The sequence below is a fragment of the Mesorhizobium sp. M0045 genome, assembly GCF_040323385.1.
Taxonomy (GTDB): Bacteria; Pseudomonadota; Alphaproteobacteria; order Rhizobiales; family Rhizobiaceae; genus Mesorhizobium.
The window spans coordinates 225380-338516 of sequence record NZ_JAMYUY010000004.1 but is presented as its reverse complement, the minus strand read 5'-3'; the positions used below and the strand labels follow the sequence as shown (position 1 = coordinate 338516).

114 protein-coding genes and 1 pseudogene (2 of these 115 cut by a window edge) are annotated in these 113137 nt (G+C 62.9%); 41 read left to right on the top strand and 74 right to left on the bottom strand.

The features are described 5' to 3' along the window. The 5 genes in view from NKJ72_RS08930 to NKJ72_RS08910 are tightly spaced (at most 29 nt apart) and all read right to left on the bottom strand, a layout consistent with a single transcriptional unit that may run on beyond the window. A protein-coding gene (locus tag NKJ72_RS08930; protein WP_352476694.1) for an ABC transporter substrate-binding protein crosses the window boundary here: on the bottom strand, window positions 1–1414 show its 5' portion. Its footprint begins 230 nt before the window's first position; 1414 of the gene's 1644 nt are visible here — the first part of the coding sequence; it begins with the start codon at window positions 1412–1414; the stop codon falls past the left edge of the window. Window positions 1415–1443: 29 nt separating this feature from the next. Then, the gene (locus tag NKJ72_RS08925) at window positions 1444–2364 is read right to left on the bottom strand and encodes an ABC transporter permease (protein ID WP_352476693.1); all 921 of its coding nucleotides are present in this window, start codon (window positions 2362–2364) and stop codon (window positions 1444–1446) included. Next, the gene (locus NKJ72_RS08920) at window positions 2361–3227 is read right to left on the bottom strand and encodes an ABC transporter permease (protein ID WP_352476783.1); all 867 of its coding nucleotides are present in this window, start codon (window positions 3225–3227) and stop codon (window positions 2361–2363) included. Before NKJ72_RS08920 ends, NKJ72_RS08925 begins: the two co-directional genes overlap by 4 nt. 19 nt (window positions 3228–3246) lie before the next feature. Continuing rightward, window positions 3247–3849, bottom strand: coding sequence for an ANTAR domain-containing response regulator (locus tag NKJ72_RS08915; RefSeq protein WP_352476692.1), 603 nt, complete (start codon window positions 3847–3849; stop codon window positions 3247–3249). Next, window positions 3846–4973 (bottom strand): transporter substrate-binding protein, encoded by a 1128-nt coding sequence (locus NKJ72_RS08910; RefSeq protein WP_352476691.1) that lies wholly within the window; start codon window positions 4971–4973, stop codon window positions 3846–3848. Before NKJ72_RS08910 ends, NKJ72_RS08915 begins: the two co-directional genes overlap by 4 nt. A gap of 518 nt (window positions 4974–5491) precedes the next feature. Here NKJ72_RS08910 and NKJ72_RS08905 point away from each other — a divergent pair. Next, entirely contained in the window at window positions 5492–6607 is a 1116-nt protein-coding gene (locus NKJ72_RS08905) for a hypothetical protein (protein ID WP_352476782.1), read from the top strand. A 47-nt stretch (window positions 6608–6654) separates the two neighbouring features. Here NKJ72_RS08905 and nadE read toward each other — a convergent pair whose 3' ends face one another. From nadE to NKJ72_RS08865, 8 genes are all read right to left on the bottom strand, one after another. Further along, window positions 6655–7662 (bottom strand): NAD(+) synthase, encoded by a 1008-nt coding sequence (nadE, locus tag NKJ72_RS08900; protein ID WP_352476690.1) that lies wholly within the window; start codon window positions 7660–7662, stop codon window positions 6655–6657. Continuing rightward, window positions 7659–9206: a class I adenylate-forming enzyme family protein gene (locus NKJ72_RS08895; RefSeq protein ID WP_352476689.1), complete on the bottom strand. Its 1548-nt coding sequence runs from the start codon at window positions 9204–9206 to the stop codon at window positions 7659–7661. The genes nadE and NKJ72_RS08895 overlap by 4 nt, the downstream gene beginning before the upstream one ends. A 22-nt stretch (window positions 9207–9228) precedes the next feature. Continuing rightward, a complete protein-coding gene (locus NKJ72_RS08890) occupies window positions 9229–9492 on the bottom strand; it encodes an acyl carrier protein (RefSeq protein WP_352476781.1) in 264 nt (87 codons plus the stop codon). A 19-nt stretch (window positions 9493–9511) separates the two neighbouring features. After that, window positions 9512–11449 (bottom strand): asparagine synthase (glutamine-hydrolyzing), encoded by a 1938-nt coding sequence (gene asnB / locus NKJ72_RS08885; RefSeq protein ID WP_352476688.1) that lies wholly within the window; start codon window positions 11447–11449, stop codon window positions 9512–9514. A gap of 184 nt (window positions 11450–11633) precedes the next feature. Further along, entirely contained in the window at window positions 11634–12605 is a 972-nt protein-coding gene (locus tag NKJ72_RS08880; RefSeq protein ID WP_352476687.1) for an NAD-dependent epimerase/dehydratase family protein, read from the bottom strand. Between the two features lie 109 nt (window positions 12606–12714). Beyond that, a complete protein-coding gene (gene smc / locus NKJ72_RS08875) occupies window positions 12715–16173 on the bottom strand; it encodes a chromosome segregation protein SMC (protein ID WP_352476686.1) in 3459 nt (1152 codons plus the stop codon). Between the two features lie 117 nt (window positions 16174–16290). Beyond that, window positions 16291–17019, bottom strand: coding sequence for a DsbA family protein (locus NKJ72_RS08870; RefSeq protein WP_254818473.1), 729 nt, complete (start codon window positions 17017–17019; stop codon window positions 16291–16293). A 129-nt stretch (window positions 17020–17148) separates the two neighbouring features. Then, window positions 17149–17649, bottom strand: a complete 501-nt coding sequence (locus NKJ72_RS08865; RefSeq protein WP_352476685.1) for a DUF721 domain-containing protein — start codon at window positions 17647–17649, stop codon at window positions 17149–17151. Window positions 17650–17698: 49 nt separating this feature from the next. Between NKJ72_RS08865 and mutY the strand changes: the two genes are divergently transcribed. Both mutY and NKJ72_RS08855 read left to right on the top strand, forming a co-directional pair. Further along, complete coding sequence (mutY, locus tag NKJ72_RS08860; RefSeq protein ID WP_352476684.1) at window positions 17699–18811, top strand: A/G-specific adenine glycosylase; 1113 nt, start codon at window positions 17699–17701, stop codon at window positions 18809–18811. Window positions 18812–18822: 11 nt separating this feature from the next. Next, window positions 18823–19434, top strand: a complete 612-nt coding sequence (locus NKJ72_RS08855; protein WP_254818470.1) for an HAD family hydrolase — start codon at window positions 18823–18825, stop codon at window positions 19432–19434. A 62-nt stretch (window positions 19435–19496) separates the two neighbouring features. Here the strand turns inward: NKJ72_RS08855 and NKJ72_RS08850 are convergent, their stop codons facing one another. Next, window positions 19497–20630 (bottom strand): site-specific DNA-methyltransferase, encoded by a 1134-nt coding sequence (locus tag NKJ72_RS08850; protein WP_352476683.1) that lies wholly within the window; start codon window positions 20628–20630, stop codon window positions 19497–19499. Between the two features lie 181 nt (window positions 20631–20811). On the opposite strand from NKJ72_RS08850, the gene NKJ72_RS08845 reads away from it, so the two are divergent. Continuing rightward, entirely contained in the window at window positions 20812–21501 is a 690-nt protein-coding gene (locus tag NKJ72_RS08845) for an HAD family hydrolase (RefSeq protein ID WP_254818468.1), read from the top strand. Between the two features lie 38 nt (window positions 21502–21539). Here the strand turns inward: NKJ72_RS08845 and NKJ72_RS08840 are convergent, their stop codons facing one another. Then, window positions 21540–22238 carry a hypothetical protein gene (locus NKJ72_RS08840; RefSeq protein WP_352476682.1) on the bottom strand — a complete coding sequence of 233 codons (699 nt, stop codon included), beginning with the start codon at window positions 22236–22238 and terminating at the stop codon, window positions 21540–21542. A gap of 128 nt (window positions 22239–22366) precedes the next feature. On the opposite strand from NKJ72_RS08840, the gene thrC reads away from it, so the two are divergent. Genes thrC through NKJ72_RS08820 form a run of 4 tightly spaced genes read left to right on the top strand, consistent with a single transcriptional unit; the run spans window position 22367 to window position 28575 of the window. Beyond that, window positions 22367–23764: a threonine synthase gene (thrC, locus tag NKJ72_RS08835; protein WP_352476681.1), complete on the top strand. Its 1398-nt coding sequence runs from the start codon at window positions 22367–22369 to the stop codon at window positions 23762–23764. Window positions 23765–23778: 14 nt separating this feature from the next. Next, window positions 23779–25071 carry a M16 family metallopeptidase gene (locus NKJ72_RS08830; protein ID WP_352476680.1) on the top strand — a complete coding sequence of 431 codons (1293 nt, stop codon included), beginning with the start codon at window positions 23779–23781 and terminating at the stop codon, window positions 25069–25071. A gap of 15 nt (window positions 25072–25086) precedes the next feature. Next, complete coding sequence (locus tag NKJ72_RS08825) at window positions 25087–25683, top strand: GNAT family N-acetyltransferase (protein ID WP_254818464.1); 597 nt, start codon at window positions 25087–25089, stop codon at window positions 25681–25683. A gap of 3 nt (window positions 25684–25686) precedes the next feature. Continuing rightward, a complete protein-coding gene (locus NKJ72_RS08820) occupies window positions 25687–28575 on the top strand; it encodes an EAL domain-containing protein (protein ID WP_302895658.1) in 2889 nt (962 codons plus the stop codon). Window positions 28576–28599: 24 nt separating this feature from the next. Here NKJ72_RS08820 and NKJ72_RS08815 read toward each other — a convergent pair whose 3' ends face one another. Further along, window positions 28600–29208 carry a YqgE/AlgH family protein gene (locus NKJ72_RS08815; RefSeq protein WP_254818656.1) on the bottom strand — a complete coding sequence of 203 codons (609 nt, stop codon included), beginning with the start codon at window positions 29206–29208 and terminating at the stop codon, window positions 28600–28602. A gap of 147 nt (window positions 29209–29355) precedes the next feature. Between NKJ72_RS08815 and NKJ72_RS08810 the strand changes: the two genes are divergently transcribed. The 3 genes from NKJ72_RS08810 to NKJ72_RS08800 all read left to right on the top strand — a co-directional run bounded on the left by NKJ72_RS08810 (window position 29356) and on the right by NKJ72_RS08800 (window position 31372). Continuing rightward, window positions 29356–30162, top strand: a complete 807-nt coding sequence (locus tag NKJ72_RS08810) for a protein-disulfide reductase DsbD domain-containing protein (RefSeq protein ID WP_352476679.1) — start codon at window positions 29356–29358, stop codon at window positions 30160–30162. 82 nt (window positions 30163–30244) lie between these two features. Further along, the gene (locus NKJ72_RS08805; protein ID WP_352476678.1) at window positions 30245–30745 is read left to right on the top strand and encodes a peroxiredoxin; all 501 of its coding nucleotides are present in this window, start codon (window positions 30245–30247) and stop codon (window positions 30743–30745) included. A gap of 147 nt (window positions 30746–30892) precedes the next feature. Continuing rightward, entirely contained in the window at window positions 30893–31372 is a 480-nt protein-coding gene (locus tag NKJ72_RS08800) for a DUF2938 domain-containing protein (protein ID WP_352476677.1), read from the top strand. An 18-nt stretch (window positions 31373–31390) separates the two neighbouring features. On the opposite strand, the gene rnhA is transcribed toward NKJ72_RS08800, so the two are convergent. The 11 genes from rnhA to coxB all read right to left on the bottom strand — a co-directional run bounded on the left by rnhA (window position 31391) and on the right by coxB (window position 40505). Further along, a complete protein-coding gene (rnhA, locus tag NKJ72_RS08795; RefSeq protein WP_352476676.1) occupies window positions 31391–31930 on the bottom strand; it encodes a ribonuclease HI in 540 nt (179 codons plus the stop codon). Beyond that, entirely contained in the window at window positions 31927–32889 is a 963-nt protein-coding gene (locus tag NKJ72_RS08790) for a homoserine kinase (RefSeq protein ID WP_352456890.1), read from the bottom strand. Before NKJ72_RS08790 ends, rnhA begins: the two co-directional genes overlap by 4 nt. Window positions 32890–32894: 5 nt before the next feature. Next, on the bottom strand, window positions 32895–33899 hold the full coding sequence (gene ispH, locus NKJ72_RS08785; RefSeq protein WP_352476675.1) for a 4-hydroxy-3-methylbut-2-enyl diphosphate reductase: 1005 nt from the start codon (window positions 33897–33899) through the stop codon (window positions 32895–32897). Between the two features lie 107 nt (window positions 33900–34006). After that, the gene (locus NKJ72_RS08780) at window positions 34007–34762 is read right to left on the bottom strand and encodes an SURF1 family protein (protein WP_352476674.1); all 756 of its coding nucleotides are present in this window, start codon (window positions 34760–34762) and stop codon (window positions 34007–34009) included. After that, window positions 34759–35145: a DUF983 domain-containing protein gene (locus NKJ72_RS08775; RefSeq protein ID WP_254818456.1), complete on the bottom strand. Its 387-nt coding sequence runs from the start codon at window positions 35143–35145 to the stop codon at window positions 34759–34761. The genes NKJ72_RS08780 and NKJ72_RS08775 overlap by 4 nt, the downstream gene beginning before the upstream one ends. A gap of 82 nt (window positions 35146–35227) precedes the next feature. Continuing rightward, window positions 35228–36109 (bottom strand): cytochrome c oxidase subunit 3, encoded by an 882-nt coding sequence (locus tag NKJ72_RS08770; RefSeq protein WP_254818455.1) that lies wholly within the window; start codon window positions 36107–36109, stop codon window positions 35228–35230. 1 nt (window position 36110) lies between these two features. After that, entirely contained in the window at window positions 36111–36743 is a 633-nt protein-coding gene (locus NKJ72_RS08765) for a cytochrome c oxidase assembly protein (protein WP_352476673.1), read from the bottom strand. 7 nt (window positions 36744–36750) lie between these two features. Further along, on the bottom strand, window positions 36751–36918 hold the full coding sequence (locus tag NKJ72_RS08760) for a cytochrome c oxidase system small membrane protein (RefSeq protein ID WP_023674135.1): 168 nt from the start codon (window positions 36916–36918) through the stop codon (window positions 36751–36753). Then, on the bottom strand, window positions 36915–37859 hold the full coding sequence (locus tag NKJ72_RS08755) for a heme o synthase (RefSeq protein ID WP_352476672.1): 945 nt from the start codon (window positions 37857–37859) through the stop codon (window positions 36915–36917). The genes NKJ72_RS08760 and NKJ72_RS08755 overlap by 4 nt, the downstream gene beginning before the upstream one ends. A 76-nt stretch (window positions 37860–37935) precedes the next feature. Further along, the gene (gene ctaD, locus NKJ72_RS08750) at window positions 37936–39588 is read right to left on the bottom strand and encodes a cytochrome c oxidase subunit I (RefSeq protein WP_352476671.1); all 1653 of its coding nucleotides are present in this window, start codon (window positions 39586–39588) and stop codon (window positions 37936–37938) included. Window positions 39589–39626: 38 nt separating this feature from the next. After that, window positions 39627–40505: a cytochrome c oxidase subunit II gene (gene coxB / locus NKJ72_RS08745; protein WP_254818655.1), complete on the bottom strand. Its 879-nt coding sequence runs from the start codon at window positions 40503–40505 to the stop codon at window positions 39627–39629. Window positions 40506–40876: 371 nt separating this feature from the next. Here coxB and NKJ72_RS08740 point away from each other — a divergent pair, with 371 nt between their 5' ends. The 5 genes from NKJ72_RS08740 to NKJ72_RS08720 all read left to right on the top strand — a co-directional run bounded on the left by NKJ72_RS08740 (window position 40877) and on the right by NKJ72_RS08720 (window position 44131). Next, window positions 40877–41401, top strand: coding sequence for an invasion associated locus B family protein (locus NKJ72_RS08740; protein ID WP_254818452.1), 525 nt, complete (start codon window positions 40877–40879; stop codon window positions 41399–41401). A 10-nt stretch (window positions 41402–41411) separates the two neighbouring features. After that, window positions 41412–41903 (top strand): GNAT family N-acetyltransferase, encoded by a 492-nt coding sequence (locus NKJ72_RS08735; protein WP_352476670.1) that lies wholly within the window; start codon window positions 41412–41414, stop codon window positions 41901–41903. An 82-nt stretch (window positions 41904–41985) separates the two neighbouring features. Next, window positions 41986–43398, top strand: coding sequence for a metalloprotease TldD (gene tldD, locus NKJ72_RS08730; RefSeq protein ID WP_254818450.1), 1413 nt, complete (start codon window positions 41986–41988; stop codon window positions 43396–43398). A gap of 81 nt (window positions 43399–43479) precedes the next feature. Beyond that, on the top strand, window positions 43480–43755 hold the full coding sequence (locus NKJ72_RS08725) for an AbrB/MazE/SpoVT family DNA-binding domain-containing protein (protein ID WP_352476669.1): 276 nt from the start codon (window positions 43480–43482) through the stop codon (window positions 43753–43755). Further along, window positions 43742–44131 (top strand): type II toxin-antitoxin system VapC family toxin, encoded by a 390-nt coding sequence (locus tag NKJ72_RS08720; protein WP_352476668.1) that lies wholly within the window; start codon window positions 43742–43744, stop codon window positions 44129–44131. Before NKJ72_RS08725 ends, NKJ72_RS08720 begins: the two co-directional genes overlap by 14 nt. 39 nt (window positions 44132–44170) lie before the next feature. Here NKJ72_RS08720 and NKJ72_RS08715 read toward each other — a convergent pair. The 3 genes and pseudogenes from NKJ72_RS08715 to NKJ72_RS08705 form a co-directional block, all read right to left on the bottom strand. Beyond that, window positions 44171–44433 (bottom strand): annotated as a pseudogene (locus NKJ72_RS08715) (DUF2384 domain-containing protein); the annotation flags it as partial. Window positions 44434–44524: 91 nt separating this feature from the next. Continuing rightward, a complete protein-coding gene (locus NKJ72_RS08710; RefSeq protein WP_352476667.1) occupies window positions 44525–45766 on the bottom strand; it encodes a class I SAM-dependent RNA methyltransferase in 1242 nt (413 codons plus the stop codon). Then, entirely contained in the window at window positions 45763–46542 is a 780-nt protein-coding gene (locus NKJ72_RS08705; RefSeq protein WP_352476666.1) for a TlyA family RNA methyltransferase, read from the bottom strand. Before NKJ72_RS08705 ends, NKJ72_RS08710 begins: the two co-directional genes overlap by 4 nt. 174 nt (window positions 46543–46716) lie before the next feature. On the opposite strand from NKJ72_RS08705, the gene NKJ72_RS08700 reads away from it, so the two are divergent. Continuing rightward, a complete protein-coding gene (locus NKJ72_RS08700; RefSeq protein ID WP_352476665.1) occupies window positions 46717–47118 on the top strand; it encodes a GFA family protein in 402 nt (133 codons plus the stop codon). A 243-nt stretch (window positions 47119–47361) separates the two neighbouring features. Here the strand turns inward: NKJ72_RS08700 and dxs are convergent, their stop codons facing one another. From dxs to NKJ72_RS08670, 6 genes are all read right to left on the bottom strand, one after another. Then, a complete protein-coding gene (dxs, locus tag NKJ72_RS08695) occupies window positions 47362–49275 on the bottom strand; it encodes a 1-deoxy-D-xylulose-5-phosphate synthase (protein ID WP_352476664.1) in 1914 nt (637 codons plus the stop codon). Between the two features lie 81 nt (window positions 49276–49356). Beyond that, window positions 49357–50277 carry a pirin family protein gene (locus NKJ72_RS08690; protein WP_352476663.1) on the bottom strand — a complete coding sequence of 307 codons (921 nt, stop codon included), beginning with the start codon at window positions 50275–50277 and terminating at the stop codon, window positions 49357–49359. A gap of 9 nt (window positions 50278–50286) precedes the next feature. After that, entirely contained in the window at window positions 50287–50553 is a 267-nt protein-coding gene (locus tag NKJ72_RS08685; RefSeq protein WP_023716908.1) for a DUF2277 domain-containing protein, read from the bottom strand. A gap of 109 nt (window positions 50554–50662) precedes the next feature. After that, window positions 50663–50914: an exodeoxyribonuclease VII small subunit gene (locus NKJ72_RS08680; protein ID WP_031211056.1), complete on the bottom strand. Its 252-nt coding sequence runs from the start codon at window positions 50912–50914 to the stop codon at window positions 50663–50665. 3 nt (window positions 50915–50917) lie between these two features. After that, entirely contained in the window at window positions 50918–51844 is a 927-nt protein-coding gene (locus NKJ72_RS08675; RefSeq protein WP_352476662.1) for a histone deacetylase family protein, read from the bottom strand. 132 nt (window positions 51845–51976) lie between these two features. Continuing rightward, window positions 51977–52630, bottom strand: coding sequence for a TetR/AcrR family transcriptional regulator (locus NKJ72_RS08670; RefSeq protein WP_352476661.1), 654 nt, complete (start codon window positions 52628–52630; stop codon window positions 51977–51979). 119 nt (window positions 52631–52749) lie between these two features. Here NKJ72_RS08670 and NKJ72_RS08665 point away from each other — a divergent pair, with 119 nt between their 5' ends. Further along, a complete protein-coding gene (locus NKJ72_RS08665) occupies window positions 52750–53973 on the top strand; it encodes an MFS transporter (RefSeq protein ID WP_352476660.1) in 1224 nt (407 codons plus the stop codon). Window positions 53974–54032: 59 nt separating this feature from the next. On the opposite strand, the gene ribB is transcribed toward NKJ72_RS08665, so the two are convergent. Both ribB and aroC read right to left on the bottom strand, forming a co-directional pair. Beyond that, window positions 54033–55133, bottom strand: a complete 1101-nt coding sequence (ribB, locus tag NKJ72_RS08660; RefSeq protein ID WP_352476659.1) for a 3,4-dihydroxy-2-butanone-4-phosphate synthase — start codon at window positions 55131–55133, stop codon at window positions 54033–54035. A gap of 89 nt (window positions 55134–55222) precedes the next feature. After that, window positions 55223–56344 carry a chorismate synthase gene (gene aroC, locus NKJ72_RS08655; RefSeq protein WP_352476658.1) on the bottom strand — a complete coding sequence of 374 codons (1122 nt, stop codon included), beginning with the start codon at window positions 56342–56344 and terminating at the stop codon, window positions 55223–55225. A 275-nt stretch (window positions 56345–56619) separates the two neighbouring features. Here aroC and NKJ72_RS08650 point away from each other — a divergent pair, with 275 nt between their 5' ends. After that, on the top strand, window positions 56620–56883 hold the full coding sequence (locus tag NKJ72_RS08650; RefSeq protein WP_023716902.1) for a DUF1344 domain-containing protein: 264 nt from the start codon (window positions 56620–56622) through the stop codon (window positions 56881–56883). A gap of 63 nt (window positions 56884–56946) precedes the next feature. Here the strand turns inward: NKJ72_RS08650 and NKJ72_RS08645 are convergent, their stop codons facing one another. The 4 genes from NKJ72_RS08645 to NKJ72_RS08630 all read right to left on the bottom strand — a co-directional run bounded on the left by NKJ72_RS08645 (window position 56947) and on the right by NKJ72_RS08630 (window position 61426). Next, a complete protein-coding gene (locus NKJ72_RS08645; RefSeq protein ID WP_352476657.1) occupies window positions 56947–57534 on the bottom strand; it encodes a histidine phosphatase family protein in 588 nt (195 codons plus the stop codon). A gap of 31 nt (window positions 57535–57565) precedes the next feature. Next, on the bottom strand, window positions 57566–58384 hold the full coding sequence (fabI, locus tag NKJ72_RS08640) for an enoyl-ACP reductase FabI (RefSeq protein ID WP_352476656.1): 819 nt from the start codon (window positions 58382–58384) through the stop codon (window positions 57566–57568). A gap of 526 nt (window positions 58385–58910) precedes the next feature. Then, the gene (locus NKJ72_RS08635) at window positions 58911–60068 is read right to left on the bottom strand and encodes a DUF1501 domain-containing protein (RefSeq protein WP_352476655.1); all 1158 of its coding nucleotides are present in this window, start codon (window positions 60066–60068) and stop codon (window positions 58911–58913) included. Next, window positions 60059–61426, bottom strand: coding sequence for a S8 family peptidase (locus tag NKJ72_RS08630; RefSeq protein ID WP_352476654.1), 1368 nt, complete (start codon window positions 61424–61426; stop codon window positions 60059–60061). Before NKJ72_RS08630 ends, NKJ72_RS08635 begins: the two co-directional genes overlap by 10 nt. A 174-nt stretch (window positions 61427–61600) precedes the next feature. Here NKJ72_RS08630 and NKJ72_RS08625 point away from each other — a divergent pair, with 174 nt between their 5' ends. After that, a complete protein-coding gene (locus NKJ72_RS08625; RefSeq protein ID WP_352476653.1) occupies window positions 61601–62179 on the top strand; it encodes a hypothetical protein in 579 nt (192 codons plus the stop codon). 10 nt (window positions 62180–62189) lie between these two features. Here the strand turns inward: NKJ72_RS08625 and NKJ72_RS08620 are convergent, their stop codons facing one another. Further along, window positions 62190–63920 carry an adenylate/guanylate cyclase domain-containing protein gene (locus NKJ72_RS08620; protein ID WP_352476652.1) on the bottom strand — a complete coding sequence of 577 codons (1731 nt, stop codon included), beginning with the start codon at window positions 63918–63920 and terminating at the stop codon, window positions 62190–62192. Between the two features lie 228 nt (window positions 63921–64148). Between NKJ72_RS08620 and NKJ72_RS08615 the strand changes: the two genes are divergently transcribed. Beyond that, window positions 64149–65324, top strand: coding sequence for a YcaO-like family protein (locus NKJ72_RS08615; RefSeq protein ID WP_352476651.1), 1176 nt, complete (start codon window positions 64149–64151; stop codon window positions 65322–65324). 75 nt (window positions 65325–65399) lie between these two features. On the opposite strand, the gene NKJ72_RS08610 is transcribed toward NKJ72_RS08615, so the two are convergent. Then, window positions 65400–66326, bottom strand: coding sequence for a DnaJ C-terminal domain-containing protein (locus NKJ72_RS08610; RefSeq protein WP_254818426.1), 927 nt, complete (start codon window positions 66324–66326; stop codon window positions 65400–65402). Between the two features lie 100 nt (window positions 66327–66426). Then, window positions 66427–66888 carry an RT0821/Lpp0805 family surface protein gene (locus tag NKJ72_RS08605; protein WP_352476650.1) on the bottom strand — a complete coding sequence of 154 codons (462 nt, stop codon included), beginning with the start codon at window positions 66886–66888 and terminating at the stop codon, window positions 66427–66429. A 39-nt stretch (window positions 66889–66927) separates the two neighbouring features. Here NKJ72_RS08605 and pdxH point away from each other — a divergent pair, with 39 nt between their 5' ends. The 4 genes from pdxH to NKJ72_RS08585 all read left to right on the top strand — a co-directional run bounded on the left by pdxH (window position 66928) and on the right by NKJ72_RS08585 (window position 68623). Beyond that, complete coding sequence (gene pdxH, locus NKJ72_RS08600; protein ID WP_292663882.1) at window positions 66928–67545, top strand: pyridoxamine 5'-phosphate oxidase; 618 nt, start codon at window positions 66928–66930, stop codon at window positions 67543–67545. A gap of 72 nt (window positions 67546–67617) precedes the next feature. After that, window positions 67618–67863, top strand: a complete 246-nt coding sequence (locus NKJ72_RS08595) for a CopG family ribbon-helix-helix protein (RefSeq protein ID WP_352476649.1) — start codon at window positions 67618–67620, stop codon at window positions 67861–67863. Next, a complete protein-coding gene (locus NKJ72_RS08590; RefSeq protein ID WP_352476648.1) occupies window positions 67860–68153 on the top strand; it encodes a type II toxin-antitoxin system RelE/ParE family toxin in 294 nt (97 codons plus the stop codon). Before NKJ72_RS08595 ends, NKJ72_RS08590 begins: the two co-directional genes overlap by 4 nt. Window positions 68154–68407: 254 nt before the next feature. Further along, window positions 68408–68623 (top strand): hypothetical protein, encoded by a 216-nt coding sequence (locus tag NKJ72_RS08585; RefSeq protein ID WP_352476647.1) that lies wholly within the window; start codon window positions 68408–68410, stop codon window positions 68621–68623. Window positions 68624–68695: 72 nt separating this feature from the next. Here the strand turns inward: NKJ72_RS08585 and NKJ72_RS08580 are convergent, their stop codons facing one another. Both NKJ72_RS08580 and NKJ72_RS08575 read right to left on the bottom strand, forming a co-directional pair. Next, window positions 68696–69448, bottom strand: a complete 753-nt coding sequence (locus NKJ72_RS08580; protein WP_352476646.1) for a crotonase/enoyl-CoA hydratase family protein — start codon at window positions 69446–69448, stop codon at window positions 68696–68698. A gap of 53 nt (window positions 69449–69501) precedes the next feature. Continuing rightward, window positions 69502–71265, bottom strand: a complete 1764-nt coding sequence (locus NKJ72_RS08575; RefSeq protein WP_352476645.1) for an acyl-CoA dehydrogenase family protein — start codon at window positions 71263–71265, stop codon at window positions 69502–69504. Between the two features lie 224 nt (window positions 71266–71489). Between NKJ72_RS08575 and NKJ72_RS08570 the strand changes: the two genes are divergently transcribed. Continuing rightward, window positions 71490–71720, top strand: coding sequence for a hypothetical protein (locus tag NKJ72_RS08570; protein ID WP_352476780.1), 231 nt, complete (start codon window positions 71490–71492; stop codon window positions 71718–71720). Between the two features lie 121 nt (window positions 71721–71841). After that, a complete protein-coding gene (locus NKJ72_RS08565) occupies window positions 71842–72999 on the top strand; it encodes a glycoside hydrolase family 25 protein (RefSeq protein ID WP_502901836.1) in 1158 nt (385 codons plus the stop codon). A gap of 21 nt (window positions 73000–73020) precedes the next feature. Here NKJ72_RS08565 and purD read toward each other — a convergent pair whose 3' ends face one another. Beyond that, on the bottom strand, window positions 73021–74298 hold the full coding sequence (purD, locus tag NKJ72_RS08560; RefSeq protein ID WP_352476644.1) for a phosphoribosylamine--glycine ligase: 1278 nt from the start codon (window positions 74296–74298) through the stop codon (window positions 73021–73023). 157 nt (window positions 74299–74455) lie between these two features. Here purD and ubiA point away from each other — a divergent pair, with 157 nt between their 5' ends. Next, a complete protein-coding gene (gene ubiA, locus NKJ72_RS08555) occupies window positions 74456–75439 on the top strand; it encodes a 4-hydroxybenzoate octaprenyltransferase (RefSeq protein WP_352476778.1) in 984 nt (327 codons plus the stop codon). Here the strand turns inward: ubiA and NKJ72_RS08550 are convergent, their stop codons facing one another. The 3 genes from NKJ72_RS08550 to NKJ72_RS08540 all read right to left on the bottom strand — a co-directional run bounded on the left by NKJ72_RS08550 (window position 75440) and on the right by NKJ72_RS08540 (window position 78621). Continuing rightward, entirely contained in the window at window positions 75440–76006 is a 567-nt protein-coding gene (locus NKJ72_RS08550; RefSeq protein WP_023674094.1) for a DUF6101 family protein, read from the bottom strand. A gap of 185 nt (window positions 76007–76191) precedes the next feature. Beyond that, on the bottom strand, window positions 76192–77622 hold the full coding sequence (locus NKJ72_RS08545) for an FAD-binding oxidoreductase (protein WP_352476643.1): 1431 nt from the start codon (window positions 77620–77622) through the stop codon (window positions 76192–76194). A gap of 9 nt (window positions 77623–77631) precedes the next feature. Further along, on the bottom strand, window positions 77632–78621 hold the full coding sequence (locus tag NKJ72_RS08540; protein ID WP_352476642.1) for an L-threonylcarbamoyladenylate synthase: 990 nt from the start codon (window positions 78619–78621) through the stop codon (window positions 77632–77634). A 201-nt stretch (window positions 78622–78822) separates the two neighbouring features. On the opposite strand from NKJ72_RS08540, the gene NKJ72_RS08535 reads away from it, so the two are divergent. Further along, window positions 78823–79212 (top strand): hypothetical protein, encoded by a 390-nt coding sequence (locus NKJ72_RS08535; protein ID WP_352476641.1) that lies wholly within the window; start codon window positions 78823–78825, stop codon window positions 79210–79212. 35 nt (window positions 79213–79247) lie between these two features. Here the strand turns inward: NKJ72_RS08535 and glyS are convergent, their stop codons facing one another. The 4 genes from glyS to NKJ72_RS08515 form a co-directional block, all read right to left on the bottom strand. Further along, a complete protein-coding gene (glyS, locus tag NKJ72_RS08530) occupies window positions 79248–81872 on the bottom strand; it encodes a glycine--tRNA ligase subunit beta (protein ID WP_352476640.1) in 2625 nt (874 codons plus the stop codon). A gap of 408 nt (window positions 81873–82280) precedes the next feature. Then, entirely contained in the window at window positions 82281–83201 is a 921-nt protein-coding gene (locus NKJ72_RS08525; protein WP_352476777.1) for a glycine--tRNA ligase subunit alpha, read from the bottom strand. Between the two features lie 88 nt (window positions 83202–83289). Continuing rightward, entirely contained in the window at window positions 83290–85065 is a 1776-nt protein-coding gene (locus NKJ72_RS08520) for a tetratricopeptide repeat protein (RefSeq protein ID WP_352476776.1), read from the bottom strand. A 209-nt stretch (window positions 85066–85274) separates the two neighbouring features. Next, a complete protein-coding gene (locus NKJ72_RS08515) occupies window positions 85275–85880 on the bottom strand; it encodes a TetR/AcrR family transcriptional regulator (protein WP_352476639.1) in 606 nt (201 codons plus the stop codon). Between the two features lie 104 nt (window positions 85881–85984). Here NKJ72_RS08515 and NKJ72_RS08510 point away from each other — a divergent pair, with 104 nt between their 5' ends. Next, window positions 85985–87421 carry an MFS transporter gene (locus NKJ72_RS08510; RefSeq protein WP_352476638.1) on the top strand — a complete coding sequence of 479 codons (1437 nt, stop codon included), beginning with the start codon at window positions 85985–85987 and terminating at the stop codon, window positions 87419–87421. 37 nt (window positions 87422–87458) lie between these two features. On the opposite strand, the gene NKJ72_RS08505 is transcribed toward NKJ72_RS08510, so the two are convergent. Next, window positions 87459–88475 (bottom strand): polyprenyl synthetase family protein, encoded by a 1017-nt coding sequence (locus NKJ72_RS08505; protein ID WP_352476637.1) that lies wholly within the window; start codon window positions 88473–88475, stop codon window positions 87459–87461. A gap of 160 nt (window positions 88476–88635) precedes the next feature. Between NKJ72_RS08505 and NKJ72_RS08500 the strand changes: the two genes are divergently transcribed. The 6 genes from NKJ72_RS08500 (at window position 88636) to moaB (ending at window position 92330) form a co-directional block, all read left to right on the top strand. Next, on the top strand, window positions 88636–88860 hold the full coding sequence (locus tag NKJ72_RS08500) for a putative signal transducing protein (protein WP_023674082.1): 225 nt from the start codon (window positions 88636–88638) through the stop codon (window positions 88858–88860). Next, window positions 88860–89660, top strand: coding sequence for a tRNA1(Val) (adenine(37)-N6)-methyltransferase (locus NKJ72_RS08495; protein WP_254818408.1), 801 nt, complete (start codon window positions 88860–88862; stop codon window positions 89658–89660). The genes NKJ72_RS08500 and NKJ72_RS08495 overlap by 1 nt, the downstream gene beginning before the upstream one ends. Window positions 89661–89747: 87 nt before the next feature. Beyond that, window positions 89748–90605, top strand: coding sequence for a S49 family peptidase (locus tag NKJ72_RS08490; protein WP_352476636.1), 858 nt, complete (start codon window positions 89748–89750; stop codon window positions 90603–90605). An 81-nt stretch (window positions 90606–90686) separates the two neighbouring features. Beyond that, on the top strand, window positions 90687–90872 hold the full coding sequence (locus NKJ72_RS08485) for a hypothetical protein (RefSeq protein ID WP_292665400.1): 186 nt from the start codon (window positions 90687–90689) through the stop codon (window positions 90870–90872). 26 nt (window positions 90873–90898) lie between these two features. After that, window positions 90899–91801: a 4-(cytidine 5'-diphospho)-2-C-methyl-D-erythritol kinase gene (locus NKJ72_RS08480; protein WP_352476635.1), complete on the top strand. Its 903-nt coding sequence runs from the start codon at window positions 90899–90901 to the stop codon at window positions 91799–91801. After that, window positions 91788–92330 carry a molybdenum cofactor biosynthesis protein B gene (moaB, locus tag NKJ72_RS08475; protein ID WP_352476634.1) on the top strand — a complete coding sequence of 181 codons (543 nt, stop codon included), beginning with the start codon at window positions 91788–91790 and terminating at the stop codon, window positions 92328–92330. Before NKJ72_RS08480 ends, moaB begins: the two co-directional genes overlap by 14 nt. Before the next feature lie 33 nt (window positions 92331–92363). On the opposite strand, the gene NKJ72_RS08470 is transcribed toward moaB, so the two are convergent. Next, window positions 92364–93338 (bottom strand): phytanoyl-CoA dioxygenase family protein, encoded by a 975-nt coding sequence (locus tag NKJ72_RS08470; RefSeq protein WP_352476633.1) that lies wholly within the window; start codon window positions 93336–93338, stop codon window positions 92364–92366. 189 nt (window positions 93339–93527) lie between these two features. Then, on the bottom strand, window positions 93528–94031 hold the full coding sequence (locus NKJ72_RS08465; RefSeq protein ID WP_352476632.1) for a glycosyltransferase: 504 nt from the start codon (window positions 94029–94031) through the stop codon (window positions 93528–93530). A 151-nt stretch (window positions 94032–94182) separates the two neighbouring features. On the opposite strand from NKJ72_RS08465, the gene NKJ72_RS08460 reads away from it, so the two are divergent. Next, complete coding sequence (locus NKJ72_RS08460) at window positions 94183–95337, top strand: PA0069 family radical SAM protein (protein ID WP_254818651.1); 1155 nt, start codon at window positions 94183–94185, stop codon at window positions 95335–95337. Between the two features lie 167 nt (window positions 95338–95504). Then, window positions 95505–96200, top strand: a complete 696-nt coding sequence (gene rnhB / locus NKJ72_RS08455) for a ribonuclease HII (RefSeq protein ID WP_352476631.1) — start codon at window positions 95505–95507, stop codon at window positions 96198–96200. Window positions 96201–96458: 258 nt separating this feature from the next. On the opposite strand, the gene NKJ72_RS08450 is transcribed toward rnhB, so the two are convergent. The 7 genes from NKJ72_RS08450 to NKJ72_RS08420 all read right to left on the bottom strand — a co-directional run bounded on the left by NKJ72_RS08450 (window position 96459) and on the right by NKJ72_RS08420 (window position 102009). Continuing rightward, complete coding sequence (locus NKJ72_RS08450) at window positions 96459–96950, bottom strand: F0F1 ATP synthase subunit B (RefSeq protein WP_352476630.1); 492 nt, start codon at window positions 96948–96950, stop codon at window positions 96459–96461. Between the two features lie 10 nt (window positions 96951–96960). Then, on the bottom strand, window positions 96961–97542 hold the full coding sequence (locus NKJ72_RS08445; protein WP_254820422.1) for a F0F1 ATP synthase subunit B: 582 nt from the start codon (window positions 97540–97542) through the stop codon (window positions 96961–96963). An 81-nt stretch (window positions 97543–97623) separates the two neighbouring features. Then, a complete protein-coding gene (locus tag NKJ72_RS08440; protein WP_254820421.1) occupies window positions 97624–97848 on the bottom strand; it encodes a F0F1 ATP synthase subunit C in 225 nt (74 codons plus the stop codon). A 66-nt stretch (window positions 97849–97914) separates the two neighbouring features. Further along, entirely contained in the window at window positions 97915–98673 is a 759-nt protein-coding gene (locus NKJ72_RS08435; protein WP_352476629.1) for a F0F1 ATP synthase subunit A, read from the bottom strand. 70 nt (window positions 98674–98743) lie between these two features. Continuing rightward, entirely contained in the window at window positions 98744–99142 is a 399-nt protein-coding gene (locus NKJ72_RS08430; protein WP_352476775.1) for an AtpZ/AtpI family protein, read from the bottom strand. Window positions 99143–99397: 255 nt separating this feature from the next. Continuing rightward, a complete protein-coding gene (locus tag NKJ72_RS08425; protein WP_352476628.1) occupies window positions 99398–100582 on the bottom strand; it encodes a cell wall hydrolase in 1185 nt (394 codons plus the stop codon). Window positions 100583–100689: 107 nt separating this feature from the next. Further along, window positions 100690–102009 (bottom strand): MFS transporter, encoded by a 1320-nt coding sequence (locus tag NKJ72_RS08420; protein ID WP_352476627.1) that lies wholly within the window; start codon window positions 102007–102009, stop codon window positions 100690–100692. 121 nt (window positions 102010–102130) lie between these two features. On the opposite strand from NKJ72_RS08420, the gene NKJ72_RS08415 reads away from it, so the two are divergent. Then, window positions 102131–103048, top strand: a complete 918-nt coding sequence (locus NKJ72_RS08415) for a LysR substrate-binding domain-containing protein (protein WP_352476626.1) — start codon at window positions 102131–102133, stop codon at window positions 103046–103048. A 366-nt stretch (window positions 103049–103414) separates the two neighbouring features. Here NKJ72_RS08415 and NKJ72_RS08410 read toward each other — a convergent pair whose 3' ends face one another. The 6 genes from NKJ72_RS08410 to NKJ72_RS08385 form a co-directional block, all read right to left on the bottom strand. After that, on the bottom strand, window positions 103415–104302 hold the full coding sequence (locus tag NKJ72_RS08410) for an SDR family NAD(P)-dependent oxidoreductase (protein ID WP_502901840.1): 888 nt from the start codon (window positions 104300–104302) through the stop codon (window positions 103415–103417). Then, the gene (locus NKJ72_RS08405) at window positions 104302–105081 is read right to left on the bottom strand and encodes a hypothetical protein (RefSeq protein ID WP_352476624.1); all 780 of its coding nucleotides are present in this window, start codon (window positions 105079–105081) and stop codon (window positions 104302–104304) included. The genes NKJ72_RS08410 and NKJ72_RS08405 overlap by 1 nt, the downstream gene beginning before the upstream one ends. A gap of 10 nt (window positions 105082–105091) precedes the next feature. Beyond that, window positions 105092–105679 (bottom strand): protein-S-isoprenylcysteine O-methyltransferase, encoded by a 588-nt coding sequence (locus NKJ72_RS08400; protein WP_254820426.1) that lies wholly within the window; start codon window positions 105677–105679, stop codon window positions 105092–105094. Between the two features lie 200 nt (window positions 105680–105879). Continuing rightward, window positions 105880–106452 (bottom strand): hypothetical protein, encoded by a 573-nt coding sequence (locus tag NKJ72_RS08395; protein ID WP_254820425.1) that lies wholly within the window; start codon window positions 106450–106452, stop codon window positions 105880–105882. 148 nt (window positions 106453–106600) lie between these two features. Next, complete coding sequence (locus NKJ72_RS08390) at window positions 106601–106735, bottom strand: ABC transporter (protein WP_254820414.1); 135 nt, start codon at window positions 106733–106735, stop codon at window positions 106601–106603. Window positions 106736–106934: 199 nt separating this feature from the next. Further along, window positions 106935–107507 carry a L,D-transpeptidase gene (locus NKJ72_RS08385; RefSeq protein ID WP_352476623.1) on the bottom strand — a complete coding sequence of 191 codons (573 nt, stop codon included), beginning with the start codon at window positions 107505–107507 and terminating at the stop codon, window positions 106935–106937. Window positions 107508–107695: 188 nt separating this feature from the next. On the opposite strand from NKJ72_RS08385, the gene NKJ72_RS08380 reads away from it, so the two are divergent. Then, on the top strand, window positions 107696–108451 hold the full coding sequence (locus NKJ72_RS08380; RefSeq protein WP_352476622.1) for an SDR family NAD(P)-dependent oxidoreductase: 756 nt from the start codon (window positions 107696–107698) through the stop codon (window positions 108449–108451). 254 nt (window positions 108452–108705) lie between these two features. Here NKJ72_RS08380 and der read toward each other — a convergent pair whose 3' ends face one another. Both der and NKJ72_RS08370 read right to left on the bottom strand, forming a co-directional pair. Beyond that, entirely contained in the window at window positions 108706–110139 is a 1434-nt protein-coding gene (gene der / locus NKJ72_RS08375) for a ribosome biogenesis GTPase Der (protein WP_352476621.1), read from the bottom strand. 6 nt (window positions 110140–110145) lie between these two features. Next, on the bottom strand, window positions 110146–110811 hold the full coding sequence (locus tag NKJ72_RS08370) for a tetratricopeptide repeat protein (protein WP_352476620.1): 666 nt from the start codon (window positions 110809–110811) through the stop codon (window positions 110146–110148). A gap of 205 nt (window positions 110812–111016) precedes the next feature. Between NKJ72_RS08370 and NKJ72_RS08365 the strand changes: the two genes are divergently transcribed. Then, the gene (locus NKJ72_RS08365; RefSeq protein ID WP_352476774.1) at window positions 111017–112009 is read left to right on the top strand and encodes a polysaccharide deacetylase family protein; all 993 of its coding nucleotides are present in this window, start codon (window positions 111017–111019) and stop codon (window positions 112007–112009) included. A gap of 28 nt (window positions 112010–112037) precedes the next feature. Here NKJ72_RS08365 and sbmA read toward each other — a convergent pair whose 3' ends face one another. Next, a protein-coding gene (gene sbmA / locus NKJ72_RS08360; RefSeq protein WP_352476619.1) for a peptide antibiotic transporter SbmA crosses the window boundary here: on the bottom strand, window positions 112038–113137 show its 3' portion. 178 nt of this gene lie beyond the right edge of the window; the window shows 1100 of its 1278 coding nt (coding positions 179–1278); its start codon lies beyond the right edge, outside the window — the gene reads right to left on this strand; it ends in the stop codon at window positions 112038–112040.

The following is a 113137-nucleotide window of genomic DNA, read 5'->3' as shown; positions in this document are numbered from 1 at the left end:
TGGCGTCAAGCTCCTTGTTGCAATACCACGACCAGTTCCAGCCGCCCGGGACGGCACCAGCGCAGCCGAGGATCGGGCCGTAGAAGTTCGACGGATCGGGGAAGTCGGCGATCCAGGCCATGCCGCCGGACCAGATCATCGGCGCACCGGCCTTGTCGCCGCCGGCGGCGATGACGTTGGCCTGCGCGAGCGACTGGATACTGGCCTTGATGCCGACCGCCGCCAGATCCTGCTGAATGGCCTGCGCGATGCGCGGGTTGGGATCGGTGTTCATGGCAAACAACTGCGTGTCAAATCCGTCGGGATGCCCGGCCTCGGTGAGCAAAGCCTTGGCCTTGCTCACGTCATAGGGACAGCCCTTGAATTCCTTGTCGTAGCCAGGCATCGACGGCGGCAACGGCTGATTGGCCGGCACCGCACGGTTGTTGATCAGCTGGACGATGCGGTCCTTGTTGATCGCCATGTTGACCGCCTGCCGCACCTTCACATTGTCGAAGGGCGCCATGGTGGTATTCATGGTGATATAGCCGGTGTGCAACTGGCCGCCCTCGACGACACGGGCCTTCTGCTCGGGATCGGCCATCACCTCCTGGAATTTCGCCGGGGGAATGCCGTCGCCGGGAACGTCGATCTCGCCTTTCTGCAGCCGCAGCAGCGCCACGATCGGCTCCTGGCCGATCTCAAAGGTGATCGTGTCGAGATGCGGCAGACCTTTGTGCCAGTAATCCGGGTTGCGCTCGAAGACCACGCGCTGGCCGAGCATCCATTCGGCGAGCCTGAAGGCGCCGGTTCCGACCGGATGCTTGCCGAAGTCCGCGCCGTATTTCTCGACCTCTTCCTTCGGCACGACGTGCGAGAAGTTGATCGCCATGACATGCAGGAAGGTGGCGTCGGGCCGGGTCAGCTCGAACTTGATCGTGTAGGGATCGACGACGGTGATGCCGGCCAGGCTTTCCGCCTTGCCGGCAGCGACATCGTCATAGCCTTTGATCGAGCCGAAGAAGCCGGCACCCGGGCTCTGTGTCTTTGGATTGGTGACCCGGTCGAGCGAATATTTCACGTCGTCGGCGGTCATCTCGCGGCCGTTGTGGAATTTCACTCCATGGCGCAGCTTGAAGGTGAATGTCTTGCCATCAGGCGCAATCTCGTAGCTCTCGGCAAGGTCAGGCCGCAGGTTGGTGGTGCCCGGCTCGTAGTCCATCAGCCCGTCGAACAGGCTCTTGATCATCGACCAATTCTGCCAGTCATAGCCGACGGCCGGATCGAGCGTGGCGACGTCGTCCTTGTAGGTGATGGTGATCGCGCCGCCCTGCTTGGCATTCGGATCGACGACGTCTTCGGCGCTTACGCTCGTCATGCCAAGCACCAGCGCAAGCGCCGATGCTGCCACGGTGGATATCAGATATTTTCTCATGTCATGTTCCCTTCTCTGATTTTTGGTTTTCATCTGAGCTTGATGCGCGGATCGATGAACGGTGCGACAGTGTCGGCCAGGAGATTGCCGAGCACGATGGCAAAGGCCGAAACCAGGGTGACCCCCATGATGATCGGAATGTCGATGCGCTGAATGGCCTGCCAGGCTAGCTGGCCGATGCCTGGCCAGCCGAACACGCTTTCGACAACCACGATGCCGCCCATGAAGATGCCGATATCGATGCCGATCATGGCGATGACCGGCAGGATGGCGTTGGGGAGCGCGTGCCGGAAGATAATGGCGCTGCGTGCAAGACCCTTGGCACGCGCGGTACGCACGTAATCCTGGCGCAGCACGTCGATCATCGACGAGCGCATCATGCGGGCGTACCACCCGGCGCCAAGAATTCCCATGGTCAGCGACGGCAGCACCAGATGACGCCAGGTGCCGTAACCGCCGATCGGGAACCAGCCGAGCCGCACCGCGAATACATAAAGCAGCAGCAGGCCGACGACGAATTGCGGCGCCGAGACGCCGACGAAGGAGGCGACCATCAGCGACTGGTCGGTGGCGGTGCCACGCTTGATGGCGGCGATGAGGCCCATTGTCAGCCCGATCACGACTTCGCAAGCAATGGCACCAACCATCAGCAGCAGGCTTGCCGGCAGCCGCGAGACGATAAGCTCCGTGACCTCCGAACGCTGAATGTAGGAGCGCCCCAGATCACCGCTGAGAAGGCTGGTCAGGTAGTGCCAGTACTGGACGACAAAGGGCTGGTCGAGACCAAGCTGCCGGCGGATGCTCTCAACCGTCTCGGGCGTTGCGCTGCGGCCGGCGATCTGGCGGACAGGATCGGCGGGCAGCAGATAGAGCAGCGCAAAGGTGATCAGGGAGACGCCGAGCAAGATGAGCACCGACTGGACAACGCGGCGGCCGAGATAGGCGATCATGCCCGTCCCCTTTGCGTCGGATCGAGGATGTCGCGCAGCGCATCGCCGACCAGGTTAAAGGCTAGCGCCAGCGCCAGGATCGCCGCACCCGGAAAGAAAACCAGCCAGGGCGCTGCCTGAAAATAGGTTTGATTTTCGAAGATGATGTTGCCCCAGGAAGCAGTCGGCGGTTGCACGCCGATGCCGAGATAGCTGAGCGTCGCTTCCAGAAGCACCGTCGTCGAGATGCCGAGCGTGCCCCAGACGATGATCGTCGGCAAAAGGTGGGGCAGGATATGGCGAAACAGGATACGTGGAGCGCTTGCGCCGATGGTGCGCTCGGCATCGATGAACTCGCGCTCGGAGAGCGAACTTGTCTCGGTGTAGATGACGCGGGCGGTCTGCACCCAGTTCACCAATGCGATCACCATGGCGACGATCCACAGGCTCGGCTGGAGCACCGCCGCCAGGCAGATGGCGAGCAGCAGCGCCGGGAAAGCCATCATCAAATCGGTGAAGCGCATAAGCGCGCTGCCGATCCAGCCGCGGAAATAGCCGGCGGTGATGCCGACCAGCGTGCCGATCAGAAGCGCCACGCCATTGGCGACGATGCCGATGATCAGCGACGTGCGCGCGCCGAATAGGAGACGGGTCAGCAGGTCGCGGCCAAGCAGGTCGGTGCCTAGCCAGAACTGGGCTCCCGGCGGCAGTGGCGCGCCTTCAAGCGTGAGCCCGTCGAACATCTGCTCGTTCGGATCGTAGCCTGTCAGCCACGGTGCAAGAATGGCGCCGGCCAAGACAAGGGCAATAATCCCGAGGCCGAGCAAAGCGAGAGGCCGTTTTAGCAGACGTCGCCAGAGGCCGGCGCGAGGCTTGGCTGGCATACGCCCGGCGGCTGAAAGCTCAGGCGCGATCGGATTGGTCATCGTCGCCTTCTTCTTGTGTCATCGCCACGATCCTGCGCGCGGCTTCCTCAACGCTGATTTGCCAGCTCATCGCCAGCGAGCGGAGCTGCGCATAGGCACGGCCGTCTTCGGCGCCCTTCGACAAGGCCTCCACCGCGCGTACGATGGTCTGGCGCTCCGCGACCCGCTGACGAAGCGAGGCGATCTCGCCGGCCAGAAGCTTGCGCGCCTCGAAACTCTGCCTTGCGATTAAAAGCGCGCTGTAGACGCCGGCATTGCCGACCGGTTTCAGCAATTGGGCATCGGCCTTGTGCGACAGTGCCCATTCGACACGCCCCGGCGCCTCGGAGCCGATCAGCGCTATCAGCGGCATCGGGGCCTCGCCCGGCTTCCACGGAAATTGCTCGTCAAAGCCGAGGTCGACGTCGAAGAAGACGAAGTCCGCCGCCAAGGCTTCGGCCGGCAGTTCCGGCCAGAAGCCAATCGCCTCAAGGCCGATGGCCGACAATTGCCTTGTGATCGCCTGCACGGTCGGATGTGGACGATGCAGGACAAAAGCCCTGGCGCCTCCAAGGTTCGGGATACGCGCCATCTTGCTCACGACACCACCCGCAGGCGTGGCCGCCCGAACGTCTCCGTCCGGTCATATCGGGAAAGGTAGGGATCGGGTGCCACGCCCTTCGTCAGCGTGACCGTTTTGAACGATGTTCCATCGATACGTCCGATCTGCACCGGCAACGTAGCATGCTGGGTTTGCGGGTTGATGGCGATGTCGCCCAGCGGTGTTCGAAATGATGTTCCGGCAAAGACCTTGGGAAGGTCCATCCATTGTGCACCGGGGTTGCGGGTGAGTATCTCTGCGAGCGTGCGCACCGAGGCATAAGCCGCCGCCTCGAAGGATGAGGCAGGCATAACGGAAGACACTGAAGCCGCTCCGCGATCCGCGCCCGAGATGTCGTGAAAATAGGGCCCAACGGAAAGATGGCCATTGCCTGCCCCGTTGAGCGCCGGCAATTCGCATTCCGTGAGATTGCAGGACAGGATCGGGCAACGCTCCGGCCTGAAATGCGGGTCGCGCCGGCCAAGCTCGGCATAGGCGGCGATAAAGGCATAGGACGAAGGGCCGATGAGATTGTTCAGAATGAAATCAGGTCTCGTCGCCTGTACCTCCGCGATCAGCCGCGCAACGTCGACCTCGCCGAGCGGCAGATAGCGTTCGCCCAGCACCTTGCCGCCGGCGTCCGCAATCAGGTCGCGCGCCACACGGTTGGTCTCCCAACCCCAGATGTAGTTGGAACCGAGCAGGAAGCCGTCGGCGCCGAAACGAGGCACGACATAGGCAAGCAGCGGTACGAGATGCTGATTGGGGCAGGCGTGCGTATAGACGACGTGCTCGTTGGCTTCGAAGCCTTCGTACGGGCAGGCGTACCACAGCGTGCCGCCTGCCCTTTCCAGGATTGGAATGACCTCCTTGCGGCTCCACGAGGTGACGCAGCCAATGATGTGACGCGCGCCACTGTTGGCGAGAATGTCGGCGCAGCCGCTTGCATACCGATCGATGTTGCCCTGCGGGTCGCGCTCGACCGGGACGAATTCGAAGGGGACAGCGGGATCGGCATTGACGTCGGCGATGGCGTTCACCGCGCCCGCGCGGCAGGATTCGGACACCAGCCGGTAGTTGCCGGACCGCGAATAGAGAATGCCGATCTCGATATGCCGTTTCAAGCAAAGCCTCAAAATGACAATGCCCCGCAGCCACCGCCGCAAGGCGAGGCATACGAGGCATTCTTGCCGCCCGGCGGCCAGAGCCGGTATTTGTCCTCACCGTATTCCGCCCGCGCCCGCAGTCAAGAGCCGCCGCACGAAACTTTGGCTAGCCGAAACGGTTCGACGTGGAGCACGCAACTCACGCCGGTCGTATGGAGTCCGCCAGGAACCAAAATTGCTGATCCCCAAGTATGAGGCCCGGACGACCAGGTTCGCTACCATTCATAGCAACGACTTTAATATCGGTTTACCTGAATCTGCTAGCAGCAATGACGCCGGTTTTTCGTCGGTCAAGCAAAGGGTTCCACCTTGCCGCACCAATTCAGCACTCCGTTCGGTCACCGGGGCGATCGCAACTGGCCGAGGTTGCACGGCTTCATGGGCGTCGAGTTGGAACGCGCGTCCGATGTTTTCGTGCCTCGTGTCGCCTTGGCCCGGAAGCTCGGTGGGCGGAACTTTGGTGGCGGGAGCCGGGCTTGAGCGTCATTCGCGCCTTGCAAGGCGCCGATCTCCCGGCAGTCGCGAACATGTTTCAACGCGTGCTGTTGAAGGAAAGGACCGAAGCGCCGGCCTCTCTCGTGGAATACATGAAACGGTTTTATCTGGATGCGCCCGGTTGCGGAGACAACCTCCGATCGCTTGTCCACGTCAACGACGCCGGTCGTGTCTCCGGGTTTGTCGGCGTTCATGTGTTGCCGATGACGTTCAACGGCCGTCAAGTACGCGCCGCCATCTGTAGTTCGCTCATGGTCGAGGACCATGAGCACGACCCGCTGGCCGGCGCCCGCTTGCTGAAAGCTTACCTGGATGGTCCGCAGGACATCTCCTTCAGCGAGACGGCCAACGATATCTCCGTGAAATTGTGGACCCGGCTGCGCGGCGTGGTCCTGCCGCAATACAGCCTCGACTGGGTGCGTGTGATGCGGCCAGCGACCTTCATGCTCAGCCTTTCCGCCAATCGCATGGAGCTTGCCCGAGTGCTCAATCCGTTGGCGCGCGCCGTCGACCGATTCTATTGCAGGAGGATGACGTCCAGCGAACGACGCTGGTCGGGAGTGGCGGCGGACGGGGCAGGTCACGGGGGATTTCGGATGTCCGAAATCGACAGCCACACATTTGCCAAGCTAATCGGGCCGTTTATCGCGCGTTTCGCGCTACGCCCGGAATGGACGGAAGACCAACTCGACCACATCCTGACCGATGCCGCACAAAAGCCGGATCTGGGCGAGCTTGTCTATGTTTGCGTGACGTCGCCAGTCGGCACCAAGGTCGGCGCTTTCGCCTATTACGCACGGAAGTATGAAATTGGCCGCGTGCTGCAGATCCTCGCCCTGCCCGGCCAGGCGGGCTCCGTGATAGACTGCCTGATCGATCATGCCGCCGCGCGCGGCGTCAGCGGCCTGCGCGGACGTGTTCAACCTGCACTTCTAGAGGCGATGCTTGGACGACGCATCGCTTTCCTGACCGTTGCTTCAACGGTGGTGCATTCACGTGATCCAGAGCTGTTGGACGCGATGAAGAACTCGCAAGTTTTCCTGAACGGGCTTGCGGGCGAGCAATGGAGCCGGCTGATCGGGAGCCGTTTCAGCTAGAGCGGGATGCATGCAAATCGAACCGTGCACACCGCTCTACCTGTTTGTCAGGTGCCGATTTCCTCGACGACATCAACGAGTTGCGGACGCTGGTGCAGATAACGCGTCGCCCTGCGTTTGGCGATGATATCGGCCCAGACGCGTTCCACTTGTGTGGCGGCCAACCCCGCCGCCTGGCCCACTACCTCAGCCGCCACGCCGTTGTTGAGACCGTAAAGGCAAAGATCCATACGATCATAAGGTAACGAGAAGTAGAACTCCTCCTGGGTCTGCGCCAGCGAGTAGGTATCGGTGGTCGGAGGCCGGTTGAGGATTTCCTCCGGAACACCGAGATGGGCCGCGAGCGCATAGACCTGCGTTTTATAGAGATGGGCGATCGGCTTGACGTCCGCGGCGCCGTCACCGTTCTTCACGAAGAAACCCTGATCGTATTCCAGCCGGTTCGGCGTTCCAAGAACGGCGAAGTTCAAGCGATCGGCATGATAGTATTCAATCTGCTTGCGGGTGCGTTGTTTCATATTGGTAGCGGCGACAACGCCGAGATAGACAGGTAGCGGCATTCTCAGTTTCGTCTGCTTGCCTTCCGGATCCTGCACCACCAGGGATGAGATGTTGTACCCCCCGCCCTCGAGCGCGTTCGCAATGACGATCTTCGAGGCCCAGCCTTCGCCGTATTCCGGGACCACTTCGCGGATGAAGGCGTCGCGACGCTTGTAGCAGCCCATTGCGCGAAGGATCGGCCCGATATCCTCCGTCACAGCCTCGACACCGAAAGTTTCGGCGACGAGGCGGCCGAGCCGCAGGCTTTCAGGATCGGAATCGCTTTCCGGCATAAACAGGCAAAGCACATTCTTGGGCCCGACGGCTCGTGCCGCCAACGCGACCGACACGCTCGAATCGATCCCGCCCGAAAGACCGAGCACAAGGCCCCGCTTGCGAAGCCCGCGCAACTGCTGGCGCAAGGCCGTTACGATACGGTCCGTTTCGGCGATCAGGTCGATTGCCAGAGCCTGCGCCAGAAAGGTCCGCGCATCCTCGGTCGGGCGAACATTCATTGCGCGGCCTCCATGGTTTCTGCCGCAAGCCGACGGCTGACCTTGCCGGTATCGGTCTTCGGCAGTTCCCGGCGGAACTCGATGACCTTGGGGACCATGAAGTCCTCAAGGTGGCGTGCACAGTGACGGATGATATCCTTTTCGCTAAGCGCCGGGTCGGACCGTACGATAACTGCGCCGATCGCATGCCCGAGCACGGGATCCGGCACACCGACAACCACCGCTTCCGCGATGCCCGGATGAGCGTGAAGCACGGCTTCCACTTCCTTGGGCGCCACCTTCTCCCCCCGCGACTTTATGATGTCGTCCTTGCGGCCGACGAAATAAAGAAAGCCCTCCTCATCGGCCCTGAACAGATCGCCGGTGTAGAGAACCTTCTCCCAAGGGTTTGGACCCGGGCGCAGGGCTCGTGCCGTCGCAGCTTCGTTTCGCCAATAACCCTGCATGACGTGCGGCCCGCGAATGATCAGCTCGCCTGCTACGCCCGGCGGCACCCGTTGCCCGTGGTCGTCGACGACAAAGGCTTCGGTGTTCGGAATTGCTATTCCGACCGAGCCCGGCCGGCGGTCCAGCTCCTCGGGCGGCAGATAGGTGCAGCGCTTGCATTCCGTCAGGCCATACATCGAATAGAGCCTGACACCGGGGAAAAGGAACCGAAGGCGTTCTATGTGAGAGGGCGGCAAGGCAGCCGCCGTGTTGGAAATATAGCGAAGGCTGGGCAGGAAGCCCGGCGCCAGATCACGCATCTGCAGGATCATCGCTGCCATCGTGGGCACGAGCGGAAGCCCGGTCACTCGTTCCCGGCGGATGCGTTCAAAGACCGCCTGGGGAAAAGCGAAGGACTTCTCGAGCACGAGCGTGGCGCCGAGCCTGACGGCCATCAGCAGCTGATAGAGGCCGTAGTCGAAGGCGAGCGGCAGAACATTCAAGATGATGTCGTCGGGCGAGTTGCGCAGATAGGTGGTGATGGAGTCGGCCGCCGCGTCGCAATTGCGGTGCGTCATCATCACACCCTTGGGCCGGCCGGTCGAGCCCGAGGTGTAGATCAACATCGCAAGATCGACGTCAATGCCGCGATGGTCAATCTCTCCGGCTTGAAACGTCAAGCAATCCGTCAGGGATGTGGCTCCTGCCGGGCATTGGTTATCGGCAGCAACGGTGGAAGCCACGAAGATACCGGTCTTGCCGGAGTATCCGGACGCCTCGGCGACCACGGGCATCAGTCTTGCTTGCGTGAGGATCGCGGCGGCATCGCAATCGGTGATGATGTAGGCCAGCTTTTCTGCCTTGGTGGATGCGTTGATCGGACTGAAAGTCGCGCCCGCTTTAAGAACCGCGAAAATCGAAACCGCAGCCTCCCAGCAATTGTCCATGAAGATCAGGACCCGGTCGTCGCGCCTGACGCCATTCATGAAAAGGGCGTTGGCCAGGCGGCTCGAGAGATCGTCCAGCTCTTCGTAGCACAGCCTTTTGTGCTCGGTGATCAATGCCGTTTTGGCTGGATGGGCAGCGGCTTTCGCCGTCAGGAAATGTTCGATTCGCACGGACGCTCCTCGCCGATGGCGCCTACGCTGCCAGCGCTTCTGCTTTTGCCTTGATGAAGGCTGAGATGCGGTCAATCGAATCCAGATTGGCCGGTACGATGTCGGCATCGACCATCGCTATGCCGAAATCATCCTCTATAAATGCCACGAGCTCCAACACGGCCGTCGAATCGATGATGCCGTTTTCGATCAGTGATGCGGAGTCCGCAAGCTCGTAGGATGTGTCGCCGAACAAGAAGTTTTCGACGATAAAGGTTTTGACCTTGTCCTTGATTGCTACCATGATTTTCCATTACCTCGATTTCTCAGGCCGCTCGTGCTGCACCGACCTTTTCGCCGGTGAAAATCTTCTGCCACAGCTGCGTCGACAAAATGCCGACGAAAGCCGCATTGTCGCGGAATCCGGACGCGGGCTGCAAGCGGCATTTGTCGTGCAGGTTCGCCACCGCCTTGGCGTTGAATAGTCCTCCGGCGGCGATGCTCGCCTCGCTCAGCGAGTCGCGTACGTAGTCCAGTTCTCCGGGTCCAACGAAGGAGCGGGCTTCCGGCGCCCGGTAAGGCTGTTTGGTGCGCTCGCTGATGGCCGTCGGAAGCAGGTGCTTGGCAACTTTGCGCAGTATGTGTTTTTCCACCAGTCCCTTGAGCTTCATCTCCGGCCGAAGTCTTGCCGCAAACTCCACCAAGCGAGGGTCAAGGAAGGGGAAACGCCCTTCGATACCGTGCGCCATGGCCATGCGATCGCCCTGGCTGGAGAGGATGTAGCCGGGCAGGAGAAAGCGGGTTTCGAGATATTGCGCTTGATGCAGCGGATGCCACCGGGAAAACGCCTCAGGCAACCGGCCGGCCAGTTCCTCGGCTGCGTCGTAGCCCTTCAATGTCGCACGCAGGTCACCGGAGAAAAACATCTTGGCCGCTGATGTGGTCTTGAAACGCGGCCGATGCGAGAACAGCGGATCGTCCAGGGCTGCGCTGCCGGTGCCGAAGAACGCGGCCAGGTACTCTACGGACTGCTGCTGCAGACCTGGCAGATAGGGATAAAGCTTCCGGAACAGCTGTGGTCTTATGCGCGATGCCGGCTGTCGTCCGCAGAAACGGCGAACCCGCGCTTCCTTGAAGACATCATAGCCGGCAAAGACTTCGTCGGCGCCTTCGCCTGTCAGCACCACTTTCAAACCCGCCTGGCGAACAAGGCCGGACAGTTGATAGAGGGGGGCCGGGGCGGTGCGGATGATCGGCCGCTCGGTAAAGCGGATGACTTCGGGAAACACGCCGGCGATATCACCGGCACGACAGGCTATGGTTCGATGGCGCGTGCCAAGTGCTGACGCCATTTCGGTCTGGAAGGCGCTTTCGTCATGCTCGGCGCTGTCGAACGTTACGGAAAATGTCTGCAGCTTAAGAGGAGTCATACCGGCCGCGAGTGCCGAAACGAGGGATGAATCGAGCCCGCCCGAAAGGTAAGAACCGACCGGCACGTCGGCGCGCATGCGAAGCCTCACCGCGTCGGTCAAAAGGGCCTGCAGTTCTTCGGCAGCGTTGTCCTCATTGGTGATCTTCGATGGCGAATCTCGATGAGGATAGTCCAGATGCCAGTATGGTTTGACCGTCACTTGCCCCTGTGTCGCGATCATTACGCTTGCCGGCTCCAGCTCGTGGATATCGCGGAAAGCCGTGCGTGGAGCGATCGGCGCCCACAGCGTAAAGATCTGGTCGATTGCAATCGGATCGATTTCGGCCGAGATGCCGGGTACCTTCAGCAGGGCTTTTATCTCGGACGCAAAGTAGAGCACCCCGTCCTTGCTGGTGTAGAACAGCGGCCTAACACCCATGCGGTCTCTTGCAAGCACCATCCGCCGCCGCCGGTTGTCCCAAATCGCGAAGGCGAAATCACCGTTCAGGAGCGGCAGGCAGTCTTCGCCCATCTCCTCATACAGCTGCAGGAGAACCTCGGTGTCGCTCGACGTGCGGAAGCGTCGGCCTTTGGCCAACAGCCCTTCGCGCAATTCCACGTAATTGAAAATCTCACCGTTGAACGCAATCGTCAAATTGCCGGTTTCGTCGGACATCGGCTGCTGGCCATCACCAATTCCGATCACCGACAGCCGCGCATGCCCAAGTCCAGCCTCGGGCGCTACGAATTTGCCTTGTTCATCCGGTCCGCGATGGGCGATCGCGGACGTCATGCGCGCAAGCAAAGCTTCCGCATCCCGGACTGAACCGAAATAGCCCCCGAATCCGCACATCCACACAGCTCATATTGAACAGCAAGCCACGAAACATAGCGGTCATAAGCGCCTCAAAGGTTAATCGGATACCTTTCAGCGAGCATGTGGTTAACAGGATGTTAGGACAAAATGATGCTTTTGCGGACCGACTTGTGCCCACTCCAGGTGTCCCGCTTGAAGGCGTCACGGCGAGTGGTGCAAATCACTGCTTCGAGTACGGCCGGTACCAGTCGACAAACTTCTTCAGCCCGTCCTCTATCGAAACGCTAGGCCTGAAGCCGAAATCCCGCTCCAGCGCGGTCATGTCGGCGTAAGTCTTCTCGACGTCGCTCGCCTGCATCGGCTCGTTGTGGCGGATTGCCTTGACCTCGAGCAGCCTTTCCAGAATGTCGATGAAATCGCCCAGGCGCACCGGCCGGTTGTTGCCGACATTGTAGAGCCTGTTCGGCGGAACGTCAGCTGCAGGCGGCTTGTCGAGCACGGCGACGACCGCCTTGACGACGTCGTCTATGTAGGTGAAATCGCGCCACATTTCGCCATTGTTGAAAACCCGGATCGGCTTGCCCTCGAGCATCGCCCGGGTGAACATCCAATAGGCCATGTCGGGGCGGCCCCAGGGACCATAGACCGTGAAAAACCGCAGGCCGGTCTGCGGTATGCCGAACAGATGGGCGTAGGTGTGGCTCATCAACTCATCGGTTTTCTTGGTGGCGGCGTAGAGCGAAACGGGCTTGTCGACCTGATCGGCTTCGCTGAACGGCACGCTGCGGTTGCCGCCATACACCGAGCTCGACGAGGCATAGACCAGATGCTCGAATGCCGGTTCGGCGCGACAGAATTCGAGCACTTCGAGGTGACCCATGACATTGGAGCGGACATAGAGCCGCGGATTGTCGAGTGAGTGACGCACACCCGCCTGCGCGGCGAGATGCACGATCCTGACGATGCCTTGCCCGGCCAGAGCAGCCGCAAGCGCGCCCTGTTCGGCAATATCGAGCTGGTGGAACGAAAAATCCTTGCGGGGCAGAAGGCGGGCAAGCCGCCCCTTTTTGAGCGCCAGGTCGTAATAGTCGTTCATGTTGTCGACGCCGACGACCGCTTGTCCCCGGTCGAGCAGATAGTGGCAAACGTGACTGCCAATGAACCCCGCGGCTCCGGTGACAAGTATAGGCAACAAGCTTCTCCACGCGCATAGCCGGGCCGGTATCTGGAGCGGCAGATCCGGCCCATTTCGTCGTGCTATAGTCGAAAGCCGAGGTGGAGACCACCATTAAGCTGATGCGTCAGCTTGCCTCGCGCATGGCTTCGGCCGCCTGCAGGTCAACCGATACCAGTTGGCTGACGCCTTGCTCGGCCATGGTTACCCCGAACAGCCGGTCCATGCGCGCCATCGTGATCGGGTTGTGTGTGATGATGACGAAGCGCGTTTCGGTGGTTGCGGCCATTTCGTCCATCAGATTGCAGAAGCGTTCGACATTGTGGTCGTCGAGCGGCGCGTCGACTTCGTCGAGCACGCAGATCGGCGCCGGGTTGGTCAGGAACACGGCGAAGATCAGCGACATGGCCGTCAACGCCTGCTCGCCGCCGGACAGCAGCGTCATCGTCTGCGGCTTCTTGCCGGGCGGTCGCGCCAGGATCTCGAGCCCGGCTTCGAGCGGATCGTCGGACTCGATCAGTTGCAGCTCGGCGGTGCCGCCGCCGAACAGATGCGAAAACAGCCGTTGAAAATGCCCGTTGACCACCTCGAAGGCAGCGAGCAGCCGCTCGCGGCCTTCACGGTTCAGGCTGTGGATCGCCTGCCGCAGCTTCCGGATCGCCTCGATGATGTCGTCGCGTTCGGAGACGATGGTCTCCAGCCGGTCCGACAGTTCCTTCTGCTCTTCCTCGGCGCGCAAATTGACGGCGCCCAACCGTTCGCGCTCGACCTTCAGCCGGTCGAGCTGACGCTCGATCTCGGCCATTTCGGGCATCGGGCTGTCGGGTTCGAGGCCGGTGTGGCGGATCACCAGATGCGGCGGCGTGTTCAGCGTTTCCTGGATGCGCGCTTCGACTTCCAGCCGACGCTCGTCGGCGGCGGTCAGCCGCTCTTCGGCGCGAACACGCGTTTCGCGCGCTTCGGCGAGCGATTGGATGGCAGCGGTCGCAGCCTTGTCCAGCTCGGACTGCCGGTTCTCCGCTTCCTGCAAGCGGTCGCCGGCAGCCTTGCGCAGGCTTTCGGCCTCGGCGAGCTGCGACAGCAAGGCGCGCCGCTTGGCGTCGATCTCGTCGGGGGCGTCGGCCAGCCGCTCGCGCTCGGCCTCGGCCTCGGCCTTGCGTTCGCCGAGCGCTGCGATCTGCGTCGACGCGTTTTCGGCGCGCTCCACCCAGTTGCGCCGTTCCGCGCCGATGGCGTCGAGCCGGCGCGCACGTGCCTCGGCTTCCCGCTTCAGGCCCTCGTGAACGGCGCGCGCATCAGCAAGGGCGGCGCGGTCGCGGGCGACGTTGGCGGCCGACTGGTCGAGTTGCGACTGCAGATCGCCGAGATCGGGCGCGTCCTGCAGCAGCATTTCCGCCTCGACGAATGCTGTCGCCGTTTCCTCATGGCTGTCGACAATGCGGGCGCGCGCCTCGTCAAGTGCTGCACGCCGGCTCGACAGTTCGCCGCCGGCCTTTTCGGCCTCGGCCAGCGCATTGCGAGCAGCGTCCAGCCCGTGCTGGGCGTCGCGCCCGGCCTGTCGAGCGGAGCGTTCGGCTTCGCTCGCCTGGGCAAGCGCCTGTTCGGCCCGGGCAAGAGCCTGTTCGGCGTCGCGCAGGATGCGGGTGGCATCAACGGCTTCGGCGTCGAGTTCGGCCAGCCGGTTTTTCTGCGCCAGCCGCTGCGCGGCAGCGGTCGGCGCATCGGCGCTGGCGGTAAAGCCGTCCCAGCGCCACAGCGCGCCTTCGCGGCTGACCAATCGCTGCCCGGGAGCAAGCAGCGTCTGCAGCCTTCTTCCGTCGGCGGCTTCAACAATGCCGATCTGGGCCAGCCGGCGGGCCAGCTGCGCCGGCGCGCGCACCACGCTGGCGAGGCTCTTTATGCCTTCGGGCAACGCGGCGTCGCCGGGCTGGATTTCGCTCTGGCCCCAATGCACCGGCGCGCTGCGGTCGAGCGGCACGTCGAGATCTTCGCCAAGTGCGGCACCCAGCGCCGTCTCGTAGCCGCGCTCGACGCTGATCTGCTCCAGCACCGAGGGAAACAAGTCGCCGCTCGCAGCATTGAGGATCTTGGCAAGCGTGCGGGCCTCGGTTTCGATCCGCGCCAGCTCGGCCTTTGCGTCCTGAACCGGTGGGCGGGCAGCACCTTCGCCCGCGCGCGCCTCGGCGACCGCCCGTTCGGCTGCGATCGCTGCTGCCTCGGCCCCTTCGAGCAGTGCCAGCGCCTGTTCGACCAGCAGCCGCTTCTCGGCGGGATCGGGCAGGCCGGCGACCCTGGAGACGATCTCCGACAATTCGCGGTCGACATCGGCAAGCTGGCGGGCAAAGCGGTCGCGGCGCTCAGCGGTGTCGCGCAGCGTCCGTTCGATCTGGTTGCGGGAGGCGGCAGCCTCCGCCCGTTCGGCGGTCAGCGCGGCGAGCCTGGCCTCGCTAGAGGCAAGCGTCGATGCCGCCTGCTCGAAAGCCCCGCGGGTGCTGGCCTCACGCTCGGCGGCGCCGGCGTTTTCGGCGTTGAGCGCGGCTTCTTCGGCAGCGAGACGTTCGAGAATATCCGCATTGTCGCGGACCATGCGCTCCTCGCGGGCAAGGTCGCCATCAAGCTGTTGCAGTCGGCGGTCGAGCTCTGCCTGGCGGGCGCGGATGCGGCCTGCCTCTTCCTCGATCTGCGCCTTGGCGATCGACAGACGCTGGAAGGCTGCGGCGGCAGCGGCTTCGGCATCGCGCAGGTCCGGCAGCCGGTGGGCGTTGATGCCTTGTTCCCTGGCGGCAGCCATCTGGGCGGCGGCACGGTCGCCGACCAGCGCGGTGGCAATCGCCAGCGCCGAACGCGCTTCGCCTTCCTGCCTCTTGGCCAGCGTCCAGCGAAGATGCAGCAGCGTCGCTTCGGCCTTGCGGATGTCGGCCGACAGGTTCTTGAAGCGCGAGGCTTGGCGGGCCTGGCGTTTCAGGCTTTCGATCTGGCTTTCCAGTTCGCCGACGACGTCGTCCAGCCTTTCGAGGTTCTGTTCCGCTGCCTTCAGCCGCAGCTCGGCTTCGTGGCGCCGTGTGTGCAGGCCGGAAATTCCGGCTGCCTCTTCCAGCAGCGCGCGGCGCGCCTGCGGCTTTGCCTGGATCAGCTCGCCGATGCGGCCCTGCCCGACCATCGACGGCGAACGCGCGCCGGTCGACTGGTCGGCGAACAGCAGCTGCACGTCCTTGGCGCGGGCCTCCTTGCCATTGATGCGGTAGAGCGAACCCGCCTCGCGTTCGATGCGGCGCGAAACCTGCAACTCGTCTGCATCATTGAAGGCCGAGGGCGCGCTACGGTCGCTGTTGTCGAGAAAAAGCGTGACTTCAGCGGTGTTGCGGGCCGGTCGTGTTCCGGAACCGGAAAAGATGACGTCGTCCATGCCGGACGCACGCATGTTCTTGTAGGAGCTTTCGCCCATAACCCAGCGCAGCGCCTCGACCAGGTTCGACTTGCCGCAGCCATTCGGCCCGACGATGCCGGTCAGGCCGCGTTCGATGACGAACTCGCTGGGTTCTACGAAGGATTTGAAGCCGAGCAGGCGAAGGCGCGAGAACTTCATTCGCGCCGGCCCATAGCCAAGTTTCGCAACACTGTTCCGGGGTTTTGCAAGGAGAACCCGCGGCAAAACAAAGAAGTGCGCACGCCGAAGCGACGCCGCTTCGGCGCTGCCGAAACGTCAGAGCAGAGGGTCGATGATGGCCGACATTTCCGCAATCGACATCGCCCCTTTGTAGGTCTTTCCGTTGATGAAAAAGGTCGGTGTGGAATCGACCTTGAATTCGTCGGCGCCGCGCTTCTGGACGGATCTCACATCGTCCAGAAGTTTCTGGTCCGTCAAGCAGGCCTCGAAGGACTCCTGTGTAAAACCGGCAAGCTTGGCGATTTGCAGCAGTGCGTCCTTGGTATTGTTCACACCAACCCAGTTGGCCTGCTGCCTGAACAGAACGTCGACCATCGGGAAATAGTTGTCCTTGGAGCAGCGCGCCAGCATGAAACCGGCCTCGGCGCTGGGATCGAACGGAAACTCGCGCAGGATGTAACGGGCTTTGCCGGTGTCGATATATTTCGTCTTCAGCTCCGGAAAAGTGGTCTCGGCGAAATGCGCGCAATGCGGGCAGGTCATCGATGCATATTCGACGATAGTGACCTTTGCATCGTCCTTGCCGAGCTGCATGTCGGGCAGCGCGCCGGGCTTCAACAAGGCTGCCATATCCACCGTGCCCTGAGCTTCAGGCGCTTTGGCGGCGGCCGGAGCGGCCGGCTTCGCAGGTTCCGCCGGAGCCGCAGGTTTCACATCCTGCGCCTCGGCTTTCTCGCCCGAGTCGCTGCAGGCGGCAAGCAGGGCCGCCGCTGGTATTGCGGCCAGCGAAGTCAAAAGGTGTCTGCGGGACAAGGAACGAAGCATACGAATCACCTGGCAATAGTTGGATTTTGCAATGCAAAGGCTACAAAAAGCGAGAGTTGGCGCGAATTAAGGCATTACCGCCCCTATTCCAATCGCCAAATCCGGGCATTCCATCACGATAGCGCGAGATCACGGCTTCTTTTGACCAAGAATGGTGGCGCCAAGCCGCTCCAACGAGGCGCGCAGCCCGTCGTCCTCGATCAAACCGACAGTGCCCGACAGCTTCGCCTTCTCCGCCACGGTCAGCGGCCGCAAACTGGATTTCGGCTTGTCCTTGCCCGCCATTACCGGCTTCTGCACGATCCTGATCCGGCCGATCGCATTGAAACCGAGAAACGCATTGACCCGGTTGATGATCTCGCCGGTCTCGTGCTGCAGATGCAGTGCCGCCACACCCTCGCAGGCAATTACCAGCACTGCCGGCTCGAACGGATCGTCCTCGTGCATGCGGCGCGGCCACTGGATCTTTTCCGGGCGTGAGCGGCCGGCAAGCCGCGGTCCGGCAAGCTCTTCCCACGACTGGACCAGCCCGATCGACATGCCGGCCCGCTTGCGCAGCACCGGGTCGAGGATCTCGGTTGCGAGATCGCTCACCGGAACGGGATTGCCGAAGGGCCTTTTCCCTGCCATGTGCGTTCTCCAGCTTCAGCACCAGTGGATTAGGGCCGACCCTCGATCAATGGCACTGCACGACCAGACCCGCAAGGCCGTATCCGGAGACAATGGCGAGATCGCGTTCCGGCTGCTTGGCTGGTACGACGCGCATCACCGCGAGCTGCCGTGGCGCGTTCCGCCGCGTGCGCTGGCAGGCGGCGCCCAGCCCGATCCCTATCTCGTCTGGCTTTCCGAAGTGATGCTGCAGCAAACCACGGTCGAGGCGGTAAAATCCTATTTCCGGGCTTTCGTGCAGAAATGGCCAACTGTCGAGGCACTGGCGGCGGCACCGACCGAAGACGTCATGAAGGCCTGGGCCGGGCTCGGCTATTATTCCCGCGCCCGTAACCTCAAAGCCTGCGCCGATCTCGTCGCGCGGCAAGGCGGCCGCTTTCCGGACAGCGAGTCCGGCTTGAGGGAACTGCCCGGCATCGGCGCCTACACGGCGGCGGCGATCGCGGCGATCGCCTTCGACCGACCAGCCGCGGTCGTCGACGGCAATGTCGAACGGGTCGTCTCACGGCTGTATTCGATCGCCACGCCTCTGGGCGACGCCAAGGGCGAGATACGCGGCCAGGTCCAACGCATGGTTCCCCCGACAAGGCCCGGCGACTTCGCGCAGGCGATGATGGACCTGGGCGCGACGATCTGCACGCCGCGCCGGCCCCGCTGCATGCTCTGCCCCGTCAGGCAGGATTGCAGCGCCACAATCTCGGGCGATCCCGAGCGCTTTCCGGTCCGCCTGCCCAAGGCCGAGAAACCCTTGCGCCGCGGCGCCGCCTTCGTCGCCGTCAGGAGCGACGGCGCCATCCTTTTGCGCAAGCGCGCGAATAAAGGCCTGCTGGGCGGCATGACCGAAGTGCCGACGACCGGCTGGACCGCGCGGATCGATGGCGCCACCACGGTGGCGGCAGCCCCGTTCCCCGGCGACTGGCGGCAGGCCGGACGCATCGGCCATATCTTTACCCATTTTGCGCTTGAACTCGACGTGTTCAAGGCGGAGACCGACAGCGTCGGCCCGGCCGGGCATTTCTGGTCGCTGGCCCATGAAATTTCCGGGGAGGCGCTGCCGAGCGTCATGAAAAAGGTAATCGAAGCGGCGATACCGGGCGCGACGAAAAAGCAGCGGCCGCATTGAAAGAGAGAAGAATGTCCGAAATCCGCCACATCGTTTTCGACATCGGCAAAGTGCTGATCCACTATGATCCGAACCTGCCCTTCAGCCGCTTGATCCCCGATCCCGACGAACGGAAATGGTTCTTCGAAAATGTCTGCACGCACGACTGGAACATCGAGCAGGACCGCGGCCGCAGCTGGGAAGAGGCCGAAGCGCTGGCAATCGCTCAGTATCCCGACCATGCCGAAAACATCCGCAATTTCCGCCGGCACTGGCACGAGATGGTGCCTCATGCCTATGAGGACAGCGTCGCCATCATGATCGGGCTGATCGAGAGCGGCCATGACGTGACGATGCTGACCAATTTCGCGGCCGATACGCTTGCCGAGGCCCGCGAGCGGTTCGATTTCCTCAATAGGCCGCGCGGCGTGACCGTGTCGGGCGACATCCGCCAGATCAAGCCGGATCGTGCCATCTACGATCACCACGTCGCCGCGTTCGGCCTCGATCCGGCAGCCACGCTGTTCATCGACGACAGCCAGAAGAATGTCGACGGCGCCAAGGCGGCCGGTTGGCAGGCTGTGCTGTTCACCGACGCAAAGACGCTCAGGGCGGACCTTGAGCGCCTTGGGATCAAAGTGTGATTTGAATCGCTTCCAGAGGTTGGGTGAGCCTTCGCATAACCGATCTATCGCAACTCGGAGCCTCAGGCCCCTGCCCGCTCCATGCCCAGCCGCGCAATGCGGCGAAGCTCGTCGATTGGTGTCAGGCCGCCGCTGCGCTCATAATGCCAGAAGGTCCATCCGTTGCAGGCGTCCAGCCCCTGCACGTGTGCGCCGATCTTGTGGATCGACCCGGCACTGTCGCCGATCGCCAGCGTGCCATCGGCACGCACTTTTGCCGCCCAGCGCTTCTTGGCGTCGTAGAGCGTGGCGCCGGGCGCCACCAAGCCATTGTCGAGAAGCGTGACGAATGCGACGCGCGGCTCAGCCCGCTTGCCGGTCAGCACCGTCAAATTGGCGCCTTCCAGCGGCCGGACCGCATCGATACGTTCCATGGCGGCATCGATATAGGCCTGCTCACGCTCGATGCCGACGAAGTGGCGGCCAAGCCGCTTGGCCACAGCCCCGGTGGTACCTGAACCGAAGAAGGGGTCGAGCACGATGTCGCCCGGCCTGGTCGATGCCGTCATGACGCGGGCAAGCAACGCTTCCGGCTTCTGCGTCGGATGCAATTTGTCACCATTGTCGTTCTTCAGGCGCTCGCCGCCGGTGCAGATCGGAAACAGCCAGTCGGAACGCATCTGAATGTCGTCGTTCGACGCCTTCAGCGCCTCGTAGTTGAATGTGTAACCCTTGCCCTTTTGGTCGCGCGATGCCCAGATCATCGTCTCATGCGCGTTCTGGAAACGGCGGCCACGGAAATTGGGCATTGGATTGGTCTTGCGCCAGACGACGTCGTTGAGGATCCAGAAGCCCAGGTCCTGCATCTTGGCGCCGACCCTGAAAATATTGTGGTAGGAGCCGATGACCCAGATCGTGCCGTTGGGCTTCAACACGCGGCGCGCCGCCAGCAGCCAAGCGCGAGTGAAGGCGTCGTAGGCCTCAAAACTGTCGAACTGGTCCCAATGGTCGTCGACGGCATCGACCTTGGATTGGTCGGGCCGGTGCAGATCGCCATCGAGCTGTAGGTTGTAAGGCGGATCGGCAAAGATCACGTCGATCGACTTTTCCGGCAGCCGTTCGAGCGCGGCGACGCAGTCGCCCTTCAGGATCGTATCCAGCCACTCGGATTGCTGGGGAGCATCGGAAAGGTCGTCGAGAAGACGCACGGCAGACATTGTGACACCCAAGGCACGCGTTACTGTTTACGGTCCGTTATGGTTACCGATCAGCGTAAATATTCAGTGAAGCAGCACGCCGAATTTGCGAAGCCCGGCCTGTTGGTGTATGCCGCGCCGCCTGAGCCGTTTTGACCAAAGGCCCTCTCGGCATTCCCCTCATCCCGCTTCCCGGATCACCATGCCCCAGCCAGATCTTGTCATCTTCGATTGCGACGGCGTGCTCGTCGATTCCGAAATCATCGCCGCGCGTATCGATGCCGAGCTTTTGACCTCGGCTGGCTACGAGATATCGGCCGAGGAGATCTCCGAGGTCTATGCCGGGCTGACGTTCAAGGACATCATGATGCGGGTCGAGGAAAAGTCCCGGATCCCGTTCCAGGCCTCCCTGATCGACAAGGAGGAACAGCTTGTCGATCGCAGGCTGCGCAGCGACGTGCGTGCCATCGACGGAGCGCACGAAGCTGTCGCCGCGGTAGCAGTGCCGCGCTGCGTCTGTTCGAATTCGCGTTCTGAGCGGATCGAATTCATGCTGGAGAAGGTGCAGCTTTTGCCGTTCTTTGCCGGCCGGATCTTTTCCTCGCTGGAAACCCCGACCGGGAAAACCAAGCCGGCGCCGGACGTGTTTCGGTTCGCCGCGGAAAAGCTCAAGGCCGATCCTGCGAACACCTTTGTCATCGAGGATTCGGTGCATGGCGTCACCGGCGCCAAGACGGCGGGAATGCGCGTCATCGGCTTTACCGGCGCGGCGCACAGCTATCCCGGCCACGCCGATGCGCTGACCGAGGCCGGCGCGGAAACGGTCATCCGCCGCTGGGCGGAACTGAAAAGCGTGATCGCCGCGCTGTCGGAATGGTCGGCGGACGCGTGAGAGGCCGCCTCCAGCCGCCGTGGCGCGAATGCAGCGGCTTAGTTGGTCGCGGCGGCTTTCTTCTTCCTTGGCTTGTCTGTCGCTACTTTCGGAGCGCCCTCGTCATACCCGGCATATGCCTGGTAGTCCTTCGCCGTCGGCTCCGGAACGACGACGTTGGAATCGGTGAAGACGAACTGTGTGGCACTCGAAGGATCGGTAACCTGGACCTGATAGGAGTGAAGCTGCGAATAGAGGACTTCGGTGCCGTGCATCACCGCGATGCGGATCGGCATGGTGATGGTCCCGGGGGTGAACATCGGGCCAGGCACGACCTTGCCGGCGACGGCTATCTTCATCGACAAGGAGCCGTTGGCGCGGCTGCAGTCGCGGGTCACATCGGTGATCGAAGCCTGATAGATGATCTTGGCGGAATCGTCCGGCTGATCGACGCCAGCCGCGTCCGCTGCCGGCTGCGCGGCTTCCTCGGCGGCAACATCGGTTTTTTTCTTCGGCTTCGGACCGCTCTTGGCGTAGGTATTGAAGAAAGCGGTGCCGTCACGCAACGTCACTTTCGGGCAATAGGCCTGCAGCTGGCTGGAAAGCACCTTGGGATCGGGTGGCGGTGGCGGCGTCGTGTCCTTCTTGCCGAAGCCGAGAATACCATTGTCGCTCGATTGGCAGCCTGCGGCGGCAAGCATAAAGCCGGCGAGCCCCAGACCCGCGACAAAACGACCGTTGAATGAATGAAACGCCATGAACTGCACTTCCCTCTCGCAAAGCCGGTGACGTATATCAACCGCGCGGCAAAAATGCGACTGAGCCCGCGCAGAAATCCACCACCTCGCGGCGGGCCAAAATTCCCGGCAGCAATGGAAACGTAACGATGCAATATGTGAGTACCCGCGGGGAAGCGCCCGCGCTTGGATTTTCCGACGCCGTGCTGGCCGGACTGGCGCGCGACGGAGGGCTCTACCTGCCGAGCGCCTGGCCGCATTTTTCCGCAGCCGAGATCCGCGCCATGCGCGGCCTTGCCTATCCCGATCTTGCCATCCGTGTGCTGTCGCCGTTCCTCGGCGGCGAGATCGCGGCGCCGGTGTTCGAACGGCTGGTGCGCGAAGCCTATGCGACCTTCCGCCATGAGGCCGTCTGCCCGCTGGTGCAGACCGGGCCGAACAGCTTCGTGCTCGAGCTCTTCCATGGCCCGACGCTCGCGTTCAAGGACGTGGCGATGCAGCTTCTTGCGCGGCTGATGGACCATGTGCTGGCCGAGCGCGACCAGCGCGCCACCATGGTCGGCGCCACCTCCGGCGACACCGGAGGGGCCGCCATCGATGCCTTTGCCGGGCGCAACCGCACCGACATCTTCGTGCTTTTCCCGCATGGCCGCGTCTCGCCGGTACAGCAGCGGCAGATGACGACCTCGACCGCCGCAAACGTCCATGCGTTGGCGATCGAAGGTAATTTCGACGACTGCCAGGGCCTGGTGAAGGACATGTTCAACGACCACGGTTTTCGCGACCGGGTATCGCTGTCGGGCGTCAATTCGATCAACTGGGCCCGCATCATGGCCCAGATCGTCTATTATTTCTCCTCCGCGCTGTCGCTCGGCGCGCCCGACAGACCGGTTTCCTTCACCGTGCCGACCGGCAATTTCGGCGACATCTTTGCCGGCTATGCCGCCAAGAAGATGGGGCTGCCGATCGAACGGCTGATCATCGCCGCCAACGACAACGATATTCTGGCGCGCACGCTGGCGACCGGCGAATACCGCATGAAGGGGGTCCTTTCGACCACGTCGCCCTCGATGGACATCCAGGTGTCTTCGAACTTCGAACGCTTGCTGTTCGAAGCGTCCGGCCGCGATGCCTCGACCGTGCGGCGCTACATGAACGGGCTCAAGCAGTCCGGCGCCTTCACCATCGAGGCTGGCGAAATCGCCAAGATCCGCTCCGAATTCGACGCCGGCCGCGCCACCATGGACGAGGTCGCCGCCACCATCCGCACCACACTTGCGGCGAGCGGCTATCTGCTCGACCCGCATACGGCCGCGGCCGTGCATGTGGCCGCCGGCAAGGCTGCGGGTGAGGTGCCGATGGTGGTGCTGGGCACTGCGCACCCGGCAAAGTTTCCCGCCGCCGTCGAAGCCGCCAGCGGCGTGTCGCCTGCCCTGCCTGCATGGCTAGGCGGGTTGATGAGCGCCGAGGAAAAATACACGGTACTTCCATCCGACCTGAAAATGGTGGAAGATTATCTCGGCCGCCACACGCGGGCGGCGCGTTAGGGAGTAATTGCCATATGGGTGTTGAGGTAAGCCGTCTGTCGAACGGCCTGACAGTCGCCACCGAAACCCTTCCAAGCCTCGAATCTGTTGCCCTTGGCGCCTGGGTCAAGTCGGGCGCACGCAACGAGCGTGACGAAGAGCACGGAATGGCGCACTTGCTCGAGCACATGGCTTTCAAGGGCACCAGGCGGCGAAGCGCCTTCGAGATTGCCTCGGAGATCGAGGACGTCGGCGGTGAGATCAATGCCGCCACCAGCGTCGAGACGACCTCGTATTATGCAAGGGTTCTTAGCGACGACGTGCCGCTGGCGGTCGATATTCTTTCCGACATCCTGCAGGACTCCGAATTCGATCCGCAGGAGTTGGAACGAGAGCAGCATGTGATTTTGCAGGAGATCGGCGCCGCGCACGATACGCCCGACGACGTCGTTTTCGATCACTTTACCGAGACCGCCTTTCGCCACCAGACTATCGGCCGCTCGATTCTCGGCACGCCGGAAACCGTCAAATCCTTCACTTCGAAGCAGTTGCACGACTTCATCGAGCGACAGTACGGTGCCGAGAACATGGTGATGGTGGCGGCCGGCGATATCAAGCACGACGATTTCGTGCGGGAGGTCGAAAAGCGGCTCGGCAGCTTCCGCGGCAAGGCCGACGGCACCATCCCGCAATATGCGCAGTATGTCGGCGGCGATTTTCGCGAGGACCGCGACCTGATGGACGCCCAGATCGTGCTGGGTTTCGAGGGCCGCGCCTATCACGTCCGCGATTTCTATGCCTCCCAGGTCCTGTCGATGATCCTGGGCGGCGGCATGTCGTCGCGACTTTTCCAGGAAGTCCGCGAAAAACGCGGCCTGTGCTATTCGGTCTATGCCTTCCATTGGGGTTTTTCCGACACCGGCGTCTTCGGGGTCCATGCCGCGACCGGACAAAGCGATATTGCCGAGCTGGTGCCTGTGATCATCGACGAGCTGCAAAAGGCCGGCGAAAACATCCTGCAGGAGGAGCTCGACCGGGCGCGGGCGCAATACCGCGCCGGGCTGATCATGTCGGCCGAGAGCCCGGCCAGCCGCGCCTCGCAGATCGCCAGGCAGTTGCTTCTGTTCGGCAGGCCGATCGCCAAGGAAGAGCTGATGGAGCGCCTGTCGGCGTTGACTGTCGAGCGGCTGACGGATCTGTCGTCCCGGCTTTTTTCGACCAAGCCGACGCTTACAGCTGTCGGGCCGGTGGGTACGCTCGCGCCCTATGAGGCGATCCTCGATTCGCTTTCGGGCACGCAGACCACTGCCCGTAAGCTTGCCGTCTAAGCCCATTCGAGCATCGTGTTCGCGCTCCCTTTCTTTCGCCGCGACCTGCCGGCACTGAAGGGCGAGCTGGTCACGCTGCGCGTGCCGCTGACCAACGACTATCGCGAGTGGTCGGTGCTGCGCAGTGAAAGCCGCGCCTTCCTCGAGCCGTGGGAGCCGCGATGGACGCCTGACGAGCTCGACCGCACGGCGTGGCGGCACCGTATCGGCCGCTACCGCGAGGACTACGCGCAAGGGACGGCGATCGCCTTCTTCATCTTCGAGAAAAGCAGCGGCAAGCTGGCCGGCGGTATCACCCTCGGCAATATCCGCCACGGGGTCGCCCAAAGCGGCCATATCGGCTACTGGATCGGCGAGCGCTTCAGCGGACGCGGGCTGATGACCGATGCCGTCAAGGTGGTGACGCGTTTCGCCTTCGAAACGCTGCGGTTGCACCGGATCGAAGCTGCCTGTATCCCCGATAATGCCCGGTCGATCCGCGTGCTTGAAAAAGCCGGATTCCGGCGCGAAGGACTGCTACGATCCTATCTCAGGATCAACGGCATCTGGCAGGACCATTACCTATATGCCCGAATCGCGGACGATCCGCCGGGCGTTGGAACAAAGGACTGATTTTTGACGAATTTTCTGCGCAACGGGTCGCTGCTTGCCTTTATGCTGGCGGCAATCGTCACGCTCTGCGCGGCATCGTCGGCGTTTGCGGTCGAACCGATCAAGATTGCCCGCGACGACGTGGCGCTCGACCTTTCGGGTGCCGTCGCAATCTACCGCAACCAAGGCGAGAATTTCCAGGTCTCGACGGCACCCGGCCCGGACGGCATCGTGCGGCGCATCGAGGTCGAGGCCAATGACGCGCGCTCGACCGGCGACTGGGCGGTGTTCGCGCTCGCTAACACCACCGACCAGCAGCTCGACAGGCTGATTGTCGCACCGCATTTCCGGCTGGTGAATTCCGGCCTGTTCTGGCCGGATCTCGGCTCGACCCGTATCGCTGCGATCACTCCCAGCGAAGGCTTTGCGCTCGACCGCCAGACCAGCCCCGACGCCGACGTGTTCCGGGTGACGTTGAACCCCGGAACGGTGATCACCTTCATCGCCGAGCTCGCCTCGCCCAAGCTGCCGCAGGTCTATCTGTGGGATCCTGAATCTTACAAGGACTCGGTCAATTCCTACACGCTGTTTCGTGGCATCGTCATCGGCATCGCCGGCCTGCTGGCGCTGTTCCTGACCATTCTTTTCGTCGTCAAGGGGACCTCGATGTTCCCGGCGACGGCGGCCCTTGCCTGGGCGGTGCTTGCGTATATCTGCGTCGATTTCGGCTTTCTTAACAAGATCATAGAAATATCCCCGGGCAACGAGCAGATGTGGCGCGCCGGAACGGAGGTGGCGCTTGCGGCGACCTTCGTGGTGTTCCTTTTTGCCTATCTCAACCTCAACCGGTGGCACGGCCATTTCAGCTACGGCGCGCTGGTCTGGATTCTCGGGCTGGTGCTGATTGCCGGCGTCGCCATCATCGATCCGGCGGTTGCCGCCGGCATTGCCAGGCTGTCCTTCGCCGCCACCGCACTGACGGGGCTCGGCCTGATCATCTTCCTCGGTATCCGCGGTTACGACCGCGCCATCATGCTCGTGCCCAGTTGGGTGATGGTTCTGCTGTGGCTATGCGGATCGTGGATGGCGATCACCGGCATGCTGGACAACGATATCGCCCAGCCGGCGCTGGGCGGCGGGCTGATCCTCATCATCCTGCTGATCGGCTTCACGGTGATGCAGCACGCTTTTGCTGGCGGCGCCCTGCATCAGGGCCTGTTCTCCGATCTCGAGCGGCAGGCGCTGGCGGTTGCCGGATCGGGCGATACTGTGTGGGACTGGGACGTGCTGCGCGACCGGGTCGTCACTCGTCCCGACGTCAGCATTCAGCTCGGCCTTGCTCCCAACAGTCTCGGCGGTCCCGCCCGCAACTGGCTGCCGGTGCTGCATGCCGACGACCGCGACACCTTTCGCACGACGCTCGACGTGGTGCTCGAGCACCGGCGTGGCCGGGTGTCGCAAAACTTCCGCCTGCGCGGCGCCGACGGGCACTATCACTGGTTTGCGCTGCGCGCCCGGCCGGTGATCGGCTCGGACGGCGAGGTCATCCGCTGCGTCGGCACCATGGTCGATGTGACGGAGCAGAAGAAGTCCGAGGAACGGCTGCTGCACGACGCCGTGCACGACAATCTGACCGGCTTGCCCAACCGCGAGCTGTTCATGAACCGGCTGGAGGCGATCATTTCGATCGCCCGCACCGAAGAGAAGGTGCGCCCGACCGTCTTCGTCATCGACATCGATCGCTTCAAGCAGGTCAATGACGGGCTCGGCATCTCGGCCGGCGATACCATCCTTTTGACCATAGCGCGGCGGCTGCACCGGCTGCTCAAGCCGAAGGATTCGCTGTCGCGCTTTGCCGGCGACCAGTTCGCGCTGATGCTTTTGTCGGAGCAGGATCCGGCGCGCATCGCGGCCATCGCCGATGCCATCAAGCACGCCATCAACAACCCGATCACCTTCGCCAAGCGCGAGATCGTGCTGACCGCCTCGATCGGGCTGATCACCTGGACGTCCACGCAGACCTCGGCCGAGGACATGGTCAAGGATGCCGAGCTTGCCATGCATCAGGCCAAGCGCTTCGGCGGCGACAGGATCGAGCCGTTCCGGCCCGCCTTCCGCACCGTCGGCACCGACCGGTTGCAGTTCGAGTCCGACCTGCGCCGTGCCATCGAGCGACGCGAATTCACGCTCGCCTATCAGCCGATCGTGCGGCTGGAGGACGGCAGCGTTGCCGGCTTCGAAGCGTTGCTGCGCTGGGACCATCCGCGGCGCGGCATGATCCCGCCGGCGGATTTCATTCCGGTTGCCGAAAACTGCGGCCTGATCGTGCAGCTTGGGCTGTTCGCCATGCAGCAGGCTGCCGAAGACCTGGCCGGATGGCAAAAGCAGATCGGCGATGCGCCGCTGTCGGTCTCGGTCAATCTGTCCAGCCGTCAGCTCATCCGCCGCGACCTGGTCAGCGACGTCCGCTCGGTGATCGCGCGAGCCAACCTGAAACCGCGCTGCTTCCGGCTCGAACTCACCGAATCGCTGGTGATGGACAATCCCGAGCAGACCGCCCATGTGCTGACCAAGCTGAAGCAGCTTGGGATCGGCCTGTCGCTGGATGATTTCGGCACCGGCTACTCATCGCTGGCCTATCTGACGCGCTTTCCGTTCGACACGATCAAGATCGACAAGAGCTTCGTCGACGACGCGACGCCGAAACGCGCGGTGCTGCTCAAATCGATGGTCAACATGGCGCACGAGCTCGGCCTGTCGGTCGTTGCCGAAGGCATTTCGGACGAAAGCGATGCGCTGGAGCTACGGCAGATGGGCTGCGAATACGTGCAGAGCTTCATGTTCGGCGCGCCGATGCCCGGCGACCAGGTGCTGAAGACGCTGAAGGAACAGTATCCGCTCACTCAAGCGTGACAAGTTTCGGGGACGTGATGAGGCTCAGGCGTGACCGGCAGCCAGGCTGAGATGCGCGAGATCGATGCCGATCGAGGCAAGGATCCGGTCGTATTTGCGGTCGATGTCGGCATCGAACAGAAGCTCGGCACTTGCCGGGCAAGTCAGCCAGCCATTCTCGGCGATTTCGTTTTCAAGCTGGCCCGCGCCCCAGCCGGCATAGCCGAGCGCCATCAGCGCCCGCCGGGGTCCGCGGCCGGAGGAGATGGCGCGCAAAATGTCGACGGTCGCGGTCAGGCAGACGTCATCGGACACGGCGAGCGAGGATTCCACCCGGTAGTCGCCCGAATGCAGGACGAAGCCGCGGCTGCGATCCACCGGTCCGCCATTGCGCACGACAAAGTCGCGCGCCGGCGCCGGCAGACGGATCGCCTCCATCTCATTCATGATGCCAAGTTGCACGAGCAGGTCCGGAAACAGCATCTGCTGCGTCTGGTTGATGATCAGCCCCATCGCGCCTTCGTCGCTGTGCGCGCAAATGTAGATGACAGAGCGCGTGAAGCGGTCGTCCTTCATGCCGGGCATGGCGATCAGGAACTGGTCGTCGAGAAAGCCGGGGCCTGTGGCCGTCCTTTTATGGCGCAACAAATCCATGGCCACAGCGTAACGCGTTTCCGAAGCCTCGAAAAGATGGGCGGCGCTCGATTTGATCAGGCTCGTAAATCGAAGGTCACGCAAATATGATGCCGGCCGCGTCATGAAATCATTGTGCGGCCATCAACGGACGATCAAATCACCGTCATGCAAAGCTTGAAAATCCTGCTGCTTGTTGTGGCCATTGGATCGGCGACCGGTCTCCCAGCCTCAGCCTCCTCGTCGGCCTGGTACAACAGCGAAGGCGGCAGGGTGAGGCTGGTGACGAGCGGCAAAGCCGACGAGGCCGGACGTCTCCAGGGCGTCCTCGACATTGCGCTGAAGCCTGGCTGGAAAACCTATTGGCGCGATCCGGGCGATGCGGGCGTGCCGCCACAGATCGACGTCTCGGCCAGCACCAACATTGCCGACGCGACGCTTTTGTTTCCGCCGCCGCAGCGCCATGACGACGGCTATGGCAAATGGGCCGGCTACGACCACCCGGTTTCGTTGCCGGTGACGTTCACGCTTGCCACGCCCGGCCAGCCGGCCGTCATCGATGCGGGCATTTTCCTCGGCATCTGCGAAACCATCTGCATCCCGGTGCAAACAAGGCTGACCGTCGATCCCGGCGCCGATCCGGACAACGCCGAGGACGCGGCACTGGTCAAGGCAGGCCTTGCCACCCTGCCCGCCACGGCAACGCCCGATTTCGGCATAAACGTACTGCCGGGCGACCACGAAACGCTGATTGTCGAAGCGAGCTTTCCGGGCAGCCCCGAGGGCGCCGACTTCTTCGTTGCCGGCGAACGCGATTACATGTTCGGTGCCCCGGCACGCAGTGTAAAGGATGGCAAGCTGATCTTTACTGTGCCGATCCTCGACAGGCCGTCGACAACGCCAACCGATGGCGGCCTGCACTACACGCTGACAAGTGCCGCAGGCGCGGTCGAAGGCCTGTTGCCATTCCCGTGATGCCAACGTCTGGACGGTTGCCGGGCGCGCCTTAATTCGCTATCGCAAGGACACTCCCTTCCATTTCCAAACGAGGACCATCATGACGATCTCCGTTGGCGACAAACTGCCCGATGCGACCTTCAAGACAATGACCGCCGACGGTGCAAAGCCGATCACGACGGGCGAGATATTCTCAGGAAAGACGGTGGTGCTGTTTGGCGTTCCAGGCGCTTTCACGCCGACCTGCAGCAACAATCATCTGCCCGGCTACCTGGACAATTACGACGCCATCCTGGCGCGCGGCGTCGACACTATCGCCGTTGTCTCGGTCAACGATGTTCACGTCATGGGGGCTTGGGCCCGCTTCAGCGGTGGTGAAGGCAAAATCCTTTATCTCGCCGATGGCAATGGCGATTTCGCCAAATCGGTCGGCCTCGACGCCGACCTCTCCAGCGGCGGCATGGGGCTGCGCTCGAAGCGTTTTTCGATGATCGTCGAGGACGGCAAGGTCACCGCACTCAATGTCGAGACAAAGCCCGGCGTCGACGAATCCGGTGCGGCTCACATTCTCGGACAGCTTTCCGTCCCGGCGACAGCTTAGGCCTGGGACGGCGGCGGGCGCCTTCTAGCGCTCAACGTCCAAAGGACGCTGACTTTTGCATCGGCGCATGATCCTTCCGAAAGCCGACCCGGTTTTCGGGGCCATGTGTCGGCCCTTCGGGACTGCTTGCTTTTGGGGACCTTCATTATGTCTGACATCTTGTGGCGCAGCGTCGCGATCGGCATCGGCGCAACCGCGCTTATGGATGTCTGGGCGATTTTCCTGAGCAAGGCCTTTGCCCAACCGCGCCCGAACTGGGGGCTGGTCGGCCGCTGGGTCTGGCATCTCCGGGAAGGCAAGGTCTTCCATGACGACATTGGCAAGGCCTCGCCCTACCCGCATGAATCAGTACTTGGCTGGGCCTTTCATTATGCTGTCGGCATCGTCTACGGCATCATACTGGTCGTGCTGGCCGGGACGGCCTGGCTCACCGCGCCGACCTTCCTGCCGGCTTTTATCCTCGGCATCGTCACCGTCGGCGCCGGGTGGTTTCTGCTGGCGCCCGGCATGGGCGCCGGCTGGGCCGCTTCGAAGCGGCCCAATCCGATGCAGGTCCGCGCCCTCAATCTTGTGTCGCATACGGTGTTTGCCATCGGACTGTTCGGCGCCGCCCTTCTGATCCGCTGACACGCCAGTTCAACCGGATCAATAACTCTGGGTCGAGCGCCGAACCTTCTTGGCCGCCGATTGCCTGGACTGGGTGCCTTCCTTCGGCGGCACGGACGCGAGCACCGGTTTCGCCGACTTCGTCTTGAATGGCGCCATGCCGAGCCGCGCCAATTCGTCGGCGCGCTCGTTCTCAGGATGGCCGGCATGGCCCTTGACCCAATGCCAGGTGACCTGATGGCGGTTGCGCGCCGCGTCGAGCTGCTGCCACAGCTCGGCATTCTTCACCGGCTGCCGGGCGGCGGTCTTCCAGCCGTTGCGCTTCCAGCCATCGATCCAACCGAAAATGCCGTCCTTGACGTAGTTGCTGTCGGTATAAAGGTCGACGACGCAAGGCTCCTTGAGCGCGTTGAGCGCCGAGATCGCCGCCAACAACTCCATGCGGTTGTTGGTGGTCAGAGCCTCGCCACCATGGAGCTCCTTGATGGCGCCGTTGAAGCGCAGGATTGCGCCCCAGCCGCCAGGCCCGGGATTGCCCGAACAGGCACCATCGGTGAAGATTTCAACGCGCTTGGTCATGTCAGTCCATATTCGGAAGGAGAGTTGATCGCCCGGTGGAAGCGCATCCGGCGAATATACTCGGTCGGGTCGCGTTTCATCACCAGCCCGCCGTCCGGAACCGTCAGCCAGTCGTAGAGCCGGGTCAGCATGAAGCGCAGCGCCGAGCCGCGCGCCAGCATCGGCAGCGCAGCTTTCTCGTCACTGCTCAACGGCCGCACGCTTTGGTAGCCGGCGAGCAGCGCCGTGCCCTTGGTCAGATTGAAGGAAAAATCCTTCTCGAAGCACCAGGCGTTCAGGCACGTGGCAACGTCATAGGCGTAGAGGTCGTTGCAGGCGAAATAGAAGTCGATCAGCCCGGACAGTTTCTCGCCGAGGAAGAACACATTGTCCGGGAAAAGATCGGCATGGATGATGCCTTGCGGCAGACCGTTCGGCCAGTTCCGCTCGAAATCGGCGAAATCGGCATCGACCTCGGCCGCCAGTCCCGGCTCGACCTCGTCGGCGCGGGCGCGGGCGGCATTCCACAGCTTGCGCCAGCCATCGATGGCAAGGGCGTTGGGGCGGGTCATCGGAAAATCCGCGCCGGCGAGATGCAGTGCCGCCAGCGCCTTGCCGACCTCGCCGCAATGCGCAGCCGTCGGCCGCCGCAGCGACAGGCCTTCGAGAAAGGTGATGATGACCGCCGGCCGACCGGCAAGTGTTCCGATGACACCGCCATCATGTGCGGTGACCGGGAGCGGGCACGAAATGCCCTTTCTGGCGAGGTGGGCCATAAGGCCGAGAAAGAACGGCAGGTCAGCCTTGTCGACGCGCTTCTCGTAAAGCGTCAGGATGTAGGAGCCGCTGCTGGTGTGCAGCAGAAAATTCGAGTTTTCGGTGCCTTCGGCGATGCCCTTGTAGGACAGGAGGTCGCCGACCGGATAGTTCCTGAGGAATGCGCCGAGCTCGCCCTCGTTGACGTCGGTGTAGACCGCCATCGTTGTTACGCGGCCCCGTTGACGAAGGCCATGTCGGCGGCCGTCAGTTCGACATCGCGCAACACCCGCATCACCGGAAAGTCCTCCGTCTCCGTCGCTGTTACGGCCAGCTCGATGGTCACGTCGAAGCGCTGCCTGAACGCATCGACGATCTCGTCGACGATGATCTCCGGCGCCGAGGCGCCCGCCGACAGGCCGAGCGTCGAAATGCCGGCAATCTCATCCCACGGAATTTCGGAGGCGCGCTGCACGAGAAGCGACATCGAGGCGCCGGCGCGCTCGGCCACTTCGACCAGGCGCCGCGAGTTGGAGGAGTTAGGTGCGCCGACAACCAGGAAGAGATCGGCGCCGGCCGCTGTTTCCTTGACCGCTTCCTGGCGATTGGTGGTGGCATAACAGATCGATTCCGCCGCCGGCGCGTGCAGCTCGGGAAAACGTTGCTGCAGGGCGCGAATGATACCAGCGGTGTCCTCGACCGACAGCGTCGTCTGGGTCACGAAGCCGAGCGCCTGCGGGTCTGCAGGCACGAAGCTTGCGGCGTCGGCTTCGGTCTCGATCAGAGTGACCGCGCCATCCGGCAACTGGCCCATTGTGCCGATCACCTCGGGATGCCCGGCATGGCCGATCAAAAGCACGTGGCGGCCAAGCCGCTGATGGCGCATTGCCTGCTTGTGGACTTTCGAAACCAGCGGGCAAGTCGCGTCGAGATAGAAGAGGTTGCGCGACTGGGCGTCGGCCGGCACCGATTTCGGCACGCCATGCGCCGAAAAGACGACCGGGCTCTGGCGATGCTCGGGCGGGATCTCGGAGAGCTCCTCGATGAACACCGCGCCGAGGCTTTGCAGCCCTTCGACGACGTAGCGGTTGTGCACGATCTCGTGGCGGACATAGACCGGCGCGCCGTATTTCTTCAGCGCCAGCACGACGATCTGGATGGCACGGTCGACGCCGGCACAGAAACCGCGCGGCTGGCAAAGCCGGATGGTCAGCGGTGGCTTTGTGTGAAGCATGATTGCATCTTACGCTGATTGTAGGCCGGTTGATCGGACTGTGACTTCTGAGCTCTAGGCGCGAAATGAGGTGCGCGGCCCTGCCCTGTCAAGGGTAGTGGCGGCAATCATTGGTCTTTCGCCGGGCGGCGGAGCCAGGAGATAAGGACACCGGCAAGGGCGGCGGCAAGGCCGTACCAGGTTATCGCATATTGCAGATGGCTGTTCGGCAGGTCGATGACGGTGACGCCGCCGACCGGCAGCCCGCCGGGGTTGGGCGTGGCGTTCGCATCGATGAAGATCGGCACCAGCGCCGCACCTGCCGGCAGGCCGGCGCTCGAGGCCATCGCATCACGATCCTTCCAGTAGAAGATGTTCTTCTGCGGATCATTGTCGGGAAGCATCATCGAGGGCCTGGCCGGCAGCGGGTTGCGGGCGAGCCCCGTCACCGTCACTTCGCCCCTTACCTGCCCCTGCGGCCGCTTGGCTGAGTCCTTGAAATCGTAAGGCACGAAGCCGCGGTTGATCAGTACGAAACGGCCATTGTCGAGCTGCAGCGGCGTGAAGACATCGAAACCGGACTGGCCTTCCCAGGTGGCGAGGAAATGCCGCTCGCCTTGATGCAGGAAAGTGCCGGTCACCGTTACCGGCGTGTAGTCCACGTCGCCGGTGGCAGCAAACCGCTTTTCGACCTCGGCCAATGGCACGGGCGCCGAATGCGTGCGCTGGTCTATCGTCTCGAGAAGGCCCTCTTTCCAGTGCAGGCGCTGAACCTGCCAGGTGCCGAGCGCCAGCAGGATCAAAAACACGATGACACCCAGGCCGAGCGCCAATGCGCGCTTGGGCCGCGACCGGCCGGCCACCAAACCTGATGCCTCGCTCATTCGCCGCGGTCCAGTCGGCCCTCGGCCGCCTTGTTGCGGTATTGCAGCGTCAGCAGCACGCCCTTGATCAGCCGGAGCGCCGCCAGGCAAAGCACCAGCGTCAGCGGAATCCACAGCAGCAGATGCAGCCAGAGCGGCGGATTGAGCGTCACCTCCGTCCACAACGCCAGGCCGACGACGATGAAGCCGATGATCAGGATAACGAACACCGCCGGCCCGTCGCCGGCATCGGCGAAGGAATAATCGAGGCCGCAATTGGTGCAGCGATTGCCGACCGTGAGGAATCCAGAAAACAGCTTGCCCTCGCCGCAGCGCGGGCAGCGGCCATGCAGGCCGGCCGAGACCGGATCGATTGGTGGCCAGATCGCCTTGTCGTCGCTCATCGGATCATCCTAGGAGCATTTGCCGCAAAAGATAAGGCGGCCGCGTCGCCGCAGCCGCCTTGTCGATTTCCTCAGGTCGATCTCAATGCGGTTCGATCATCGCGCCGTTCGATGCCCAGACGTAGATCGAGGCAAACAGGAACAGCCACACCACGTCGACGAAGTGCCAGTACCAGGCGGCGGCCTCGAAGCCGAAATGCTGCTTGGGCGTGAAGTCGCCCTTCATGGCGCGGATCAGGCAGACCAGCAGGAAGATAGTGCCGATGATGACGTGGAAGCCGTGGAAGCCGGTCGCCATGAAGAAGGTGGCGCCGTAGATTGAATCCCTGAAGCCGAACGGCGCGTGCATGTACTCGTAGGCCTGCACCATGGTGAACAGCATGCCGAGGCCGACGGTCAGCACCAAGCCATTGATCAGGCCTTTGCGGTCGCCGTGGATGAGCGAGTGATGCGCCCATGTCACCGTGGTGCCCGACAGAAGCAGGATGACGGTGTTGTAGAGCGGCAGATGGAAGGGGTCGAGAACTTCGATGCCCTTGGGCGGCCAGACGCCGCCGGTGAAGGCGGTGCGGGCGTATTGATGGACCTCGCCCGGAAACAGGCTGGCGTCGAAGAAGGCCCAGAACCAGGCGACGAAGAACATCACCTCGGAGGCAATGAACATGATCATGCCGTAGCGCAGATGCAGCGACACGACGCGGGTGTGGCGACCCTCATGCGCCTCCTTGATGGTGTCAGACCACCAAGCGAACATCGTGTAGATGACGATCAAAAGGCCAATGAAGAACAGCCACGGATTGGCGATGTTGAAACCGAAGATCGGGAAATCGCCGCCCTTGAGATACTGCATGTAACAGACGCCGCCGATCGCGGTCACCAGTGCCCCGACGGAGCCCAGGAAAGGCCACGGGCTCGGGTCGACGAGATGATAGTCATGCTGTGGTTTTGCGTGTGCGTCTGCCATATCAACCCCCGAGGCTTGCTTCGGTATCTGAAATCTTGTTGCGGCGGCCGTCGGCCGGCACCGATGATGCGACCGGCTTGGTCTTGTCGACCGGGAACATCGTGTAGGACAGGGTAATCGTCCTCAAATCCTTCAATTCCGGCGCATTGACGATGTCGGGATCGACATAGAACACGACCGGCATGTCCAGCGTCTCGCCCGGCTTCAGCGTCGTGTCGGTGAAGCAGAAACACTCGACCTTGTTGAAGTAAGGCCCAGCCAGTTCCGGCTGCACGTTGAAGGTGGCGCGTCCGGTGATGGGCCGGCTGAATTTGTTCGTCGCGCTGAAATGCGCCTCGGCGGTCTCGCCGATCTTGATGGTGATCGAGCGGTCGACCGGCTGGAATTGCCAGGGAACGCCGGCGGTGTTGGCATCAAAGCGGATGGTGATGTCGCGGTCGAGCACCCGATCGGCATATTGCTGGGTCGCCCGTTTGACGGTGCCGCCGTAGCCTGTCGCCTGGCAGAACATCGCATAGAGCGGCACTGCGGCGTAGGCCATGCCGATCATGCCGCCGAAGAACGCGATGCAGACGGCAGCGACGACGCGGTTCGTATTCTTCTTCGTAGGATCGGTGACTGTTTGCCTGGTCATCGTCAGCTCACATCGAGCCAGGGAAACTGTGGCCAAATTTCACGATGGTCGCGACGTAGAATATGACGACCAGCGCCGCCAGCGCGAAACCGATTGCGGCCGAGCGATTGCGGCGCGCCTTCTGCTGACGTTCGGTCAGCGTGACCAGTTCAAGCTTCTTTTCGGCCATGCTCATGCTCCGCCGATGGTCAGCGCGCGCGCGACGACGCAATCGCCAAGGTAGGTGGCGAAGATGGCGAAGAGATAAAGCAGCGAATAGCCGAACAAGGCCTTGGCTGGCTTCATCGCCCTGTCGTCATCGGCCATTTGCAGCACCTTCCACGCATACCAGACGAAGCCGGCGCCGAGCAGCAATGCAACGATGCCATAGGCCGGCGTGGTGAAGCCAAGAACCCATGGCAACACGCCAACCGGCGCGAGGACCAGCGCATAGGCAAAGATCTGGCGCCTGGTCGCGGGATGGCCGGCGACATTCGGCATCATCGGAATGCCTGCCTTGGCGTAGTCCTCCGACTTGAACAGCGCGAGCGCCCAGAAATGCGGCGGCGTCCACAGGAAGATGATCAGGAACAGCACCAAGCTTTCGAGGCTGACCGATCCGGTTACCGCCGCCCAGCCGATGACCGGCGGAATGGCGCCGGCAGCACCGCCGATGACGATGTTCTGCGGCGTCCAGCGCTTCAGCCACATCGTATAGATGACAGCATAGAAAAAGATGGTGAAGGCCAGAAGCGATGCGGCCAACCAGTTAACCAGCACGCCGAGCGTCATCACCGACAGAACCGACAGCACCAGCCCGAAGCTCAATGCCTCGCCTGGCCGGATGCGGCCGGCCGGCACGGGACGGCCGGCGGTGCGCGTCATCACCGCATCGATGTCTGCGTCGTACCACATGTTGAGCGCACCGGACGCGCCAGCACCAATGGCAATAGCCAGGATCGCGATCACCGCCAGCAGCGGATTGATGGTCACCGGAGCGGCGACCATGCCGACAAACGCGGTGAACACCACCAGCGACATGACGCGCGGCTTCAGCAGGGCGAAGAAATCGCCCGCCGTCGCTTCCGACATACGGAAGCCTGGCTCGTCAATCAGTCTGTCTTCGGCAAGGGCCATGCGTACTTAAAGTCCATCATTCCGTTGGCCAAAACCGCCGGTCGGCCGGCGGTTCCGTATTAAAGGAGGCAACCGCCTACTTGATCTTCGGCAACTGTTCCCACTGGTGGAACGGCGGCGGCGAAGGCAGCTGCCATTCCAGCGTGGTCGCACCCTCGCCCCAAGGATTGGCGCCGGCGACCCGCTTCTTCTGGAACGCCTCGAAGACGCCGAACAGGAAGATGACGACGCCGACAGCCGAGATGTACGAGCCGTAGGACGACACCATATTCCAGCCGGCGAAGGCATCCGGATAGTCGATATAGCGACGCGGCATACCGGAAAGGCCGAGGAAGTGCTGCGGGAAAAAGACCAGGTTGACGCCGACGAAAGTGACCCAGAAGTGGGTGTTGGCGATCACGGGCGAATACATGTAGCCGGTCATTTTCGGGAACCAGTAGTACCAGCCGGCGAAGATGGCGAAGACCGCGCCCAGCGACAGCACGTAGTGGAAGTGCGCGACCACGAAATAGGTGTCGTGCAGCGGGCGGTCGAGGCCGGCATTGGCCAGCTGCACGCCGGTGACGCCGCCAACAGTGAACAGGAAGATGAAGCCGATCGCCCACAGCATCGGCGTCTTGAGCGAAATCGACCCGCCCCACATGGTGGCGATCCACGAGAAGATCTTCACACCCGTCGGCACCGCGATGACCATGGTGGCAAAGACGAAATAGCGCTGTGTGTCGAGCGACAGGCCCGTCGTGTACATGTGGTGGGCCCAGACGATGAAGCCAACCGCGCCGATGGCAACCATCGCATAGGCCATGCCTAGATAACCGAACACCGGCTTCCTCGAAAAGGTCGAGATGATGTGGCTGATGATGCCGAAACCCGGGAGGATCAGAATGTAGACCTCCGGATGGCCGAAGAACCAGAACAGGTGCTGGAACAGGATCGGATCGCCGCCGCCGTCCGGGGCGAAGAAGGTGGTGCCGAAATTGCGGTCGGTCAACAGCATGGTGATGCCGCCAGCCAACACTGGAAGCGACAGAAGCAGCAGGAAGGCGGTGATCAACACCGACCAGGCGAACAGCGGCATCTTGTGCATGGTCATGCCGGGCGCGCGCATGTTGAAGATGGTGGTGATGAAGTTGATGGCGCCAAGAATCGAGGAGGCGCCGGCGATGTGGATTGAAAGGATCGCCAGGTCCATGGCCGGTCCGGGCTGGCCCGATGTCGATAGCGGCGGATAAAGCGTCCAGCCGCCGCCGACGCCGTAGGCGCCGGGCGCGCTCGGGACGAAGGCCGAGATAATCAGCAGGATGAAAGCCGGCGGCAGCAGCCAGAACGAGACGTTGTTCATGCGCGGGAAGGCCATGTCCGGCGCGCCTATCATGATCGGCACCATCCAGTTGGCAAAACCGCCTATCAGCGCCGGCATCACCATGAAGAAGATCATGATCAGCGCATGCGCCGTGGTGAAAGCATTGTACATGCTCTTGCCGCCGTCGATGGCGGCGTCACCATTCATGCCGTAGACCATCTGAGCCAGGCCAGTGAATATCTGGATGCCCGGCTCCTGCAATTCCATGCGCATGACGACCGACAAGGCGCCACCGATGCAGCCCGCCATGATCGCGAAGATCAGATAAAGCGTGCCAATGTCCTTGTGGTTGGTCGAATACACCCACCGGACCCAGCCATGATACGGCTTGTGGTCGTGGTCGTCGTGAACTGCAGCGTCTGCCATGATCGGCTCCGTTCCCTGAATCTTTTCTGGTCGCGGCATCAGTTGCCGGCGGCCGCTACCTTGTTCGTGCCATCGACCTCGGCCATCAGCGCCTTGTTGGCGCCGGGAAGGTCGGTCTTGGCTGCCGCCAGCCAGGTCTTATATTGCGCATCGGAGACGACGCGAATAGCGATCGGCATGAAGGCGTGGTCCTTGCCGCAGAGTTCCGAGCACTGGCCATAATAGAGGCCTTCCTTGTCGGCCTTGAACCACACCTCGTTGATGCGGCCCGGCACTGCATCGGTCTTGATGCCGAAGGACGGCATGGCAAACGCGTGAATGACGTCGGTCGCCGTCACCAGCACCCGGGTCATGGTGTTGACCGGCACCACCATCTCATTGTCGACGGCGAGCAAGCGCGGATACGCGGCGCGATCTTCCTTGCCGGCAGCAGCCCTGTCGGCATCCTGAAGGATCGCGGAATTGAAGGAAAGCGTATTGTCGACCTGGTATTCGTAGTCCCAGTTCCACTGATTGCCGGTCGCCTTGACGGTCAGCTTGGCTTCTTCCGGCGGCGTGTACTGCGCGGTCAGCAACTGGAACGAGGGAATGGCGAGACAGAGCAGGATGACGACGGGACCGACAGTCCAGATGACCTCGATCAGCGTGTTGTGGCTGGTGCGCGACGGGGTCGGGTTGACGCTCGCCCGGAACCGCAAGATGCAGTAGGCGATCAGGAAAAGCACCAAGGCGGTGATCACAATGATGAACGCGAACGAGTAGTTCCCGAACCACTCGATCTGCCTCATAATGTCGGTCGCCGCAGGCTGAAAACTGGTTTCCCAAGGCTGGGGCTGGGCTGCACGAGCCGATGCAGCGGCAAACAACGTGGCGGCGGCACTAGCTACGATTTTGGCGGTTGCCAGGAATTTTCTCATCGCCCTCGTCATCTCCCAGTTCCTCGCGATCGGACCGCAAGAATGTCGAACAATGCCGGGACGGGAATCCCGGACAATTCAAGGCTGGTTCAAACCATACTCTATTTGCCTCCGCAAGAAAGGAGCGCCGGAACCCGTGCGGCATTTTTGCGCGCAAGCGCGGCGCTGGCTTCGTGCGGTGACGGCTCGCCGCGAATCACCAGAGCGGCATCCGAGTAGAATGAGCCGCGCGGCGCGCGGAACCGTCGCAATTAGGGCGAAATTGGCACGGAAAAGCGCATTGTCGCCTGTGTCGGGGCAGATCGCCGGGGTCTCGTCCTTTACTTGGGTTTAGTGCGGCTTAAAGTGCCGTGATTCGCAATGGAGCCGTCATGAACCCTTGGCTTTCGAGAACCTTGGCGAAGGTCATCCTTGTTGCCGCCGCAATAGCCTTGCCCGGCGCCGGCCTGGCCAATGCCGCGCAGCCAAGCGGCACGGTGAAGTCGACGCATGGGGCGTGGTCGATCATCTGCGATACGCCGGCCGGTGCTACGTCCGAACAATGCGTGATGATGCAGAACGTCGTCGCCGAGGACCGCCCGGAAATGGGTCTTTCCGTCGTCGTGCTGCGTACAGCCGACAATAAGGCCGAAATCCTTCGCGTGCTGGCGCCGCTCGGTGTGCTGTTGCCCAACGGGCTCGGCCTCAATGTCGACGGCAAGGATATCGGCCGCGCCTATTTCGTGCGCTGTTTCCAGGACGGCTGCTACGCCGAGGTCATCCTGGAAAAGCCGCTGCTCGACACGCTGAAGACCGGTACGTCCGCCACCTTCATCGTCTTCCAGACGCCGGAAGAGGGTATCGGCATTCCCGTCGACCTCAAGGGTTTCGCCGACGGCTTTGCCGCCCTGCCTTGAGGCTGCACGTTTGACGCTGAAACTGCTCGATGCGGACGACTTCGAGATATTCAAGCGAATTCGCCTGGAGGCTTTGCGCGCTGCGCCCGAAGCCTTCGCCAGCAGCGCAGCGGAATGGGAGCAACTTCCCGACGAGGAATGGCGGCGGCGCCTGACGAACAACCTGGTCGTCGTCAGCTTTCGGAGCGGGGAGCCTGTCGGCATAATGGGCCTGATGCGCCAGCCGGCCAGCAAGATGATGCACCGCGCGACGATCGTCATGGTCTATTTGCGCGGCAGCGAGCGTGGCGGCGGATACGCCGTCAAGATGCTCAATCTGCTGCTCGATCACGCCCGAGCATTGGGCATAAGGCAGGTCGAGCTGGCTGTAAGTGCTGAAAATCCAGCGGCCATACGATTCTATCAACGAGAAGGTTTTCACGAAATAGGCTGCATACCGGCCGGCTTTCTTCATGAAGGCAGGGAGATCGACGAAATCATGATGGCACGCCGCTTGACTTAGGTCGTGGTGTTCCACCGTGAAGTTGCCGAACGGCGCCCAGGCGCTTACATGCCGTAAAATCACTTCTCAAGAGGCCAGCGCCATGAACAGCCTGATCGGCCAATTCGACATTTCCGACGATCGCATCAAGCAGATCGTCGCCGAGACTATAAACGGCGCCGACGACGGTGAACTGTTTCTCGAATACAGCGAAAGCGAAGCGCTGATGTTCGACAATGGCAAGCTGAAGACCGCCAATTTCAACACCGACCAGGGTTTCGGCCTGCGCGCAGTCGCCGGCGAGGCCAGCGGCTACGCCCATTCCAGTGATCTCTCCGAAGCCTCGCTGCTGCGCGCCGCCGATGCGGTTTCGACGGTGAAGAGCGGCTATTCCGGCACGCTTGCTGCGGCTCCCGCCCGCACCAACCGCCATCTCTACGGTGACGGAAACCCTATCCCCTCGCCTTCCTTCGAGACCAAGGCCAAGCTGCTTCAGGAAATCGACGCGTGGCTGCGGTCGGAGGACCCGCGCGTCCGGCAGGTGACGGCGTCGCTCGCCGCCTCCTGGCAGCATGTCGAGATCGTGCGCGCCGACGGCCAGATGGTGCGCGACATCCGCCCGCTGGTCAGGATCAACGTGTCGGTGGTGGTCGGCGACGGTGACCGCCAGGAGAGCGGCTCCTACGGCATGGGCGGGCGCAAGGATTTTGGCGAATTCCTGATCGAGGACAGCTGGAAGCATGCGGCCAAGGAGGCGCTGCGGCAAGCACTGGTCAATCTCGAAGCGGTTCCCGCACCTGCCGGCACTTTCGACATCGTGCTGTCGAGCGGCTGGCCGGGCGTCATGCTGCACGAGGCCGTCGGCCACGGGCTGGAAGGCGATTTCAACCGCAAGAAGACGTCTGCCTTCGCCGGCCTGCTTGGCCAGCAGGTGGCGGCGAAAGGCGTCACCGTCGTTGACGACGGCACCATTCCCGAGCGGCGTGGTTCGCTGACCGTCGACGATGAAGGCACGCCTTCTGCCCACAACGTGTTGATCGATGATGGCAAGCTGGTCGGTTACATGCAGGACCGCCAGAACGCGCGTCTGATGGGCATGAAAGCCACCGGCAACGGGCGGCGCCAAGGTTACGCACACGAGCCGATGCCGCGCATGACCAATACCTACATGACCGCAGGCGACATGGAGCCGGAGGAAATCATTGCCTCGGTCAAGAATGGCATCTATGCCGTGTCGTTCGGCGGCGGCCAGGTCGACATCACTTCGGGCAAGTTCGTGTTCGGCTGCACCGAGGCCTACATGATCGAGAACGGCAAGGTAACGCAGCCGATCAAGGGCGCCATGCTGATCGGCAACGGGCCGGATGCCATGCATCGTGTGGCGATGATCGGCAACGACATGAAGCTCGACACCGGCATCGGCATGTGCGGAAAGGCCGGACAGGGCGTGCCGGTCGGCGTCGGCCAGCCGCATCTCAGGATGAACCAGATGACGGTCGGCGGCACCAGGGTTTGATGCGGCCGGCTTCGAACACCCTGTCCGTCCTGTCGATTTTCACTTATCTTACGTTCGTCTTACATCCAGAGGAGCGCCATCATGGCTGCCGCGGAAAAGCTCGTGACCACCGTCTCGACCAAGGGACAGGTCGTCCTGCCCAGTTCGATCCGGAAACGGAGAGAATGGGACGCCGGCACACGCCTTCTGGTCGAAGATACCCCGGACGGCGTGCTACTGAAGCCTGCGCCAGTCTTCGCCGAGACGCGGCCACAGGACGTGTTTGGATCGCTGCGCTATAGCGGCAGGCCGAAGACGTTGGAAGAAATGGACGCGGGCGTGCTCGCCGAAGCGCGGCGGCGCCATGCTCGCGATTGATACCAACCTGATCGTCCGCTACCTGACGGACGATCACCCGACTCGGTCTTCCCGCGCCCGCGCGTTGATCGATAGCCAGCCAGTCTTTGTCGCTGTCACGGTAATGCTGGAGGTTGAGTGGGTGTTGCGCAGCGCCTACGGTTTGGCACCGCTCGAAATCGCCCGCACGCTACGGGCGTTTAGCGGGCTCCCTACGGTAGAGGTGGAAGACGGGACGGTCGTGTCGTCCGCGCTCGACCTCTCGGAAAGGGGATTGGATTTCGCTGATGCGCTGCATCTGGGCAAATCTGCTCGCTGCGTTGGCTTGGCGACTTTTGATCGTGAGTTCGTCACGGCAGCGCAGGCGGCTGGATATGACGGCGTGCAAGAAGCATAGCAGTTTATGGCCACCCAGCCTGGCATGAAGGCGCGCCGTTCAGGCATAGATACCGGAACGAGCGGCCTTCAGGTAAGCGAGATTATCCGTCTTGCCTTCGCAAACCAGATCATAGGCGGTCTTTCCCACCCAGCCGGGATCGGCTGATGTTTGAACCAGATCGCTGCACGCACTTGATCGCCGGTCATCTCGCCGGCCGTCGCCAGAATACGAATGATGGGGCTCAATGCGGCGTCGACCTTGCGCGCTCCGGTCTTAGCGGCAAACGTGTTGCGGGCGATGCCGCTCAGGCCCGCCAGTTCGGTTTGGCTCATTATAAATTTCCTAGAATATTTGACCGGCGTACGCTCAAATGCGCTTTTCTAGTGCGCATTTCACGCCCGATAAATGCTGCTAGCGCCTTCTCTTGGGCTTCTCCAGCAATGCCACTGCCTCGACATGTGGCGACCACAGGAACTGGTCGATCGGGGTTACGCTCTTCAAGGCGTAACCGCCATCGAGGAGGATGCGAAGATCCCGCGCCAGCGTTGCCGGATTGCAGGACACCGCGGCGACCAGCGGCACGTCAGAGCGCGCGATCTGCTTCGACTGATCCTCGGCGCCGGCGCGCGGCGGGTCGAAGACTACGCCGTCAAAGGCATTCAACTCCTTGAATGTGAGCGGCCTCCGGAACAGGTCGCGACGTTCGCCGGTCACCCGCTTCAGGCCGCTGGCGAAACGGAATGCCCGGTCGAGCGCCGCGAGTGCTGCCGCATCGCCTTCCACCGCGTGAACCTCCGATCTTGCGGCCAGGCGCAGCGCGAAGCTGCCGCAGCCGGCGAAGAGATCGGCGACCTTTTTGGCGCGCGCGAAATGCTGGCCGACAATGTTGGCCATCGCCCGTTCGGCAGCCTCGGTCGCCTGCAGGAAAGCGCCCGGAGGCAGTGCGACGGTGACGCCATCAAACAGGACGACCGGTTTCTTTGGTTCGATAATGATCTCGCCGTCGACCGACAGCCTGGCTAGCCCCTCGGCGATGACGAAGTTGGACGCGACGCGGCGCTGGTTCTCGCCGAGCTTGCCGGAATCGTGAACCGCGACATCAAGGCCGGAACCGGTCACCGTTACCGCCATGTGGAACGATTTGGTCGTGGTGCAGATCAGCCCGGCAAGCATCCTCAAACGGTCGAGCGCAGCGACGATCTGCGGCAGCGAGATCGGGCATTCCTCGATCGAGATGATCTCGGATGACAGCGCGCGAACAAAGCCGAACTGAATTCCCGCCTCGCTCCGCCGGGCGGTGAAGACGACGCGGCGGCGTGTGTGCGGCGCGCACGGCACCAGCGCCCCGACATCGCAGGCGATGCCCTTGCTCTTCAGCGCATACACGACCTTTTCGCGCTTCCACCGGTGATAGGCTTCAGTCTCGAGATGCTGGACGGCGCAGCCGCCGCACGCGCCGAAATGCCGGCACGGCGGATCGACCCGCAACGGCGAAGCTTCAAGGACCGACATCAAGGTGGCGCGATCTTTCTCCCGCGCGGCGGTGACGACCTCTCCCGGCAGCGCGAACGGAATGAAAACCTCGCCGGTTTCCGTCTCGGCGATGCCGTCGCCCTGCGAGCCCAACCTTGCGATCGTGAAACGGGCGCTCATCGCTTCTGGGTCTCGACGTTCTTGATGCCGCCGAGCAGGAACTCGCGGTTGCCGTCGCCGCCCTCTATCGGCGACAGATGCAGCCCCAGCGAGCGCCAGCCGGGAATGGTATCGAGCCAGTCCTGCATCAGGCCGGCAATACGCGCCGCATCATAGGGGTCCTTCAGCAGCCCGCCCTTGCCGATCGCCTCGCGGCCGGCCTCGAACTGCGGCTTGACCAGAAACACAGCCTTTGCGCCGTTCCCAGCCAAGGCAAGCGCCGGCGGCAGCGCCAGTTTCAGCGAGATGAAGCTGACGTCCGAGACGACGAAATCCGGCACACGGCCGCCGAGATCGGCTGCCGACAGTTCGCGCGCATTCAGGCCCTCAATTACCGTCACGCGCGGATCGCCGGCAATGTCGGAGTGCATCTGGCCGTGTCCGACATCGATCGCCGTGACATGCGCCGCGCCGCGTTCGAGCAGCACCTGCGTGAAGCCGCCGGTCGAGGCGCCGACATCGAGGGCTTCGCTGCCAGTGGGGTCGAGGCCGAAATGGTCGAGACCAGCCTTCAGCTTCAGTGCGGCGCGCGACACGTAACCTTGCGCCGGATCGTCAACGACGATGTTGCACTCAGGCAGAACGGCCTGGCTTGGCTTGCGGGCGACGATGCCATCGACCGTCACGGTGCCGCGCGCCACCGCATCGCGGGCACGCGAGCGGCTGGCAAACAGACCGCGCTGGACGAGCAATTCGTCGAGCCTCTGGCGTATGCTGGCTGGCGGAAGGAAAGTCATCGGCCTTCATGGCGAATGCCAACGATGATGGCAAGGATATTGGCGATGAGACAGGGCATGGCTGGAAAAGCGGTGAACGCATCAAGCCGCTCCGCTACCAGTCGAACCTCGCGCCAGGCGCGACGCAATGCTAAGAACGAGATGCCGTTTTGTGGTCGAAACGCGGAGGAGGAAATGCTGACGGGAACCTGCCACTGCGGTGCCGCCCGCTGGACCCTGGAGGGCGATCCCGGTTCGGTAACTGCCTGCAACTGCACACTTTGCCGTCGCTACGGCACGCTCTGGGCTTACGACTTTGTCGACGAACGCATCCGCCTTGCCGGGCCCGTAAGCGCCTATCGGCGCGTCGGAAAGGCTCATCCTTCGCTTGAGATTCTCTTCTGTCCAACGTGCGCTTGCGTCCTGGCCTGGCGCGGTTTGCATTCCGATGCGGCTGGGCGCTACCGCATCGCCGTCAATGTGAGGCTTGCGCCGCCCGAGGCCGTCGCCGATCTCCCGATCGACCATTTCGATGGTCTCGACACATTCGAGGATTTGCCGAGAGATGGTCGCTGCGTGCGGGATATGTGGTTCTAGTTCCTAGAGTCTCTTCGGGATCATGCTTTAGAATATCTTCCGCGAAACCCGCCGTTCGACGGCCGGCGTCAGACCGTCGCTGCTGTCGCCGGACACCTGCGTGCGCGGCCGGAAACAGCAGCGTAAACAGCATGTTACGACTGTTCGCCGGCAATTTGATTCAAGCAGTTGAGATTTTGATTCAGACCGGCATCTTGCAGCCAAGTTGAATCGCTTCGGCGTCGCGGGAAATGCGTCTAAGAACTAGGCGCGCTGGGCCTGCGCGGTATGCCCCAACGCCACGAACACAGTGCGCACGATGCCGGCGCTGTCCAGCCCGGCATCGGCATACATCTTTTCCGGCTTGGCATGGTCGACGAAGGCGTCGGGCAGCACGAGTGGGCGCACCTTCAAGCCGCTCTCCAGCAGCCCTTCATGGGCCAGGAACTGCAGCACATGGCTGGCGAAGCCGCCGACCGCGCCCTCTTCCACCGTGACCAGGATCTCGTGCGAACGGGCCAGCCGCCGGATCAGGTCCTCGTCCAGCGGCTTGGCAAAACGGGCATCGGCGACCGTGGTCGAAAGCCCGGCCGCGCCAAGCTCCTCGGCCGCGGCAAGGCAATCCTGCAGCCTGGTGCCGAAGGAAAGCAGCGCAACCTTGGTGCCTTCCCTGACGATCCGGCCCTTGCCGATCTCCAATACCGAGCCGCGTTGCGGCATCTCGACGCCAACGCCGTTGCCGCGCGGGTAGCGGAAGGCGATCGGGCCGTCATCGAAGCTTGCAGCGGTGCGTACCATGTGGCGCAGCTCGGCCTCATCGGCCGCGGCCATGACGACGAAACCGGGCAGCGTCGCCAGGAACGTCGTGTCGAAGGCGCCGCAATGGGTGGCACCATCGGCGCCGACGAAGCCGGCGCGGTCGATCGGAAAGCGCACCGGCAATTTCTGGATCGCCACGTCGTGGACGACCTGGTCGTAGGCGCGCTGGAGAAAGGTCGAGTAGATCGCCGCGAAAGGCTTGAAGCCTTCCGTGGCAAGGCCGGCGGCGAAGGTCACCGCATGCTGCTCGGCAATGCCGACATCGAAGGTCCTCGCCGGAAACGCTTCGCCGAACAGATCAAGCCCGGTGCCGTTCGGCATGGCGGCGGTGATGGCGACGATGCGGTCGTCCTCTCGGGCCTCCTGGATCAGACTTTCGGCAAACACCTTCGTATAGCTCGGCGCATTGGCGGGCGCCTTGGCCTGGGCGCCGGTGATGACATCGAATTTGTTGACGCCATGATATTTGTCGGCCGCGGCCTCGGCCGGGGCGTAGCCCTTGCCCTTCTGGGTAACGACATGGATCAGCACCGGGCCGTCGGCATTGTCGCGGACGTTCTTCAGCACCGGGATCAGGTGCTCGAGGTTGTGACCGTCGATCGGGCCGATGTGGTAGAAACCCATCTCCTCGAACAGCGTGCCGCCGGTGACGTAACCGCGCGCGTGCTCGACCGCGCGCTTGATGGCGCGATCCGCGCGCTCGCCGAGATAGGACGTCAGCTTCTTGCCGAAATCGCGCAACCCAAGATAGGTCTTGCCTGAGGCGAGCCGCGCCAGATAGGCGCTCATCGCACCGGTCGGCGGAGCGATCGACATGTCGTTGTCGTTCAAGATGACGATCAGCCGGGCATCGAGTGCGCCGGCATTGTTCATCGCCTCGTAGGCCATGCCGGCCGACATGGCGCCGTCGCCGATGACGGCAATGACATTGTTGCGGCCATCGGACAGATCGCGCGCCATCGCCATGCCGAGGCCGGCTGAAATCGAGGTTGAGGAGTGGGCTGCGCCAAACGGATCGTATTCGCTCTCGACGCGACGCGTGAAGCCGGACAGGCCGCCCTCCTGCCGCAGCGTGCGGATGCGGTCGCGGCGGCCGGTCAGGATCTTGTGCGGATAGGCCTGGTGGCCGACGTCCCAGATCAGCCGGTCGTCCGGCGTGTTGAAGACGTAGTGCAGCGCGACAGTCAGTTCAACGACGCCAAGGCCGGCGCCGAGATGGCCCCCGGTGTGGGAAACGACGTCGATCAGTTCGGCGCGAAGCTCTGACGCCAGCTGCGGCAGGTCGGCTTCGGCAAGCGTGCGCAAATCGGCTGGGACGCGGACCTTGTCGAGAAGCGGCGTATCGGGCTTTGCGTTCACTGTTTGCGAGCCTGGTCAGATTTTCTGTTCATCGTGAAATATGCCGCTGGCCGGCGAATGTAAATGTGGCGGTAACGCGCATCAGCTTTCGGGTAGCGGGATGAACTCTTGCTCGTCTCCAGGAACGATATCGAAGCGGCCCGTCTTCCATTCTTCTTTCGCCTGCTCGATGCGTTCCTTTGAGGACGATACGAAATTCCACCAGATATAACGTTTCGAACCGAGGGAAGCGCCGCCAAACAGCATGAAGTGGGCGCCGCGATCCGATGAGACAACGATCTCATCGCCGGGCCGGAAAACCAGCAGCCGCTCGGCCGGGAAGCGGTCACCGGATATCGAAACCTCGCCTGCCAGCGTATAGATGGCGCGCTCCTCGGCGTCGGCCGGGATCTTCACGCTGGCACCCGGCGCCAACCTGAGATCGGCATAGAGCGTGTCCGAAGCGGTGGCGACCGGGGAGCGCAGCCCGGACAATGCACCGATGACGATACGGCCGCTGACACCCTCTGCATCGATTTCGGGCAGGCGCAGGGCCGCGGTGTTTTCGAAGACCGGCGCGACCTCTTCCTTGCCGTCCGGCAGCGCCAGCCATGTCTGCAGGCCGGAAACCGACATCGGCAAGCCGCGCAGTTCTTCCGGCGTGCGCTCCGAATGGACGATGCCGCGGCCGGCGGTCATCAAATTCACGTCGCCGGGCTGGATCACCATCTCGGTGCCGAGCGAATCGCGGTGCCTGATCTTGCCGTCGAACAGGTAAGTCACCGTCGACAGGCCGATATGCGGATGCGGGCGCACGTCGAGCGCCTGGCCGGCCCGCAGAACGGCTGGACCCATGCGGTCGAAGAAGATGAAGGGTCCGACCAGCCGGCGCCTGGCCGTCGGCAAGGCGCGGCGAACCTGAAATCCGCCGATGTCCTTGGCATTCGGAATGACCATCAGTTCGATCTGATCGCTGGCGAAGGCATCGCCCATCTGCGGATCGTTTCCGGGAAAGAAGCTCACGCGGTCCCCTCAGGCGAAGCGAAGTGCAGATTTGGCCTTCGCCTTGGCCGCCACCTCTTCGCGATTGCGCGGATGCTGCGTCGTCTCGAGGCTGTCGAGCAATTCACGCGCCGAGGCGGCAATGGCCTCGACGGCATGGTCGAACGCATGCTGGTTCTGTTTCGACGGCCGTGTCGTTCCGCTCAGCTTGCGGACAAACTGAAGTGCGGCATCGCGGACCTCGTCATTGGTTGCCGGCGGATCGAAATTGAACAGGGTTTTGATGTTTCTGCACATCGTTCGCAATCTCCTCTCGTCCTGGAGCCGTTTCAAACGGGATGAGTTTTACCCTCAATCGTGATGATGTCCAAAGCCGGTAAGCACAATCGTCGTTCGAGGCCGCGCCTCAGTCCGCATCCAGCGGCTCTGTCCCCACCGGCTTGCCGTCACGCGACAGCCTGATTTTCTCGACCTTGTCCTCGGCCGCTTTCAGCAGCCGGTCGCAATGCGCCTTCAGCGCCTCGCCGCGCTCGTAAATGCGGATCGACTGGTCGAGCGGCACGTCGCCGCGCTCCAGATCGTCGACGATCCGTTCCAGCGCCTCGAGCGCCTGCTCGAAGCTCATCGCCTTGACGTCCTCGTTGGTCTCACCAGCCATCATCTATCCCTTCATCAGCCGCCCGACATGGGCGGCGACCGAAAATGCCAATCCCTGCAGATCGTAGCCGCCCTCGAGAACGCTGACGAGCCGGTTGCGGCTATGGCGCCCGGCTCGTTCGAGCAACTGGCCGGTCGCCCAGTCGAAATCATCCTCGGTCAGGTTGATCTCGGCCAGCGGATCGCGGTGGTGGGCGTCGAAACCGGCGGAGATGATGATGAGATCGGGCGCAAAATTGTCGAGCGCCGGCAGGATGCGTGACAGAAAGGCGTCACGGAAAACATCGCTGCCGCTCTGCGGCGCCAGCGGCGCGTTGACGATGTTGCCGGCGCCGGTTTCGCTCGCGGCGCCGGTTCCGGGGTAAAGCGGCATCTGGTGTGTCGAGCAATAGAGCACCGACGGATCGTCCCAGAAGATGTCCTGCGTGCCGTTGCCGTGATGCACATCCCAGTCGACGACGGCGACGCGGCCGGCGCCATGGTTCTTCTGCGCGTAGCGTGCCGCGATCGCCGCGGTGTTGAACAGGCAAAAACCCATGGAGGTGGTCTTTTCGGCATGATGGCCGGGCGGCCGTGCGGCGACGAAGACATTCTCGGCACGGCCGGTGAAGACGTCGTCGACCGCGGCGTTGGCAGCGCCGATCGCGGTCACGGCCGCCTGCCAGCTCTTCGGGCTGGCGGTGGTATCGGCGTCGATACGGGCGATGCCGGTGTCCGGTATCGCTGCGCGGACACGTTCGACGAATTCGGGCGGATGCGCGTAGAGAATGGTTGCCTCGTCGCCTTCAGGCGCCTGGACGCGATCGAGCGCCGCGAAGGCCTCGTCGTCAAGCACACGCTCTATGGCGCGCAGACGGTCGGGCCGCTCCGGATGACCGGGCGGTGTTATGTGCTCGAGGAAAATCGGATGGGTGTAAAGTCTCGTGACCATGCCCCGATATAGGCGCGCCTCACCGGTTTGGCCATGTTTTCGCGCGCTGGCGACGCGATGTTCAACAGGGTTTAGGCAACCGGCGTCGGCTGAGCCCACCGCGAGCCGCCTGGGATTGGCGAAAAGATGATCTCAGGCCGGTGATCGGTCAACCTCGGGCTGCATCGCTGACGGTCGATCAGGTTGATGCAGCTTGCCGGTGCGATTGAGCAGCCCCTCCAGAAGAACCTTGAACGCCTTCACTGCCTTCTTCGACGTCGCTTCGGGATCGTTCGAATTTGCGATCCACTGCGCCGCATGCAGCGAGGCGCCGCTGACCAGCCTTGCCGCGGCTTCGGGATCGACGGCGAGAATTGTCCCCTCGTCGCTCAGTCTTTGCAGGCTCTCTGTCATCGAGCGGATGCATGTGCTCTGGCTTGGCCATTGCGATGGATCGCCGAGCACCGCCGGCCCGTCGCGAAGCACGATACGCTGGATCTCCGGCTCCAGCGCCATCTCGATATAGGCGGTGCATTCGTCGACAAAGCCCTGCCAGAGATTGTCCGGCTTGGCCGAAACGACCTTCAGCCGGGCTGCCATTTCGGCGTCGATCTCGGCGATAACCGCCTGGAGCAGGCCCTTCTTGTCGCCGAAGTGATGATAGAGCGCACCGCGCGTCAGCCCGGCCGATGCCGTGAAGTCATCCATCGAGGCTTCGGCATAGCCGAGCGTGCCGAAGGCCTGGCGCGCTGCGGCAATCAGTTTGGCGCGGGTCTCGGCAATCATCTCCCTGCGTGGTCTGTGCATTGCCCTGGCCCTATTAACATACGCCTCGTATGCCAATTGACATACGCCGCGTATGATCTATTTAAACTCATACGCTACGTATGTAATCGCCGAACCGGCCGTTGTCGAGGAGCCAGACCATGCAAAATCCCTATTCCCAGATCTTTCGCGCGCCGGGCGCCAAGGGCTTTGCTGCGGCCGGGTTCGTTGCCCGGCTGCCGATGGCCATGGCTCCGATCGGGATCGTCGCAATGCTGTCGCAGACCGATGGCCAATACTGGCTGGCCGGTGCCGTTTCCGCGACATATGCGCTGGCCAACGCTTTCGTCGCCCCGCAGGTATCGCGACTGGTGGACCGCCTCGGCCAGACGCGGATTGTGGTGCCGACCACCATGATTTCCACGCTCGCTTTCGCGATCCTGATTGCAGCGGCCAATCAGCATTGGCCGATATGGACGCTATTCGTCTCGGCGCTGCTCGCCGCCGTCATGCCCAGCATCCCGGCAATGGTGCGCGCACGCTGGACCGAAATCTTCCGCAACCGCCCCGAATTGAACACGGCGTTCGCCTTCGAGTCGGCGGCGGACGAACTGGTCTACATCGCCGGCGCATCGCTGTCGGTCGGACTGAGTGTCGCGCTTTTCCCGGAAGCGGGAGTGCTCGCGAGCACATTGTTCCTGGCCTTCGGTTCGACGGCCTTCATCCTGCAGCGCTCGACCGAACCGCGAGCGCGACCGGTGGAACACGGTTCGGGCGGCTCGGCAATCCGCCTGCGGCCGGTCCAGATCATCACCTTGGCCCTGATCTTCATCGGCGCGACCTTCGCCACCACGGAGGTGAGCACCGTGGCGATCACCAAGGAGCTTGGCCAGCCGGGCGCCGCCAGCTTCGTCATCGGCGTCTACGCGCTCGGATCGTTCGTCGTCGGCATCGTCATCGGCGCCCTGAACCTGAAAGTGCCGCTGCAGATTCAGCTTGCCATCGCAATCGCCATCATTGCGCTCACCACGCTGCCGCTGCTCGTCGCCGACACCGTGCCGCTGCTGGCACTGGCCGTCTTCGTCAGCGGCGTGGCAATCTCGCCGACCTTCATCACGGCATTCGGCCTGATCGAGCGGCGCGTGCCGGAGGCGGTGCTGACCGAGGGCGTGACCTGGGTGATGACCGGCATCGGCATCGGCATGGCGCTCGGCTCCTTCGCCGCCGGCTGGGTGGTGGACGCTTTCGGCGCGCAGAACGGGTTCTGGGTATCGGTGGCATCGGGCACAATCGCTTTGGCCATCGTGCTCGCCGGCCAGCGCAGCCTTGCCGCGCCGAACTGCGACATGGCGGCATGCGACGCAGCCGCGGTCGCTGCGGAATAGTTTCCGGTGCGCCCGGCCCCGAGCCGGGGCCGGACGCATACCAGCACCGTGAGAATGGCCTAAAGAATCTCGGTCTTGGCGATGTGGATGCCAAAACCTTCGAGGCCGACATAATGGCGCTCGCGCGAGGCGATCAGATTTATCGAGGAAATGCCGAGATCCTTGAGGATTTGCGCGCCGAGGCCGATCTCGCGCCATTCGTTTTCGCGGCGGCGAGCCTCTTCGTGATCCTCGCGGTCGCCGGCAGCCGGGCGCTTGCGCTCCTGATGGGCGACGCCGACCGAGCCTTCGCGCAGATAGACGATGACGCCGCGCTTACGCTCGCCCATCGTCTTCATGATGGCGTCCAGTCTGTGGCTGGTGCCGAACACGTCGCTGACCACGTCCTCGGAATGAAGGCGCACCGGCACCTCCTCGCCGTCGCGGATGTCGCCGAAGACGATCGCTACATGATGCATCGAATCCCAGGGCAGCGTGTAGGTGAAGACCTGTGCCTTGCCGCCTGCTGTCTCGATGTCGGAACAGGCGACACGCTCGACCAGCGTTTCCTTGCGCTGCCGGTAGGCGATGAGGTCGGCAACCGAGATCTGCTTCAACCCGTGCTTTTCGGCGAAGGCCTGCACCTGCGGGCCACGCATGACGGTGCCGTCATCGTCGACCAGCTCGGAAATCACGCCGACCGGCGGCAGGCCGGCGAGCTTGCAGAGGTCGACAGCGGCCTCGGTATGGCCCGAACGCATCAGCACGCCGCCTTCGCGCGCGATCAGCGGAAAGATGTGGCCGGGCCGGACGAAATCGGAGGCGCCGACATTCCCATTGGCGAGATTGCGCACCGTCAGTGTGCGGTCGTCCGCTGAAATGCCCGTCGTGGTGCCGTGCTTGAAATCGACGCTGACGGTGAAGGCGGTGGTGTGGGCCGAATCATTGTCGGCGACCATCGGCGACAGGTTGAGCCGCTTGGCTTCCTCGCGCGGCATCGGCGTGCAGACGATACCCGACGTGTTGCGAACGATGAACGCCATCTTTTCCGGCGTGCAATGGACGGCGGCTACGATCAGGTCGCCCTCGTTCTCGCGGCCGTCATCGTCCATAACGACGACGATCTCGCCGCGCTCGAAGGCGCGCAGGGCTTCGACGATCTTCTTCTGGTCGTAAGGCATAAGTGCTCGCTTCGCTCGCAGGGACTAGGGGAGTAGGGCAGTACGGGAGTAGAGAAAAGGAAAAAATGCTGTCGTGGGAGCTGCATAACCTACTCCCCTACTCCACTCCCTACTCCCTTCCCCGTTTGTCCCCGATGACGCAGATAATGATCGGCAATGGCGCAGGCAACCATCGCCTCGCCGATCGGTACGGCGCGGATGCCGACGCATGGATCGTGCCGGCCCTTGGTCATGATCTCGACGTCGTTGCCGTCTTTGTCGATCGACCTTCGCGGCGTCAGGATCGAGGAGGTCGGCTTCACGGCGAAACGCGCGACGATCGCCTGGCCGGTCGAGATGCCGCCGAGGATGCCGCCGGCATTGTTGGACAGGAAGACCGGCTTGCCGTCATTGCCCATGCGCATCTCATCGGCATTCTCCTCGCCGGTGATGCGGGCGGCCTCGAAACCGTTGCCGATCTCGACACCCTTGACGGCGTTGATCGACATCAGGCCGGCGGCGATGTCCTGGTCGAGCTTGGCATAGATCGGCGCGCCAAGCCCCGCCGGAACGCCGTCGGCGACGATCTCGATGACCGCACCGACCGAGGAGCCCGCCTTGCGGATGCCGTCCAGATATTTGCTGAAGACGGCGACGGACGCCGGATCAGGCGTGAAGAACGGGTTTTCGGCGTCGCCGACGAAATTCCAGTTCCAATTGGCGCGATCGATCGATTTATCGCCCATCGACACCAGCGCGCCGCGCACCACCATGCCGGGCACGACCTTGCGGGCAAGCGCTCCGGCCGCCACCCGCGCCGCCGTCTCACGCGCCGAGGAGCGGCCGCCGCCGCGGTAATCGCGCAGGCCGTATTTGACCTCGTAAGTGTAATCGGCATGGCCCGGCCGGAACTGGCGGGCGATGTCGCCATAATCCTTGGAGCGCTGGTCGACATTCTCGATCAGCATCGACACCGGCGTGCCGGTGGTGATCATCGTCTCACCGTCCTCATCGAGGATGAAGCCGGACAGGACCTTCACCTCATCCGGTTCGCGACGTTGCGTCACAAAACGTGACTGGCCGGGGCGGCGCTTGTCGAGTTCGGCCTGGATCTCGTCGCGAGTGAAGCGGATGCCTGGCGGACAGCCGTCGACGACGCAGCCCAGCGCTGGCCCGTGGCTTTCGCCCCAGGTGGTGACGCGGAAAAGATGGCCGAACGTGTTGTGCGACATGGAACCAGCCCTGCCGGCGTCGGAGCCGGCCTAGCGCATAACCCCGAAAATCGGAGCGATTTTCGGAAAGGATCATGCACAAAATCAAAAGTGCTACAGCGTCCTTTGCGCGTCCAGGAGGACGCGCGGCGCTGTCGCCTGCCTTCTATTGGCGTTTTCCACAGTGGTCAAACTGTGATCCGGCGGATTTAGTTTTGACACATTCGATTGGTTTCTGCTCAGTTCCGTTCCGTTGGACCGAGCCGCTGTACCGGCAATGATTAAAGAGGACGATGATGCGTATCCTGATTGGCGCTGTTGCCGCCACGCTGTTGATTTCCACCGCCGCCTTCGCCGGCCAGACCGAAGGCCTGATCAAGAAGGTCGACAAGGATGCGCTGACGCTGACGCTGGACGACGGCAAGTCGTACAAGCTGAACGCCGAAACCGACCTCGATGCACTGAAGCCAGGCATGGACATCGTCCTCGCCTATGACGTGACGAATGGCGAGAATGTCGTCACCGATATGGAACTGCCGGACACCGGATCGACCGAGTAGGACGCGTCGACATTCAGCTGATGCCGGCCCGACCTGATCTCAACATACGCTGCGTCATCGGTCTCAAAGCCACTCCAGGCGCCGGCCGTCCAGTCTGAGCACGCGGTCCTGCGGCACGTCCATGCTGACCGCATCTTGTTCGGACATCCCCAGTACCAAGCGGAACATTACGCGCATGACGCCACCATGGGTCACGCAGACCGTCTGGCGATCGAGCGCGTCGAACCACGGCTTCACCCGTTCGAGCAGCATCTGATAGCTTTCGGCGCCTTCGCCGGGCGGCTGGAAATTCCATTTATCGAGCCGGCGGCGCCTGGTCGAACCAGGATTGTTCGCCTCGAGTTCGGCAAAGGTGAAACCCTGCCAGTCGCCAAAGCTCAATTCCACGAGCAGCGGCTCGGTACGATAGGCGTGCGGATCGAGCTTCATCGCCGCGCGCAGGCGCTCCATCGTCTCGCGCGTGCGCCGCATCGGGCTGGCGACAAAGTCGAAATCTTCGGGCTTGTCGATGAGTTCGGCCAGCCTGCGCCCGTTGCGGCTAGCCTGCTCGCGGCCAAGCTCGTCGAGGTCGGTATCGGCCTGCCCCTGCAGCCGGGCCTCGGCGTTCCACGCCGTCTGGCCGTGGCGCACGATATAGACGAGCGGGTACATCAGGTCTTCCGGAAGAGGTCAGGCGGTGGCGTCAGTCCTTGACCGTCGAAATATCCGGCGCGTCGACCGCCTTCATGCCGACGACATGATAGCCGGAATCGACATGATGGATCTCGCCGGTGACGCCACGCGAAAGGTCGGACAGGAAATAGACGCCGGAATCGCCAACCTCCTCCTGCGTGACCGTCTGCTTCAACGGCGAATTGTATTCGTTCCATTTCAGGATATAGCGGAAATCGCCGATGCCGGATGCGGCAAGCGTCTTGATCGGGCCGGCGGAGATCGCGTTGACACGGATCTTCTTGGCGCCGAGATCGACGGCCAGATAGCGCACGCTGGCTTCGAGTGCCGCCTTGGCGACACCCATGACGTTGTAGTGCGGCATCACCTTTTCCGCGCCGTAATAGGTCAGCGTCAGCAGCGAGCCGCCGTCGGTCATCAGCGCCTCGGCACGTTTGGCAATGGTCGTGAAGGAATAGACCGAAATATCCATGGTGCGCAGGAAATTATCGCGCGTCGTCTCGACATAGCGGCCGGTCAGCTCGTCCTTGTCGGAAAAGGCGATAGCGTGGACGAGGAAATCGAGCTTGCCCCAATGGCTGGCGATATCGGCGAACACCGCATCGAGGCTGGCCGGGTCGGTCACATCGCAGTGGCCGGCGACATGCGCGCCCAGTTCCGCCGCGAGCGGCTCGACACGTTTCTTGAACGCCTCGCCCTGATAAGTCAGCGCGATCTCGGCGCCGTGATCGACACAGGCCCTGGCGATGCCGTAAGCGATCGAGCGATTGTTGGCGATGCCAAGGATAAGGCCGCGCTTGCCGGCCATAAGGCCCCGTTCACCCGCCATGTCAGCGCTCTCCGCAAGGTTCTCTGCTTTGTGGAGTGCCTATCGCACAGCCACAGTGCCCCTTCAAGCGTTGAAAGCGGACAGTTCGGGGGACAAAGCGGTTGCTCAACAGCGCCGAGCGTCCTTTGGACGCGCAAAGGACGCTGTAGCGCTTTGACCTTGCAGCCGTGGGCCAGTGGAAAAATCCGACGCCAGTATCGGTGTTACGGCGGAAGATGACCCTTTGGCGGAAGTTTCGTTGGCCAGCGGCCGAAGTCACGCTCATGACCCCGAGCCGACTTCCATACTTTGGGCCGTGGACGACCGCTTTGCACCTCATCTCGACCATTCAAGTTAGCTCGGCCATTGCCTTAAACCGGACATTATAGGCAACCGCGCTGGGGGCCGGCATTCGAAACCCTTCACAATAGTCGTCATTCCGGAAGCTTCTTAGAAGCGGCCACTTAAGATCAGGCGTCGCCTATTGCAGTCCGATGCGTCCCGTAGCCGACGAAAACGCGGATAAGAAGCTAAACCGCGCTGAAGATCACATCGAAGCCAGTCGACCTCCGCCTGGACAACGGCTCCCGATAAACAGTCCACGCACCGCCGGTATCCCGGCAGCGCGTGGGAAAATTTCAGCCATTGCTCGATCAGGAAGACGCAAGTGTTCCGTCAGCACGGCCTTTATGATCGATCGCACGTCCGTCGTAGCAGCCAAGTCTGTTCCGCCATGAAGCAGGTCTCGAGCAAGACCGGGCCAGCGATTGCCTACTCGCCCGCCGGCAACGGCGCCACCCATTAACAATGTTACACTCGCGGCCCCGTGATCAGTGCCGCCGTCGGTGTTGGGCATTACGGAACGGCCGAACTCCGTGACCACCAGCACCGCCGTCCTGTTCCAGGCAGGCCCGGACGCTTGGGCAAATGCAATGAGACCCCGCGCCAGCCCATTCAAACTGCGCGCCAGCCTTCCGAAGTCCGCTCCCTGCGCCACATGCGTGTCGAAGCCGGCCACCTCGAGCATCGCGATCCGCGGTCCGCCGGTGGCTGACAGGGCAAGCGCCGCGCTCCTGGCCGCGTCGCCGAAGCGGACCGCGTCGCATGCGGCATGTTGTTCCAGCAGGCTTTCGCTGCCCTTTGCGCCGGACGGCCAAGTGCCCTCGGCGCAGAGGCGGACGAGGTCGAGCCGAGGATTGGCGAGCGCAAGATCGGCCAGCATGTCCATCGATCGATCGGCCGGTCTGGCCTGCCACACCGTCTTCTGCCGGCGCAACAATACAGACGAAGCCCGGTCGAGCCATCCGGCGTTGCCGCCGTCGATATCGCCGTCGTACAGCGCCGCCTGGGCGGCCGCGTGGGACCGCCCCGCATCCGGAATGGCGGTCGCGGGCACGATGAGCAACTCGCCGCGCGAGTAGTAGGGCAGGAGGGCCCCGAGCGCCGGATGAAGTGCGAAGAACCCGTCGAGCTTGAGCATCTCGGGGACGCCGGAGTTCGGGAAAGGCACGAGGGGGCCGCGCGCCGAGGCAAAATGCGGATCGCCGTAGGGCGGCACGGCAGCTAATGCATCGAGTCCGCCGCGCACGTGAACGAGCAGAAGGCGAGGATCTTCGTCCACAGGCGAGGCACCGGCCAGACGGACGCTACCGAACGCGGATGCCAAGGCCAAACCTTGCAGCGCTGCTCTTCGGGTCAGTTGCATTTAGGCTCGTCCGAGCTTGGGTTCACCGGCGTACCCGCGGTCATATACCCTACCAGATCCGTATTCGGGATAAGACTTCCCGTTGTCAGAGCCTTGTTCGTCGGCTGCGCATTGCGAACCAAAAGGCCGGCAAGTGCCGGGGCTGCGAAAGATGTGCCCGAACAGATGTTCCTCTGGAGCTTGCCGCTCTTTCGGCTCTTCCACAGTGACAGGACATTGACGCCCGGTTCGGCATAGGACGCGCCGAACGCCCCCCCGCGCCATAGCGTGTCGCACCAGGCGTTGCTGATGCCTTGGCATTTCCCAGGAGTTGCCACCTGAATATATTCGCTGTTGGAAGCCGACGCGCTGTATATCGCTCCCACCTTGTTTCCTGTCGTCACAGGCGAAAAATAAGTCGCTGCATTGGCCGGGAAATAAGACTGTACCCAAGGGCTCTCTTCGTCTTGCCGGGGATTGCCCGCCGCTACGACAACGCGCACCTGGCGGTCAGCGATCTGATAAAGAAGGGCGTCGAGAAATTTAAGATCTTGCAGCGTGCTTCCGCGTCTGGTGCTCTCCAGATATAATGCACCCCAACTCACGTTCAGAATATCCCCGGCGACCGCATTGTCCCGAACATAGCGAAGCGCGAGAAGAGGCGGGCCGAAAATTTCGGTCTTCAGCTTACTGAAGGCCTTTACGATCTTGAGCGGGGCGTCGGGGCTGACACCAACCAGACCTATATACTGGTCGCCCTGTTTGACACGCTTTCCGCCGATAATTGCTGCCACCATGGTCCCGTGCCCTACCGTGTCGTTGAGGCTCGACACGGTCTGGCATGGGCTGCTCGTGCAATCGATGGCTTCCTGAACCTTGAGGAGCCCGGCGGTGACAACGTTCCAATCCACTCCGCTGTCGATGATCCATACGGTGGGCGATCCTGAAGCCACCGGCTGTGGTGACCCGACGACCCTGCAGACGCTGGGAGGGACAACGTCCGCAGTCGGCGAGATGCCCAGGAGTTCCGGCCCCTCGCAGGTGGCACCATCGAACAGGTTCACCACGAAAGGATCCGGCTCCTCATATCCCCTGGAGCGCAGCTCTTCGATCTCGCTCTCGGAAAAGGTCCCCGTCACCATGCTGATACCGATATCCGGCATGTCCACCGCTTCCAGCTTGCCCTTGCCTGCGATGAACTTGTTCAGCGCGCCGATGTCCTTGCGTAACTCCGCCGCCCTGGCGATGTCGACGATGAAAGTCTTTTCGATGTCACCGCTGTCGGTTAAGCCCTCCTGGCCTGACGCTTCCGGTCTCACTGTTCCGACAGCGGCGAGGAGACAGCCGAGCAACAGCACACGAAGTTGAGCAAGTATCATTCGTGCATCCTCCGGCTGTCGTTACTGATACCGCGAGGATTAGAATGCTCCCAATACGGCTTTCTGTCCATGAAAACATCGAGTCGATGCCTGCATGCCGCCTGTGCACTGCTTGCGACAGGTACAAAATGCGTTTAGGCTATTTGCATTGACCTCGGAGGGGGAGCCTCGGCGATGCCCAGGGCAGAATTGAAGCCAGGTCGGCAAGTCCAAGAGATCGGCGCGGCGATCGTAGGGGCCTGGCTCAAGCTTTTGCCGGCCTCGTCACGTATCCTGTCCATGGATTCGACAAATCCTCTAACAATTACCATTGATCGGCAGATTTTCGCCGTCGGTGATAGTATCAGACTTCGCCCGGAAGCAGGCCGTGCTATCGGCGACATCAGGGTCCGGACCGCCGCCGCCGGAACAGCGCCACATTCGCAGACACTGACGATAGAAGATCTGAATGGGCAGCCCATAATCTACGGGGATGCCCCTCTCGACCGGGGCGACGCGATCCCAGATGCTCCCGCCTATGCGGACCTGAAGCGTGATCTCGAGATGGTGCTGGAAGACATCGTGGAAACGGGAGTGTCTGTCGAAGTTCACGTGGACGAACCGAACTTGATCAATGTGGTGGTGCCCCAGGTGCCGAGGGGGGTCCTGACCCGCAGCGATCTGATCGATTATCTCCACGACTATCACAAATACGCCCAAGGCAGGCACTACCATGACGAGCTCGCTACGGCGGTGCTCTTCGGCTGCAGGTAGTCGCCAGTCCCTACTCGGGCAATCCCGCTTCCCGCATGCCGTTGAGCAGCGTTTTACGGTCTCCGTCCAGCTTGTAAGGTTCCTTGGTAGCGAACCGCCGCCCGGAGAACTCCGGTGCGCCACGCAGAACCAGATGCGTGTAGCTCTTCGCCTCTTCCTTTCGGCCAAGCAGCGCGTTCGCTGCAGCCAGATAGACCTTAACCCAGGTCGGCATGGTGGACGAGCGGCCCAGATCGACAACTGCCTTATCGGGACGGTGGGCAATGAAATGGGCAAGACCGCGGAACGGCCAATACCATGAAGGCTCGTACAGGGGATCGAGCACTCGCGCCCGTTCGAACCAGTCCAAGGCACTTTGGGGCTCGCCGGCAAATGTTTGATAAGTCCCTTGGTAGGAGACCTGCTCGGGATCATGCGGATTGAGTTCGAGCGCGCGTGTGTATAGCTGAGATGCGACGTCGAAATCACGACGGTGGAGGAGCACCCAGCCCAGTATGTTCAGGCAGACTGGATCGTTGGGGGAAAGCGCCACCGCTTTTTTGGCGATGTCATAAGCCTCGGCAAGCACCGCATCCGACGGCCCCATGTCGCGAAACCATTCAAGCTGCTTATAGTGGGCGAGCTTGGCGTACGCGCGCCCGTAGGATGGGTCGAGCTCGATCGCCCGCTGATACCACTGTCGAGCTTCCATTTCGGCCGCGATGTCGCCCAGGGGCAGGGCATTGCCCCGAAGCACGCACTCATATGCCGCGAGATTGGCAGGTGGTTTACGCCGCGCCTTCTCGGCGCCTGCGGCCGTAAGACGGCCGATAACGGTCCCGACGATCTTTCCGATCAGTTCGTCCTGGACATCGAAGATGTCCTGCTCGTCCCCGTCGTAGCGCTCGGCCCACAAGCACTCACCCGAGGTTGCGTCGACCAGCTCGCATGTAATGCGCATTCGCCGGCCCATGCGGCGGATGCTGCCTTCGATAACGAAATCCACGCCGCTATCCGCGACCAGATCCACATCCTTGAGTCGCGTCGACGTGTAATGGGACGCAACCGTAAGCTGAGTAAAGCGCGTCAGTTCCGTGACGATGTCTTCGGTGAAGCCGCCACTGAAATAGGGTTGGACGTCGCCCGCGCTCTTGAACGGGCGAACGAGGATGGAGGGCTTGCTCGGACCAGCCATCTGTGCAGTCGATGCAGGTGGCAGCCCTTTGGGCTTATGGAACAATGAGTATACGGGAACCGAGCGTGGAATGTTCTTGAGATGCTGTTCGCCGCAATATTCAAACGGAAGATGAATTTTGTCCCGAACTTCGTCGTGCACTTTTCCGGAAAGGCAGATTCCGCCCGGGCTGGCGAACTGTTCCAGGCGCGCGGCTATGTTGACGGTATCTCCAAACACATCGCCATCGGTATCGACAATGATATCACCGAAGTTGATCCCAATCCGGAGAAAAATTTCCTGGCTGGCCTTCCCCGAAGACTGGCCGACAAGCAGTTCCTGGACCTCCACTGCTGACTGCACGGCTTCGAAGGCGCTTGGGAACTCGGCGAGCATCCCGTCTCCGGTCGTTCTCACAACCCGTCCCCGGTGCTGTGTGATCCTAGGCTCTATTTCGTCCTGCATGAGATGCTTGACGAGGGCAAAGGTGCGCTCCTCGTCCCGGGCCATCAGCGACGAGTAACCGACCATGTCAGCAGCCACGATGGCCGTCAGACGTCGCTGAAGATTGCTGTCGCCCGCGTTCATTCTCTCCCTCGGCGGGTTTATGTTCGACGTCGGCTTGACGATATCAAAGCGTCTCGCAGGAGTTTGCATCATACTCCAGTGCGTGTCAGCGTGCGAATGAGCAATTGGTGCCGATAGTGTAGAGGATTGGACGTGTGAGGGCCGTGCTTGGGTGAAGGGTCCATAATGCCGGAGCGGCAGGCGTCCCAGGCAGGGGCCGGCGGGTCAAGCCTGGTTTACGGCCCCATCGTGATCACCGATCCCACGCTCGGCTGCCCGATCACGGTCGCGGTCGGTCCCGTACGAGGGGCCAGACCTTCTCGTTTTGTGTCAGGGTGGGGCAACACCACCCAGGAGGCGGCAACCGTCTGCGGGTATGAGGCCGATGAAACCTATTTCGCCCAGATGATCCCTCATGAGCGACTCTCGCGCGCTCGCGCCGGCGAATTGCGCGGGCGCGTGATCGAGCCGCCTGCACTCATGCTTTTCAGTGATGCGCAGTATTGCGAGCGGCTGCATTGGAACAAAAACGTCGATGATAGCCGCGCGGTCCCGATCCGCTGGCGCAGGTCACAGCCACTGGACTGGATCCGGAGTGATCCGCGCTTCAGCTCGAGCGAGGCCTGGGTGCCTGCGGGATTGTGCTTTCTCGGGTATCCCAACGATGAGTCATCAGGTCTGCCCTCGGCGGACTCCAATGGTCTTGCGAGGGGATCGAGCATAGAGGACGCGGTCGTGCGCGGCTTCTGCGAAGTCGTGGAGCGCGATGCAACAGCCATATGGTGGTACAATCGGCTGGTTCTGCCTCGGATAGAACTGACTTCGCTGTCGGATGGACTGGCGTCCCAGTACGCCGATTGGCTGCAGACGCAGAACCGCGAATTGCGGCTTCTGCTCCTGACGCTTGACCTGCCCATCCCCATTGTCGCTGCAATTTCTCATCACGTCGGGGGTGGCGCGATTGCGTTCGGATTCGCGGCCGGACGATCCATGTCGGAGGCGGCCCGGCGCGCGGTGGGGGAACTTGCAGAATGTGAGGCGAATCTTACCCTGCTCAAACGGAACGCCGATGCGTCCGGCACGGCGGCCTTCACCCCCGGCGCGCTGCACCTCTATCGGTGGCACATGGACGAGAACATTCATCGCCTTCCTCACCTTTCCGGCAATTCAGCAGTTCAGGCCTCGTCGGCCGAGTTGCGACTGGATTGGAACTATTGCCTCGACATCTGCCACGAGCAGGAACTTGAGATCTTCGCGGTCAACCTGACGCACAACGCCGAATCGCCTGTTGCACGAGTGTTTGTACCTGGACTTCGTCCTACCAAGCCCCGGTTGGGCGGCGGCAGGCTCTATGATGTTCCTGTGCGCCTAGGTTTGAAGCCATCAGTTTCCCAGGCCATCAACGAGGTTCCCTTTCCATTGTGACCCGTATGGTCGCGGGCATGCCCCCCGGAGGGCCCGCTTTTCACACATGGTATCAAGCGCCGGCCTTTTCGACCGTCAGCTCTTTCGCCGGCGCATCAGCGCCTCGAGCTCGGCGTCGCCGCCTTCCGGCAGCATCAGTCGCACATGCGCGTAGAGATCGCCGTGACCGCCGGCCTTTTCCGGCAAGCCCCTTCCCTTCAGCCGCAGAACCTTGTCCGAGCTCGACCAAGGGGGAACATTGACCGCAATCCTGCCGGTCGGGGTTTCGACCGCCACTTTGGCGCCATGCACCGCATCGGCCAGTTCCACCGGCAGGTCGACATGCAGGTCGCGGCCCTCGACGCGGTAGCGCGGGTGCCGGCGGAAACGGATCTTGACCAGTGCATCGCCCGGCTGCCCCGGTCCTTGCTCACCCTGGCCTTTCAACCGGATGGTTTGGCCGTCCTCGACATAGGCCGGCAGCTTGACCGCCACCTTGCGGCCGTCGGGGAACATCGCCGTCACCTTCTGGGCGGTTGCGGCCTCCTCGATGGTGACGTCCAGCGTGACGTTGAGGTCGGCTGCGGTCGGCATCCGACGGCCGGCGCCCATGCCGGCTCCGCGCTGCTGGCTGAAGGCATCGCCGAAGATCTGGCTGAAGATGTCGCTGTTGCCGTCGAACGGATCACCGCCGGGACGGCCGGTGCGGAATTCGAAATGCGCGCCGCCCGGCCCTTGCTGCCGGCGGAAACCGGCGAAAGGATCGGCGCCGCCAGTCGCGCCTTCGAACCCCTGGAACCGCGGTTTGCCTTCGGCGTCGATCTCACCGCGATCGAAAGCCGCTCTGTTCTTCTCGTCACCGACGATCTCGTAAGCCTGGTTGGCGGCGGCAAAACGCTCCTTTGCCTTGGGATCCGGATTCTGGTCCGGATGGTACTTCTTGGCGAGCTTCCGGTACGCCGATTTTATGTCCTTGGCCGATGCGTTCTTGGCAACGCCCAGCACCTCATAGGGGTCGCGCATGCTTACTGCCCTGGAGAAGGAGTGGTTCCATGATCGCCTCCTATATGCGCTTGCATAGGAAGAAATTCCAGTGGCTTACCACTATGTCTCCGGCGGAAAATCAGAGCGCCTTGAAATCCTGCATTCGCCAGGCGCTGCCGCCGGCCAGGCATACTTCGCCTTTGAACAGCGCGACGCCGTCGAAGCTCTCGCGTGAAGCGGTGAAGCGACGGCATGTCTCGCCGTTAGCCCTGAATTCCGCGAGCTCGGTGATGGAGCCGCGCGAGCCGGTATCGGCATTTGCCCACGGAACGGCCTGCCCGGCCAGTTGCTCAACGTCGGCGGAGGACACGGCGTTGCGGATCGTGGCCTGGTCGGAGGCGCGATCCTGATCGAGCGGCGTGACCGAGGCCGGCGTGCTCGAGGTCAGTATCGAGCGGTCGACCTCCGTCTGCTCCAGGCTGAAGCCGCCCCCGCCACAGGCGGCAAGCGGCAGGATGATTGTCACGATCATGGCTTTGGCGCTGGCCGAAGCGATAACGCTCCATTGCCCACTGTCAAAAGCTCGCGCGATACGCGACAATCGGCAATCTCCCCAGCCGGCGACAAATTTGGGAAAACTATGAGCGAAACCGGGTTAACAAGCGGTGACTTTACCGAGGCAGCGGAGCCGTTCCGGCTTTTTGCGGCGTGGCTTGACGACGCGACGAAGAGCGAGATCAACGACCCCAACAGCGTGGCGCTGGCGACGGTCGACGCCGAGGGTATGCCGAATGTGCGCATGGTGCTGCTCAAGGGGTTCGATGAGGGCGGCTTTGTCTTCTACACGAATTTCGAGAGCGCCAAGGGCCGCGAGATCCTGGGCAGCATGAAAGCGGCAATGTGCTTCCATTGGAAATCGCTGCGCCGACAGGTGCGAGCGCGCGGCCCGGTGGAGATCGTCACCGACGCCGAAGCCGATGCCTATTACGCGACGCGCCCGCGCGGCAGCCGCATCGGCGCGTGGGCCTCCAAGCAGTCGCGGCCGCTGGAAAGCCGCTTCGCGCTGGAAAAGGCGGTCGCCGAATATACGGCGCGCCACGCGATCGGCGACATCCCGCGGCCAAAACACTGGTCGGGCTTCCGCATCGTGCCTCAGACGATCGAATTCTGGCACGACCGTCCGTTCCGGCTGCACGACCGTGTCGTGTTTTCACGCAACGCCGAGGGCGGTTGGGACAAGGTGAGGCTTTATCCGTAGAGGACGATATGGCAATCCTTGACGAACCACTTTGGTTCACTAATAATCATAGTGAACCAAAGGAATGTGGCCATGACGGCTTTTACCGTGCGCGTTCGTGACGAAACTGCAGACCGGCTGGACCAGCTTGCCGAGAAGCTCGACCGCTCGCGCTCGTACGTGGCTGCGAAGGCCATCGAGGATTTTGTAGCCCGTGAGGAATGGCAACTCGCCGAGATAGAGGCAGGATTGGCTGAAGCCTCGCAAGGCGATTTTGCGGGTGCCAGCGACGTAGAGGCTGTCGTTAGAAAATACGTTAAATCCACCCGCCAGGCATGAGCCATAAGCGAATCCGCTGGACCAAGCGGGCGTTGCGGCGGCTTGATGAAATCGGCACGCATGTTGAGAAGGACAATCCCGAGGCGGCCGCGAGGACCATTGCGCGTATCGTAACGGCGGCGGAACATCTCACCGAACAGCCGGCGATGGGGCGCATCGGGCGCATCAAGGGGACACGGGAACTCGTCTTGGTCGATGTGCCGTATATCGTCCCTTGTCGCATCGACGGCGAAACTGTCGAAATCCTCACCGTCATGCACGCCGCGCAGCGCTGGCCGCAGACCATGTAAGTCGCATCGAGACACAGGAGATCAGGCTCCTGCGCGACCCATGCCGGGCTATAGAGACCTGGCGTTTCCAATCCCACGATCACGATCTCGTGTGCGTGAAACGTTCCAGCGTGCCGCAACGAACCAGGAAAGGGCTCAACGCGCCGCTGGCGCAAATTCAGGAGGAAGCAATGCATTCACTCAGGTTGGTCACGATAGCCGGTCTTGCCGGCTTTTTCGCTTCGCAAGCCTTTGCGGAGGAGGCGATGGGGACAATGACGATGATGAAGGGTGGGGAGGTCATGGCGATCATGCCCGATGGGCATATGGGCACCATGATGCCAGACGCGAAGATGAGCGCCGAAATGATGAAAATGGCGAAACCGATCAAGCATTGCATGATGTTGATGACCGACGCCAAAGGCAAGACATTCATGATCGACACGTCTTCGGCAAAGGCCCAGGCCGAATGTAAAAAAATGGCGATGTGACAAAGAGAGCATGGCGAAACCGCCCGCCGGTTGCTGCCGGCGGGTCTACGATGCGAGACAAGGCCAGATGGTCTAGGCCTTTTTCCTGGCCATGAAGGACGTCAAGGCGGCGCGGGCCTCGTCGGATTTGAGCCGCTCGCGGAAATGCTGGCTTTCCTTGCCGATGCGCTCGACAAGGTCGTCGCGCGAGCCGCGCATCAGGTCGCGCGCGATCCTTAGCGCTTGCGGCGGTTTGGCCGAGATCTGGCCCGCCGCCGCCAATACCGATGCTTCGAGTGCCTCTTCCTCGACCACCTCGTAGATCAGCCCGGCGGCCTTGGCGCGCTCGGCCGAAAAGCCCTCGCCGAGGCCAAGCAGCGCGAAGGCGCCTTGCCGGCCGAGGATCTGCGGTGCGAGCAGGCTCGATCCTGCCTCCGGCACAAGGCCGAGATCGACGAAGGGCGTCCGGAACATTGTGCGCGGCGTGGCGAAGGTCAGGTCGCAATGCAGGTTGAGCGTGGTGCCGATACCGACCGCAATGCCGTCGACGCCGGAAACCATCGGCTTCTCCGCTTTGGCCAGCGCCATCAGGAAATCCCAGACTTCGGTACCGCTTTCGCCGCCCGAGGCGACGACCATGAAATCGGCAAGGTCGTTACCGGACGAGAAAGCACCGGGCACGCCGAGAAAGACATGGACGCGGATTGCCGGATCGGCGTCGCCGCCGGCAAGAGCCGCCGACATCGTCGCGTACATGGCGCGGGTCAGGGCGTTCTTCTTGTCCGGACGATTGATGCGGATGATCTGGATGGCACCCTGGCGTTCGACGAGGATGTGGTCTGTCACGGATTGGTCCTTTGTGAATTTCGGGCCTTTGTGAATTTCGGCGCGTGCGAACGTCAGGCTGAAATCAGCGCTTTGCCGGCAACGGCAAGGCTGTCGGCGCCCCCGAGGACGCGCTCCTTGAGCGCGCCCGCTTCGCCAAGCAGGTTCTCGGCGAAGAACCGACACAGCGCGATGCGGCTTTGGTCAGCAAGCGCGCCGCGCGCCAGATAGGCGCCGCCGGCGGCAAGCGAGATCAGCCTGAGATAAGGTGTGGCGCCCGCCAACGCCTCGTCCGGACGGCCTTCGGCCTGCAGGTCTTGCAGGGAACGGCTCGCCTGTGACAGGTCATCAAGCGCCTGGTCGAGGCGATCGGCGGTGCGGCCAAAGCCTTCAAGGTTCGACGCTCGCACCGCATCGGCGACGGCCTTGAGCTCGGCGATGTAGCCATGCACATGCTGACCGCCGCCGAGCGGCAGCTTGCGCGTCACCAGATCGATCGCCTGGATGCCATTGGTGCCTTCGTAAATGGGTGCAATGCGCGCGTCGCGATAAAGCGCTGCTGCCCCCGTCTCCTCGATGAACCCCATGCCGCCATGCACCTGCAGCCCAAGCGAGGCGACCTCGACGCCAACATCGGTGGAAAACGCCTTGGCCAGCGGCGTCAACAGATTGGCGCGCTCCTGCCAGTGCTTTGCATCCTCGCTCCGCGACGCGAGATCGATGGCGTGGGCGCAGGAATAGCAGATGGCGCGGGCAATCTGGGTCAGCGCCTTCATGGTCAGAAGACTGCGCTGGATGTCGGGGTGATGCACGATCGGCGCCATGCCGGCACCCCGATAGCTCGCCGCTTTGCCTTGCCGGCGGTCGTTTGCATAGGCGAGCGCCTTTTGCATCGCCGCCTCGGCGACCGCCACGCCCTGCATGCCGACGGCAAGGCGCGCGTTGTTCATCATGGTGAACATGCAGGCGAGGCCCTTGTTCTCCTCGCCGACCAGCCAGCCGATCGCGCCGGGCCTGCTGCCTTCGAGGCCATCGCCATAGATCATCGTGCAGGTCGGCGAAGCGTGGATGCCCAGTTTGTGCTCCAGCCCGGAACAGAAAACGTCGTTGCGTGCGCCCAGCGCGCCATCGTCGCCGACGAGGAATTTCGGCACCAGGAACAAAGACAGGCCGCGCGTGCCGGGCGGTGCGTCCTGCAGCCGCGCCAGCACCAGATGGATGATGTTGTCGGTGAAATCGTGCTCGCCATAGGTGATGAATATCTTTTGCCCGAAGATGCGGTAGGTGCCGTCGCCGACCGGTTCGGCGCGGGTTCGCAAGGCATTCAGGTCCGAGCCTGCCTGTGGCTCGGTCAGGTTCATGGTGCCCATCCATTCGCCGGAGACCAGTTTTTCCAGATATTTGGCCTTGAGCGCCTGCGAGCCATGCTTGTCGAGTGCTTCGACCGCGCCCATGGTCAGCGTCGGGGCGATGCCGAACGCCATCGAGGCGGAGTTCCACATTTCAAGCGCGGCGACGCCGAGCATGGCCGGCAGCGCCTGGCCGCCATACGCTTCCGGCGCCGACAGCGCATTCCAGCCACCGCCGATCCAGCGGCGATAAAGTTCTTTCCAGCCGGGCGGGGTAGTGACGGCAGCGCCGTTGAGCACCGCGCCGTGCTGGTCGCCGATCGTGTAAAGCGGTGCGACCTCCTCGCTGGCGAAGCGGCCGGCCTCGGCCAGAATGGCGTCAACGAGGTCCTCACCGAGTTCGCCAAAGGTGCCGGCATCGAGCGCCGGCTTCAAGCCGGCGACATGCTTCAGGGTGAAGGCGATTTCCTCGACCGGTGCCCGATACATGGCGCTCGCTCCTCCTCCGTCCGGCCGCCCTCAGTCCGGAAGGTCTACTTAAGACCCGTGCCGAGGCAAAATCATCTGCTTTCGGCTTCCCTGGCGATCTTCTTTTTACGTAAACGTCAAACTTTGTCACGCGGATTTTGCCAATTGCTGCGACGCAGGCTAAATTCGCCAAAAGCCGGGATAAGTTCGACCGGCGGAATCAGGAATACCGGATCGGACCGCCCGTGCTCGCCAGACCTGACGCCTATCGCTGCATCGAATGCGGCCTGCCCTACCGGGCGACCGGTTTTGCTATCACGAAGGGTAAGATGGAGAACGGAGCAGCCTATTGGTCTGATCGCGGCATATTGTGCTCGCCGCAATGCTCGCTCGCCCATCACTGTAAGCGCGAGAAGGCGGGAACGCTGTCGCAAGTCCCGGCGCCCGACCCGTTTCAAACCCGCTCTCGACATTGACGACCATCAAAACCATCGACGGAGAAGCTGTCCGATCCGTGGCGTCCCCGGGCTGCGATCGAGAGCATTTCCTTAACCATGGCGGTTCAGGATTTGGCTTTGGCCAGCAAGGATCTGCTGCTTGAAAACGCCGGCGCGCCCCCTTGTCCGCTCAGCGCTTCTCCTTGTCGCGGCGGCGATGACGCTGGCGCTGACGCCGGCAAAGGCCTCGGATTTCTCCGAACCTTGGAAGGATGCGGACCGGGCGCTGGTCGTCGACGCCTACGAATATAATTCCATCGACTGGACCCGGCTAGCCGCCGACAAGCGTCTTGTCGGCTTCATCAACAAGGCATCGGACGGAATGCCGCCACCCTATTTCTGTTTCGGCGACGAGACCGAGCTGCGGCTGTGCAAGACGCTCTGGAAACGCCATGCGATGGCACAGGAACTGTTCCAGACGCGCAAGGTGGTGGCCAGGGCACTGGGCCTGAAATGGGGTGCCTATCATCTCGCCCGCCCCGGCAACCCCGTGGGACAGGCCAATAATTTCATCAATTTCGTGAAACCCGGACCGGATGACCTGCTTGCCCTCGACATCGAGGACGATGATCCCACCCAATGGATGTCGCTCGAGGATGCCGAGGAATTCGTGCGCCATGTGCATCGTCGGGTTGGCCGCTTTCCGGTGCTCTACACCAACGGCACGACAGCCAGGCATATCGCCGACAACAAGTATAAATACCCGCTCCTGTCCCGGCTGCCGCTGTGGTATGCGCGCTACAAGCCAGACATCGGTCTGCATTTTCCGATGGGCAACTGGCAGGGCTATGCGCTCTGGCAGTTTTCGGCGCGAGCAAATTGCGGCCGGTTCCGCTGTCCCTACCGGGTCGCGGGCACACCTAACGATATCGACGTCAGCGTCGCGCCGATGAACGCGACGGAATTGCGCGCGCAGTGGCCGTTCGGCGGCCTGATCGACGTGCAGCCGGATTATCTCGCCTTGATACCGGTGCCGCTCTCACGCGAGGCGGGGCTCGCCGGCACTGCCATGACCTACGCCGCCGTGGCAGCACCCCCGAGCCTCGAGCAACTGGTCGCGGTATTCAGGGCGCGCTTGGCCAAATTCAGCAGCGGTTTTCAAATGCCTGCGGCCAAGACGGCGCCGAGCCTTCCCCGCGGGATTGCCGAATATGTCGCCTGGACGCGAAACGAAAAGCGTGCGGCATCGGACCCTGGAATTGTCTCCGCCGCCGGTGCGGTCACCGTCTCGACCGAATTCTACCGCGGTCTGCACTGAAGCCGGAGGCCGCCTGAAGCGTCAGTTCGACTGCTCGCGCGCCAGTGCCAGCCAGCCAATGTCACGGCGGCAAAAGCCTTGCGGCCAGTCGATCCGGTCGAGCGCGGCGTAAGCCTTCTTCTGCGCCTCGCCGACGGTGCGGCCGGTCGCCGTGATGTTGAGCACGCGACCGCCATTGGCGACGAGTGCGCCGCCGTTTATCGCGGTGCCGGCATGAAATATCTCGACGCCCTCACCCGCCGCCGCCTCGACACCGCGGATGACCGAGCCCTTTTCCGGCGTTCCGGGATAACCCCTGGCTGCCATCACCACGGTGAGCGCCGCGTCGTCGCGCCAGCGCACCGAGGTGTGCGCCAGTTGGCCGTCAGCGGCGGCGTTGAGCAGGACGAGCAGATCGTTCTTCAGCCGCATCATCAGCACCTGGCATTCCGGGTCGCCGAAACGGGTGTTGTATTCGATCAGCTTCGGCCCCTTGTCAGTAATCATCAGCCCGGCGAACAGCACGCCGGAAAACGGAGCGCCTGTTTCAGCCATGCCGCGCATGGTCGGCTCGACGATCTCGCGCATGGTTCGGTCGATCATCTCCGGCGTCATCACCGGCGCCGGCGAATAGGCGCCCATGCCGCCGGTGTTCGGGCCGGTGTCGCCGTCACTGAGGCGCTTATGGTCCTGCGCCGTGCCGAAGGGCAGCGCGGTGGTGCCGTCGCACAGGCAGAAGAAACTTGCTTCTTCACCGACGAGAAACTCCTCGACCACCACTTCCGTGCCGGCTTGGCCGAAGGAGCCATCAAAACAGGCGTCGAGCGCGGTCCGCGCCTCGTCAAGCGTCATGGCGACGGTGACGCCCTTGCCGGCAGCTAGTCCGTCGGCCTTGATGACGATCGGCGCACCCGTCTTCTCGACATACGCCCTGGCCGAAGCCAGATCGCCGAAGCGGCCATAGGCGGCGGTCGGGATGCCGTATTTGGCGCAGAGCTCTTTGGTGAAACCCTTTGATCCTTCCAGCCGTGCCGCCGCCTTTGACGGGCCGAAGACGCGGATGCCCTCGGCGCGCAGGTCGTCGGCAATGCCGGCGACCAGCGGCCCTTCCGGCCCGACCACGACGAGGTCTATTTCATTCTCGCGGCAAAACCGGGCCACCGCCGTGTGATCCGCAATATCGAGCCTCACCAGCTCGGCTTCGCTGCCGATCCCCGGATTGCCGGGCACGGCATAGAGTTTGGTCAGCAGCGGTGACGCCGCCATCTTCCATGCCAGCGCATGTTCTCGTCCGCCGGAGCCGATCAGTAAAACACGCATGCCCAGATTCCTCGTCATTCCAAGACCAGGACTGCGCTATTGCGCCGCGCCCGACGGGTCAAGACATTTGGCTGCCGAAGCGCCGATTGCGCGTGGCGAGCCTGCGGGGGGCTGCTTGACGCTTGACGGCATTCGCCTCTGCTGCCACTTCAGCAAGATGGAAACCGTCCAGTCGAAAGCGGCCCAAGGCCGCGTCGCCGATGCGCCAAGCGGCCACTGGGTCTATCGCGCGCTGCCGCGGGGGTTGTGGCCCTATGCGCAGCTTGCCCGGTGGGACCGGCCGATCGGCTGGCAATTGCTGCTGTGGCCATGCTGGTGGTCGGCTGCACTTGCCGCGAGCGCCTATCCGCGTCCGACGGATCCGCTGCTCTCGCTGCTGCCGTCGCTGTGGTACCTGCTGCTGTTTTTTCTCGGTGCGTTCGCCATGCGTGGTGCCGGCTGCACCTACAATGACCTGGTCGACGAGGACATAGACAACCAGGTGGAACGCACGCGCTCGCGGCCGCTGCCGGCCGGCAAGGTCACGCGCCGACAGGCCTGGATGTTTGTTGTCCTGCAGGCACTGGTCGGCCTCGCCGTGCTTTTGCAGTTCAACAGCTTTGCCATCTCGCTCGGCATCGGCTCGCTGGTCATCGTCGCCATCTATCCGTTCATGAAGCGATATACCAATTGGCCGCAACTGGTTCTCGGCCTTGCCTTTTCCTGGGGAGCGCTGATGGGATGGGCGGTCGAGTTCGGCGATCTCGATGGGCCGGCAATCATGCTCTACATCGGCTCGATCCTGTGGGTGATCGGCTACGACACGATCTATGCGCATCAGGACAAGGAAGACGACGCCATCGTCGGCGTGCGCTCGACGGCGCGCCTGTTCGGCGATAACACCAAAGCCTGGCTGGCCGGGCTTTATGGCGGAGCGCTGGTCTGCTTCGCCATTGCCTTTGCCTCGGCGCAGGCACCGGTGCCGGCGCTCGCCGGGCTGATCGCCGCCGGCGCGCATATGACGCGGCAGATCGCCGTGCTCGACATCGACAATCCGGACCAGTGCCTAAGGCTGTTCAGATCGAACAACCAGATCGGCTGGCTGATCTTCCTCGGCCTGATCGGCGGCGCGGCCTGGGTGGCGCTGAAGCCGCTGGTTTAGCTACTCCCGCGAAATAAGCTCCTCGCCGCCGATGACCAGCCTGAGGCCGAGATCGCCGGCGCGGCGGCGGGCGAGGAAGCGCGGGCGGCGCATGGTCGAGACGCGACCCTTGCGGCGGTCCTGCGCCGGCAGCGCCTTGATGGCGGCGCCAAGCGATTCTTCCAGCGTGCGGGCAATGCCGTCGGCCTCGATCAGCAGCATGGGCAGGCGGTAGGCATCGGCCCAGGCGCGCCAGTCGGCGGCGACGTCATCGAGATCGTCGGCGACCAGCAGCGGCACCGACAGCATCGGGTCGTTGTGCAGAAGCTCGAGCGTCACTGTGACATTGCCATCCGGATCCTCCATGGCGCGGGCGGCGACGCCGCGAAACGCGTTGGCGGGCAGAGCGATGATCGCGGGCACGCCGCTCATCTCCAGCGTGCGGCGGATAACCGCGCCGCGCTGGTCGATGGTGAAGGTAACGTCGCCATAGTCGTCGCGCGTGGCGTAGCTCACCACCTGCGGCAGGCGGAATGGGTCGAGACGCATATTGCGGCCGGCCCAGACTGGCTTCAGTCCAGTGTTCATGTCGTGCCTTTCCTGTTTCTCCTGAGAGCCGGTGTTTCCGGTTCTCCGGGCCGGTTTTCCCAGCCTCGTTGTGGAGAAACATTAGCGCGAGCTTCTTATCCTCGCGCTTAAGAAAGTCGGTTAAATTTTGCTGATCCGGGGCGGATGGTTATCGGATTGCGAACCGGCGCAGGCCGGCGAAAGGATCAGAAAACCTTACCGGGATTCATGATGCCGGCCGGGTCGAACGCGGCTTTCACCCTGCGCATCAGCTCGATCGTCATCGGCGGTGCCGTCGCGATCAATTCGTCCCGCTTCAACTGGCCGATGCCGTGCTCGGCCGAGATGGAGCCATGAAACGAGCGCACGACGTCGTGCACGGCCTTGTTCATGACGTGGTAAAGGCCGAGAAACGCCTCGTCATCGCCGTCGACCGGCCGGGAGATGTTGTAGTGCAGATTGCCGTCGCCCATGTGGCCGAAGCAGACTACCCGTGCGCCGGGACTGACCGACTGCACGGCGCCGGCGGCCTTCTCGATGAAGGGCGGAATTGACGCCACCGGCACCGAGATGTCGTGCTTGATCGAGGCACCTTCCGGTTTCTGCGCCTCGGGCAGCACCTCGCGGAAATTCCAGAACGCGTCGCCCTGGGCCATGCTTGCCGCGATCACCGCATCGCCGACGATCCCTTGCTCGAGGCCTGCCTCCAGCACCTCCTCGATCAGGGCCCTGGCATCATCGGCCGAACGGCCCGACGAGATCTGCATCAGCACATACCACGGCCAATCGCCGGCCAGCGGCCGCACCACGCCTTGCGCGTGGGCAAGCGTGAAGTCGTAGGGCCTCTGGCCGATCAGCTCGAAAGCGGTGAGCGCTGCCCCGGCACGGTCCATCGCCAGGCTGAACAGCGACAGTGCCGCCTGCGGCGATGACAGGCCGGCAAACGCCACCTCGCGCCCCTTGGGCTTGGGGAAAAGCTTGAGCACGGCGGCGGTGATGATGCCGAGCGTGCCTTCCGCGCCGACGAACAGGTTCTTCAAATCGTAACCGGTGTTGTCCTTTTTCAGCTTGCGCAGATCGTCGAACACTTCGCCGGTCGGCAGCACCACTTCGACGCCGAGGCACAGCTCGCGCGCATTGCCGTAGGCAAGCACGCCGGTGCCGCCGGCATTGGAAGAGAGATTGCCGCCGATCTGGCAGGAACCTTGCGCGGCAAGCGACAGCGGAAACAGCCGGTCGGCGGCATCGGCCGCTTCCTGCAGCGTCTGCAGGATGACGCCGGTTTCGACCGTCACCGTGTTTGACAGCGTATCGATCTCGCGGATGCGGTTCAGCCGCGACAGCGACAGCACGATCTCGCGGCCGGATGCGTCCGGCACCTGGGCACCGACCAGCCCGGTGTTGCCGCTTTGCGGCACGATGGGCGTGCCGGTTTCGGTCGCCAGCCGCATGATGCGGCTGACCTCCTCGACGGTCCCCGGCCTCAGCACCAAAGCCGTCCTGCCATGCCAAAGTCCGCGCCGCTCGGTGAGGTAAGGCGCGATGTCCTGCTGGTCGCGCAGCGCATATTTGTCGCCGACGATTGCCGCAAAGCGCGCGACGACAGCGGGGTCGAGGTCGGGGGAAATGTCGTTCATGGGTGGAAACTATGGTGCCCAATCCATCTTGTCACGAGGGGCGATCTTGTCACGCGGGGCGGCGGCGCGCGAAAGCCTGTCGTTGATCGCCTCGCCCAGCCCGTCGAACGGTATCGGCTCGACGGCGATGGTTCTGGCGCCGCTGCGATCGAGATCCTGCAGATGGGCGAAGAGATTGCTCGCTGCCTCGCGCAGGTCGCCGGTCTCCGACAAATTGCGCAGTGCGGCTGCATCGCGCCAGCCTTCGGCACGGCTGCGGCCGAAGGCCAGCAGGGCTTCGCCCGGTGCGACCTCCGCAGCATTGAGCCGCACCGCCGCACCTGGTGCATAGTGCGAGGCGAGCATGCCGGGCGCCTCGATGGCCGAAGCGCCGCGCAGCAACTTCACCCCGGCGACCGCTTCGATCTCTCCGGCGGCAATGCCGCCCGGCCGCAGCAGCCGCGGCTTTCCAGCTTCGACCTTGAGGATGGTCGATTCCAGCCCGACCGGCGTCGCGCCGCCATCGACCACCAGCTTGATCCTGGGGCCGAGGTCGGCGGCCACGGCTTCCGCCGTCGTGGCGCTGATCCTGCCCGAGGAATTGGCGCTGGGCGCCGCCAGCGCGCGACCGAGCCTGGCGATCAGCTCGCCGCCAAAGCCTTTCGGCATGCGCAGCGCGATGGTGTCCAGCCCTGCGGTGACCAGCGGATGAATGCCGTTGCCGGGCCGTTGCGGCAGCACGAGCGTCAGCGGCCCCGGCCAGAATGCCTGCGCCAATCTTTCCGACAGCGGATCGAACAGCGCGATGCGCTCGGCCATCGCCGGATCGGCAACATGGGCGATCAGCGGGTTGAAGCGAGGTCGGCCCTTGGCTTCGAAGATACGAGCCACGGCAACGCCGTTGGTCGCGTCGCCGGCCAGCCCATAGACGGTCTCGGTCGGGATGGCGACGACATCGCCGCTCTCGAGCAGCGCCAACGCCCTTTCCATCGCCTCGCCGACGTCACGAATTTCAGCCACTGTCGTCACCTCACAGATGCGGGTGCCTAATACGGCGACGCCGGGCGGGCAAGCCCAGGCCTCGGCGAATCGCAAATCGCTAAAATGCTATGTTTCCTCGCAAGCCGGCATCAATTGCCCTCGGCTAGGGTGCCGTCTTCTTGGACAAGGGGAACTATCATGCTTTCGATGCGTATCGTTGGCGCGCTTGGCCTGGCGGTTATGGCCGGCACGGCGCAGGCTTCATCGCTCGTTTTTGTCGGGCAGACGACTGAAACGCCGTCGGTGGTAAGTGCCAGCGCCCTCGAACGGGCGAAAACACCGTCGATCGTCGCGCTCGGCGAGAAGTTGCCTGACGTCAATGAAAACGTCACCGATGAAAAGGTCGCGGCAATCCCGAGCCAGCCGAGTCATGGCTTCGACGGAAGCCCGATGATCATTCGCGGCGGTATCGTCGGCGATGCCTTTGCAACGCCCGCGCCCAAAGCCGCGCCGGCCACCGCTGCCGCGCCCGCCGCGAACAGCAAGGCCGATCCAAAGGTCGCCAGCAAAACCCCTGAGCCGGCCGCGCCGCAGCCTCCGCCGCTAGCAGCTCCCGATCAGCCCAAATAGCGCCTGAAGCACAAGCGATGATTTTTTCGCGGATGTCAGCCGGCTATTTTCGAGAAATCGGCGACCCGGTCCGTCGCCGCGCGGATGCGGGCGAGCAATGCCAGGCGATTGGCGCGCACCGCCTGGTCCTCATCGTTTACCAGGACTTTCTCAAAGAATGAATCAACTGGCTCGCGCAACACGCTAAGCGCCAGCATGGCGGCGGAAAAGTCTTCGTTTTGAATTGCTTCGCCGGCTTGCCTCTCGGCCTGATTGATCGCGGCGAACAAGGTTTTTTCGGCGTTCTCCCGGAACAGAGCCGGCTCAACATGGTCGGCGATCGTCGTTTTCTTCTTCTCCTCGGCGGTGAGAATGTTGGCGGCCCGCTTGGTACCGGCAAGCAGGTTCCTGCCGTCCTCGGTATCAAGGAATGAGCCGAGCGCTTCAACGCGGCGGACGATCTGCAGGAGATCGTCGTTTTGTGATTGGCCAATCGCCCCCCTTGTGGGGGAGATGCCCGGCAGGGCAGAGGGGGGCGCCTCGCGCCGAGAGGCCGGCGGGACAGCGCCCCCCTCTGTCGGCTTCGCCGACATCTCCCCCTCTAGGGGGGAGATTGGGCGCGAACCTGCCGCGAGTACGGCGTCGATCAGGTCGTGCCGGGCGCCCTGGTCGCGCAGATAGACCTTGAGGCGGTCGTGGAAGAAGGACAGGAGGTCGTGACTCAAGCGCCACGCCATCTCAGGTGTCTTTTCGGCGAAGGCCTCTTTTCCTGACAGCCCTACAAGGCGGTCATAAACTTCGGCCCTGTAAGTTGTTGTAGCAAGCCCAGCTGACGTCAGTCGATCCGCAGCCTCAAGATAAGGCCGCGATCCCTCACGTTGGAATTTCATATATGCCGCCACTATCGGAGACATCATCGAACGGAGAAGCGAAATGTTCACGCCGTTCTCAACCACGATCCTAATCACCCCCAGCGCCGCTCTTCTGAGCGCATAGGGGTCCTTCGATCCCGTCGGCTTTTCATCAATGGCCCAGAACCCGACCAGCGTGTCAAGCTTGTCGGCCAGCGCGACGGCGATCGAAACCGGATCGGTCGGTACGCGATCGGACGGTCCCTGCGGCTTGTAGTGTTCCTCAATCGCGGCGGCGACGGAGGGATGCTCGCCTTGCAGCAGTGCGTATTTGCGGCCCATGAGACCCTGCAACTCGGGGAATTCGCCGACGACTTCGGTGGTGAGATCGGCCTTGGCCAGAACGGCAGCGCGACGCGCCAGCGCGGGAATCTCCCCCCTTGAGGGGGAGATGTCGCCGAAGGCGACAGAGGGGGTCGGCACGTCCTGACGCGGCTTCCTATTTTGGGCAGAGGATGCCGGCGCTTCACGCGAGACGACCCCCTCTGGCCTGCCGGCCATCTCCCCCTCAAGGGGGGAGATTGAACTCGCCACGACCGGCGCCAGTTCTTCCGCCAGCCGCTTGATGCGCTCCACCCGCTCGCCCTGCGTGCCGAGCTTGGCGTGGAAGGTGACGCCGAGATGGTCGAGGCGGGCCATACGCTGGTCGAGCGGTTTGGTTAGATCGAGCCCGAACTTTTCCGCCGATGCCTGCAACTGGTCGAGATCCGGCAGGTCGCCCTGGTCGGTTTTCCAGAAATAGAGCGCGTCGGACAGGCGCGCGCGCACCACCTTGCCGTTGCCGTGGGCGATCTCCTTGCCGCCGTCCTTGGCCTCGATGTTGGCGGTCAGGATAAAGCGGTTGGAGAGCGGCGACTGGCTGATCTCCCCCTCGAGGGGGGAGATTTGGCGCGTCGTCACGAAACACTTCTGGTTGGCGCGGATGGTGAGCCTGATCACCTCGGCCGGAATGGTCAGAAAATCCTGCTCGAATTCGCCCATCAGCACGACAGGCCATTCGACCAGGCCCGACACTTCCTCCAGCAGCCCCTCGTCCTCGACGAGGTCGAGCCCGCTGGCGAAGGCGAGGTTCCTGGCATCGGCAAGAATGATCTCCTTGCGCCTGTCGGCATCGAGCACGACCTTGGCCGCCTCAAGCTTAGCGACATAATCGTCGAAGCGGCGCACCGTGATGGCGCCCGGCGCATGGAAACGGTGGCCGTAGGTGACATTGCCCGAGCGGATGCCGTCGATCTCGAAATCGACGACCACCGGCTCCTCGGTTTCCGGGCCGAAGGTGCACAGGATCGATTGCAATGGCCGCACCCAGCGCAACGAGCCGGGCTTGGCCGAAGCCGGCCCCCAGCGCATCGATTTCGGCCAGGGAAAGTTGCGGATGATGCCCGGCACCAGCTCGGCGATGATCTGCTCGGCCGGCCTGCCCGGCCTGGCAATATGGGCGACATAGAAGTCGCCCTTCTTCGGATCGGAATGAACATGCGCCTCGGCAATCGAGGCAAGGCCGGCCTTGCGCAGAAAACCTTGCACCGCCTGCTCGGGCGCCTTGGTCGAGGGGCCCTTGATCTCCTCGTTTATGTCCTTCGAGCGGGCGGTCAGGCCGCGAATGTCGAGCGTCAGCCGGCGCGGCGTCCAATATTCGCGCGCCGCCTCATAAGTCAGCCCGGCTTCGACCAGACCGTCGGTCAGCAGCTTCTTCAGGTCGCCGGCAGCTTTCCTCTGCATACGAGCAGGAATCTCTTCCGAACGGAGTTCTAGGAGCAGGTCGGGCATTGATTGTGCTCACGCGGCAAATGGTCCGGGCGGGGCATAGCAACTCGGCCGGCCGCTGTCACCCTTCCCAGCAAAGTCGGGCCTGCACGATCGCGGCATCCAACGGCGATTTCCGAAAAAATTCATCCGCCTGTCGGACACGAGGCGGTCCGCCCGTCCTTGGATCAAAGATTTTTCCATGAACCGAACGCAGCGCTGAAGCGACCCACGCTCAGGCAGAGAGCTATTGGCTGAACGAATGAAAACGGCATCGACATTCCTGCAGATGCTCGCGCTCAGCGCCTGTTTTACGGCACAGGTACATGGCACGTTCTCGATGCCCGGCGTCAGGCAAGCGCTGCGGACAATGGCCGGTTCCAGCGGCCGAGGCACGTTGCCAATCAGCGCTCCTGCCGAAATCGGCTTGAGCTAAGCCGCCATTCCGCCCGCCTGGGTCAGCAGAAACGCCTCGCCGCAGGCCTTGGCCAGATTGCGCACCCGCAAGATGTAACTCTGGCGCTCGGTGACGGAAATGACGCCGCGTGCGTCGAGCAGGTTGAAGACGTGGCTGGCCTTGATGCACTGGTCGTAGGCTGGGAAGACCATCCTGTGCATCGCCACATTGTCGTTCGACGCCGACGCGCCGGCTTCGAGCAGCGCCTTGCACTCGGCTTCGGCGTCTTCGAAATGGCGCAGTAGCATCGCGGTGTTGGCGAATTCGAAATTGTGGCGCGAATATTCCTGCTCGGCCTGCAGGAAGACGTCGCCATAGGTCACCTTGTCGGCGCCTTCGCGGCCGTTGAAATTGAGGTCGTAGACATTGTCGACGCCCTGCACATACATGGCCAGCCGCTCCAGCCCGTAAGTGAGCTCGCCCGCTACCGGTGCGCATTCGATGCCGCAGACCTGCTGGAAATAGGTGAACTGCGACACCTCCATGCCGTCGCACCAGCACTCCCAGCCCAGCCCCCACGCGCCCAGCGTCGGGCTTTCCCAGTCGTCCTCGACGAACCGGATGTCGTGCAGCAGCGGATCGATGCCGATCGCGGCCAGCGAGCCGAGATAAAGCTCCTGCAGATTGGGCGGGTTGGGCTTCAGGATCACCTGGTACTGATAATAGTGCTGCAGCCGGTTCGGGTTCTCGCCATAGCGGCCGTCCTTGGGGCGGCGCGAGGGCTGGACATAGGCGGCGTTCCAGCGTTTTGGGCCGAGCGCGCGCAATGTCGTGGCCGGGTGGAATGTGCCGGCGCCGACTTCCATGTCGTAAGGCTGGAGGACGACGCAGCCATAGTCCGCCCAGTAATTATGCAAAGTCAGGATCAGCCCCTGGAACGAGCGGCTGGGATGCATGTGGGCAGGGATATCAATGGTCACGGCGGCCTCCGGCGGGATGCGGCACCTCGTAGAGTGCCGCTCCGCGACCGTCAAGGCGATGGGGTCACCCCTTCGGGGCGGGCGCCGGCTCGGGCTTCACCTTGGGGGTTTCCTGCGCCGTGTTGGATTCGATCGGCGGCAGGCCCTTCATCAGCTTTTGCTGCAAGGCGGACAGCACATCCGGGTCCGGCTTCAGGTCGCGGGCCTGGTTCCACTGGAAGGTGGCTTCCAGTTTGCGGCCGACGCGCCAGTAGGCGTCGCCGAGGTGATCGTTGAGCACCGGATCCTCCGGCTTCAACGAAACGGCGCGTTCCATTTCGCGCACCGCGTCGTCGAACTGGCCAAGGCGGTAATAGGCCCAGCCCAGCGAGTCGACGATGTAGCCGTCGCTCGGCCTCAGGTCGACGGCCTTCTGGATCATAGCGAGGCCTTCCTTGAGGTTCATGTTCTTGTCGACCCAGGAATAGCCGAGATAGTTCAGGACCTGCGGCTGGTCGGGGTAGAGCTCCAGCGCCTTGCGGAAATTCGGCTCGGCCTTCGGCCATTCCTTCAGCCGCTCATAGGCGATGCCGCGCTGGTAGAAGATGTTCCAGTTGGCGGCGGTCGGCGTCTTCAGCACCTCGACTGCCTTGTCGTAAAGATTGGCGGCGGAGCGGAAATCCTCCTTCGCGGAATAGACGCCGCCGAGCGCCAGATAGGCGCGCATGTCGTCTGGATGCGCATCGACGATGGCCTTGAGGTGAGCGATCGCCTCGTCATTGCGGTCAAGATCGGCGAGGTTGAGGCCAAGCTGCAGGTCCGAAAGCTCCTTCAGCGGTGAGCCGGCGGGAATGCGGCGATAGAGCGCGATGGCGCCCTCGCCGTCCTTCAACTGCTCGGCGACCGCGGCAAGCTGAACAAGCGCCGCGTCGTTGCCGGGCCGCAGCGCCAGGGCATATCGCAGATAGAGCCGCACGAACGGCTCGCCGCCGCCGCGGTTGAGCGCGGTGGCGAGATCGAGCAGGATCTCCGAGGCGCCGTCCGACGGACCAGCAACGAATGGTTCGATCTTTTCGCCCTTGTTGATCTTGTCGCGAAGTGCTGCAATCTCGACCTTGCCGGGCGCAAACGCCTCGGCCTTGTCGAGCACCGACAGCGCCTTGGCCTTGTCGCCTTTGCGGGCGAGGAAAGAGGCGTAGGCCTGCGCGTTGCGCATCCATGTTTCGGGGGCCGCACCGCCAGCGGCCGTGTCTTGCAGGGTGGCGGTGTAGAGCGCATCCGCCCTGTCGGGCAGGCCCGAGACGTCGGCAATCAAGGCACGGTGGAACGACTTGAACGGGCTAAACCAGTCGGGGCCCTGCAGCTTGTCGATGGAAGCCATGGCCTCGCCGGCGTCGCCCTCACCTTGCTTGGCCCAGCCGGTCATGATACCGGAGATCAGCCGGTCGAGATCGGATTCGAGCGACAGCTTGAGCCAGTATTCGGCCTTGGAGAAATCCTTCTTGTGGAAGGAATCGACGGCCAGCGCCAGGCGCGAGAAGCGCTCGACGTCGGGAACCGCCTTGAGCTTGTCGGCGTAGACCAGGGACTCGTCGAAGCGCCCCTGCGCGATCAGCGACAGCATCAGGCTCTGCTGCAGTCCCGTATCGTTCGGATCGAAGGCGAGCGCCTGCTTGTAATAGGAAATGGCGCTGTCGAGGTCGTTGTCGCCTTCGGCAATCCGCGCGGCGAGATACGCTCCCGAGAAGGATGTGATCCTGACCGGCTCGGCGGTCTGTCTGGCATGCGCCGGCAAAGCCGAGATCGCCATGCCCGTCGCGATTGCCAGCCCCGTCAGCCAGCGCGCATATCCTTGCCGCATCATATCCCTTTCAGCCAAACGCCATCTCCGCGTCAGCGGGATCGCCGTAGACTCGATCTTTACAGGTAAAGCATGGCCTTTTTGGGGTCACGCATCAACCCGGCCCGAATTCACAATCGGGTCAAGCAATTAATAAACCATGCCGAAAGAGGTCGCACGACCGCATTGCGACAATCCGGCAATGGGAAACCGGCGTCACGGCCCGGAACTCAGGACGTTTGCGAAAGGATTGCGTCGAGCGCCTGCATGGCGACGGTGACAAGATCGTGCAGCCGCTTTTTCGGCACGCCGTCGCGTGCCTGCACCGAAAGGCCGTGCATCAGCGTGGCGTAATAATCACCCAACGTCTCGGCGTCGGTACCCGGCTTCAATTCGCCATCGCGCAGCGCTTGCTTCAATCGCTCGACGATCGATGCGGTACGCGCCAGCCGGTGCTCCGCCAGCCATTGCTGCACGGCGTCGTTTTCGACGGCGCAATTGGTGGCGGCCGTCACCACCATGCAGCCCTGCGGCTGCCCCGGCCGCGTATAGATTTCGACGGCGTCGCGAAGCATGCGCTCGATGACGCGCCGGACGTTTGGTTCTTCCTGCAGCGCGCGCGTGGCAAAGCCGCCCTCATTGGCCTCGTAAAGTGCCACCGCTTCGCGAAACAGATCCTCCTTCGAGCCGAATGCGGCATAGATGCGCGCCGATGCGAGGCCAAGCGCCGAAACGAGATCGGCCATCGAGGTGCCCTCGTAGCCACGTCTCCAGAAAGCGTCCCGGGCTTTCTCCAGCGCCCGGTCGCGGTCGAACTCCCTTGGCCTTCCCGCCATTGCGACCTCCAATTTTTGTCGATCAACAAATAATCCGCTTGACTTCGCATTGCAAATCTCAATTCTTTGTCGATCATAAAACAATTGTCGACAAGGAGCCCGACATGAGTTCACTGGATCAAGGCGCGCCGCTCGGCGCAATCGCAGCGCAAGGGACGACCGGTGTGAAGCGCGGCGTAACGCTGGCGCTGCTCGCCTTCGCGCAGCTCATCATCTCGCTCGACCTCAACATCGTCTTCGTGGCCCTGCCGGAGATCGGCGCCGGCCTCGGATTTTCCGGTCAGACCCTGCAATGGGTGGTGAGCGCCTACACGGTCTTTACCGGCGGCTTCCTGCTGTTCGGCGGCCGGGCCGCCGACCTGATCGGCCAGCGCCGCGTCTTCATCTTCGCACTCTGGCTCTACGCGCTTTCTTCGCTTGTCGGCGGCCTGGCATGGTCACCGGAAATCATCATTGCGGCACGCGCGGTACAAGGCATCGGCGCCGCATTCCTGTTTCCGGCGACGCTGTCGCTGATCAACCGTCTGTTCGCCGAAGGACCGGAACGCAACCGGGCGCTCGCCGTCTGGGGCGGCGCAGGCGCCAGTGGCCTGACGCTCGGTTCGCTTGCCGGCGGGTTTCTGACCAGCGCCTTCGGCTGGCCGTCGGTCTTCTACGTCAACGTGCTGCTGGCCGGGATCGCCATCATCGCGGCTTTCGCCATCATCCCGCGCGATCGCAAGCGGCACGAACAGCGCAGCTTCGATCTGCCGGGCGCGCTGACCGTCACCGCCGGCGCGACCTTGCTTGTCTTCACCCTGGTTCAGGGGCCTGAATATGGCTGGGGATCGACCGCAATCATCGTCAGCGCAGCACTGGCGGCATTCTTCCTGATCGCCTTCACGATGATCGAGGCGAAGAGCGCCGATCCGCTGATGCCGCTGCGCCTGTTTTACAACCGCAGCCTCGTCGCCGGCATGACGATAACCTTCCTCTACATGGCGACCTTCGGAGCGCTGCCCTACTTCCTCACCGTGCTGCTGCAGAACGTGCACGGTTTCACCGCCTTGCAGACGGGCCTCGCCTTTCTCGTGCCGTCGGTCGCCATCGCCACCGGCACGCAAGCCGGCGAGCGTCTGGCGACGCGCTTTTCGACGCGCAGCACGCTGGTCGGCGGCATGATCGTCGGCGCGGTCGGCACTGCATTGATGGTATCAGGCGCAACCGCGGAGAGCAGCTATCTGTCCCTCGTACCCGGCCTGATCGTCTCCGGCGTCGGACAAGGCATCGTCTGGACCGCAATGTGGATTGCCGCCGCTTCCGGCGTTGCCCACGATCAGCAAGGCGTCGCCTCGGGCATGGCTTCGACGACACTCAATGTCGGCAACGCCATCGGCATGGCCGTGCTGATCGCGATTGCGAACAGCCAAATCGGCGAATTGTCCGGCGATGCGTTGAAAATTGCCGTCGCCGACGGCATCCAGGTCGCCTTCTGGTTCGCGGCGGCGGGCATCGCCGCCAGCCTGCTCGCAGCAATGGCTCTTCCGGCAAAGGCGCGATGAGAACGGCCCCTCCCCGGCGTCGCGGCGCCGATGGCTGTCAATTCACCCGGCTGATGCAGAAATCGATGACGTCGATCAGTGCAGACTTCTGCGGCGTCGCTTCGAGCGGCGCCAGCGCGTCACGGGCGATTTCGCCGAAATGGCGGGCGCGCCCGATGGTGTCGGCAATCGCCCCGTGGCGGAGCATCAGGCCGATTGCCTTTTCCAGCCCGGCATCGTCGGCGGCATTGTCCTCGATGGCGCGTTTCCAGAAGCTGCGCTCGGCCTTGGTGCCGCGCCGATAGGCGAGGATCACCGGCAGCGTTACCTTGCCCTCGCGGAAATCGTCGCCGACATTCTTGCCGAGATCCTTGCTGGTGCCGCCATAATCAAGCGCGTCGTCGATCAGCTGGAAAGCAAGGCCGAGATTCATGCCGTAGAAGCGGAGTGCTGCGCGATCGTTGCGCGTCGCCTGGGCGATGACAGGGCCGACCTCGGCGGCGGCTGAGAACAGCGCCGCGGTCTTGGCCTTGATCACGGCGAAATGCTCGTCCTCGGTGGTTTCGAGGTTCTTGGCGGCGGCAAGCTGCATCACCTCGCCTTCGGCGATCACCGAGGCCGCACTCGACAGGATGTCGAGCGCTTCCAGCGAGGCGACATCGACCATCATGCGAAAGGCCTGGCCGAGCAGGAAATCGCCGACCAGAACACTGGCCTGGTTGCCCCAGATCATGCGCGCCGTCTTCTTGCCGCGCCGCATGCCGCTTTCGTCGACAACGTCGTCGTGGAGAAGTGTCGCGGTGTGCATGAATTCGACCGATGTGGCGAGCTTGACATGGCCGTCGCCGGAATAGCCGAACATCTGGGCGGCGGCGAGCGTCAGCATCGGCCGCAGCCGTTTGCCGCCGGATGAGATCAGATGGTTGGCAATCTCCGGGATCATCTCGACATCGGAGCCGGCCTTCGACAGGATCAATTTGTTGACGCGCCCCATGTCGGCCGCGGTCAGGTCGATGAGGTCCTTTATCGAGGCGGCTTCGCGCTTCCCGTTTTCAATGTTGAGAACGACACCCACGGCAAAACTCCCAACCTCGATATGCACGACGGCAACATGGTCCCTGGACAGACTCTAGGGTGTCACCCACCGGTGCGGCAAGAGGCGAATTGGCGCGCCGGCTCTGGTACATGATCACGCCTACGTTTACATCAACGCCGCAAACTGCGAGTTTCATCCGATGATAGAGCTCATCCGCACCAACGACGCTGTCATCATTTCGTTTGTCGAATCGCTGATGCGCGATGCCGGTATCGGCTGTTTCGTCGCCGACCAGAACATGAGCGTGCTCGACGGCTCGATCGGCATCCTGCCCCGCCGTGTCATGGTGGACGCCGACAAGGCCGATGCGGCACGGCGCATCCTGACGGATGCCGGCATCGCCAACGAGATCCGCCAAAAATAATGTCCGCGTCGCCCGCTGCCCTTGTTCCGGACATGCCGGCTCACACGGTCGATGCCTTCCATCGTGGTCGCTTCTGGCTGGTGCAGCCGAGAAAGGCGGGCCACCGCGCCGGCATGGATGCGATGATGCTGGCGGCTGCCGTGCCGTCCTCCTTCGCCGGGCGGCTGGCCGACTTTGGTGCGGGTGCCGGTGCCGCCGGCCTGGCGGTGCTGTCGCGCTGCCCCGCTGCCGCGGCCGTGCTTGTCGAGCGTTCCCCGGAAATGGCGGCCTTCGCCACCACCACGCTTGCCCATCCCGGCAATGCGCATCTCAGCGACCGCGCCTCGGTGCTCGTCGCCGATGTCGCGCTGTCGGGCCGGGCGCGAACGGCCGCCGGCCTCGAGGACAACAGCTTCGATTTCGTCATCATGAACCCGCCGTTCAATGCCGCCGAGGATCGCGCGACGCCCGATCCGCTGAGAAAGGCCGCGCATGTCTCGGAGGATGGATTGTTCGACAGCTGGATCCGCAGCGCGGCCGCGGTGGTGAGGCCGGGCGGCGGGCTGGCCGTCATCGCCCGGCCGGAACAGCTCGGCGCCATCCTCGATGCCGTTGCCGGCCGCTTCGGCGACGCCGAGATGCTGGCCGTCCATCCTCGCCCCGAGGCGGCAGCGATCCGCATCGTCGTCCGGGCAGCACTCGGCGCACGCGGCAAGCTGTCGATCCAGCCACCGCTGATGCTGCATGCCTACTCAGGCAATGGCCCTTCGGAGCGGGCAGAGCTGATCAATAACGGGCTGGCGTCGCTGTTCGGAGACTGATCCATTCTGATTGCCGGGGTGACGGCATTGCCGTTGGCCGGCGAATTCCTACATGCCTCAAGCAAATCGACCGGAGACCGCCCCCTCGTGAAACGCCTTTTCAACCGCCTGCTGCCGAAATCCTGGCGCTCCACCGTCGTCACCATTCCGGTCATCCGGCTGCACGGCACGATCATGCCCGGCGGCGGCCAGTTCCGGCCGAGCCTGTCGCTCGCTTCCACCGCCGGTCTTCTCGAAAAGCTGTTTTCCTTCGATGCGCCGGCGGTCGCCATCTCGATCAATTCGCCAGGGGGCTCGCCGGTGCAGTCGCGGCTGATCTTCAGGCGCATCCGCGACCTGGCGAGCGAGAAGAACAAGAAAGTCCTGGTTTTCGTCGAGGACGTGGCGGCATCGGGCGGCTACATGATTGCGGTCGCGGGCGACGAGATCTTTGCCGACCCGTCCTCCATCGTCGGCTCGATCGGTGTGGTGTCGGCCTCGTTCGGCTTTCCGGAGCTGTTGAAGAAGATCGGCGTCGAGCGCCGCGTCCACACCGCCGGCCAGAACAAGGCGGTGCTCGACCCGTTCAAACCGGAAAAGAAGGAGGACGTCGAGCGCCTGAAGGCGCTGCAACTGGAGGTCCACGAGACCTTCATCGACCTCGTCAAGGACAGGCGCGGCAGCAAGCTCAAGGACGATCCCGACCTGTTCACAGGCCTGTTCTGGACGGCCAAGAAGGGGCTTGAACTCGGGCTGGTCGATGCGCTCGGCGACATGCGCAGCGTGCTGAAGAGCCGTTTCGGGCCGAAAACCCAGCTCAAGCTGATCACCGCGCCGCGCGGCCTGTTCGGCCGCTTCGGCCTGTTCGGCTCGAGCTTGTCGGCGCCCGACATCGCTGCCGCCGCGGTAAGCGGCGTCATCGATGCGGCGGAAGAGCGCGCGCTGTGGGCGCGCTTCGGGCTTTGAAAAGCCGGTGAAAGCGTCTAGCATAAATCATCAACCGACCCGACCGGCGGCCTTGCCGGCCTTGCGAGGGAGGAGTTTGACATGCCGCAGATCATTTTCTTCGCCGTCGTCGGCATTGCCGCCTATTTCGGCTACCGCTCCTTCGTCAGGGAAGCCGAGCGGGTGACCGCCAAGGTACGTCGGGCCGAAAAGCAGACGGCCAACGGCACCATGGGAACACTGGTCAAGGATCCGAAGACCGGCGAATACCGTCTGGCCAAGGATTGACCGTCGTCCCCCTCGCGGCCGAGCCCATGAACGCCGAGTCCAGCGTCCGGGCATTGCATGCGCACGCCAAGATAAATCTCGCGCTGCACGTCACCGGCCGGCGCGCCGACGGTTATCACATGATCGAAAGCCTGGCTGTGTTCACGCGCTTCGGCGACCGCATCGACACAGAACTTGCCGACAGCGATGGGTTTTCCGTGTCCGGCAAATACGCCTCCGCGGTGCCGGTCGACGACAATAATCTGGTGGTGAGAGCGCGCGACGCACTGCGTCGCGAGGCCGGTTCCCAACACGCGCCGGCTGTCGCCATCCGGCTCGAAAAGAACCTGCCGGTCGCGTCCGGTGTCGGCGGCGGATCGAGCGACGCGGCGGCTGTGCTGCGTGCCCTGGTCCAGACCTGGGGACTTGATGTCGACGATGCCGAACTGGCGCGGATCGGCCTGTCGCTCGGCGCCGACGTGCCGATGTGCCTCGCAGCCAAGCCGCTGATAGCCCGCGGCGTCGGCGACGAGCTGACGCTCGTGCCGGGTTTCCCGGCGCTGGGTTTGGTGCTCGTCAATCCCGGCACTGCCGTCTCGACGGCCGACGTGTTCGAGGCGCTTGGCCGCCGCGACAATGCGGGGCTGCCGCCGCTGCCGCACAGCCTCGACTTCCACAGCATCCGCAACTGGCTGGAGATCACCCGCAACGATCTCGAGCCTGCGGCGCGTGCAATCCAGCCCGCCATCGGCAAGGCGCTTTCCGTGCTTAACAAGGCCGGAGCCGGTTTTGCCAGGATGTCGGGTTCCGGCGCCACCTGCTTCGGGCTGTTCGAGACCGGCAATGTGGCCAAGCGCGCGGCCGTCGATATTCGCGGCCGCCATCCAGACTGGTTTGTCGCGGCGACGCGAAGCATGACATCGGAGGCTGAGGCCTATGGCCAGGATTGACGAGAGCCGCCCCTTCGTTCCCGTGCGCATCGCGGTACTGACCGTTTCCGATACGCGCAGCCTCGTCGACGACAAATCCGGGCAGACGCTGGCCGACCGTATTGCCGAGGCCGGCCACATCCTCGCCGCCCGCGACATCGTCACCGACGACCGCGACAAGATCCGCGACAAGGTCCTGGGTTGGTCAAGGGACGAAGCGATCGATGTCGTCATCACCACCGGCGGCACCGGCTTCACCGGCCGCGACGTGACGCCGGAAGCGCTGGAGCCGATCTTCGAAAAGCGCATGGACGGCTTTTCCGAAGTGTTCCACCGCATCTCCTACGACAAGATCGGCACCTCGACGATCCAGAGCCGGGCAACCGGTGGCGTCGTCAACGCCACCTTCGTCTTCGTGCTGCCGGGCTCGCCCGGCGCCTGCAAGGACGCCTGGGACGGTATCTTGAAGCCCCAGCTCGACTACCGGCACATGCCCTGCAACTTCGTCGAGATCATGCCGCGGCTGGACGAGCATTTGCGGCGCGGCTGAGGCGAGCCAAGGTGTCAGCCAAGCGACCTCGGTTTAGCGAATGACCGGCTCGCCGTGAAAACGGCGGCGCGAGGGCGGCGACACGCCGAAGCCGACCTCCATCATCAGCCGCGGGGTGCGCGTCGGCACGGTGCCCATATGGAAGCCGAACGGGTCCTCGACAAAGCCGAGGCCGGCCTGCCCGGTCAGCGTTACCGGGCTCTGCTCGCCGTACACGCCCAGCACCTCTTCCGCCGAATGGCCTACCAGCAGCGTCAGCTGGTGCTTCAGGATGCGCCGGTTGTGGGAGCCGCGGACATAGACATGCGGCCCGGTGTCGTTGTCGACCGGCACCAGGTAGAAGAAAAACTTCAACATGCGCCAGTCGTCGAGGTCGAAATGGTATTTGCCGAGCGAGGCCATGTTCTTGTCGGCGTCCGAGACGCCACCGGTCGGAAAGCTCCACCAAACGCGGGTGGTGATCAGCTTGGCCTGGCTGCCGAGATAGTGCGCTGCGATATCGAGAAGCAGCGGATCGCGCTGCACGGCGACCGCAGCGTTGCAGTCGAGGACCCGTTCGAAATAGTGACCGCTGAGCAGCGGGCGGCCGAAATGCTTTTCGGCATCGGCGTGTTTTTCGGGCAGGAATTCCAGCCGGCGGTCGAAATTGCCGAAGCATGGCGTGCGCTCGGCGAAGCGGGCGATCTCCTCATGGATGGCGGCCGGCAGCATCAGGCCCGAATAGAGCCCTTCCGTGCGCAGCGCGCCGACGACGGCATCACGATCGACGCCGGCGAACATCGTTTCACCGACATTGCGCGCCGGCGGAACGGGCTTTGCACCGCGCCAGTGCAGGCGCCGCGCCGGCATGGTGCGGGCCAGCATGAACATCGGCAGCCATGCCGGATTCTCCCGAAGGTCGGAAAGATAGGTCGGGATGCGGGCGGCGATGCGGCGCAGCGTACCGCCGTTGCGTGCGATCGCCTCGAGGCTTGCAGCGCCGGACTTGTCGGGGCTTGAAAGGGTCATCGGGGTCCTCAAATGTCGAGGGAACAGCATCGACGATAGTCGTCGCCGCCGCTCCGGCACACCCCAAACCCATTCGCCCGTTTCGCAGGGAAGGTAACCCCCGGCCAGATTTTGTGCAATGCACAATAAGCGACGACCCGCCAGAAAATTTGCTTAGGCGGCATTCCCTCGGCCCGGGATGGTAAGCCGTCACTTCCGCGGCGCCACCCAGATCTGGGCGTGGAGCCTTCTTGTCGCCAGGCCGCGGGCGATCGCTTCGGCGCTGCGGGCGCTCTTAGACAGCGCGGCGGCCTGACGCTTGCTGATCACCAAGCCTTCGGCGAGAGCGCGATTTCCGGCAAAGACGCGTGACAGGAAGGGCGCGCGGCTGCCGCGTGCCCGCGAAAATCGCGCCGCCATGGTTTGTCTGGCGGTATGGGCGACGACCTCGTCGATCCAGCCCTCCCCCAGCCGCGCGCCCGGTTCCAGCAAGAGCAGCCAGTCGCCCTTGGCCTGCCTGATGCCCGCAGCGATGCCGCCACTGACATAGTGGCAGCCGGCATGTTCGGCGACGCGGTGCGTCTGATCGGTCGAGCCGGTGTCGCAGACGAGAACGTCGCGCACCACGCCTTCGACCGCGCCGCCGATCAGCGAGGCGAGCGTGCGGGCCAGGCCCTCCTCGTCATTCAGGGTTTCGATCAGGACGCTGAGCATATTTAGCCGAATAGCGGAAAGCGGTGGGCAGCGCCAGTTTTTGCGGCACGCCGCGAGAAAGTTCTTGCTTTGTTCTAGTCGACGCGATAGGAATACATTCATGAGCAGAGCGATTCGACAGCGGGCGGACAGTCCCTGGGAAAGGGCCAAAATGGAACAGATCGTGCGTGCCGACATTGCCGCCTTCGGCGCTGGCAGGGCCGAGATGGCGAATGCGATGATCGAGCAGAGCGGCATGCGCGTCCGTCCGGACCGCAATCGCGGCCGGTCGGCGGGCATCAATCCGTCCGGCCGTTTCGAGCCGGTCAGCCGGCATGTGTTCGATGACGGCTGGAATTCGCTGGAGGAGCTGCCGCCCTTCAAGACCGAGGTACAGGTCGAGAAGCCGCGCACCATCATCACCCGCAACGAATCGCCCGATATCTCCTTCGACCGCTCGATCAATCCCTATCGCGGCTGCGAACATGGCTGCGTCTATTGTTTCGCGCGGCCGACGCACAGCTTCATGGGCCTGTCGCCGGGGCTGGATTTCGAATCGAAGCTGTTTGCCAAGCCGGATGCGGCGCGGTTGCTCGACAAGGAATTGTCCAGGGATAACTACCAGCCGCGCACCATCGCCATAGGCACCAACACCGATCCCTATCAGCCGATAGAGAAGCAATACCGGATCATGCGTGAGATCCTCGAAGTGCTGGAGGCGCGCGGCCATCCGGTCGGCATCGTCACCAAATCGGCACTGGTGACCCGCGATATCGACATTCTGTCGCGCATGGCCGAGCGCGGGTTGGCCAAGGTGGCGCTGTCGGTGACGACATTGGACAGGATGCTGGCCAGAACGATGGAGCCGCGCGCGTCGACGCCGACCAAGCGGCTGGAGGCGATCAGACAGCTTTCGGACGCCGGCATTCCGGCCTCGGTGATGGTCGCGCCTATCATCCCCGGACTGACCGACCCGGAAATGGAGCGCATCCTCGATTCGGCGCAGGCAGCGGGCGCGCGTGAAGCCGGCTATGTGCTGCTGCGCCTGCCGCTGGAGGTCGCGCCGATCTTCAAGGACTGGCTGCTGCGCCACTATCCCGACCGCTATCGCCACGTCATGTCGCTGATCCGTTCGATGCGCGACGGCAAGGACTACGATTCGGAATGGGGCAAGCGCATGAAAGGCTCCGGCCCCTATGCCTGGCAGATTGGCCGGCGTTTCGAGATCGCCGCCAAACGGCTCGGCCTCAATGCCGAACGGCGCTCGCTCAGGACCGACCAGTTCGTCCCCGCTGCCAAGGCAACCGAGCAGCTGATGCTGCTGTGACAAAGCGTCTCGCGCCAGCCGCTTTGAAGCGGCCGCAGCAGGCGAAAATCCCGTCCGGCCTGTCCTGTCCCCGGGCTTGCAGACGGTAGCCCCCTCCTGGTCCGGTGCCCCGCCCGACCCGGAGGGGACTTGCGGAGAATCGGAGCCGATGCGAACCTCGCCGCACCATGGCTCGCCCGCGTTCCGATTCTCCGCTTCTCTTCGAAATCGTCGAGAAACCCGACTTCTCGTTCGAGACGAGAGCGATGGCCGAAGGCCTTTGGCCGGTGGCGGGGATGGACGAAGCCGGCCGCGGCCCACTCGCCGGCCCGGTGGTGGCGGCAGCGGTGGTGCTCGATCCCGCCAACATCCCCGACGGTCTCGATGATTCCAAGCGGCTGACGCATTTGCAGCGTGAGGCGCTGTTCATGAAAATCCTCGGCTCCGCACTCGCCGTGTCGATGGCCTCGGTCAGTGCCGAAGGCATCGATGCCTCCAACATTCTCAAGGCCAGCCTGGAGGCGATGCGCCGTGCAGTGGCCGGCCTGTCAATCCGGCCGAAGCTGGCACTGGCCGACGGCCGCGACGTGCCGCCCGGCCTGCCCTGCGAGGGCACAGCGCTGATCAAGGGCGACCAGCGCTCGCAGTCAATCGCCGCAGCCTCGATCGTCGCCAAGGTGTTGCGCGACCGCATGATGTGCGGCTGCGGCAGCCATCATGCGCGTTACGGCTTCGAACTGCATATGGGCTACGCCACTGTGCGCCATCGCACGGCGATCGATCTGCACGGGCCGGTGGCGCGGCTGCACCGCGCCTCCTTCGCGCCGTTCCGGTTCGGCGGCACCGAGGTGCTGGAGGAAGAGAGTTTTTCGGGTTTGGATTGAGATTGGCGAAAGCGGCTAGGCGCGTAATCTCCCCCCTCGAGGGGGAGATGGCCGGCAGGCCAGAGGGGGTCGCCGCGCGTGAAGCGCCAAGCTCCTCTTCGTCTTACATGGCGTCGCGCCAGGACGTACCGACCCCCTCTGTCGCCTTCGGCGACATCTCCCCCTCGAGGGGGGAGATTATGCGCTCTGCCGCTTTCGCCAACAAAAAAGCCGCCGGGTTTCCCAGGCGGCTTTCGATGAATTTCTCGACGAAGTCGCTTAATTCAGTTTCGACTTCAAATCCTGCAGGGAGGCGTTGAACAGGTCGGCGCCGGCCTTGGTGTCGATCTTGCCGGCCAGCAGCGCGCGCGCGGCTTCGACCGCGATGTCGACAGCGCTGGCGCGCACTTCGCCGATCGCTTCGCGCTCGGCCTGGCCGATCTTCTGCTCGGCCAAGGCGGTGCGCCGGGCGACATAGTCCTCGGTCTTCTTGTGCGCCTCGGCGGCAAGCATGTCGGCTTCGCGCTTGGCGGCGGCAACGATGGCCGCCGCCTCCTGCTCGGCTTCCTTGCGCTTGCGCTGGTATTGGCCAAGCAGCTGCTGTGCCTCTTCGCGCAACCGGCGCGCCTCCTCAAGCTCGGAGCTGATCTTGTCGGCCCGCGCATCGAGCGCCTTGGCGATCATGCCCGGCACCTTGATATAGATGGCGATGCCGAGGAAGATTACGAGGGCAACCGTTGCCCAAAGCGTCGCGAGAGATGTGGCGTCCATGATGCGCTCCTCACCCGGCCACGGATTTGACCGCGGCCGCGATTTCGGCCTTGCTGGCCTTGCCGCCGACAAGCGCCTCGACGATGGCCGAAGCGGTGTCCTCGGCGATCGCGCCGACTTCTTTCATGGCATTGGCCTTGATGGAAGAAATACGCGCCTCGGCCTCGCCAAGCTTCTGGTCAAGCGCTGCCTCGATCGTCTTGCGGGCAGCTTCGGCTTCCGCCTTGGCCGCATCGTTGGCCTGCTGGCCGATCGCATTGGCCTTGCCCTTGGCTTCCGCCAATTCCTGCTCATAGGCGGCAACGGCGGCATCGGCCTCGCTTTTCAGCCGGGCAGCATGATCGAGATCCTGCGTGATGCGGTCGTTGCGAACGTCGATGATGCCGCCGACGCGCGGCATCACTACCCGTTTCAAGAAGAGGTAGAACAGCCCGAAAGTGATTGCCAGCCACACCAGCTGTGACGGGTACGTCGCCGGATTGAATGGCGGGAACGTGCCGTGCGCCTCGGCAGGCACGCCGGTGGCGGCGTGCGTGTCGGCTTCCGTTGCGGCGGGCGCGGACTCTTGCGCAAAGGCAGATGTCACGAACATGGACTATCCCCGAAATTCAGGCCCGCCGCAGGATCGCGACCGGCCTGTTCTATTCTTCCCAATGTTCAGCCGAACAAATATTCAGCCGAACAGGGCGAGAAGCGCGATGAGAAGCGAGAAAATACCCAGCGCTTCGGTCACGGCGAAGCCGAAAATCAGGCGGCCGAACTGGCCGTCGGCGGCCGACGGGTTGCGCAGCGCGCCCGCCAGATAGCTGCCGAAGATGTTGCCGAGGCCAACGCCCGCGCCGCCCATGCCGAGGCATGCGATGCCGGCGCCGATGTACTTTGCTGCTTCTGCGTCCATTTGTTCAACTCCTTTGGATCTAAAATTCCGTTGCAAATTCGATCCGGCGGCAATGCCGGAACCTAGTTAGTGCCCGGGATGCAGGGCGTCGTTGAGATACATGCAGGTCAGCACGGCAAAGACGTAGGCCTGCAGGAACGCGACCAGCAGCTCCAGCGCCGTCAGCGCCACGGCCATCGCCAGCGGCAAAACCGAGCCCGCCACGCCGACCGCGCCGAGCGCGCTCAGGCTGACGACAAAGCCCGAGAACACTTTCAGCGTGATGTGACCGGCGAGCATGTTGGCGAACAGACGAACCGAGAGGCTGACCGGACGCGAGACGAAGGAAATCACCTCGATCAGCACCACCAGCGGCAGCAGGTAGACCGGCACGCCATGCGGGACGAACAGTTTCAGGAAGCCAAGGCCGTGCTTGGTGAAGCCGTAGACGACGACCGTTCCGATCACCAGCGCGGCGAGGCCGAAAGTGACGATGATGTGGCTGGTGACGGTGAAGAAATACGGGAACAGGCCAAGCAGGTTGGCGACAAGCACGAACATGAATAGCGAGAACACGAAGGGGAAGAACTTCATGCCTTGCGTGCCCGCGGCGTCCCTCAGCATATTGCCGACAAATTCATAGGCCATTTCCGAGACCGACTGAAGGCGGCCCGGAACCAGGCTGCGGCTCGATGTGCTGAGATAGAGAAACGCCGCCGCGACGGCAACCGTCGCAAGCATGAACAGAGCCGAATTGGTGAAAGACAGGTCGTAGCCGCCGATGTGAATCGGAATGATCGGATGGATCTGGAACTGGTGGATCGGATCGACCTTGTCAGCAGCCACTTTAAATCCCCATCAAAGCCGCAGACGGCTTCAGCATTCTGTTCAATGCGCCGGCATGCGGCGCCTCAATTCATTCTTTCGGATCGCGCGGTTTGTCGCCCGTCCCGAATTCCGACACAAGCCCGGCTGAACGCAGGACGTTGAGCACGCCGGCGCCAAAACCCAGCAGCAGCCCGACTATCAGACCCCATGGCAATATCCCCGCCACGCGATCGATAAACCAGCCGAGAGCCGCACCGACCACTATCCCGGCGATGAACTCGCTGGACAGCTTGAGCGCCTGGCCGTACCCGGCCACACTGCCCGTTTTCGCGTCGTCTTTCCCTTCGAGCCGATCCGGCCGCCTTGTCGCAAGCGATGCTTCAAGGTCGCGCCGGCGGCGCTCAAGATCGTCGTCGCGGATGTCGGCTTCATGCTGCTTGCCGCGGCCGGTTTTGCCGGTTCCGTCTGGCCCATTCTTGTCGGCCACGCAACCCCCCTGCCCGGTCAGACCGTCACCGTCCGTCCGCTTCTTAAAGTCGCCGGCAACATAGTTAGAGGGTCCGCGCCCGTCAAGCCACGGGCGGATCTTCAAGCTCAAGTATTTTTTCGTTATGAATCAGCTACTTGCCTGGGTGCGACATCGTGCCCGACGCGGTCTCCGGCGGGCTGCGGCCGAATCCCCACAGCGATGCGTCTTCCATCGGCCGCTCTCGCGGGAAAGATGCAAGGGCCGCCAGAGCGCTTAGCTCCAGCCGCCGCCATAGGTGCGGTAGAAGATATGCAGGCCGATCCTGGTCATTTTCTGCATCGTCCGCGCCCAGCCCGGATGGACGTAGTTGGCGTAATAATGGGTCGACGAGCCGACTTCCGGAATGAAGATCTTGCCGGCTGTGACGGCCATGGCGACATCCTGGGCGGTCTTGTAGGCAGCGGGGTTGTCGATCCGCTTCTTCCTGCCGTCGCAGGCGAAGGAAAACTGACAGCGGTTGAACCAGTTGTCGTTCTGGTAGACGACGCCGCAGATCGAGTTCGGATAGGCCGGATTGCGGACACGGTTGAGGATGACCTGGGCGACGGCGGCCTGGCCGCGCACGGACTCGCCGCGCGCCTCGAAATAGATGCCGTTGGCGAGACAGGCCTGCTCCGGTTTGGAAAAGACGCTCGCCGGCAGCGGCGTCTGCATCCAAGAATGATCGCCCTTGCTCAGCGGCGGAATGAAGCGGCCATCGTTCGGGTCCTGGTCCTGCAGCAAGGCCTCGAAAGGCGATGCCTTGGCGTAATCGGGGGCCGACGAGGCATAGGCGGTCGCCAGCACGTCGGGATGATCGTTGTTGACCAGCGCGGCAAGCATCGCCGGCACGCCGGAATCCGGCTTCTTGTCGACGCGCGTGTGGAAGGAGGCGGCGATCTGGATTTCCTTGCCTTTGATCTCGGGCTTGGCGAAGGCCATCCTCAGGCCGCTGTCCATGCTTGGGCGCAGCAGCGAGGAGGTTCGCTCGAAGATCGAGCCGGCGTTGAAGTTCTTCGGCGGCGAGACGGGCGAGACCTGGATGATGCGGCCCTTCTTGTCGGCACGCGTGATGCGGTTCTCGTCCGGCGTCGTGCCGGCGATGCCGCCCTTGCCGCGAAACGAAACGGCGCCGATGCCGGGCAGTTGGACGCCGGAGCCGGAGAGCGAGCCGGTGCTGCTGGAATCGAGGAAGGGCATTTCGGCGGCGTGAACGGAGCCGGCGACGGATTTCTCGACATAGGCGTTCCAGCGGACGCTCGGCGCCTCCAGGCCGGAGACCAGGCTTGTCATGTCCTGATAGGCAGCGACCGTCGGAAAGCCGATCCAGATGCCAAGGCCAACAACGAACGGAGACAGGAAGGAACGCTTTTTCTCACCGGCGGCGGCGACAAGCCGCGTCAAAACACGTCGATGCACGGAACTCTCCAGAAACGCCACGGACCCCACTGGAGAGCTACAATGATGCATTAACCTTGATGGGGCGTTAACAGCTTAGAACGTTGTTTTCCCATCTCGTGTGGAAGTCAGGCGCTTTTGCGGCTGTCCGTTGGCGGAAGAAAGATCGGCCAGGCGATCAGCGCGCAAATAGCCGCACCCAGCCAGACGCCTGCCCAAGAGCAGAGCACGAGAAGCCCGGGAATTGCGATCGGCACCAGGAAGAAGGCGATGAAGACCAGGCTGTTGGCAAGGCCGAGCGCCGTTCCTGCCTGGCTGGCGCCGGCCAGCGTCGCAAGCTCGGTGTAGGCGACGCCGTGCCAGGAGGAGACGCAGATGCCGGCCACGACGAGCATCGCAGCGATCGCCGGCGACAGCATCGGCGCTTGGCCTGACAAGAATTGGGCCGAAAACAAGACGAGCGCCGCAAGCACGGCGAAGGCGGCCACGCTCAGCATGCTGCACAGACGCAGGAACGACCGGCGGTTGCCGTGACGGTCGGTGTAGCGGCCGCTCCAGACGCGCATGACCATGGCGCCGACCTGCACGGCAGCCAGGCTGGCGCTGATCACGGCTGTTCCCATGCCGGCAAAATCATGCAGGAAGACGGAAGCAAAGGTGAGCACGGCCACCTGTGGGAAGCACAGCAGGCCGATGGCTGTCGCAATGCGCCAGACGGCCGGGTTGCGCAGCGGTGCCGGGCCGGCCGGCTTTGCCGCGCTGCTCGAATGGGCATGGTCGTGCGCCGGCGGCTGATGCAGCCAGCGCCAGGCGAGTGAGGTCGAGACGGCGGATGCAGCCGCCAGAGATCCGAAGACCGCCGTGAAGCCATGGGCCGAAGCGAGCGACGGCAGCACCAGCGCGCCAAGCCCCCCGCCAAGCGGCACCGCCGTCTGCCTGATGCTCATGGCAAAGCCACGCTCGCCTTCGCCAAACCAGGCCATGATGGCGCGGCCGCTGGAGCCGTTGACGCTGCCGCCGAGCAATCCGGTGACCAGCAGGGCAGCGGCGAGAAGCGCGATGCCGGGAATTTGGGCTGGTGACGGCACGACCAGCGCGGCCATGACGAGCAGCCAGACCGCGGTTGCGCCAAGCCCGGTCAGCAGCACGCGGCGGTCGCCCCAGCGATCGGTCAGCAGCCCCCACGGCAATTCGCTCAGCGCCACGCCCAAGCCGAGAAGGCCAAGCGCCAGACCGAGCTCGCCATTGGAGAGATGATAGCCCGAGCGCAGGAACACCGCCGTAGCCGGAATGCCGGAGAAGGTCGCGGAGAAGCAGGCATTGGCGGCGACGCCGATGCCCAGCACCTTCCAGCGATGATTGGGTCGAAGCGCCGCCGCCTCTGACAGGCTGGTAACGGCGGCCGGGCGACGCGGTTTGCAATCTGCTCGTGTGGCGACAGCGGACATGGTTCAGCTCCTGCATGGGCTGGTTGCGTTCGGTTCTTGACGCGCTGTCTCTACCGCCATAACTTCGTACTGAAAATCAGGAAGTTTTTCACGTAATGTCCCAAATATCAGGATTATCGCTATGCGACGCGTGACATTCGATCTCGACGTTCTGCGCAGCTTCGTTACCGGCATGGAGCTGGGCAGCTTCGCCAAGGCCGCCGACCGGCTCGGCCGCTCGACCTCGGCAATCAGTGCGCAATTAAAGAAGCTGGAGGAGCAGGCGGCGACGCCGATCTTCCGCAAATCTGGGCGTGGCCTGGCGCTGACGGACGCGGGCGAGACCATGCTCGGCTACGCGCGCCGGCTGATCGAGCTCAATGACGAGGCCGCGTCCGCCATCCACGATGTCGAGCTGGAGGGTTGGGTACGGCTTGGGCTACAGGAGGATTTCGGCGAGGCGGTGCTGCCGGAGGTGCTCGGGCGCTTCGCCCGCGCCCATCCCAAGGTCAAGATCGAGGCCAGGATCGCGCGCAGCCATGAGCTTGCCGAAAGGATCCTTTCGGGCAGCCTCGATATCGCGCTTGCCTGGCACAATGGCGCGACGCTGCCCTACAGCCGGCATGTCGCCGACGTCCAGATGCGCTGGATCGGCCCGGCAAAACAGATCGAGACCTGCCTGCGCGATGGCGAGCCGTTGCCGCTGGTGGCGCTCGAAGCGCCGTGCCTGCTGCGCAGCGTGGCGACCGAGACGCTGGACCGCGCCGGCCTGGCATGGCGGATGGCCTTCTCCAGCCCGAGTCTTGGCGGCATCTGGGCAGCCGTCGCCGCGGGGCTCGGACTGACGATCCGCACCGATATCGGCCTGCCGGCCAGCGTCAGGGCGATGACGCCGGAGATCGCCGGGCTTCCCGCCTTGCCCAAGATGGCGCTGTTCCTGCATCGCAAGGAGGCCGAGCCCGACCCGATAGCGGCGCGGCTTGGCGACATCCTGCTGCAGGCAGCACTGGAAGCGATGCCGGGAAGTGGCGACGCGGATGGTCTGAGAAAAGCGGCTTAGCGCAGACGAGCCGAAAGGGCCGCAGCGCGCTCCATAACTTAGTCGGTCGAAGAAGCAGTAATGCTGGCGATCCCTCGCGCGCCCCCCTGTCCTGCCGGAGATCTCCCCCTCGAGGGCCGCTCGAGGGGGAGATTAGCAGCTTCGCCGTCCCACCCGTCTTTCGGCGTCGGAGCTTGGCTAAAAGCGGAGGGAACGGCCATCTCCCCCGGCCGGCGAACAGGTGTCCGAGGTGCGCAAGCGATGCGGATCGGCGCGCCGGGCATGTCGAAAGCCTCGCCTCTATGCTACCAACATGCTTACTTTACGCCCGTCATCGGCGAGCGGTCTCTTGTTTCAATGAGGTTTTTCGGTGACGTGCTGGTCCGGTTAGGGGATAATTCCCCGAGGGCCCCGGCGTAGCTGAATCTGGCGGGTACCGCAGCATTTCTTGAACTTCATACCTGAACCGCAAGGACATTGATCATTGCCGCCGCGTTGCAGCCGGCCGACCAGGGGCAGCAGCGCCGCGGAAGGCAGGAGCGCTGCCACAAGGGCAGCCAACTTACCCGAGATTCCCGGTACGACGAGGCGACGACCGGATTTGAACGCTCGCCACGCCTGTTCGGCCACATACTTCGGATCCACCTTGGGCAAGATGTTGAAGAGCACCGTCTGATTGGCGCCTGATCTTGCGAGAAACTCCGTGGACACCGGGCCTGGTGCAACGCATGTGACCGTCACACCGGTTCGGCGCAATTCCTGGTGAAGCGCCTCTGAGAAGAAGCGCACGAAAGCTTTGCTAGCGAAGTACAGAGCCATATAAGGCCCGGGAACGAACCCGGCCACGGAACTGAGATTGAGCACCCCGCCCCGTCGGCGTGCCACCATTCCCGGCAGAAAATGAAGGGTCAGTTCTGTGAGGGAATGTATATTGAGATCGATGATGCCGAGTTGACCATCAATAGGCAGCGCCGTCGTCGCGCCCCGCAGGCCATAGCCGGCGCTGTTGACCAGGACATCACAGACCAGGCCGTGTGCGGACAGAAAGCCCTCCAGGCGCGTTGGCGCATCGCCTGACACGAGATCCAACTCGAGCGTGAATGCCTCGCCGCCCGCCTCCCTAACCTCAGACGCCGCGGCGGCCAAACCGTCAGGCGAGCGGGCAACCAGCACAACCGCACCGCGCTCCCTTGCAGCGACGCTCGCAATCGCCCGGCCAATTCCACCCGAGCCGCCAATCACGACGATAGCTGGCCGGAATTCACAGTGCGAAATCACGTCGCGTTCCTCTGTCTTGCAGGAGCGGAAACACCTTGACCGAGCAGCACCACTTCATTGGCGACAGGGCCGTTCAGAATCTTTTCGAATCTCTCCAGTGCTCGTGCGACGTTCGCTCCATCCATGACCCGGTGATCGTAGTGGATGCGGACATTCACCGATCCGTCTTTGCCGATCGGACCGTAGTTTAGAAGGGTGGTCAGTGGTGTCAGCGGGTTGAGTGATTCCGCACCGAGACCAGAATAGACGGACAGTTGGAAGGTACCGAAGTAATTTGCCCTTTGCCGGGCGATGTTCAACCCTAGCCACATAAGCAGCCACCTGACTGGCGCGGGCGCACCTGCCATCCGCAAGGCGCGCCGAAACTCCGGGACCTCCTGGATCGGCCGTGATCGAGCCGCGTGGATGGATCGCTCAAGTTCCGTGATGGAGTAGCGCTCCGGGCATTTGATGCAGCTCAGCAGAACGGCCGGCTCGCCATCATACTCGCGCTCGTGGGCAATCGAGGCTACGCTTGCCGGATACTCGTAAAGCTGCGGCCAGGGCAACTTGACATAGGCGCGCCGCAACTCCGGGATCTCTAGGGCAAGAAGCGCATACCCTTTCAGGAAGATCGCGGTCCACGAGGGCCTGGTCTGCTGCGCCATTCTAGCCCTTACGAGTGGGCCGAGATTCATCTGACGCTGCACCGCGACCCGTGGCACGCCGATCGAAAACCTCATCAGATCGCCAACAAGGCGCCGGGGCGCGGAAAGCTTGAGGGCTCGGCCTCGCATAAAACGACCTCTAATAAAGATAAGGGAATATTCGCTTGGTCCTTTCCATATAGACACGGTATTGCGAGCCTAAATTCTCCAGCATCATACGCTCTTCCTTATCCACTCTCAGCAGGAAAAGGACTGCGAAACCAACCAAACCCGATATGCCCGCAACCCAGTTCGGCAGCAGAAAGAGCTGGCCGAGCCCCATAAGCAGGAAAGAGGTGTACATAGGGTGACGGACCAAGGCATATGGCCCGGCGCTGACCAGTTCATGCCGTTCGCGAATCTCGAGCGTAATCGACCAGTTACGGCCAAGTTCCTTGTGGGATAAGCGAAAAATCCACAGCGCCGAGCAGAAGATGATGGTTCCGAGCGCCACCGACCACACGCTGGCCGGATGATCAGCCGCTGCGGGGATGCCGGTGGCGACATAGAAGCCAGGCAGGATCGCCAGGCCAAGGAGAGCCGATGCAAGCCCGACCGTGTCGGAACTTGAGCGGCCGCCAGCTACTATTCGCACGCGCCTTGCCCGGCGCTCGAAGGGATACCGGATCACGTACCAAGCGACGATGCCGATCACCCATATGATCTCGCCAAGCGAGGCTAAAGCAATGGTCACTTCAGGTCACCAGCGCCCTTTCTGCGATCGCGACTGTAGCAGCTGCCCCTGAGTATGGCCACTTCACCCATCGCCTCGATTTCGTCACCGGCCTACCTTCAGGCGCAGCGATCCTCTCCGAGTTAGTCCGCACACGCGAAAGCCGGAGGGGCAGTACCGATCGCATTCGGTCCCATTCATCCCTCGAATCTTGGTTATGTATTCATCTCCCGAAGCTCGGTTATGAATTGTTGCGGCCGGAGCTGAATGGCGGGAGTCTTATATCCCATGGAATGAGCGATGTCCGCCACGAAGCCGTTGCAGTTCAAGACCGTCGCCTGCCAGACATGCGAGCTCGCCTGCAGCTTGCGGATGTAGGCAACGACTTTGTCGTATTCGGCCCGGGTCAATATGATTCGCCAGCTTGCGGATCTGTATGGTTCTTCCAGATCACCGTCGCTCCACCCGGTTTCGGCTGGCACCGGCACGATATGGCCCAGAACATAGGGAACCGCACTGTTCGAAGCCGGGTGAAGGCCCGCGACTTGGGGATCGATCATTCTCCCGGCCCGGTCCAGGCGCCCAAAAACTGCGTAGGTGTGGCCGTAGCTTAGGGCGTAGCGGGAGCGGAACTCGATGAAGTACCGCTCGTCGTTTTTTTTAGGCGCAGCTCCGCCATCGGCATAAGATACAAAATTCGGCTGGGGCGGCAGGTCTTTCGTCTGACATGCCGCTGCCGGGAGGGCCACCAACGCCACAAGCAAGAGACGGCTACTTACAAGCGTCATCGCCGCGTCCATTCCCGAACTTCACAATGCACAGACCTAATAACGGCCTATGCCCGCCAACCGCGCCGTACGCTATGAAGCCGGCCAAAGCCCCGGCTGCGTATGTATGGGGAAGGGCTTGGCACCCCTTCCCCATACAAGCCGGTCCTTACTTAATCACTGGTTCCTCTACCGGAGCGGGTGCCGGAGCCTTACCCTTTCCTTTGCCGATCCAGTCGTTCGCGCAGCCGCTCAGGCTGGCAACGGCGAGCACAGCAACCATTGCAACCAATATCCTGTTCATCAAGCAATCCTTTCCCCGGGGGCGGAATAGCCTATAGAATCGCCACAACTAAAACGATATGCAGCCCCACCAAGTTAGCTGCGATCTACACCAACGCCTAGTGCAGAAATGACACAGTTGGCATCCAGTTGCCGGCGGCACCTTTGCGGTGACGTGCTGGCAGGGTTCACCATCCAACGGAGATCAGGCCTGCCCACCATCAAACAACCACCACCGTCGTGCCCAAAGGAGTACGGTCGTAGAGGTCAATGACGTCGTCATTTATCATACGGATGCACCCGTTCGATACCGCTGTGCCTATCGTCCATGGCTCGTTTGTACCATGTATCCGGAAGTGGGTGTCGCGCCCGTCTTGATAGAGATAAAGGGCACGCGCACCAAGCGGGTTGTTTGGTCCGCCAGGGACCCCCCCTGCATACTTCACCAGGCGCGGCTTGCGCTGCATCATGCTGGCGGTGGGTGTCCACGACGGCCAGTCCGCCTTGCGGCCGACGGTCGCTGTACCCTTGAACGAAAGTCCCTGCTCGCCGACGCCAACGCCGTAGCGCGTCGCCCACCCGTCCGTCTCGACGGCATAGAGAAAGCGTTGCGAAGTATCGACGACGATCGTTCCGGCCGGCTCGTTTCCGTCGTACCGCACATGCTGCCGTCGGTAACGAGGATTCAGGCCAAGCCTTGGTCCGAACGCGGATGAAATCGACGTACATCCGGAGACCATCAGAGCCAGACTACCCAGCACGAGCCCCCGGCGCGCAATGTGGTGTTCTTCCATTTCTACCTGCTAGGAAACTGGTCATCTACCGCCGCCCTCGTCTCTACCATTCCAAGGCCTGCGGGCCAAGTCTCGCTTTGTGGTGGCAAAATGAATTCACAGGATTGACAAGCGAATTGGAGCGAAACTTCTTGCGATAACCGTCTGCCTCTGTTCGGTTATGTCAGAATTGGCATAGGACAGAGACGATGAAGCCTGACTTCCATGGTAAAGTCGCCATTGTGACCGGCGCAGGCTCCGGAATAGGGGCGGCTGTTTCACGGCAACTCGCGCAAGAAGGAGCCGAGATTGTTGTCGCCGACCTTGATGCCGAGGCCGCGCACTGCAGAGCCGCCGAAATAAGCTCGCAAGGCGGCAGGGCCTACGACTTTGCGGTGGATGTCACGGATGCGGCAGCCGTGGAAAAGCTGATCGAGTTCACTGTCCAGAAATGCGGCGGACTGGATATGGCGGTAAACAATGCAGGTATCGACGGCATTCGAAAAGCAACGGCAGACTATCCGCTCGACAACTGGCACAAGCTGATAAACGTCAATCTAAATGGCGTTTTCTACAGCATGAAGTACGAAATCGCCGCGATGCTGGATCGAGGCGGAGGCGCCATCGTGAACATGTCCTCCGTCCTCGGTTCCGTCGGCTTGCCAACTGCGTCCGCTTACACGGCAGCGAAACACGGGGTCGTTGGATTAACCAAAGTTGCGGCGATCGAATATGCGAGGATGGGCATCCGGATCAATGTAGTCGGCCCCGGCTGGATCGAAACGCCTCTTTTATCGGAGCAAATGGAGGCATTAGCCAGCCGGCGCATGGCAGGTCTTCAGCCGATGGGCAGGCGCGGGAAACCGGAAGAGGTAGCGGCTCTTGTATGCTTCCTCTTGTCCGACCAGGCCAGCTTTATCACTGGCAGCTACCATCTGGTGGACGGAGCTTACACTGCCCATTAGGTGCAGAGGCTGCCCCCACTCGCGCCGGCCACCGTCAGGGCGATGATGCCGGAGATCGCCGGGGCTGCCCGCACTGCCTGAGATGGCGCTGTTCCCGCATCGCAAGGAAGGCCGAGCCAGACCCGGCGGCGGCGCGACTTGCCAACATCCTGCTGCAGGTGTCGGTGGAATCGCTCTCCCCGAAAATGTGCAGGCGCTGCCCGCGAGCGGCCTGCGGAGCGTAGCCTGATGCTGGCGCCCAGAGGACCCGCAGCTCAGCGGCGCTTCTTTGCCCTGCTGGCGAACGGGTTGTCCGAGGTGCGCAAGGCGATGCGGATCGGCACGCCGGGCATGTCGAAAGCCTCGCGCAGGCTGTTCGAGAGATAGCGGACATAGGATTGCGGCATCGCATCGGGGCGTGAGCAGGAGACGACGAAGCCCGGCGGCCGCGTCTTGGCCTGCGTGACATATTTGATCTTCAGCCGGCGTCCGGCAACCGCGGGTGGCGGATGATGCGCCAGAATGCCCTCCAGCCAGCGGTTGAGCTTGCCGGTTGAGACGCGGCTGTTCCAAACTCGATGCGTCCTGATGACAGCATCCATCAGCTTGTCGAGCCCGCGCCCGGTCTCGGCTGACACCGGCACCGCCTGCATGCCGCGCGCCTGCGGAAGAAGCCGCTCGGTTTTTTCGCGCAGCTCGGCCAGCAGCTCCTGGGGATGATCGACAAGGTCCCATTTGTTGAAGGCGATTACCGGGGCACGGCCCTCGCGGATAATCAGGTCGGCGATCTGCAGATCCTGCTTCTCGAAGGGAATAGTAGCATCGAGCACGATGATGACGATCTCGGCAAAGCGGATGGCGCGCAAGCCGTCCTGCACCGACATCACCTCGAGCTTTTCGTGGATCCTGGCCTTGCGGCGCATACCGGCGGTATCGAACAGTTTTAGCTGGCGGCCATGCCAGTCCCAGTCGACCGAGATGGAATCGCGAGTGATGCCGGCCTCAGGGCCGGTCAGCAGCCGCTCCTCGCCGATCAGCGCGTTGATCAGCGTCGACTTGCCGGCGTTGGGACGGCCGACGACGGCGATGCGCATCGGCTTGGTATCGTCATAGCTCGGCTCGGCGTCCGGGTCGGTGATGTCTTCGCCGATCAGCACCTCGCTGGCGGCGATCTCCTCCTCGCCGGCCTCTTCGTCCTCGCCGAAGGCGCGCGCCTCGCCCAGTGCCGCGATCACCGCATCGCGCAAATCGGGCAGGCCCTGGCCATGTTCGGCCGAGACCGGGATCGGCTCGCCAAGGCCGAGTTCCCATGCCTCCAGCATGCCGCCCTGGGCGCCGCGCGCCTCGGCCTTGTTGGCGACGACGACAACCGGCTTGCCGGACTTGCGCACGATCTCGGCGAAAGTCTTGTCGTCGGGCATCAGCCCGGACTTGGCGTCGATCGTGAAAAAGATCAGGTCGGCCTCGCGGATGGCGATCTCGGTCTGGGCGCGCATGCGGCCGGGCAGCGTCGAGGCGGCCGCATCCTCGAAACCGGCGGTGTCGATGACGTCGAAATGCAGATCGTAGAGCTTTGCGGCATGGACGCGTCGATCGCGGGTGACGCCGGGCGTGTCGTCGACAAGCGCCAGCTTCCTTCCCACCAGTCGATTGAAAAGGGTCGATTTGCCGACGTTAGGCCGGCCGATGATGGCGACTTTGAAGGTCATCCGTTGTTACGATACACCGCCCGAGCCGCGGATCAGCTCGGACATCAACGTCGCCCGCTCGCGCGTGTTGCGCGGGGCTCCGTCGTCCGCGGCGATCTGGTCGAACAGCTTCAAAGCATCCGCCGCCTTGCCTTCCTTCCAGGCGGCAAGGCCAAGCGCCTCGCGCGCCGTATGGCGCAGCGTATTGGTGTCGGCGGTGAGCGCCTCGACGCGGCTGGAGACATCGGCGAAAGAGCCGTGGTCGACCAGCAGCAGCGCAGCCCTGAGCCGCGCCATGTCGCGAATGCCGGAAGGGATCTTGGTGTCGGCGGCGACCTCGTCGAAGTCCTTGACGGCAGCATCGACGTCGCCCTTGTCTGCCTTGACGGTTGCCGCGCGCATACGGGCGAGCAGCGGGTAGGCGCCGTAGCCGTCCTTTTCCAGCGCCTCCAGAGCGGCAAGCGCCTCGTCGTTCTTGCCCTCATTGGCGAGCTTGAGCGCTTGCGAAAAAGCATCGCCCGAGCGGTTGGCGCGGGTCTCGTCCCAATAGCGGTAGCCGACGACGGCAGCGGTGCCCAACACCACCAGTACAGCCAGCACGAGCAAGGCGGGACCGAAACGGTCCCACAGCGCATGCGCCTGGTCGCGACGAATCTCTTCGTTGACTTCGCGGATAAAACTGTCGTCCGACATGGATCAAAACCATTCATGCCCCCGGCCGGGGCGGTTGATGAGCCCGCGTTTTAGCGAAATTTTGCCGGCATGGAAGGGGTTCCGCAGGAAAATCGCCTATTCACGAGGCAGTCGCCGCCACCGGCGGCCGCGCAGGTCGATCGTATCCGTGCCATATTTCGCCGGTAGGCGGTGCTTCTACATTCCTTGATCCGGTCAGATGCCTTTGCCCCGTTTGTCCCGCGTTGTTGCGTTTTCGATTGCCGCGCTTGCTACCGGCGCGGCTTTTGCCGACCCGCCGGCGGCGCCGGCAAAACCGAAGCAGACGGTCATCATTTCGTTCGACAGCGCCCGCGATATTTCGCAGTGGCAGCGCAGCCGGGCGCTGGCCGCGCGCACCGGTGCGCATTTCACGTATTTTGTCTCCTGCGTGTTCCTGCTGTCGCCCGAGACACGCAAGGAATACACCGCGCCGGGCAAAACGGCCGGCAAATCGAATATCGGCTTTGCCGCCTCCAAAGAGGAAGTCGCCGAGCGGCTCGAGCAGATCAACCTCGCCGCCAGGGAAGGCCACGACATCGGCAGCCATGGCTGCGGTCATTTCGATGGCAGGGACTGGAGCAAGGCCGACTGGCTGAGCGAGTTCGGCTCGTTCAAGCACGTTCTCCAAAACGCCTATTCGATCAACGGCATTGCACCCGAACCGAAGGGTTGGCGCGATTTCGCAGGCAAGGCAGTGGTCGGCTTCCGCGCGCCCTATCTGTCGGCAAACAAGGCGCTTTACGAGGCGCTGCCCGCGGCCGGTTTCCTGCTCGACGCAAGCGGCGTTTCGCGTGGGCCGGTCGAGCCGCCGACCGTCAACGGCATCACGCGCTTTTCGCTGCCGCAGATCCCGGAAGGGCCGAGCTCAAGGCGGGTGATCGCCATGGATTACAATCTCTATGTCAGACATTCCGCCGGCTTCGAGCGGCCGAGCATGGCAGAAGCGTTCGCTGACCGGACCTATCACGCGTTCCGCGCCGCCTTCGATGCGCAATACGAGGGCAAGCGCATTCCGCTGGAGCTCGGCTTTCACTTCACGTTGATGAATGACGGCGCCTACTGGAACGCGCTGGAGCGCTTTGCCGGCGAGGTCTGCACTAGGTCCGATGTCGAGTGCATCAGTTTTCGCGACTACGTCTCGCGGCGAGGCGAAAGACAGGCGGCGGTGGGCGGCTGAGCCCAAGTGGATCGCCGCCCGTTACCCTTTAGCTCACCGGCTGATCTTCAGGGCGCAAGCCGGCTTGCTCACGCTCCAGATAGCGCTGGTCGATGTCCGGAAGCGGTTCGCCATAGATCGTTGCCTCGAAGGCGCGCAGACGCTTGTGCACCGACAGAAGCTCGACAATCGTCGACCATGAATTGACGAGATACTGGAACGAGCTCGTCACCTGACTGAAGGCTGAACTGATCTGGTTGATGAGACCCAGCGTTATGGTTCCCGCGATGATCGATGGCACCATCAAAAAGAGGGCGAATATGTTGTTGGTTTGCAAATAAAGATAGCGAACCACATTAAAATAGACGTAGTGGAAATAGAGGCGAAAGTAGTTTCTGCGCACATTTCCAAACAGTTCTATAACTGTGGGCGGCTGCGCCCGATCTGGATTGTCCTCGCCGTAGACGAGTTCCTTGCGGTATGCCGCTTCGACGCGCTGATTTCTAAACTGCAGACCGGGAAGCTTTATGCCGGCGGTGGCAATGCAGACGGTTCCGAAAATTGCCCAGAAGATCGCAGCCACGACAAGCGGCTGAGGAACGTGACCAATGAACGGCAAAACGGTGATGTGCTTAGAGTAAGCCAACAAGATCGGCATGAAAGCGATCAGGGTCATGATGGAATCGACAAAGCTAGTACCAAGATCTTCCATGATCTGAGAAAACCGCATCGTGTCTTCTTGCACACGCTGGGAAGCTCCTTCAATATGGCGCAGCTTGGGCCAATGCGACATGTAATAATTGTTCATCGCAGTACGCCAGCGGAACACCCAATGGCTGACGAAAAAGTTCGTAATGACGAAAACTGTGACCGCCACCAGAGCGATGCCGAGGAAAGCTAGTACTTGCGCGTAAAGGTCGGATTCTGTCGCTGTTACAGTTTTGCTGAGGATGGCTTGAATGAGGTCCCAGAACGGCCCGTACCAGGCATTAATTGCGACGCTCACCTGCACCTGAAAATAGGTCGTGAACAAGATCAGCGAGGAACCCAGGATTGACCAACGTTCCCAAGGGTGCGGAGAATACCAATGCCAGAAGGCGTAGAAGAGCATTACGCCGAGGGTAAAGTAGATGTAAAACCAAAGGAATG

Bases quoted from the DNA above. Each gene is read 5' to 3' on its own strand.
- ctaD (WP_352476671.1), bottom strand. From the start codon at position 39,588: ATGGCAGACGCTGCAGTTCACGACGACCACGACCACAAGCCGTATCAT.
- NKJ72_RS08440 (WP_254820421.1), bottom strand. From the start codon at position 97,848: ATGGACGCAGAAGCAGCAAAGTACATCGGCGCCGGCATCGCATGCCTC.
- NKJ72_RS08370 (WP_352476620.1), bottom strand. From the start codon at position 110,811: ATGTCGGACGACAGTTTTATCCGCGAAGTCAACGAAGAGATTCGTCGC.
- ubiA (WP_352476778.1), top strand. From the start codon at position 74,456: ATGGAAACCGTCCAGTCGAAAGCGGCCCAAGGCCGCGTCGCCGATGCG.
- NKJ72_RS08665 (WP_352476660.1), top strand. From the start codon at position 52,750: ATGCAAAATCCCTATTCCCAGATCTTTCGCGCGCCGGGCGCCAAGGGC.
- NKJ72_RS08610 (WP_254818426.1), bottom strand. From the start codon at position 66,326: ATGCGCGACCCCTATGAGGTGCTGGGCGTTGCCAAGAACGCATCGGCC.
- asnB (WP_352476688.1), bottom strand. From the start codon at position 11,449: ATGTGCGGATTCGGGGGCTATTTCGGTTCAGTCCGGGATGCGGAAGCT.
- NKJ72_RS08775 (WP_254818456.1), bottom strand. From the start codon at position 35,145: ATGAGCGACGACAAGGCGATCTGGCCACCAATCGATCCGGTCTCGGCC.
- NKJ72_RS08780 (WP_352476674.1), bottom strand. From the start codon at position 34,762: ATGAGCGAGGCATCAGGTTTGGTGGCCGGCCGGTCGCGGCCCAAGCGC.
- NKJ72_RS08680 (WP_031211056.1), bottom strand. From the start codon at position 50,914: ATGGCTGGTGAGACCAACGAGGACGTCAAGGCGATGAGCTTCGAGCAG.
- NKJ72_RS08535 (WP_352476641.1), top strand. From the start codon at position 78,823: ATGGCCGGCACGGCGCAGGCTTCATCGCTCGTTTTTGTCGGGCAGACG.
- NKJ72_RS08415 (WP_352476626.1), top strand. From the start codon at position 102,131: ATGCGACGCGTGACATTCGATCTCGACGTTCTGCGCAGCTTCGTTACC.
- NKJ72_RS08550 (WP_023674094.1), bottom strand. From the start codon at position 76,006: ATGAACACTGGACTGAAGCCAGTCTGGGCCGGCCGCAATATGCGTCTC.
- ribB (WP_352476659.1), bottom strand. From the start codon at position 55,133: ATGCCTTACGACCAGAAGAAGATCGTCGAAGCCCTGCGCGCCTTCGAG.
- NKJ72_RS08515 (WP_352476639.1), bottom strand. From the start codon at position 85,880: ATGGCGGGAAGGCCAAGGGAGTTCGACCGCGACCGGGCGCTGGAGAAA.
- NKJ72_RS08645 (WP_352476657.1), bottom strand. From the start codon at position 57,534: ATGTACCCGCTCGTCTATATCGTGCGCCACGGCCAGACGGCGTGGAAC.
- NKJ72_RS08385 (WP_352476623.1), bottom strand. From the start codon at position 107,507: ATGGAAGAACACCACATTGCGCGCCGGGGGCTCGTGCTGGGTAGTCTG.
- NKJ72_RS08830 (WP_352476680.1), top strand. From the start codon at position 23,779: ATGGGTGTTGAGGTAAGCCGTCTGTCGAACGGCCTGACAGTCGCCACC.
- rnhB (WP_352476631.1), top strand. From the start codon at position 95,505: ATGGCTCGCCCGCGTTCCGATTCTCCGCTTCTCTTCGAAATCGTCGAG.
- ispH (WP_352476675.1), bottom strand. From the start codon at position 33,899: ATGCTTCACACAAAGCCACCGCTGACCATCCGGCTTTGCCAGCCGCGC.
- NKJ72_RS08850 (WP_352476683.1), bottom strand. From the start codon at position 20,630: ATGTCTGCCGTGCGTCTTCTCGACGACCTTTCCGATGCTCCCCAGCAA.
- NKJ72_RS08865 (WP_352476685.1), bottom strand. From the start codon at position 17,649: ATGGCAGGGAAAAGGCCCTTCGGCAATCCCGTTCCGGTGAGCGATCTC.
- NKJ72_RS08705 (WP_352476666.1), bottom strand. From the start codon at position 46,542: ATGACTTTCCTTCCGCCAGCCAGCATACGCCAGAGGCTCGACGAATTG.
- NKJ72_RS08380 (WP_352476622.1), top strand. From the start codon at position 107,696: ATGAAGCCTGACTTCCATGGTAAAGTCGCCATTGTGACCGGCGCAGGC.
- NKJ72_RS08725 (WP_352476669.1), top strand. From the start codon at position 43,480: ATGGCTGCCGCGGAAAAGCTCGTGACCACCGTCTCGACCAAGGGACAG.
- moaB (WP_352476634.1), top strand. From the start codon at position 91,788: ATGGCCAGGATTGACGAGAGCCGCCCCTTCGTTCCCGTGCGCATCGCG.
- NKJ72_RS08700 (WP_352476665.1), top strand. From the start codon at position 46,717: ATGCTGACGGGAACCTGCCACTGCGGTGCCGCCCGCTGGACCCTGGAG.
- NKJ72_RS08500 (WP_023674082.1), top strand. From the start codon at position 88,636: ATGATAGAGCTCATCCGCACCAACGACGCTGTCATCATTTCGTTTGTC.
- NKJ72_RS08405 (WP_352476624.1), bottom strand. From the start codon at position 105,081: ATGCGAGGCCGAGCCCTCAAGCTTTCCGCGCCCCGGCGCCTTGTTGGC.
- NKJ72_RS08390 (WP_254820414.1), bottom strand. From the start codon at position 106,735: ATGAACAGGATATTGGTTGCAATGGTTGCTGTGCTCGCCGTTGCCAGC.
- pdxH (WP_292663882.1), top strand. From the start codon at position 66,928: ATGAGCGAAACCGGGTTAACAAGCGGTGACTTTACCGAGGCAGCGGAG.
- NKJ72_RS08925 (WP_352476693.1), bottom strand. From the start codon at position 2,364: ATGATCGCCTATCTCGGCCGCCGCGTTGTCCAGTCGGTGCTCATCTTG.
- purD (WP_352476644.1), bottom strand. From the start codon at position 74,298: ATGCGTGTTTTACTGATCGGCTCCGGCGGACGAGAACATGCGCTGGCA.
- glyS (WP_352476640.1), bottom strand. From the start codon at position 81,872: ATGCCCGACCTGCTCCTAGAACTCCGTTCGGAAGAGATTCCTGCTCGT.
- NKJ72_RS08545 (WP_352476643.1), bottom strand. From the start codon at position 77,622: ATGAACGACATTTCCCCCGACCTCGACCCCGCTGTCGTCGCGCGCTTT.
- NKJ72_RS08790 (WP_352456890.1), bottom strand. From the start codon at position 32,889: ATGGCGGTCTACACCGACGTCAACGAGGGCGAGCTCGGCGCATTCCTC.
- NKJ72_RS08840 (WP_352476682.1), bottom strand. From the start codon at position 22,238: ATGGCGTTTCATTCATTCAACGGTCGTTTTGTCGCGGGTCTGGGGCTC.
- NKJ72_RS08395 (WP_254820425.1), bottom strand. From the start codon at position 106,452: ATGACGCTTGTAAGTAGCCGTCTCTTGCTTGTGGCGTTGGTGGCCCTC.
- NKJ72_RS08420 (WP_352476627.1), bottom strand. From the start codon at position 102,009: ATGTCCGCTGTCGCCACACGAGCAGATTGCAAACCGCGTCGCCCGGCC.
- nadE (WP_352476690.1), bottom strand. From the start codon at position 7,662: ATGAATGTTCGCCCGACCGAGGATGCGCGGACCTTTCTGGCGCAGGCT.
- NKJ72_RS08625 (WP_352476653.1), top strand. From the start codon at position 61,601: ATGCCCAGGGCAGAATTGAAGCCAGGTCGGCAAGTCCAAGAGATCGGC.
- NKJ72_RS08760 (WP_023674135.1), bottom strand. From the start codon at position 36,918: ATGAGCATGGCCGAAAAGAAGCTTGAACTGGTCACGCTGACCGAACGT.
- NKJ72_RS08585 (WP_352476647.1), top strand. From the start codon at position 68,408: ATGACGATGATGAAGGGTGGGGAGGTCATGGCGATCATGCCCGATGGG.
- NKJ72_RS08670 (WP_352476661.1), bottom strand. From the start codon at position 52,630: ATGCACAGACCACGCAGGGAGATGATTGCCGAGACCCGCGCCAAACTG.
- tldD (WP_254818450.1), top strand. From the start codon at position 41,986: ATGAACAGCCTGATCGGCCAATTCGACATTTCCGACGATCGCATCAAG.
- rnhA (WP_352476676.1), bottom strand. From the start codon at position 31,930: ATGACCAAGCGCGTTGAAATCTTCACCGATGGTGCCTGTTCGGGCAAT.
- NKJ72_RS08720 (WP_352476668.1), top strand. From the start codon at position 43,742: ATGCTCGCGATTGATACCAACCTGATCGTCCGCTACCTGACGGACGAT.
- NKJ72_RS08595 (WP_352476649.1), top strand. From the start codon at position 67,618: ATGACGGCTTTTACCGTGCGCGTTCGTGACGAAACTGCAGACCGGCTG.
- NKJ72_RS08685 (WP_023716908.1), bottom strand. From the start codon at position 50,553: ATGTGCAGAAACATCAAAACCCTGTTCAATTTCGATCCGCCGGCAACC.
- NKJ72_RS08675 (WP_352476662.1), bottom strand. From the start codon at position 51,844: ATGGTCACGAGACTTTACACCCATCCGATTTTCCTCGAGCACATAACA.
- NKJ72_RS08445 (WP_254820422.1), bottom strand. From the start codon at position 97,542: ATGTTCGTGACATCTGCCTTTGCGCAAGAGTCCGCGCCCGCCGCAACG.
- NKJ72_RS08465 (WP_352476632.1), bottom strand. From the start codon at position 94,031: ATGCTCAGCGTCCTGATCGAAACCCTGAATGACGAGGAGGGCCTGGCC.
- NKJ72_RS08450 (WP_352476630.1), bottom strand. From the start codon at position 96,950: ATGGACGCCACATCTCTCGCGACGCTTTGGGCAACGGTTGCCCTCGTA.
- NKJ72_RS08480 (WP_352476635.1), top strand. From the start codon at position 90,899: ATGAACGCCGAGTCCAGCGTCCGGGCATTGCATGCGCACGCCAAGATA.
- coxB (WP_254818655.1), bottom strand. From the start codon at position 40,505: ATGAGAAAATTCCTGGCAACCGCCAAAATCGTAGCTAGTGCCGCCGCC.
- NKJ72_RS08755 (WP_352476672.1), bottom strand. From the start codon at position 37,859: ATGGCCCTTGCCGAAGACAGACTGATTGACGAGCCAGGCTTCCGTATG.
- NKJ72_RS08815 (WP_254818656.1), bottom strand. From the start codon at position 29,208: ATGGATTTGTTGCGCCATAAAAGGACGGCCACAGGCCCCGGCTTTCTC.
- NKJ72_RS08710 (WP_352476667.1), bottom strand. From the start codon at position 45,766: ATGAGCGCCCGTTTCACGATCGCAAGGTTGGGCTCGCAGGGCGACGGC.
- NKJ72_RS08575 (WP_352476645.1), bottom strand. From the start codon at position 71,265: ATGTATCGGGCACCGGTCGAGGAAATCGCCTTCACCCTGAAGCATGTC.
- NKJ72_RS08765 (WP_352476673.1), bottom strand. From the start codon at position 36,743: ATGACCAGGCAAACAGTCACCGATCCTACGAAGAAGAATACGAACCGC.
- NKJ72_RS08460 (WP_254818651.1), top strand. From the start codon at position 94,183: ATGGAACAGATCGTGCGTGCCGACATTGCCGCCTTCGGCGCTGGCAGG.
- NKJ72_RS08635 (WP_352476655.1), bottom strand. From the start codon at position 60,068: ATGCAACTGACCCGAAGAGCAGCGCTGCAAGGTTTGGCCTTGGCATCC.
- NKJ72_RS08855 (WP_254818470.1), top strand. From the start codon at position 18,823: ATGTCCGAAATCCGCCACATCGTTTTCGACATCGGCAAAGTGCTGATC.
- NKJ72_RS08920 (WP_352476783.1), bottom strand. From the start codon at position 3,227: ATGCCAGCCAAGCCTCGCGCCGGCCTCTGGCGACGTCTGCTAAAACGG.
- NKJ72_RS08620 (WP_352476652.1), bottom strand. From the start codon at position 63,920: ATGAACGCGGGCGACAGCAATCTTCAGCGACGTCTGACGGCCATCGTG.
- aroC (WP_352476658.1), bottom strand. From the start codon at position 56,344: ATGTCGCACAACACGTTCGGCCATCTTTTCCGCGTCACCACCTGGGGC.
- NKJ72_RS08650 (WP_023716902.1), top strand. From the start codon at position 56,620: ATGCGTATCCTGATTGGCGCTGTTGCCGCCACGCTGTTGATTTCCACC.
- NKJ72_RS08520 (WP_352476776.1), bottom strand. From the start codon at position 85,065: ATGCGGCAAGGATATGCGCGCTGGCTGACGGGGCTGGCAATCGCGACG.
- fabI (WP_352476656.1), bottom strand. From the start codon at position 58,384: ATGGCGGGTGAACGGGGCCTTATGGCCGGCAAGCGCGGCCTTATCCTT.
- mutY (WP_352476684.1), top strand. From the start codon at position 17,699: ATGGCACTGCACGACCAGACCCGCAAGGCCGTATCCGGAGACAATGGC.
- NKJ72_RS08485 (WP_292665400.1), top strand. From the start codon at position 90,687: ATGCCGCAGATCATTTTCTTCGCCGTCGTCGGCATTGCCGCCTATTTC.
- NKJ72_RS08495 (WP_254818408.1), top strand. From the start codon at position 88,860: ATGTCCGCGTCGCCCGCTGCCCTTGTTCCGGACATGCCGGCTCACACG.
- NKJ72_RS08630 (WP_352476654.1), bottom strand. From the start codon at position 61,426: ATGATACTTGCTCAACTTCGTGTGCTGTTGCTCGGCTGTCTCCTCGCC.
- NKJ72_RS08740 (WP_254818452.1), top strand. From the start codon at position 40,877: ATGAACCCTTGGCTTTCGAGAACCTTGGCGAAGGTCATCCTTGTTGCC.
- NKJ72_RS08845 (WP_254818468.1), top strand. From the start codon at position 20,812: ATGCCCCAGCCAGATCTTGTCATCTTCGATTGCGACGGCGTGCTCGTC.
- NKJ72_RS08510 (WP_352476638.1), top strand. From the start codon at position 85,985: ATGAGTTCACTGGATCAAGGCGCGCCGCTCGGCGCAATCGCAGCGCAA.
- NKJ72_RS08870 (WP_254818473.1), bottom strand. From the start codon at position 17,019: ATGCTTCGTTCCTTGTCCCGCAGACACCTTTTGACTTCGCTGGCCGCA.
- NKJ72_RS08590 (WP_352476648.1), top strand. From the start codon at position 67,860: ATGAGCCATAAGCGAATCCGCTGGACCAAGCGGGCGTTGCGGCGGCTT.
- NKJ72_RS08810 (WP_352476679.1), top strand. From the start codon at position 29,356: ATGCAAAGCTTGAAAATCCTGCTGCTTGTTGTGGCCATTGGATCGGCG.
- der (WP_352476621.1), bottom strand. From the start codon at position 110,139: ATGACCTTCAAAGTCGCCATCATCGGCCGGCCTAACGTCGGCAAATCG.
- NKJ72_RS08800 (WP_352476677.1), top strand. From the start codon at position 30,893: ATGTCTGACATCTTGTGGCGCAGCGTCGCGATCGGCATCGGCGCAACC.
- NKJ72_RS08770 (WP_254818455.1), bottom strand. From the start codon at position 36,109: ATGGCAGACGCACACGCAAAACCACAGCATGACTATCATCTCGTCGAC.
- NKJ72_RS08470 (WP_352476633.1), bottom strand. From the start codon at position 93,338: ATGACCCTTTCAAGCCCCGACAAGTCCGGCGCTGCAAGCCTCGAGGCG.
- NKJ72_RS08525 (WP_352476777.1), bottom strand. From the start codon at position 83,201: ATGCATCCCAGCCGCTCGTTCCAGGGGCTGATCCTGACTTTGCATAAT.
- smc (WP_352476686.1), bottom strand. From the start codon at position 16,173: ATGAAGTTCTCGCGCCTTCGCCTGCTCGGCTTCAAATCCTTCGTAGAA.
- NKJ72_RS08805 (WP_352476678.1), top strand. From the start codon at position 30,245: ATGACGATCTCCGTTGGCGACAAACTGCCCGATGCGACCTTCAAGACA.
- thrC (WP_352476681.1), top strand. From the start codon at position 22,367: ATGCAATATGTGAGTACCCGCGGGGAAGCGCCCGCGCTTGGATTTTCC.